At 67.1% G+C, this 115,343-nt stretch carries 98 protein-coding genes and 1 tRNA gene (2 of these 99 only partly in view); 50 read left to right on the top strand and 49 right to left on the bottom strand.

Annotation, left to right across the window (positions count from 1 at the left end):
• The 4 genes in view from ABS761_RS04165 to ABS761_RS04150 are tightly spaced (at most 19 nt apart) and all read left to right on the top strand, a layout consistent with a single transcriptional unit that may run on beyond the window.
• Positions 1-613: the 3' portion of an SCO family protein gene (locus tag ABS761_RS04165; RefSeq protein WP_350406826.1), read on the top strand. It extends 5 nt beyond the left edge of the window; 613 of the gene's 618 nt are visible here — the last part of the coding sequence; its start codon lies beyond the left edge, outside the window; the stop codon is at positions 611-613.
• Between the two features lie 14 nt (positions 614-627).
• A complete protein-coding gene (locus tag ABS761_RS04160) occupies positions 628-1,650 on the top strand; it encodes a COX15/CtaA family protein (protein WP_350406825.1) in 1,023 nt (340 codons plus the stop codon).
• Complete coding sequence (gene cyoE / locus ABS761_RS04155) at positions 1,647-2,540, top strand: heme o synthase (protein ID WP_350406824.1); 894 nt, start codon at positions 1,647-1,649, stop codon at positions 2,538-2,540. Before ABS761_RS04160 ends, cyoE begins: the two co-directional genes overlap by 4 nt.
• A 19-nt stretch (positions 2,541-2,559) precedes the next feature.
• On the top strand, positions 2,560-3,174 hold the full coding sequence (locus ABS761_RS04150; protein ID WP_350406823.1) for an SCO family protein: 615 nt from the start codon (positions 2,560-2,562) through the stop codon (positions 3,172-3,174).
• Between the two features lie 13 nt (positions 3,175-3,187).
• On the opposite strand, the gene ABS761_RS04145 is transcribed toward ABS761_RS04150, so the two are convergent.
• Positions 3,188-4,798: a glycerol-3-phosphate dehydrogenase/oxidase gene (locus ABS761_RS04145; protein ID WP_350406822.1), complete on the bottom strand. Its 1,611-nt coding sequence runs from the start codon at positions 4,796-4,798 to the stop codon at positions 3,188-3,190.
• A 98-nt stretch (positions 4,799-4,896) separates the two neighbouring features.
• Between ABS761_RS04145 and ABS761_RS04140 the strand changes: the two genes are divergently transcribed.
• From ABS761_RS04140 to acuI, 11 genes are all read left to right on the top strand, one after another.
• Positions 4,897-5,718, top strand: coding sequence for a DeoR/GlpR family DNA-binding transcription regulator (locus ABS761_RS04140; RefSeq protein ID WP_350406821.1), 822 nt, complete (start codon positions 4,897-4,899; stop codon positions 5,716-5,718).
• The gene (gene glpK / locus ABS761_RS04135; RefSeq protein ID WP_350406820.1) at positions 5,715-7,202 is read left to right on the top strand and encodes a glycerol kinase GlpK; all 1,488 of its coding nucleotides are present in this window, start codon (positions 5,715-5,717) and stop codon (positions 7,200-7,202) included. The genes ABS761_RS04140 and glpK overlap by 4 nt, the downstream gene beginning before the upstream one ends.
• A gap of 76 nt (positions 7,203-7,278) precedes the next feature.
• Positions 7,279-7,974, top strand: coding sequence for a TetR/AcrR family transcriptional regulator (locus ABS761_RS04130; protein ID WP_350406819.1), 696 nt, complete (start codon positions 7,279-7,281; stop codon positions 7,972-7,974).
• Between the two features lie 175 nt (positions 7,975-8,149).
• Positions 8,150-8,995, top strand: a complete 846-nt coding sequence (locus ABS761_RS04125; RefSeq protein ID WP_350406818.1) for a hypothetical protein — start codon at positions 8,150-8,152, stop codon at positions 8,993-8,995.
• A 16-nt stretch (positions 8,996-9,011) separates the two neighbouring features.
• Complete coding sequence (locus ABS761_RS04120) at positions 9,012-9,896, top strand: branched-chain amino acid ABC transporter permease (protein ID WP_350406817.1); 885 nt, start codon at positions 9,012-9,014, stop codon at positions 9,894-9,896.
• Positions 9,893-10,930 carry a branched-chain amino acid ABC transporter permease gene (locus ABS761_RS04115; RefSeq protein ID WP_350406816.1) on the top strand — a complete coding sequence of 346 codons (1,038 nt, stop codon included), beginning with the start codon at positions 9,893-9,895 and terminating at the stop codon, positions 10,928-10,930. The genes ABS761_RS04120 and ABS761_RS04115 overlap by 4 nt, the downstream gene beginning before the upstream one ends.
• Entirely contained in the window at positions 10,923-11,639 is a 717-nt protein-coding gene (locus tag ABS761_RS04110) for an ABC transporter ATP-binding protein (RefSeq protein ID WP_350406815.1), read from the top strand. Before ABS761_RS04115 ends, ABS761_RS04110 begins: the two co-directional genes overlap by 8 nt.
• On the top strand, positions 11,632-12,333 hold the full coding sequence (locus ABS761_RS04105; RefSeq protein WP_350406814.1) for an ABC transporter ATP-binding protein: 702 nt from the start codon (positions 11,632-11,634) through the stop codon (positions 12,331-12,333). Before ABS761_RS04110 ends, ABS761_RS04105 begins: the two co-directional genes overlap by 8 nt.
• Positions 12,334-12,387: 54 nt before the next feature.
• Positions 12,388-13,626: an ABC transporter substrate-binding protein gene (locus tag ABS761_RS04100; RefSeq protein WP_350406813.1), complete on the top strand. Its 1,239-nt coding sequence runs from the start codon at positions 12,388-12,390 to the stop codon at positions 13,624-13,626.
• Between the two features lie 37 nt (positions 13,627-13,663).
• Positions 13,664-15,262: an AMP-binding protein gene (locus ABS761_RS04095; protein ID WP_350406812.1), complete on the top strand. Its 1,599-nt coding sequence runs from the start codon at positions 13,664-13,666 to the stop codon at positions 15,260-15,262.
• An 18-nt stretch (positions 15,263-15,280) separates the two neighbouring features.
• Entirely contained in the window at positions 15,281-16,264 is a 984-nt protein-coding gene (gene acuI / locus ABS761_RS04090) for an acrylyl-CoA reductase (NADPH) (protein ID WP_350406811.1), read from the top strand.
• Here the strand turns inward: acuI and ABS761_RS04085 are convergent.
• Positions 16,261-18,810, bottom strand: a complete 2,550-nt coding sequence (locus ABS761_RS04085) for a cation:proton antiporter (protein WP_350406810.1) — start codon at positions 18,808-18,810, stop codon at positions 16,261-16,263. The genes acuI and ABS761_RS04085 overlap by 4 nt on opposite strands.
• A gap of 149 nt (positions 18,811-18,959) precedes the next feature.
• Here ABS761_RS04085 and ABS761_RS04080 point away from each other — a divergent pair, with 149 nt between their 5' ends.
• On the top strand, positions 18,960-19,826 hold the full coding sequence (locus ABS761_RS04080; protein ID WP_350406809.1) for a hypothetical protein: 867 nt from the start codon (positions 18,960-18,962) through the stop codon (positions 19,824-19,826).
• Between the two features lie 194 nt (positions 19,827-20,020).
• Here ABS761_RS04080 and rpoH read toward each other — a convergent pair whose 3' ends face one another.
• On the bottom strand, positions 20,021-20,923 hold the full coding sequence (rpoH, locus tag ABS761_RS04075) for an RNA polymerase sigma factor RpoH (RefSeq protein WP_350406808.1): 903 nt from the start codon (positions 20,921-20,923) through the stop codon (positions 20,021-20,023).
• Positions 20,924-21,091: 168 nt separating this feature from the next.
• On the opposite strand from rpoH, the gene ABS761_RS04070 reads away from it, so the two are divergent.
• A complete protein-coding gene (locus ABS761_RS04070; protein WP_350406807.1) occupies positions 21,092-21,838 on the top strand; it encodes a FadR/GntR family transcriptional regulator in 747 nt (248 codons plus the stop codon).
• A 23-nt stretch (positions 21,839-21,861) separates the two neighbouring features.
• On the opposite strand, the gene ABS761_RS04065 is transcribed toward ABS761_RS04070, so the two are convergent.
• The 10 genes from ABS761_RS04065 to ABS761_RS04020 form a co-directional block, all read right to left on the bottom strand.
• Positions 21,862-22,713, bottom strand: a complete 852-nt coding sequence (locus ABS761_RS04065; protein WP_350406806.1) for an endonuclease/exonuclease/phosphatase family protein — start codon at positions 22,711-22,713, stop codon at positions 21,862-21,864.
• A 13-nt stretch (positions 22,714-22,726) separates the two neighbouring features.
• Complete coding sequence (gene aspS / locus ABS761_RS04060) at positions 22,727-24,517, bottom strand: aspartate--tRNA ligase (RefSeq protein WP_350406805.1); 1,791 nt, start codon at positions 24,515-24,517, stop codon at positions 22,727-22,729.
• Positions 24,518-24,552: 35 nt separating this feature from the next.
• A complete protein-coding gene (locus tag ABS761_RS04055) occupies positions 24,553-25,194 on the bottom strand; it encodes a DUF502 domain-containing protein (protein ID WP_350406804.1) in 642 nt (213 codons plus the stop codon).
• A gap of 20 nt (positions 25,195-25,214) precedes the next feature.
• Positions 25,215-25,493, bottom strand: coding sequence for an FmdB family zinc ribbon protein (locus tag ABS761_RS04050; RefSeq protein ID WP_350406803.1), 279 nt, complete (start codon positions 25,491-25,493; stop codon positions 25,215-25,217).
• A gap of 180 nt (positions 25,494-25,673) precedes the next feature.
• On the bottom strand, positions 25,674-26,957 hold the full coding sequence (locus ABS761_RS04045) for a putative Na+/H+ antiporter (protein WP_350406802.1): 1,284 nt from the start codon (positions 26,955-26,957) through the stop codon (positions 25,674-25,676).
• A gap of 67 nt (positions 26,958-27,024) precedes the next feature.
• A complete protein-coding gene (locus tag ABS761_RS04040; protein ID WP_350406801.1) occupies positions 27,025-28,644 on the bottom strand; it encodes a GMC family oxidoreductase in 1,620 nt (539 codons plus the stop codon).
• 97 nt (positions 28,645-28,741) lie between these two features.
• On the bottom strand, positions 28,742-29,701 hold the full coding sequence (ubiA, locus tag ABS761_RS04035) for a 4-hydroxybenzoate octaprenyltransferase (protein WP_350406800.1): 960 nt from the start codon (positions 29,699-29,701) through the stop codon (positions 28,742-28,744).
• Between the two features lies 1 nt (position 29,702).
• Entirely contained in the window at positions 29,703-30,908 is a 1,206-nt protein-coding gene (locus ABS761_RS04030) for an aminotransferase-like domain-containing protein (protein ID WP_350406798.1), read from the bottom strand.
• Between the two features lie 76 nt (positions 30,909-30,984).
• Positions 30,985-33,585, bottom strand: a complete 2,601-nt coding sequence (gene cphA / locus ABS761_RS04025; RefSeq protein WP_350406797.1) for a cyanophycin synthetase — start codon at positions 33,583-33,585, stop codon at positions 30,985-30,987.
• Positions 33,586-33,631: 46 nt separating this feature from the next.
• Positions 33,632-35,836, bottom strand: a complete 2,205-nt coding sequence (locus ABS761_RS04020) for a cyanophycin synthetase (protein ID WP_350406796.1) — start codon at positions 35,834-35,836, stop codon at positions 33,632-33,634.
• Between the two features lie 251 nt (positions 35,837-36,087).
• Here ABS761_RS04020 and ABS761_RS04015 point away from each other — a divergent pair, with 251 nt between their 5' ends.
• Both ABS761_RS04015 and ABS761_RS04010 read left to right on the top strand, forming a co-directional pair.
• Positions 36,088-38,334, top strand: a complete 2,247-nt coding sequence (locus ABS761_RS04015; protein WP_350406795.1) for a cyanophycin metabolism-associated ABC transporter — start codon at positions 36,088-36,090, stop codon at positions 38,332-38,334.
• A complete protein-coding gene (locus tag ABS761_RS04010) occupies positions 38,315-38,806 on the top strand; it encodes a cyanophycin metabolism-associated DUF1854 family protein (protein ID WP_350406794.1) in 492 nt (163 codons plus the stop codon). The genes ABS761_RS04015 and ABS761_RS04010 overlap by 20 nt, the downstream gene beginning before the upstream one ends.
• 57 nt (positions 38,807-38,863) lie before the next feature.
• Here ABS761_RS04010 and ABS761_RS04005 read toward each other — a convergent pair whose 3' ends face one another.
• The 4 genes from ABS761_RS04005 to ABS761_RS03990 all read right to left on the bottom strand — a co-directional run bounded on the left by ABS761_RS04005 (position 38,864) and on the right by ABS761_RS03990 (position 42,905).
• A complete protein-coding gene (locus ABS761_RS04005; RefSeq protein WP_350406793.1) occupies positions 38,864-40,054 on the bottom strand; it encodes a TGL-type protein-glutamine gamma-glutamyltransferase in 1,191 nt (396 codons plus the stop codon).
• 84 nt (positions 40,055-40,138) lie between these two features.
• On the bottom strand, positions 40,139-41,062 hold the full coding sequence (rssA, locus tag ABS761_RS04000; RefSeq protein WP_350406792.1) for a patatin-like phospholipase RssA: 924 nt from the start codon (positions 41,060-41,062) through the stop codon (positions 40,139-40,141).
• Positions 41,063-41,083: 21 nt separating this feature from the next.
• Complete coding sequence (gene ssb / locus ABS761_RS03995) at positions 41,084-41,572, bottom strand: single-stranded DNA-binding protein (protein WP_350406791.1); 489 nt, start codon at positions 41,570-41,572, stop codon at positions 41,084-41,086.
• Between the two features lie 136 nt (positions 41,573-41,708).
• Positions 41,709-42,905 carry an MFS transporter gene (locus ABS761_RS03990; protein WP_350406790.1) on the bottom strand — a complete coding sequence of 399 codons (1,197 nt, stop codon included), beginning with the start codon at positions 42,903-42,905 and terminating at the stop codon, positions 41,709-41,711.
• A gap of 86 nt (positions 42,906-42,991) precedes the next feature.
• Between ABS761_RS03990 and uvrA the strand changes: the two genes are divergently transcribed.
• Positions 42,992-45,847 (top strand): excinuclease ABC subunit UvrA, encoded by a 2,856-nt coding sequence (uvrA, locus tag ABS761_RS03985; RefSeq protein WP_350406789.1) that lies wholly within the window; start codon positions 42,992-42,994, stop codon positions 45,845-45,847.
• A gap of 12 nt (positions 45,848-45,859) precedes the next feature.
• Here uvrA and ABS761_RS03980 read toward each other — a convergent pair whose 3' ends face one another.
• Genes ABS761_RS03980 through ABS761_RS03970 form a run of 3 tightly spaced genes read right to left on the bottom strand, consistent with a single transcriptional unit; the run spans position 45,860 to position 48,717 of the window.
• A complete protein-coding gene (locus ABS761_RS03980) occupies positions 45,860-46,987 on the bottom strand; it encodes a deoxyguanosinetriphosphate triphosphohydrolase (RefSeq protein WP_350406788.1) in 1,128 nt (375 codons plus the stop codon).
• A gap of 3 nt (positions 46,988-46,990) precedes the next feature.
• The gene (gene aroB / locus ABS761_RS03975; protein ID WP_350407052.1) at positions 46,991-48,079 is read right to left on the bottom strand and encodes a 3-dehydroquinate synthase; all 1,089 of its coding nucleotides are present in this window, start codon (positions 48,077-48,079) and stop codon (positions 46,991-46,993) included.
• Positions 48,080-48,102: 23 nt separating this feature from the next.
• Positions 48,103-48,717 (bottom strand): shikimate kinase, encoded by a 615-nt coding sequence (locus tag ABS761_RS03970; protein ID WP_350406787.1) that lies wholly within the window; start codon positions 48,715-48,717, stop codon positions 48,103-48,105.
• 117 nt (positions 48,718-48,834) lie between these two features.
• Here ABS761_RS03970 and ABS761_RS03965 point away from each other — a divergent pair, with 117 nt between their 5' ends.
• The 4 genes from ABS761_RS03965 to ABS761_RS03950 all read left to right on the top strand — a co-directional run bounded on the left by ABS761_RS03965 (position 48,835) and on the right by ABS761_RS03950 (position 55,837).
• A complete protein-coding gene (locus tag ABS761_RS03965) occupies positions 48,835-51,270 on the top strand; it encodes a penicillin-binding protein 1A (protein ID WP_350406786.1) in 2,436 nt (811 codons plus the stop codon).
• A 2-nt stretch (positions 51,271-51,272) separates the two neighbouring features.
• Positions 51,273-51,437 carry an LPS translocon maturation chaperone LptM gene (gene lptM / locus ABS761_RS03960; protein ID WP_350406785.1) on the top strand — a complete coding sequence of 55 codons (165 nt, stop codon included), beginning with the start codon at positions 51,273-51,275 and terminating at the stop codon, positions 51,435-51,437.
• A gap of 19 nt (positions 51,438-51,456) precedes the next feature.
• Positions 51,457-52,728 (top strand): diaminopimelate decarboxylase, encoded by a 1,272-nt coding sequence (gene lysA, locus ABS761_RS03955; RefSeq protein WP_350406784.1) that lies wholly within the window; start codon positions 51,457-51,459, stop codon positions 52,726-52,728.
• 226 nt (positions 52,729-52,954) lie between these two features.
• Complete coding sequence (locus ABS761_RS03950; RefSeq protein WP_350406783.1) at positions 52,955-55,837, top strand: EAL domain-containing protein; 2,883 nt, start codon at positions 52,955-52,957, stop codon at positions 55,835-55,837.
• 17 nt (positions 55,838-55,854) lie between these two features.
• Here ABS761_RS03950 and ccsB read toward each other — a convergent pair whose 3' ends face one another.
• The 3 genes from ccsB to ABS761_RS03935 all read right to left on the bottom strand — a co-directional run bounded on the left by ccsB (position 55,855) and on the right by ABS761_RS03935 (position 60,110).
• The gene (ccsB, locus tag ABS761_RS03945) at positions 55,855-57,213 is read right to left on the bottom strand and encodes a c-type cytochrome biogenesis protein CcsB (protein ID WP_350406782.1); all 1,359 of its coding nucleotides are present in this window, start codon (positions 57,211-57,213) and stop codon (positions 55,855-55,857) included.
• 11 nt (positions 57,214-57,224) lie between these two features.
• A complete protein-coding gene (locus ABS761_RS03940; RefSeq protein ID WP_350407051.1) occupies positions 57,225-59,216 on the bottom strand; it encodes a cytochrome c biogenesis protein ResB in 1,992 nt (663 codons plus the stop codon).
• 198 nt (positions 59,217-59,414) lie between these two features.
• Complete coding sequence (locus ABS761_RS03935) at positions 59,415-60,110, bottom strand: c-type cytochrome (RefSeq protein WP_350406781.1); 696 nt, start codon at positions 60,108-60,110, stop codon at positions 59,415-59,417.
• 147 nt (positions 60,111-60,257) lie between these two features.
• Between ABS761_RS03935 and yihA the strand changes: the two genes are divergently transcribed.
• Both yihA and hemB read left to right on the top strand, forming a co-directional pair.
• The gene (gene yihA / locus ABS761_RS03930; protein WP_350407050.1) at positions 60,258-60,881 is read left to right on the top strand and encodes a ribosome biogenesis GTP-binding protein YihA/YsxC; all 624 of its coding nucleotides are present in this window, start codon (positions 60,258-60,260) and stop codon (positions 60,879-60,881) included.
• Positions 60,878-61,894 carry a porphobilinogen synthase gene (gene hemB, locus ABS761_RS03925; RefSeq protein WP_350406780.1) on the top strand — a complete coding sequence of 339 codons (1,017 nt, stop codon included), beginning with the start codon at positions 60,878-60,880 and terminating at the stop codon, positions 61,892-61,894. Before yihA ends, hemB begins: the two co-directional genes overlap by 4 nt.
• Positions 61,895-61,940: 46 nt before the next feature.
• On the opposite strand, the gene ABS761_RS03920 is transcribed toward hemB, so the two are convergent.
• Positions 61,941-63,071 carry a S1C family serine protease gene (locus ABS761_RS03920; protein ID WP_350406779.1) on the bottom strand — a complete coding sequence of 377 codons (1,131 nt, stop codon included), beginning with the start codon at positions 63,069-63,071 and terminating at the stop codon, positions 61,941-61,943.
• A gap of 52 nt (positions 63,072-63,123) precedes the next feature.
• Here ABS761_RS03920 and ABS761_RS03915 point away from each other — a divergent pair, with 52 nt between their 5' ends.
• On the top strand, positions 63,124-63,900 hold the full coding sequence (locus ABS761_RS03915; RefSeq protein ID WP_350406778.1) for a Nif3-like dinuclear metal center hexameric protein: 777 nt from the start codon (positions 63,124-63,126) through the stop codon (positions 63,898-63,900).
• 11 nt (positions 63,901-63,911) lie between these two features.
• On the opposite strand, the gene mscL is transcribed toward ABS761_RS03915, so the two are convergent.
• A complete protein-coding gene (gene mscL / locus ABS761_RS03910) occupies positions 63,912-64,364 on the bottom strand; it encodes a large conductance mechanosensitive channel protein MscL (protein WP_350406777.1) in 453 nt (150 codons plus the stop codon).
• Between the two features lie 124 nt (positions 64,365-64,488).
• Between mscL and petA the strand changes: the two genes are divergently transcribed.
• The 9 genes from petA (at position 64,489) to ABS761_RS03865 (ending at position 72,972) form a co-directional block, all read left to right on the top strand.
• Positions 64,489-65,133 (top strand): ubiquinol-cytochrome c reductase iron-sulfur subunit, encoded by a 645-nt coding sequence (gene petA / locus ABS761_RS03905; protein ID WP_350406776.1) that lies wholly within the window; start codon positions 64,489-64,491, stop codon positions 65,131-65,133.
• A gap of 50 nt (positions 65,134-65,183) precedes the next feature.
• Positions 65,184-66,569 carry a cytochrome b gene (locus ABS761_RS03900; protein ID WP_350406775.1) on the top strand — a complete coding sequence of 462 codons (1,386 nt, stop codon included), beginning with the start codon at positions 65,184-65,186 and terminating at the stop codon, positions 66,567-66,569.
• A 26-nt stretch (positions 66,570-66,595) separates the two neighbouring features.
• Positions 66,596-67,444 (top strand): cytochrome c1, encoded by an 849-nt coding sequence (locus ABS761_RS03895; RefSeq protein WP_350406774.1) that lies wholly within the window; start codon positions 66,596-66,598, stop codon positions 67,442-67,444.
• A gap of 228 nt (positions 67,445-67,672) precedes the next feature.
• A complete protein-coding gene (locus ABS761_RS03890; RefSeq protein WP_350407049.1) occupies positions 67,673-68,281 on the top strand; it encodes a glutathione S-transferase N-terminal domain-containing protein in 609 nt (202 codons plus the stop codon).
• A gap of 3 nt (positions 68,282-68,284) precedes the next feature.
• The gene (locus ABS761_RS03885) at positions 68,285-68,728 is read left to right on the top strand and encodes a ClpXP protease specificity-enhancing factor (protein ID WP_350406773.1); all 444 of its coding nucleotides are present in this window, start codon (positions 68,285-68,287) and stop codon (positions 68,726-68,728) included.
• Positions 68,729-68,782: 54 nt separating this feature from the next.
• Positions 68,783-68,858: transfer RNA gene (locus ABS761_RS03880), tRNA-Thr, on the top strand.
• 127 nt (positions 68,859-68,985) lie between these two features.
• Positions 68,986-71,235, top strand: coding sequence for a PhoX family protein (locus ABS761_RS03875; RefSeq protein WP_350406772.1), 2,250 nt, complete (start codon positions 68,986-68,988; stop codon positions 71,233-71,235).
• Positions 71,195-72,511, top strand: coding sequence for a carotenoid oxygenase family protein (locus ABS761_RS03870; RefSeq protein ID WP_350407048.1), 1,317 nt, complete (start codon positions 71,195-71,197; stop codon positions 72,509-72,511). Before ABS761_RS03875 ends, ABS761_RS03870 begins: the two co-directional genes overlap by 41 nt.
• On the top strand, positions 72,508-72,972 hold the full coding sequence (locus ABS761_RS03865; RefSeq protein WP_350406771.1) for a DUF2141 domain-containing protein: 465 nt from the start codon (positions 72,508-72,510) through the stop codon (positions 72,970-72,972). Before ABS761_RS03870 ends, ABS761_RS03865 begins: the two co-directional genes overlap by 4 nt.
• 25 nt (positions 72,973-72,997) lie before the next feature.
• Here ABS761_RS03865 and ABS761_RS03860 read toward each other — a convergent pair whose 3' ends face one another.
• Together ABS761_RS03860 and thpR are read right to left on the bottom strand one after the other, a co-directional pair.
• Positions 72,998-74,383 (bottom strand): chloride channel protein, encoded by a 1,386-nt coding sequence (locus ABS761_RS03860; protein ID WP_350406770.1) that lies wholly within the window; start codon positions 74,381-74,383, stop codon positions 72,998-73,000.
• Between the two features lie 46 nt (positions 74,384-74,429).
• Positions 74,430-75,008, bottom strand: coding sequence for an RNA 2',3'-cyclic phosphodiesterase (gene thpR, locus ABS761_RS03855; protein WP_350406769.1), 579 nt, complete (start codon positions 75,006-75,008; stop codon positions 74,430-74,432).
• A 70-nt stretch (positions 75,009-75,078) separates the two neighbouring features.
• On the opposite strand from thpR, the gene ABS761_RS03850 reads away from it, so the two are divergent.
• From ABS761_RS03850 to ABS761_RS03840, 3 genes are all read left to right on the top strand, one after another.
• A complete protein-coding gene (locus ABS761_RS03850; RefSeq protein WP_350406768.1) occupies positions 75,079-76,035 on the top strand; it encodes a TAXI family TRAP transporter solute-binding subunit in 957 nt (318 codons plus the stop codon).
• A gap of 84 nt (positions 76,036-76,119) precedes the next feature.
• Entirely contained in the window at positions 76,120-78,138 is a 2,019-nt protein-coding gene (locus tag ABS761_RS03845; RefSeq protein ID WP_350406767.1) for a TRAP transporter permease, read from the top strand.
• A gap of 2 nt (positions 78,139-78,140) precedes the next feature.
• Positions 78,141-78,551: a DUF1850 domain-containing protein gene (locus ABS761_RS03840; RefSeq protein WP_350406766.1), complete on the top strand. Its 411-nt coding sequence runs from the start codon at positions 78,141-78,143 to the stop codon at positions 78,549-78,551.
• Positions 78,552-78,563: 12 nt separating this feature from the next.
• Here the strand turns inward: ABS761_RS03840 and ABS761_RS03835 are convergent, their stop codons facing one another.
• The 9 genes from ABS761_RS03835 to ABS761_RS03795 all read right to left on the bottom strand — a co-directional run bounded on the left by ABS761_RS03835 (position 78,564) and on the right by ABS761_RS03795 (position 90,359).
• Positions 78,564-80,039 (bottom strand): NAD-dependent succinate-semialdehyde dehydrogenase, encoded by a 1,476-nt coding sequence (locus ABS761_RS03835; protein WP_350406765.1) that lies wholly within the window; start codon positions 80,037-80,039, stop codon positions 78,564-78,566.
• Positions 80,040-80,049: 10 nt separating this feature from the next.
• Entirely contained in the window at positions 80,050-81,291 is a 1,242-nt protein-coding gene (locus tag ABS761_RS03830; RefSeq protein WP_350406764.1) for an iron-containing alcohol dehydrogenase, read from the bottom strand.
• Between the two features lie 11 nt (positions 81,292-81,302).
• Positions 81,303-82,316: an Ldh family oxidoreductase gene (locus ABS761_RS03825; protein ID WP_350406763.1), complete on the bottom strand. Its 1,014-nt coding sequence runs from the start codon at positions 82,314-82,316 to the stop codon at positions 81,303-81,305.
• A gap of 15 nt (positions 82,317-82,331) precedes the next feature.
• Entirely contained in the window at positions 82,332-83,666 is a 1,335-nt protein-coding gene (locus ABS761_RS03820; RefSeq protein WP_350406762.1) for an FAD-dependent oxidoreductase, read from the bottom strand.
• Positions 83,667-83,781: 115 nt separating this feature from the next.
• Entirely contained in the window at positions 83,782-85,452 is a 1,671-nt protein-coding gene (locus ABS761_RS03815) for a hydantoinase B/oxoprolinase family protein (RefSeq protein ID WP_350406761.1), read from the bottom strand.
• A gap of 2 nt (positions 85,453-85,454) precedes the next feature.
• Positions 85,455-87,464: a hydantoinase/oxoprolinase family protein gene (locus tag ABS761_RS03810; RefSeq protein ID WP_350406760.1), complete on the bottom strand. Its 2,010-nt coding sequence runs from the start codon at positions 87,462-87,464 to the stop codon at positions 85,455-85,457.
• 67 nt (positions 87,465-87,531) lie between these two features.
• Positions 87,532-88,830: a TRAP transporter large permease gene (locus tag ABS761_RS03805; protein WP_350406759.1), complete on the bottom strand. Its 1,299-nt coding sequence runs from the start codon at positions 88,828-88,830 to the stop codon at positions 87,532-87,534.
• Positions 88,831-88,843: 13 nt separating this feature from the next.
• Positions 88,844-89,353, bottom strand: a complete 510-nt coding sequence (locus tag ABS761_RS03800) for a TRAP transporter small permease (protein WP_350406758.1) — start codon at positions 89,351-89,353, stop codon at positions 88,844-88,846.
• A 31-nt stretch (positions 89,354-89,384) separates the two neighbouring features.
• On the bottom strand, positions 89,385-90,359 hold the full coding sequence (locus ABS761_RS03795) for a TRAP transporter substrate-binding protein (protein ID WP_350406757.1): 975 nt from the start codon (positions 90,357-90,359) through the stop codon (positions 89,385-89,387).
• Between the two features lie 159 nt (positions 90,360-90,518).
• Here ABS761_RS03795 and ABS761_RS03790 point away from each other — a divergent pair, with 159 nt between their 5' ends.
• Entirely contained in the window at positions 90,519-91,280 is a 762-nt protein-coding gene (locus ABS761_RS03790) for a GntR family transcriptional regulator (protein ID WP_350406756.1), read from the top strand.
• A 10-nt stretch (positions 91,281-91,290) separates the two neighbouring features.
• On the opposite strand, the gene ABS761_RS03785 is transcribed toward ABS761_RS03790, so the two are convergent.
• From ABS761_RS03785 to ABS761_RS03755, 7 genes are all read right to left on the bottom strand, one after another.
• The gene (locus tag ABS761_RS03785; RefSeq protein WP_350406755.1) at positions 91,291-92,025 is read right to left on the bottom strand and encodes an SDR family NAD(P)-dependent oxidoreductase; all 735 of its coding nucleotides are present in this window, start codon (positions 92,023-92,025) and stop codon (positions 91,291-91,293) included.
• A gap of 11 nt (positions 92,026-92,036) precedes the next feature.
• Entirely contained in the window at positions 92,037-92,942 is a 906-nt protein-coding gene (locus ABS761_RS03780) for an NAD-dependent epimerase/dehydratase family protein (RefSeq protein ID WP_350406754.1), read from the bottom strand.
• Positions 92,939-93,646 carry a hypothetical protein gene (locus tag ABS761_RS03775; protein WP_350406753.1) on the bottom strand — a complete coding sequence of 236 codons (708 nt, stop codon included), beginning with the start codon at positions 93,644-93,646 and terminating at the stop codon, positions 92,939-92,941. Before ABS761_RS03775 ends, ABS761_RS03780 begins: the two co-directional genes overlap by 4 nt.
• Positions 93,647-93,680: 34 nt before the next feature.
• Entirely contained in the window at positions 93,681-94,958 is a 1,278-nt protein-coding gene (locus ABS761_RS03770; protein ID WP_350406752.1) for a TRAP transporter large permease, read from the bottom strand.
• 3 nt (positions 94,959-94,961) lie between these two features.
• Positions 94,962-95,420 carry a TRAP transporter small permease gene (locus ABS761_RS03765; RefSeq protein WP_350406751.1) on the bottom strand — a complete coding sequence of 153 codons (459 nt, stop codon included), beginning with the start codon at positions 95,418-95,420 and terminating at the stop codon, positions 94,962-94,964.
• Between the two features lie 3 nt (positions 95,421-95,423).
• The gene (locus ABS761_RS03760; protein WP_350406750.1) at positions 95,424-96,404 is read right to left on the bottom strand and encodes a TRAP transporter substrate-binding protein; all 981 of its coding nucleotides are present in this window, start codon (positions 96,402-96,404) and stop codon (positions 95,424-95,426) included.
• Positions 96,405-96,604: 200 nt separating this feature from the next.
• On the bottom strand, positions 96,605-97,276 hold the full coding sequence (locus tag ABS761_RS03755) for a GntR family transcriptional regulator (protein ID WP_350406749.1): 672 nt from the start codon (positions 97,274-97,276) through the stop codon (positions 96,605-96,607).
• Between the two features lie 231 nt (positions 97,277-97,507).
• Between ABS761_RS03755 and ABS761_RS03750 the strand changes: the two genes are divergently transcribed.
• The 3 genes from ABS761_RS03750 to ABS761_RS03740 are packed head-to-tail and all read left to right on the top strand — an operon-like array spanning position 97,508 to position 100,637.
• Entirely contained in the window at positions 97,508-97,753 is a 246-nt protein-coding gene (locus ABS761_RS03750) for a GlsB/YeaQ/YmgE family stress response membrane protein (protein WP_350407047.1), read from the top strand.
• Positions 97,754-97,804: 51 nt separating this feature from the next.
• Positions 97,805-99,205: a DUF2868 domain-containing protein gene (locus tag ABS761_RS03745; protein ID WP_350406747.1), complete on the top strand. Its 1,401-nt coding sequence runs from the start codon at positions 97,805-97,807 to the stop codon at positions 99,203-99,205.
• Positions 99,198-100,637 carry a GTPase/DUF3482 domain-containing protein gene (locus tag ABS761_RS03740; protein WP_350406746.1) on the top strand — a complete coding sequence of 480 codons (1,440 nt, stop codon included), beginning with the start codon at positions 99,198-99,200 and terminating at the stop codon, positions 100,635-100,637. Before ABS761_RS03745 ends, ABS761_RS03740 begins: the two co-directional genes overlap by 8 nt.
• Positions 100,638-100,651: 14 nt before the next feature.
• On the opposite strand, the gene ABS761_RS03735 is transcribed toward ABS761_RS03740, so the two are convergent.
• A complete protein-coding gene (locus tag ABS761_RS03735) occupies positions 100,652-101,542 on the bottom strand; it encodes a TPM domain-containing protein (RefSeq protein WP_350406745.1) in 891 nt (296 codons plus the stop codon).
• Entirely contained in the window at positions 101,539-102,150 is a 612-nt protein-coding gene (locus ABS761_RS03730; RefSeq protein WP_350406744.1) for a LemA family protein, read from the bottom strand. Before ABS761_RS03730 ends, ABS761_RS03735 begins: the two co-directional genes overlap by 4 nt.
• Positions 102,151-102,473: 323 nt before the next feature.
• Between ABS761_RS03730 and ABS761_RS03725 the strand changes: the two genes are divergently transcribed.
• Genes ABS761_RS03725 through ABS761_RS03710 form a run of 4 tightly spaced genes read left to right on the top strand, consistent with a single transcriptional unit; the run spans position 102,474 to position 106,869 of the window.
• Entirely contained in the window at positions 102,474-103,895 is a 1,422-nt protein-coding gene (locus tag ABS761_RS03725) for a DEAD/DEAH box helicase (RefSeq protein ID WP_350406743.1), read from the top strand.
• Between the two features lie 35 nt (positions 103,896-103,930).
• Positions 103,931-104,560: a LysE family transporter gene (locus tag ABS761_RS03720; RefSeq protein ID WP_350406742.1), complete on the top strand. Its 630-nt coding sequence runs from the start codon at positions 103,931-103,933 to the stop codon at positions 104,558-104,560.
• A 31-nt stretch (positions 104,561-104,591) separates the two neighbouring features.
• Positions 104,592-106,199: a peptide chain release factor 3 gene (locus ABS761_RS03715; RefSeq protein ID WP_350406741.1), complete on the top strand. Its 1,608-nt coding sequence runs from the start codon at positions 104,592-104,594 to the stop codon at positions 106,197-106,199.
• A gap of 52 nt (positions 106,200-106,251) precedes the next feature.
• Entirely contained in the window at positions 106,252-106,869 is a 618-nt protein-coding gene (locus ABS761_RS03710; RefSeq protein WP_350406740.1) for a hypothetical protein, read from the top strand.
• A gap of 22 nt (positions 106,870-106,891) precedes the next feature.
• On the opposite strand, the gene bfr is transcribed toward ABS761_RS03710, so the two are convergent.
• The 3 genes from bfr to rpoN form a co-directional block, all read right to left on the bottom strand.
• Positions 106,892-107,362 (bottom strand): bacterioferritin, encoded by a 471-nt coding sequence (bfr, locus tag ABS761_RS03705; RefSeq protein ID WP_350406739.1) that lies wholly within the window; start codon positions 107,360-107,362, stop codon positions 106,892-106,894.
• Positions 107,363-107,444: 82 nt separating this feature from the next.
• Positions 107,445-107,690, bottom strand: coding sequence for a (2Fe-2S)-binding protein (locus ABS761_RS03700; protein WP_350406738.1), 246 nt, complete (start codon positions 107,688-107,690; stop codon positions 107,445-107,447).
• Between the two features lie 14 nt (positions 107,691-107,704).
• Entirely contained in the window at positions 107,705-109,084 is a 1,380-nt protein-coding gene (rpoN, locus tag ABS761_RS03695) for an RNA polymerase factor sigma-54 (RefSeq protein WP_350406737.1), read from the bottom strand.
• Between the two features lie 15 nt (positions 109,085-109,099).
• Between rpoN and ABS761_RS03690 the strand changes: the two genes are divergently transcribed.
• Positions 109,100-109,642: a hypothetical protein gene (locus ABS761_RS03690; RefSeq protein WP_350406735.1), complete on the top strand. Its 543-nt coding sequence runs from the start codon at positions 109,100-109,102 to the stop codon at positions 109,640-109,642.
• A gap of 443 nt (positions 109,643-110,085) precedes the next feature.
• On the top strand, positions 110,086-111,789 hold the full coding sequence (leuA, locus tag ABS761_RS03685) for a 2-isopropylmalate synthase (protein ID WP_350406734.1): 1,704 nt from the start codon (positions 110,086-110,088) through the stop codon (positions 111,787-111,789).
• 71 nt (positions 111,790-111,860) lie between these two features.
• Here the strand turns inward: leuA and ABS761_RS03680 are convergent, their stop codons facing one another.
• Complete coding sequence (locus ABS761_RS03680) at positions 111,861-112,211, bottom strand: DUF1840 domain-containing protein (RefSeq protein ID WP_350406733.1); 351 nt, start codon at positions 112,209-112,211, stop codon at positions 111,861-111,863.
• Between the two features lie 93 nt (positions 112,212-112,304).
• On the opposite strand from ABS761_RS03680, the gene ABS761_RS03675 reads away from it, so the two are divergent.
• On the top strand, positions 112,305-115,343 hold the 5' portion of the coding sequence (locus ABS761_RS03675; protein WP_350406732.1) for a phospholipase effector Tle1 domain-containing protein. 672 nt of this gene lie beyond the right edge of the window; the window shows 3,039 of its 3,711 coding nt (coding positions 1-3,039); it begins with the start codon at positions 112,305-112,307; its stop codon lies beyond the right edge, outside the window.

The following is a 115,343-nucleotide window of genomic DNA, read 5'->3' as shown; positions in this document are numbered from 1 at the left end:
GAGTACTACACGCCGCCCTCGCTCCAATCTGCCGCTGCTGGCCATCCTGGCGGTCTGCCTGGCTCCGCTGATTTTCGCGTTGCTAGCCTATTACATCCCCTCCCTGGGGCTACGCCCCGAGGGCACCTCCAACTACGGCCGCCTAATCGATCCGCAACGCCCCATCCCCGCCGCCGCGGACCTCACCCTCACGGACGCCCAGGGCGCGGCCTTCGACCTGAACAGCCTCAAGGGCCAATGGCTGCTGATCAGCGCCGGGCCGGGCGCCTGCCCAGAGGCGTGCGTGCGCAAGCTCTTCGTCTTGCGCAATACACACGCCAGCCAGGGCAAGGAGGTCGAGCGCCTGAACCGCGTCTGGTTCGTCACCGACGCAGCACCCCTGAATCCCGTCGTCGAGGCCGCGTATCAGGGCACCATCGTCCTGCGCGCGGATCCGGTACAGCTCGCCGCCTGGCTGGCCGGGGATGAGGCCGACCCGCAGGCCGCGCTACTCGAACGCATGTGGGTGGTCGATCCGCTGGGCCACCTCATGATGGCCTTTCCCGACACCGATGAACCCGAGCAAGTGCGCGACGACATCCGTACACTGCTGAAAAGCTCCCGTATCGGTTGAACCACGAATCCGCCATGTCCACCGCCCCCCGCCCCCAAGCCCGCTACCGCAAACTGGTCTTTCTGACCTGGTTCCTGACGTTGGATCTGATCATGTTCGGCGCCTTCGTCCGGTTGACCGATTCCGGTCTGGGCTGCCCCGACTGGCCGGGCTGTTACGGACACCTCAGCCCGCTGGGTGCCAGCGAGCACATCGAGCGCGCCCTCGAGGCGATGCCCTACGGGCCGGTCAGCGCGGGCAAGGCCTGGATCGAGATGATCCACCGCTATGCCGGCATGATCCTCGGCATGCTCATCATCGGCATCGTCTTCATGGCCTGGCGCCATCGCCGGACGTTGCAGCGCAGCCCCTGGCTGGCAACGGTGATCCTGGTGGCGGTCTGCGTACAGGGCGCATTCGGCGCCTGGACCGTGACCCACCGGCTCATGCCCCTCGTGGTCAGCACCCACCTGGTCCTGGGCATGAGCCTGCTCGCCCTGATGACTTGGCTCGCGGCCCGCGAAAAGGCGCATGCGCCGGTCCCCATCGATGCCGGGCGATGGCGGCCCTGGATGATTCTGGGCTTGTGCGTCCTGTTCGCCCAGCTCGCGCTGGGGGGCTGGGTCAGCACCAATTACGCGGCGCTCGCCTGCATGGACTTTCCCACCTGCCACGGCCAATGGATACCTCCCATGGACTTCCGGGGCGGCTACTCGCTGGTGCGCGGCCTGGGGCTCCTGCCCTCGGGCGATATGATTTCCCAAGAGGCGCTGACGGCGATCCACTGGACCCACCGCAACTTTGCGGTCGTGATCTTTGCCCTGCTGGGGGTGCTCGGCTGGCGCCTGCGCGCCGTGCCGGGTGCGGCCGGGCCGGCCCGCCTGCTGCTGGCGCTGCTGGCCCTGCAACTGCTGACCGGCCTGACGACGATCTTCTTCCAATGGCCGCTGCTGATCGCCGTCCTGCACAATGGCGGCGCCGCCGGTCTGGTGCTGGTCGGCGTCACCCTGCTCCTGCGCTTATCGCAAGCCGGCAAACCGTCTAGAATAGCCCCATGAGCACCACGACCGCCCCATCCCACTCGCTGCTGCGCCAGTACCTGGTGCTGACCAAGCCCCGCGTCACGCAGCTCGCCGTCTTTTGCGCGGTCATCGGCATGTTCCTGGCGACGCCGGGCATGCCCGACCCCTGGCGCGTGGCGGCGGCGACCATCGGGATCTGGCTGCTGGCCGCGGCGGCCTTCTCGATCAACTGCCTGATCGAGCGCGAAACCGACGCCCTCATGCTGCGCACCGCGCGCCGAGGCACCGCCAGCGGCGTGATCTCGAGCCAGCAGGTGCTGGCGATGGCCGGCATCCTGGGCGGCATCGGCATGCTGATGCTGTACTGGTGGGTCAACGCGCTGACCATGTGGCTGACCTTTGCCACCTTCGTGGGCTACGCACTGATCTATACCGCCATCCTCAAGCCCCTCACCCCCCAGAACATCGTCATCGGCGGATTCTCGGGCGCCATGCCGCCGGCGCTGGGCTGGGCGGCCATGGCCGACGCCGTGCCGGCCGAGGCGTGGATCCTGGTGCTGATCATCTTTATCTGGACCCCGCCGCATTTCTGGGCGCTGGCCCTATACCGCAACAAGGACTACATCGAGTCGGGCCTGCCCATGCTCCCCGTGACGCACGGCAAGGACTTCACCCGCCTGCACATCCTGCTCTACAGCATCGCGCTGTTCGCGGCCACAATGCTGCCTTTCGTCATCCGCATGAGCGGCCCCGCCTACCTGGCGGCCGCCTGCGTGCTCAGCGGCCGCTTTGTATGGCAATCCTTTGCGCTATATCGAAATTACAGTGATGCCCGATCGCGTAAACTGTTCCACTACTCGATCATTTACCTGGCCCTGCTGTTTGCCGCGCTGCTCTTGGATCATTGGATCGGCATGCTCATCTAGGCCCGGCCCATAGGATGTCATGAAACCTTCGTTTTCCCCCCTCAGGCGCCTGCTGGTAGCGGGCGCCGCCTGCGGGGTACCCGCAGTCCTGCTCGGATGCACGCCGGGCGCCTCCAACCAGCCCCTCGAGTTCCAGGGCAGCGACATCACCGGCTCGCACCTGGGGCGCGACCTGGACATGACGGACACCGAGGGCACGCCACGCACCCTGGCAGACTACCAGGGCAAGGTCCTGATGGTGTTCTTTGGCTACACGCAATGTCCCGACGTGTGCCCCACCGCCATGGCGCAGGTGGCCCAAGCCCTCGAATTGCTCGGCGAGCAGGCCGGCGAGGTCCGCGTCATCATGATCTCGGTCGATCCGGCGCGCGACACGCCGACGGTGCTGGGCGCCTACGTCCAGGCCTTCGACCCATCCTTCATCGGCCTGACCGGCACCCCCGAACAACTCGACAAGACCGCGAAATCCTTCAAGGCCTTCTACGCCAAAGAGCCGGGCCCCACGCCCGAGCAATACGCGATGAACCACTCCTCGTCATTCTATCTGATGGATCGCGACGGCGAGGCGCGCGCCCTGATCCGCGCCGACAGCACGCCCGAGAACATGGCGCACGACATCCGCTTGCTGCTTTAGTCCGCGCGCGGCCTCAGGGCACTGCCACGTCGCGGGCGCCATACTGTATCGCCAGTTCCCGCAGAGCCGTCGGCTGCTGCGCAATCCCGGTTTCTTCCTCCAGGATCTGTGCCACGCGCGGCGCGGCCGCATAGGCCAGGGCAGCATCCAGAAACAGCATCCGATGCCGCCTGGCCAGCACGTCCTCCACCGTACGCGCGTATTCGTGGCGCACGGCGAACCTCACCATGGCTTCGCTCAAACCCAGCCCCAGCATCGCATCGGCGCCCGGCAGCTCGGCCAGGAACGGCGCCTCGGCGCCGTACAAATGAGGCCCGGGCTCGAGATGCAGGGACACGTGCGGCGGCTCCACCGCGCCGAGCAGCCGGAAATCCGCCGTGCGGCACGGCGGCAGGCGGTCGAAGAACGCGGCCTGCACACAGCGCGCCAGCACATCCTCGGCCATGGCGCGATAGGTCGTCCATTTGCCGCCGGTCACGGTCACGAGGCCGGCGGGGCTGATCTCGACCGTGTGCTCGCGGCTGATCGACTGGGTGGGCTCGCCATCGGCCTCGAGCGGTCGCACCAGGGGCCTCAAGCCGACCCACAGACTGCGGATATCGTCGCGCGTGGGCGCGCGCGCCAGGACTCTTGCGGCTTCCGACAAGATGAAGTCGATCTCGTGCTGAAATGGCAGGGGGTCGCGTGGGAGATCCTCGCGCGGCGTATCGGTGGTCCCCAGGATCAGTCGTCCCAGCCAGGGCACCGCAAACAGCACCCGGCCATCGCTGGTGCGCGGCACCAGCAAAGCCTGGTCGCCCGGCATGAAGCCGCGGTCGACCACCACATGGACCCCCTGGCTGGGTTCGACCAGGGACCGGACCTGCGCGCCGGAGCCTTGCGCCCCCAAGTGACGGACCTGATCCACCCAGACCCCGGTGGCGTTGACGACACAGCGGGAACGTACCGTTCCCTGCGCCGCCCCGGCGGCGTCGCGCCACTGGACGCCGCCAATGCGTCCGCCTTCATGCAATAGGCCCACGACAGGGCAGTAGTTCAGCAACTGGGCCCCCTGGGCGGCCGCGGTGCGTGCCAGCGCCAGCGCCAGGCGCGCATCATCGAATTGCCCGTCCCAGTATCGGACGCCCCCCCACAGACCCTGCGGGCGCACGCCCGGCAGGCTGGCCAGCGTATTTGCGCGGCCGAGCCATCGGGTGGGCCCCAGGCTGTCGGATCCGGACAGCGCATCATAGACTTTCAGCCCCAGGCCATAGAATGGGACCTTCCACGCCTGATAGCCCGGCACGACGAACGCCAAGGCTTGCGCGAGATGCGGGGCATTGTGCAGCAAGGCGCACCGCTCGTGCAGCGCCTCGCGCACCAGGGCGAGATTCCCCTGGGCCAGATAGCGCACCCCGCCGTGGACCAGCTTGGTCGCCCGCGACGAGGTCCCGCCGGCGAAGTCATGCGATTCGAGCAGCACCACGGACAAGCCGCGCAGGCTGGCGTCCAGGGCAATCCCCAAGCCCGTCGCGCCCCCGCCGATGATGACGATGTCGACATCGTGCGTCGCCTCAAGCCCGGCGATCAGGCGGGTCCTGTCGGTATCGAGCGGTCGGGCGGATAGAGCCGTCGCTTTGTCCATTATTGTCTGATTCACATTTTTTCATGTAAATTATACCTTTAATAATGTAATTATCAGTTCGATATTGGCAGATTCTTGACAATTCGAGGGATCTTCCGGTGACAAGCAATCCACGGCAGCTCAGACTGCTTTCTCTGGTGCGGGCGTCGGGCTCCTGCACCCTCGAGCAGTTGTCCGACGCGCTCGGTGTCTCCGTGCAAACCATCAGGCGCGACGTCAAGCGCCTGGCCGAAGCCGGGCTCCTGCTGCGCTTTCACGGCGGCGCGCGCCTGCCGGGCTCGACCATCGAAAACATCGCCTACCAGCAGCGTGCCAGCCTGCAGGCGGATGCCAAGCGCCGCATCGGCGAGGCGATCGCGCAACGGGTTCCCGATCACTGTTCCCTGCTGCTCAATATCGGCACCAGCACCGAAGCCGTGGCCCAAGCCCTCACGCGGCACACGGGCCTGCGCGTCATCACCAACAATATGAACGTGGCCTACATCCTGAGCGGCCAACCCGGTTGCGAGGTCATCCTCGCCGGCGGCAGCGTCCGGGCGCGGGACCACGGTATCGTCGGCGAGGCGGCCGCCGAGTTCATGCGCCAGTTTCGCGTCGACATTGCGGTCATCGGCATCTCGGGCATCGAGGCCGACGGCACGCTGCGCGATTTTGATTTCCAGGAGGTCAAGGTGTCGCAAACCATCATCGCCCAGGCGCGCGAGGTCTGGCTGGCCGCAGACTTCACCAAGTTCAACCGGCCCGCCATGATTCAAGTGGGCCGCCTCGAGCAGATCGACCGCCTCTTTACCGACCGGCCGCCGCCGCCCCCATTTCCCGGCCTGCTGAATCAGGCACGGGTGGACTGCATCGTTGCGAACCCGCCGGCGGCCGACGATACCAGCGCCCCAACCACCGATTTCCAAGGATCCAGAGCATGAGCCATCTACTGGCCTTAGACCAGGGCACCTCCAGCACCCGCAGCATCGTGTTCAACCGCCAGGGCGACATCGTGGGCCTGGCGCAGCGCGAGCTGACACAGCACTATCCGCAACCCGGCTGGGTCGAGCACGATCCGCTGGAGATCTGGGACAGCCAGCGGCGCACCATGGCCGACGCCCTGGCCCAGGCCCAGATCGGCGTCGAGGCGCTCACGGCCATTGGCATCACGAACCAGCGCGAGACCACGATTGTCTGGGACCGCAAGACCGGCGAGCCCATCCATCGCGCCATCGTCTGGCAGGACCGGCGAGCCGAACCGGCCTGCGCCGCGCTGCGCGAACAAGGCTTCGAACCCATGATCCAGCAACGCACCGGCCTGCGTCTGGACGCCTATTTTTCAGCGAGCAAGCTGCAATGGATACTTGATCACGTCCCGGGCGCTCGCGCCCGCGCGCAAGCCGGCGAACTCGCCTTCGGGACGGTTGACAGCTGGCTGATCTGGCGGATGACCGGCCGCCACCTGACGGACGTCAGCAATGCCTCTCGTACAATGCTGCTGGACATACACCGCAATGCCTGGGACGCCGATCTGCTGGAGGCCCTGGGGATTCCCCGAGCCATGATGCCCGAGGTGCTACCCTCGGCGGCGGACTTCGGCAGCACGCGCGAGAGCCTGCTGGGTCGCGCCGTCCCGATCCGCGGCGTGGCGGGCGACCAGCAAAGCGCCCTGTTCGGACAGGCGTGTTTCCGACCGGGCATGGCCAAGAACACCTACGGCACCGGGTGCTTCATGTTGATGCACACGGGATCGAAGTTTCAAATCTCGGCCAATGGGCTGGTGACCACGAGCGCGGCGCAAACCACGGACGGGCTCGAATACGCGCTGGAAGGCAGCGTGTTCGTCGGCGGCGCCGTCGTGCAATGGCTGCGCGATGGCCTGCGCGCATTCGAGCGCAGCAGCGATATCGAGGGCCTGGCCGGATCGGTACCGGATGCGGGCGGCGTATTGTTCGTGCCCGCCTTCACCGGGCTGGGCGCGCCCTACTGGGACGCCCAGGCGCGGGGCACGATCACGGGGCTGACACGCGGCGCGACCATGGCCCACGTGGCGCGCGCCGCGCTCGAGAGCATCGCCTACCAAAGCGCGGCGCTGCTGCAGGCGATGGGCCGCGATGCCCAGGCCGCCGGCGCGGCGCCGCTGACCTCGCTGCGGGTCGACGGCGGCGCCTGCGTCAACGACTTGCTGATGCAATTCCAAGCGGATCTGCTGGGCATCCCGGTGCAGCGACCCACCATGGTGGAAACCACCGCCCTGGGCGCAGCCCTCCTGGCCGGACTGAACGCCGGCCTCTACCAGGACAAGGAGGAAATCGCGAGCCTCTGGCGGCTCGATCGCCAGTTCGATCCGGTGATGCCGCGCGACCAGGCGCGGGAATGCATGGCCCGCTGGGAGCGGGCCGTGCGCCAGGCATGCGCGTCGTAGCCCGGGCGGATCCGCGTCTGTGGCATGCCGTATACTGGGTGCCGACGCTTACCGCCCCACGCATTTGAACCCTGGCATGAACAGCCCCAGAAAAAAGGCCCCTAAAAGTCGGATTCGCCTCTGGGGCAACCCTGACGAGGGGCAGGTCACCGTGCGCGACTTGAAGCTCGACGCCATCTTTCGCGAGGCCGCGCTGGCCTTTCGCTGGAACGGCTACCACGGCACCTCGCTCGACGACATCGCCCGCCAGCTCGGGGTCGCCAAGGCCACGCTGTACTACTACTTTTCCAACAAGCAGGAACTCTTCTTCCACTGTCATATCGCGGCGGCCGACCAGGCCATCGCCTCGGTCAGCACCGACGCGGGCGCCGACGGACTCGAGCGCTTCCGCCTGAGCATGCAGCGCTACACCGCCTCGATCATCGGCTCCGAGAGCTACAGCGTGGTCATCCTCGAAGAACGCTCCCTGAGCGAAGAGCAACTGCAAAAAGTCATCGGCAAGCGCGATGAATTCGAGCGGCGGCTCCAGGAGATCATCGTGGCCGGCCAGAAAGACGGATCCATCATCCCGTGCAGCCCGAAATTCGCGGTTTTCGCCGCGCTGGGTGCCACCAACTGGATCACCAAATGGTACCGGCCGGGCGGCTCCTGGAGCGTCGAGGACATCGCCGAGGCCATGGCCTTGTTCATCGTCCGCGGCCTGTCGACACACCCCGAGCGGCTCGGCACCGGCAATCACATCCTGGCCGGCGAGATCGCGGATCTTTTCTGACGATTCCCCGCCGCCCCACCCCCTTTTAAAGACCACGAGGCTCGAACGGAGAGCACGCATCGATGCGCCCATTAAATGTAATTCGACTTTCAAGTCGAAAATTCATCCATGCTATTTACTTTACGACTTTCGCGGTTTACACTGCCCCGTAAATTGCTCGCAACCTCATCGCTCCATGTCCAGCCAACTCCCGTCCGAAACGTATCGCCACCCCGCGCATAGCCAATGGTCCGCCGCGGGATTCCGGTATCCCGACCGCATCGTCTCCCATGCCCAGGCCTGGCAGCACGAGCGCCTGCTCGCGTCCGACGTCGATCCCGCATGCTATGGCGACATCGCCGAGGCGGGCCTGTTCGGACTGGACTGCTTCGCCGCCATGGTCGAGGCCGGGCATGATATCGATGGCTATTTGTTCATCGACCAGACGCTGGTGCTCGAGCGCCCTCCGAGGCTGGACGAACCGCTGGTGCTCAGCGGCCAGGTCGACCGCCTGGTGCCGGTGCGCCGCGGCCTGCTGGCCGAGGAAACCTACCGACTGCGCGACCAAGCCGGCGCGCTGTGCATCGAAACCCGCTTGCGAGGCATCGTGGCGCCTCTGCCCGCCGACGTCGCCACCAATGCGCTAGAGCCGATGCCGGCACGCAGCCCGGTGCCCGCGGACGGCTGGATACAGATCGAGTCCAAGCAGCTGACGCCGGAAAAAGTGCGCGCCTTCTCCGAGGATGTCGGCAACGACCTGCACTTCGATCCAGTGGCCGCGCGCGCCTACGGATTTCGCGCGCCGCTGGCCCAGGGTGTCATGTCGGTCGTCTATCTGCTGGGCGCCCTGGCCACGCAGGCCCCCGCGCGGCGCATGAATGTGCACATCGAATTCCTGCGGCCGGTATTCTGGGACTCTCCGGTGACTCTGTGGCAGCATGGGATCGCCGGCGACTCCGGGGGCCGGCGCGTGGTACAGAGCCGCAACGAAAGCGGAAAAGCCACGGCCAACCTCATCGCAAGCACACTGTCGTACGCCTAACCGCCGAGCCTCGCCCATGGGAACCATCATTGTTCAGCTCATCATATCGGGCATCCTGCTGGGAATGGTCTATGCACTGGTCAGCGTGGGGCTGACCCTGATCTTCGGCGTGTCCCGCATCATCAATTTCGCCCATGGCGACTTCGTCATGGTGGGCATGTACGCGACCTACCTGCTGAACCAGTTCTACGGCATCGACCCCTACCTGGGGCTGCTGCTGGTGGCGCCAGGGATGTTCGTGTTCGGGCTGCTCATCGCCCGGGTGCTGATCAAGCCGATCATCGGGGCGCCGCAGGTCGCCCAGATATTCGCCACCCTGGGGCTGGGGCTCGTACTCCAGAACACGGCGCTGTTTATTTTCGGCGCGGACTTCCGCAGCGGAACCTCGATCGTATCGGGCAAGATCATCCGCTTCATGGGCATCAGCCTGCCGCTGGCGAGCCTGGTGGCGTTCTTTGTCGCCATCGCGGTCATCCTGGGCCTGTATCTATACCTGCGTCAATCCTACACGGGCAAGGCCATGCGCGCGGTCGCCCAAGACCGCCGCGCGGCCTCCCTCATGAGCATCAATGTGTCGAGGATCGATTTCCTGACCTTCGGCTTGGGCGCGGGCTGCGCGGGCATTGCCGGGGCGCTGCTGCTGCCCCTCATGCCCGTCTACCCATCGGTCGGCCTGAACCTGGTCATCGTCGCCTTCGTCATCGTCGTGCTGGGCGGCATGGGGAGCCTCTGGGGCGCCCTGATCGGCGGCATCGCCATCGGCCTGATCGAGAACCTCAGCGCCTTTTTCATCGGTTCGGAAATGCGGCAGATTGCCTACTTCATCGTTTTCCTGCTGGTGCTGCTGGTCCGTCCGGTGGGATTGTTTGGAGTCAAGGGCTCCGAGAGGGTTGGCGAATGAGCACACGACACGCCCGCTTCATCGACCGGGCGCTCGGCCTGCCGGGCGTCCTGGCGCTGCTGGTCCTGGCCGCCCTGATCCCGGTCTTCGTCACGGATACCTATACCCTGCACTTCCTCTGGAAGATCCTGTTCTGGGCCGTGGTGGCCAGCGCCTGGAACCTGGCCGGCGGCTACGCGGGGCAATTCTCGCTCGGCCACGCCGCGTTCTTCGGCATCGGCGCCTACACGTCCACCATTCTTTTCGTCCAGCACGGCATCACGCCGTGGCTCGGCATGCTGGCCGGCGGCGTGTTCGCGGCGCTCGCCTCGGTCATCCTCGCCAGGCTCACCCTGCGCCTCAAAGGCCCGTTCTTTGCCCTCGCCACCATCGCATTCGCCGAGGTGCTGCGCATCGCCGTCGTCAATCTGCGGGACCTGACCGGCGGCTCCCAGGGCATCTCGATTTCATTCCAGCCCGCGCTCGAGAACCTCATGTTCTCCGGCAGAATGCCCTACGTCTACACCATGCTCGGCCTGCTGACCCTCGTCGTCCTGCTGACCGTCGCCCTGCAGCGCTCGTGGTTCGGTTTCTCGCTCGTTGCCCTGCGCGAAGATGAGGACGCCGCCGAGACCCTGGGCATCAACACCGTCGCCATGAAGATCGCCGCCACGGGCCTGAGCGCCTTTCTCACCGCCATCGCCGGCGCACTCTACGCCCAATACATCCTGCTGATCGAGCCCACCACCGTCATGGGGCTCGATTTCTCGATCCAGGTGGCCGTCATCACGATCATCGGCGGCATGGCCACGCCGATCGGCCCGCTGCTGGGCGCGCTGCTCATGGTGCCGCTGAGCGAGTACCTGCGCGCCGAGTTCGGCGGCTCGTTCCAGGGCTTGTACCTGATCGTCTACGGCTTCCTGCTCATGGTCATGGTGATCTTCATGCCGCAAGGGCTGGTCAGCGCCCTGCGCGAGCCCACGGCGAGCTGGCGCCGCATCCAGTCCATCTATCTGGGACAGAGAAAGCGTTCACGGGGCACCCGCCATGCTTGAACTCGAGAACCTCTCGCGTACGTTCGGCGGTCTGAAAGCCGTCAACAATGTGTCGTTCCGCCTGCATAAAGGGGAAATCCTGGGCTTGATCGGCCCCAACGGCGCGGGCAAGACCACGCTGTTCAACTGCGTGGCCGGCGCCATCAAGCCCAGCTCCGGCGCGATCCGGCTTGAGGGCCAGAACATCGCCGGCTACAAAAGCCACCGCGTCTGTCGCATGGGGCTGGGCCGCACCTACCAGATTGTGCGGCCCTTCAACAACCTGAGCGTCTTCGACAACGTCGTCGTGGGGGCGCTCAACCGCAGCCGCAAGATCTCGGAGGCCCGGCAGATGGCCCGCGAGGCCATCGAGACAACGGGGCTCGGGCCCATGCAGGACAGCCTGGCCGGCAGCCTCACCCTGCCCGGGCGCAAGCGACTGGAAATCGCCCGCGCGCTCGCCACGGGTCCGAGGCTCCTGCTCCTGGACGAGGTCATGGCCGGCCTGAATCCGACCGAGGTCGAAGCCGCCATCGAGTTGATCCGCAAGATCCGGGAAAGCGGCATCACGATTCTGATCATCGAGCACCTCATGCGGGTCATCTCCTCGGTGAGCGACCGCATCGTCGTGCTTCACCATGGCCAAAAACTCGCCGAAGGCGATCCCGGCGCCGTCCTGAACGACCCGGCCGTGGTCGAGGCCTACCTCGGGGAGGACTTCCTTGCTTGACGTTCGCGCACTCAACGCCTATTACGGCGAGATCCAGGTGCTCTATGACGTGGCACTGCAGGTGCACCCCGGCGAAGTCGCCGTGGTCGTCGGCGCGAACGGCGCCGGCAAGACGTCCTTGATCAATGCCCTGTCCGGCACCATCGACCGCGAAGGCGAAATCCATTTCGACGGGACGGCGATCGACCGCCTGCCGCCCCACGAGGTGGCGGAAATGGGCCTGATCCAGGTTCCCGAGGATCGCCACCTATTCCCCTTCCTCACCGTGCGGGAAAACCTCGACCTGGGTGCCTACCCGACGCGCGCGCGGCCCGTGGCGGCGCAGACCCTGCAAGAAGTCCTGGACCTGATGCCGCGCCTGAAAGAGCGCACCCGGCAAGTCGCCGGCTCGCTGAGCGGCGGCGAACAGCAATTGTGCGCCATCGGACGGGCCCTGATGTCCAAGCCCCGCCTGCTGATGCTCGATGAACCCACGCTGGGCCTGGCACCCATCATGGTCTCGCTGGTGTTCGACCTGATCCGCCAGATCCGTGATACGGGCACCACCATTCTGCTGGTCGAGCAGAACGTGAACCGCTCGTTGGCCCTGGCCGATCGGGCTTATGTGCTGGAGGGCGGGTCGATCGTGCTGGAGGGCGGCGGCCAGGCGCTTCTGAAGGACGAGCGGCTCAAGGCCGCCTATTTGGGTGGATAGGACAGGAAATCCGCCTGCCGCGGGAATCCTGCCAATAATCAAGGAGACAGAGAAATGAAAATTCGCGCTGTATTGAGTGGGGCCGCGCTGCTTGCCGCGTTTTGCGCCCCGGCCGTATCATCGGCCGCCGATACGATCAAGATCGGCACCCTGTTCCCCATGAGCGGCCCGATGGCGCTGCTGGGCAACGAGGCCTTCCAGGCCGCGGAGGTCGCTCGGGAAATGGTCAATGAATCCGGTGGGGTCCTGGGCAAGACCGTCGAATTCGCGACGGCCGATGCGCCCGACCCGACCTCGGCCAACGCCGAAGCCACCCGCCTCATCATCCGCGAAAAGGTCCCGGTGATCACCGGCAGCTATTCCAGCGCCATCGCGCTGGCCGCCAGCGAAGTCGCCGAACGCGAAGGCGTGCTGTACTGGGAAACGGTGGCCGTGGCCGACAAGTTCACCGAGCGCAAATACAACAACATCGTGCGCCTGACCTTCAACGCCTCGATGATGGGCATCACCGCGGCCAAGTACGCCCAGGAATTGTCCGGCCGCCTGGGCAAGGATGCCAAGGATCTGCGCGTCGGCATCATTTCCGAGGACTCCGAGTTCGGGCAATCAGTGGGCGACGCCGCCGCGGCCGAAGTCAAAAAACTGGGCATGCAGCTCGTGGCCAACGAGCACTACAGCAAAACGGTGACGGACCTGTCCTCGCTGGTGCTCAGTCTGAAGGCCAAGCAGCCCGACGTCGTGATCGCGACCTCCTACCTCAACGACGGCATCCTGTTCTGGCGCCAGGCGCGCGAGCTGGACTTGCCGCTGGGCGCCATGATCGGCATCGGCACGGGCTACGCGCTGCCCGACTTCCTCAAGGCCACCGGCGACTATGCCAACGGCATCTTTGATGTGGACGCCCCCAGCAGCCTGAATGTCTCCGCCCTGCCGCAGGACACCCAGGCGCTCTACCATACGTTCACCGAACGCTTCGAGGCCAAGACCAATCGCAAGCCCGGCCCCCTCGCCTACATCTCGTTCGGCGGGTACTGGACTTTGTTCAAGCACGTGATCCCGGCCGCGGGCTCCATGGATTCGGCGGCCCTGCGCAAGGCGGCGGCCGGACTCGACCTGCCGATGGGCGCTCTCCTGACCGGCGCCGGCGTCAAGCTGAACGCGGCCGGCCAGAACGAGCGCGCGCTGATCTCGGTCATGCAATGGCAAGACAAGCAACTCGAGGTGGTGTGGCCGCAGAACATCGCGGTCAAGGAATCGGTGATGGTGCCGCTACCGGCCTGGGACAAGCGCTAGACTGGAGTCTCCCGTCCACGCCAATCGCCGCAACGCCATGGATACCGTGTATCACTTGCTCGAGGACGCCGCCCGCCGCCATCCGGCGACGGCGCTGACCTGGAGCGACGGTCGCACCCGGACCTACGCCGACTTCCTGTCGGCCAGTCGCCGCTGCGCGGCGGCGCTGGCCCACATGGGCGTGCGCAAGGGCGATCGCGTCGCGCTCTGGCTGCCGAACTCCGAGGCCCACCTCGATTTCCTGCTGGGCACCATGCAGTTGGGCGCCATCGCGGTGGCGGTGAACACCCGCTACCGCGCGGCCGAGGCCGGCGCGATCATCGCGCACACTCGCCCCGCCGTGCTGGTCATCGAGCCGGGCTTTCACGGCATCTCCTTTAGCGACATTCTGGCCGCGATCGACCCTGCGGAGCTCCGCAGCGTGACCACGCTGATCGTTTGCGGCGCCGAGACGCCCGCCCACGACCTCCTGCCCGGACGGCGCACCTTCACGCATGCCTGGGCCCTCGAGCAAGCGCCCAGCGATGCGATCCCCGACGCGGCGGACGACTGCGCGATCTTTACCACCTCCGGCACCACGAGCGGCCCCAAGCACGCGGTCCACACGCACGGCTCCATCGCGCGCCACGCGCGCGATGCGGCGCATGCGTTCGGGTACGACGCGACCGATGCCGTCCTGTTGCACACCCTGCCCTTTTGCGGAATCTACGGGTTCAGCCAACTGACCGCCACCCTGGCCGCCGGGGCCCGCAGCTTCTTCATGAGCGTCTTCGATGCGGCGGCCTGCGCCCGCCTCATGCAGGAGCACCGCGTCACCCATACCAGCGGCACCGACGATCTGCTGAAGCGCGCTCTCGATGCGGTACCGGGCGAGCGGCCTTTTCCGGCGCTGCGCGAATGCGTCTACGCCGGCTTCAACCCGGCCCTGGCCCTCTTCCCCGAGCAGGCCGAGCAGCGAGGCATGCGGCTCATCGGCTGCTTCGGAATGAGCGAGATCCATTCCTTTTTTTCCCGCCAGGACGGGCACCTGCCCGTCCTCGAGCGCAAGCGCCCAGGCGGGACGCCGATCTCGCGCGGCGTCCAGGTGCGGGCCAGAGACCCGGCATCCGGCGCTATACAGCCACACGGCGAGCCGGGCGAACTCGAGATTCGGTCCGCCAACCTCTTTTCGTATTACTTTGGACAGGCGGAGGCGACCCGGGCCGCCTTCACGCCGGACGGCTATTTCCGCACCGGCGACCTGGGGCGGACCCTCGCCGACGGGCGCTACGAGTTCCTGGGCCGCCGGGGGGATTTCATGCGGCTGGGCGGATTCATGGTCAATCCGCTGGAAATCGAGCTGGAACTGCAGGAGCTCGCAGGGATCGAGACCGCGATCGTGGTCGATGCACCCGCGCCCGGCGGCACCCGCGCCGTCGCCTTCGTCAAGCTGCGAGCGGGCCAGGCCTGGGACGAGGAACGCCTGCGGGCCCACTGCGTCGCCCGGCTGGCAAACTTCAAAGTCCCCAGCCTCTTTGTGCGCGTCGACACCTTTCCCTCGGCCATGAGTCCGAACGGCGAAAAAATCCAGCGCGGCAAGCTGAAAGCCAGGGCTGCGGAGCTCGTCGAGCCGCGCCACCCCGCGCCTCATCATTGATCTACTTTGGAGTCCCTCGTGTTCAAGGCATTGTTCATCCACAAAACCGAAGCCGGCTATCGCACCGAGCTGCGCGACCTCGACGACGCGGACCTGCCCGAGGGCGACGTCACCGTACGGGTGGACTACTCCACCATCAACTACAAGGATGGGCTGGCGATCACCGGCAAGGCCCCGGTAGTCCGCTCGTTCCCCATGGTGCCGGGCATCGACTTTGCCGGCACCGTCGAATCCAGCCGGCACGCGCGCTGGCAAGTCGGCGACCGAGTCATCCTGAACGGCTGGGGGGTCGGCGAGACGCACTGGGGCGGACTCGCGGGCAAGGCCAGAGTCAAAGGTGACTGGCTGGTGGCCCTGCCGCCGGCCCTCTCACCGCGCCAGGCGATGGCGATCGGCACCGCCGGCTATACCGCCATGCTATGCGTCATGGCCTTGGAAAAACATGGCATCCGGCCGGACGCGGGCGAGATTCTGGTGACGGGCGCCAGCGGCGGCGTAGGCAGCGTGGCGATTTCGCTACTGTCCAAACTCGGGTATGCGCCGGTCGCCAGCACCGGACGCCTGACCGAGGAAGCCTATCTAAAATCCCTGGGCGCGGTGTCGGTCATCGACCGCGCCACGCTTGGCAACGCGGGCAAACCCCTGCAAAAGGAACGATGGGCGGGCGCAATCGATACCGCGGGCAGCCACACGCTGGCCAACGTCTGCGCCTCGGTCCGCTACGGCGGGGCGGTGGCCGCCTGCGGCCTGGCCCAAGGCATGGATTTTCCCGCCAGCGTCGCCCCCTTTATCCTGCGCGGCATCACCCTCTACGGCATCGACAGCGTCATGGCGCCGGGCGCGGTGCGCGAGGCGGCCTGGTCCAGGCTGGCCGAGGATCTGCCGATCGACCGGCTCGAGGCCCTGGCGACGGAAATCGGCCTGGCCGAGGCGATCAAGGCCGGCGCGAACATCCTGGAAGGGCGGATTCGCGGCCGCCTGGTCGTCGACGTCAAGCGCTAGTCCGGCGGCGTCGGCAGGGCCTGCAAATCGGGCAAGGGCTCATACTGGCGCTCGCCCGACTGGAATTGCTGCCAGACCTCCACAGCGCGCATGCGCTGGCGCACCACGGCCTGGATTTTGTCGCGCAGCGTCGGGTTGCCCGCCAACAGCGTGTTGAAGTCCTTTTCCTGCAAGAGCAGCAGGCGGCTGTAGCCTAGGGAACGCGCCCGCGCCTCGAAGTCCACCCCTTCGGCCAGCGCCATCTCGCCAAAGATCTGGCCGCTGCCCAGCTCCGCCGTGGTCCCGTCGGGCAGGTCCAGGATGACCGCGCCCGAGGCGACGAAATACATGGCTCGCATGCGGCCCACCTTCATGGGGATTTCCTGGTCCGGCAGCACCAGGCGGGGCTTGAGCAGGCGGCCGATGGCGGCCAGGGTCGCCGCATCCAGCCCCTCGAACAGCGGCACCCGCTCGATCAGGGCGGCGGCGCTCAGCGCGATGTCCAGCATCCCCCGGTCATCGAGGTAGCTCCAGCGCTGTTCGGCCTGGTCGATCAGGTCGGCATAGGTCTCGCCGCTGATGAGGTTTTCCGCCAGCATCTCGCGATAGCGCAGGCGCTCCATCGAGCGCGCCAGGCGCGTCAGGTAGACCTCCTGCAGCCACAGCGCGTAGGCCGGATACTGCAGAGTCAGCGCCTGCAAAGCGGTCTCCAGACGTTCGAGGCGCTGCCGGTGGGCGGCGACGATGATCTGGGTGACCTCGGCGCCCAGCAGGGGCTGGACGTCCGCCTCGGCGAAACGGATCAGACGGCGCGCCACCGCCCACTTGCACATCAGATTGTTGAAACGCTGGGCCAGCTCGCGCTCGAGCCAGCGCTGAAAACCGGGCAGATGGTGCAGGCGCAGGGCCAGGCGCAGGCCTGGCGAATAGCGCAGATCACGGTCGATGGCATCCTGAAAGCCGCGCAAGCCGCCGGCGCGCACGGCGTCGCCCAGGCGCTCGGCGCGCGCCAACAGGGATTCGGCCGTGCGCCAATCGACGACGCGCGCCTTGAGGGTCTCGAAGAACATTTCCTCCTCGCGTCCGGCCAGAATCCCCATGCCCACGGCGATCTTTTGTTCCTCGCTCAGCTGCTGCACCTGGGCCGCGCCCACGCTCGCCTGGCCGGCGTCGAACACATTGTGGATGCGGTCCATGACCTCGGCGGCCACGTGCTCGTGACGGGCGATTTCATCGGTCTTGTCGCGCAGCGCCTCGAGCTCGACGGCCTGCGCCTGGTCGCGCAGGGCGCGGTCCACGGGCGAGAGCTGATTCAAGCCGAGCCGGAAGATCAGCGGCCGCAAGGTCAACCCATTGATGAACAGCGTCATCAGCACGAAGCCCGTGGTCGCCACCGCGATGAACTGGCGCGCGTCGTGCGGCACGGCGGGCTGTTCGGTCACCGCCAGCGCCAATGCCAGCGACACCGCGCCGCGCAGGCCGCCAACCAGCATCACCGCCCGGTACGAGCGGTTGACGCGCGTGCTCAGGCGCAGCCAGCCCAACAGCGGCAGCAGGCCGTGGACGATGACTGCGCGCGCGAACAACGTCACGATGAACAGCACGAGAATCAGCAGCACTTCGATCCAGGTGATCTCGGCCATCATGCGCGGGATCAGCATCGCGGCGAACACGAAGATCAACGAGTTCGCCCAGAAGCCAAACTGCGACCAGGCGCTGGACAACTGCTCGAAGGTGGTCGGCGACATCCGGGTGCGACCAGTCGAGCTCACGACCAACCCGGAAATCACCGTGGCCACCACCCCCGAGACGCCCAGGTAGTGCTCCGAAACAAAGAAGGTCAGATAGGCGAGCGCCACGGTCAACGTCACCTCGGCCGCGGGCCAGCCGCGCAGCCAGATGAACAGGCTGGTCGTCACCTTGCCCATGACGAAACCCGCCAGGCCACCGCCCAGGAAACTGATCAAGAAACTCTGCACCACCGCCGCCACCGACGGCGTGCCTCCCTGGAACAGGACGCTCAGCAGCACCGAATACAAGGCGATCGAGGCGGCGTCGTTGAACAGCGCCTCGCCCTCGACGAGGTTCATGAGGCGCCGGGGCGCGCCGACCTCGCGGAAAATCCCGACCACGGCGACCGGGTCGGTCGTGGCCACGATGGCGCCCAGCATCAGGCAGACGACCAGGCTGTAGGGCGAGATGGCCGCCAGCGAAAAGCCCACCGCCAGCGTGCACACGACCACCGCAACAATCGCCATCACGAGGATCGGACTGATGTCGTCCATCAGGCGGCGCACGTTCATCGCCAGGGCGGTCTCGAACAGCAGCACCGGCAGGAACACGTAAAGAAAGGTCTCGGACGAGATCTCGAAGTGCTCGAGCGTATCGAGAAAATCCACCATCACGGCCGGTGCCCAGTCGTGTACATGGATGATGACGCCGAGGATGAAGCCCACGATGGCCAGCAGCACCGAATACGGCAAGCGCAGCCGACCCGCCAGTGGCGGCATAAAGGAAACCAGGGCCAACAGACCCGCAAGGCCGAATACCAGGAGGCCTATTTTCATGTTCTGCGGTCGATGTGTAGGGACGCCCTACAAGAATAGCGGTTTTAGGGCCGCTCCGGCTGGAAGGATGTAAAAAAACCCACGCGGTGAACTGGAAGGTTTGCCCACGATTGCGTACGATGGCGCTTCTGAACCCTGGATTTTGAGTCATGCCGGCATCGCTGCTATCGGGCCTTTCGATCGACGCTCTGGTCATCCGCATGGTCGCGACGGCATTCGTCGTGATCGCCGTCACCTGGTCGGTGGGGGCGTTCGGTCCGCGCATCGGCGGGGCGCTGGCGGGCTTGCCGATCGTGCTTGGCCCCGGCTTTTATTTCCTCGGCGCCCAGGCCTCCGCGCCCTTCATCGCGCAGGCCGCCACATATGCCCTGCTGTCGCTGTGCGCCACCCAGCTCTTTTTGCTGGCCTACCTCGCGGCGGCGCGTCGGGCGAGGCCCCTGGCGGCCCTGGCCGGCGCCCTCACGGTCTGGCTGCTGTCCGCGGCCATGCTCCGTCTCCTGCCCGCCGAGGTCTGGCTGGCGGCGACGCTGTTTGCCCTGGCGACATGGGCCTGCTGGTCCATCGGTGCGCGGTTCCTGTCCCCTGTCCCCACGGCCAAAGGCAAAGTCGGCGGCACCGGCCTGCTGCTCCTGAGGGGGCTGTTGGCCGGCGTGCTGGTGGCCGCCGTCACCACCTTGAACCAGCGGCTGGGATCGGCCGGGTCGGGGCTGCTGCTGGCCTTTCCGATCGGCTACACCGTGATCGCGGTGACGATCCATCAGCGCATCGGCAGCGCCAGCGTGATCGCCACCTTGCGCTCGGCGCTGCTCGGGACTGTCAGCCTGGCAGGCTTCTGCGCCACGCTGGCGCTCGCGATCACGCTCGGACCATGGCAGGCGGCGTTGGGGATTGCACTGGCGGCATCGGTCGCCATCACGCTCTGGCTGGTTCAGGCCGCGGCGAGAAAATCCCGCGCATCGCCCGCCGGCGACGCCTTCGAGGTAAAAAAAAGGGATACCCATGCAGGTATCCCGTGAACATCCGCTTCGATAGGGAGGGGAAGAGGAGAAGCTGAAGCGGACGACAAGACCCTCGCGGCCCCGGAGGACCGACGGACGAGTCCATGACGAATTAGTCCGACCGCGTGGTGAAAAGTTTCCACTCGGCGGCCATCGAAGTGAAAAAAATTATGACCGCGTCGCGGCGCAAGACGCGGCCGGGTCCGCCGGGCTCAGGCCACCAGTGCCTCGTGCTGCTCGGCCAGCGCCGCGCGCAGTTTCTTGAACGCCGCTGCCTCGATCTGGCGCACACGCTCGGCGGAAATGCCGTACTCCTGGGCCAGCTCATGCAGCGTGGCACCGCCCTCGTCGCGCAGCCAGCGCGCCCGTACGATACGCTGGGAACGGGGATCGAGGGCCTCGATGGCCTGCTCGAGCCCGACGCCGTGGAGCGTGTCGCGATCGCGGCGGGCCAGCACCTGGGAGGGTTCTTCGCCTTCGGCCGAGAGCCAGGAAATCGGCGTGAACGCGTCCTCGTCGCCCCGAGGCGATTCGAGGGCACACTCACCGCCCGAAAGACGCACCTCCATTTCGGAGACATCCTCGGGGCGGACGTTCAACTCGCGGGCAATGTCATCGATCTGCCCCGGCGCCAAGGTCTGGCCATCCGGACGCATGCGGCGCAGGTTGAAGAACAGCTTGCGCTGCGCCTTGGTGGTGGCAACCTTGACCAGGCGCCAGTTACGCACGACGTACTCGTGGATTTCGGCCCGGATCCAATGGACCGCGAAGGACACCAGCCGCACGCCGCGATCGGGATCGAAGCGCCGCACGGCCTTCATCAGGCCGATATTGCCCTCTTGGATGAGGTCGGCGTGCGCCAGGCCATACCCTAGATACTGGCGGGCGACGGACACGACCAGGCGCAAGTGCGACATCACCAACTGCCCGGCGGCACCCAGATCATCCTCGTCGCGCAGGCGGCGGCCCAGGTCGGCCTCCTGCTCGGCGCTCAGCATCGGCAGGCGATTGACGGCACTGATGTATGCCTCGATCGTGCCCAACGCACCCGGATTGGAGATCGCCACGGCCAGATTGGCCGGCGCGAGCGCCAGGGATTGCGAAGAATTGCTCATGTTCGATTGGTCCTCGAAAGGGAGATTCCCAGTGATATGTTAGCACTCTATGGTGTAGAGTGCTAATTTTCGGCTGCCTTACCGTGGGACCGCGCGGGCGCTGGAAAGTTCCCCGATCCTGGGCCGATCCGCCATCATATAATGGCGTACCCCTCGCAAAAAATACCCATGACGTCGGCCTCCACCGCTATGCCCGAGCGCCGCTCGCGCAACCTGACCCAGAACGTCGTCGCCGTGCTGTCCGAGCGCATTCGCAACGGCGAGTTCCACGTCGGCGAAAAACTGCCCACCGAGTCCGAGTTGATGGAGGCCTTCGGCGTCAGCCGCACGGTGATCCGCGAGGCCATCTCGCGGCTGCAGGCGGCGGGCCTGGTCGAGACGCGGCACGGCATCGGCACGTTCCTGCTCGAGCCCCAGAGCGGACAGCGTCTGCGCATCCATGCCGAGGACATCCTCACGATGCTCGACATCATGGCGATCCTGGAACTGCGCATCAGCCTCGAGACCGAGGCTGCCGGCCTCGCGGCGCAACGGCGCACCGAGGCCCAGGTCCAGCAGTTGCGCGGCATCCTCGACGAATTCGCCCAGCATATCCAGAAAAATACCGGCAACGCGGTCGTGGCCGACATCGCGTTCCACCTGCTGGTGGCCACGGCCACAGGCAACCGCTACTTCCACGACATCCTCAAGCAATTGGGCGAGGCGCTCATTCCGCGCACCCGCATCGACTCGGCTGCGCTGGCCGAAGACGGCCACGGCAACTATCTGCACCGGGTCCACCTCGAGCACGAGGACATCTACAGCGCCATTGCGCGCAAGGACCCGGACGCGGCCCGCGCCGCCATGCGCACACACCTGGCCAACAGCCGCGAACGGCTGCGCAAGGCCCAGGAACTCGTCCGTCAGCCGGGATAGCCCGCGGCAAATCCAATCGGGGCTCAGGGCAGCTCGAGCTCGGCCACCAGAGGGGCGTGATCCGAGAGCTGCTTCCAGGGAGCGCCGTACAGGACGCGCGCCCGCCGCACGGCAAAACCACGCTGATAGATCCGATCCAGGCGCAGCCAGGGAAAGGCCGCCGGGAATGTGCGCGGCGGCAGCGTCAGGCGGGCACCACCGTTGATGCCGAGCTCGGGCACGCTCGCCAGGCCACGGTCTGCAGTCCAGGGCATATGCCCACGCAGACGCGCAACAGTGCGCCGCAGGCGGTGGATTTCGCCGCCACCCTGCGGTGCCACCGCGAACACCTCGTAGAGACCGAGCTGCTGGACGAACAGGGGCGCCAGGCGGTTGCCCCAGTCATTGAAGTCCCCGGCGATCAACAGGGGCTCGTCGTCGGGCACCAGTCGCCCGATGCGCTCGACCAGCGCCTGGACCTGGCGCGAACGCCCCCCGGCCAGCAGGCCCAGGTGCACGACAATGCAATGGACCGGCTGCCCCTCGACCTCGACCACGCCGTGCAACAGGCCGCGCTGCTCCAGCTTGTGATCGGAAATATCCTGGTTCTCGTACTGGAGGATGGGGTAGCGCGACAGCAGGGCGTTGCCATGATCGGTCGCTTCGCGCACCGCATTGCAACCGTAGGCGGCCTCCATGCGCAGCACGGCCGCCAGGGATTCATGCTGCGCGTCGAGGCTGCCATGCCGTTGGTTGCGTCCCTGGACCTCTTGCAGGAACAACAGGTCTGGCCGCAGCCCATAGAGCCCCAGGCGCAAGTCGGAGAGCGACTCGCGGCCACCCGTCGCCGACCGGCCCTTATGGATGTTGTAGCTGACGACCCGGATGATCGACACGCCGGGCCCCGCCCTACTTGGCCTCCGCCTGACGCACGCGGATGTGCAGTTCGCGCAACTGCTTTTCATCCACGGCCGACGGGGCATGGGTCAGCAGGCACTGGGCGCGCTGAGTCTTGGGGAAGGCGATCACGTCGCGGATGGATTCGGCCCCAGCCATCAATGTCACTAGGCGGTCCAGGCCAAACGCCAGCCCGCCGTGGGGCGGCGCGCCGTACTGCAAGGCATCGAGCAGGAAGCCGAACTTCGCGCGCGCCTCGTCCTCGTCGATGTTCAAGGCCTTGAAGACCTTGCGCTGGACGTCGGCGCGATGGATGCGCTCGGAGCCGCCACCGATCTCCCAGCCATTGAGCACCATGTCATAGGCCCGCGCCAGCGCCCGGCCCGGATCGGTTTCCAGGAAATCCTCGTGGCCCGCCTTGGGGCAGGTGAAGGGATGGTGCGCGGCCGTGTAGCGGCCCTCAGCCTCGTCGTACTCGAACATGGGGAAATCGACCACCCACAGGGGCTGCCAGCCCGGCTCGAATAGACCGTGCTCGCGGCCGAACTCGCTCAGGCCGAGCTTGACGCGCAGGGCACCGATGGCGTCGTTGACCACCTTGGCCTGGTCGGCACCAAAAAAGATCAGGTCGCCGTCGGCCGCGCCGGTGCGCTCGACCAGCGCGCGCAGCGCATCGACGTGGATGTTCTTGACGATGGGCGACTGCAGCCCCTCGGGAATTGCCGTCGCGTCGTTGACCTTGATGTAGGCCAGGCCGCGTGCGCCGTAGATGCCGACGAACTTGGTGTAGGCATCGATCTCGCTGCGCGGCAGGCTGCCGCCGCCGGGCACGCGCAAGGCCACCACGCGGCAGGCGGGATCGCTGGCTGGGCCGGAGAACACCTTGAAGTCCACGTCGCGCATCAGATCGCCAACGTCGACGAACTCGAGCTTGACGCGCAAATCGGGTTTGTCCGAGCCGTAGCGGCGCATCGCCTCGCCCCAGCTCATCGCCGGGAAGGGCTGGGGCAGGTCGACGCCCTGCACCTCGCGAAACACCTCGCGCACCATGCCCTCGAAGATCTCGCGGATCTGGACCTCGTCGAGGAAGGAGGTCTCGCAATCGATCTGGGTGAACTCGGGTTGCCGGTCGGCGCGCAGGTCCTCGTCGCGAAAGCACTTGGTGATCTGGTAGTAACGGTCGAAACCCGAGACCATCAGCATCTGCTTGAAGAGCTGGGGCGACTGTGGCAGGGCAAAGAACTCGCCCGCATTCACGCGCGAGGGCACCAGGTAGTCGCGCGCGCCCTCGGGCGTGCTGCGCGTGAGCATGGGCGTCTCGATGTCGATGAACCCCAGGGCGTCCAGGTACTTGCGCACCGCCATCGACACGCGGTGGCGCAGCAACAAATTGCGCTGCATCTGCGGGCGGCGTAAATCCAGCACCCGATGGGTCAGGCGGGTGGTCTCGGACAGGTTGTCATCGTCGAGCTGGAAGGGCGGCGTCACTGAGGCATTGAGGATTTCGATCTCGCGGCACAGGACCTCGACCTCGCCCGAATGCAGGTCCGGATTGGCCGTGCCCTCGGGACGCAGGCGCACCAGGCCGGTGATCCTCAGACAGTATTCATTGCGGATGCGCTCGGCGGTGGCGAAGGTGTCGCGGTTGTCGGGATCGACGACGACCTGGGCCAGGCCCGCGCGGTCGCGCAGGTCGATGAAAATCACACCGCCATGATCCCGGCGGCGGTGCACCCAGCCGAACAGGGTCACAGTCTGGTCGAGGTGGGCTCTGGAAACCTCGCCGGTATAGCAAGTGCGCATCAAGGATGACTCCGTAGATTTTGAATGATCGATGGTCAGGGCTGCGATGGCGGCGCGACCGGCGGTTCCGCCGGCTCTGGCAGGGTGGTGTAGGTCGGCGCCACCACGCCCATCGAGATGATGTGCTTCAGAGCGGCCTCGACCGACATCTCGAGCACGCGCACGTCCGTACGCGGCAACATCAGGAAAAAACCCGACGTCGGATTCGGCGTCGTCGGCACGTAGACGCTGACGTGATCGTCCCCCAGTATCGCCGAGACCTCATCGCAGGGCACGCCGGTGAGAAAGCCGATGGTCCACAGGCCCTTGCGCGGGTACTGCACCAGAACCGCCTCGCGAAAAGCCTGGCCGTTGGGCGCGAACATCGTATCGCTGACCTGCTTGACGGCATTATAGATGGACCGCACCAGGGGAATCCGGCCAAGCAGGCGCTCCCAGCGGTCCAGCAGGGCGCGGCCGATGAAGTTGGCGCACAGCACCCCGGTCAGCAGAATCACCGTCAGCACCAGGGCAAACTGGAAGCCGGGGATGTTCACGCCGAACAGGGCCTGCGCCGACAGGAACGCCGGCACCAGGCCCTCGAGGGTCTCGACCAGCATGGCCAGCACCCAGAACGTGGCGATCAGGGGAATCCAGATCAGGAGGCCGGTGACAAAATAACGCTTGAAAAAACGCATGGGTGCGGGGCTGTGATGACTCAGCCGGGCGAGGAAGGCGAGGTGGCCGGGGCGGCGGGCGCAGGCGCCTCGCCGCCCGAGGACTTGGGCTCGGCACCCGCGGCGCCCGGCTTGGAGCCGCCGCGGAAATCGGTTTCGTACCAACCCGTGCCCTTGAGGCGGAAGCCAGCGGCGGTCACCTGTTTCTCATAGGTGTCGCGACCACATTCCGGACAGGTCCTCAGCAGCGGATCGGAAATCTTGCGCAGCACATCCTGCTCGTGACCGCAGGCGCTGCAACGATAAGCATAAATAGGCACAACAGGTTCCCGTAAGCACGTTTCCTACGGGATTTTAGCCCCTTTTTGTCGCTGGGCCGCCCCAAGACAAAAACACCCCCTGGGGGGCAGCAAGCCGCAGGCGCAGCGTGGGGGGGACCCTTTTGTCGCTGGGCCGCCCCAGGGCGTGGGCGCGTGCCCGCCCACGCACCGGCGCAACACTCAGACGAAGGACGTGGGCAACAAAAACAGGCAGGCCGCGACCAGCGTGGGGACGGAGGCCGCCCCGAGCAGCCGCAGCGGCGAGATCGATCCGTCCGAGAAGCTGCCCTTGAGAATGGAGAAGCCCGCCGGGTTGGGCGCGTTGGCGATGACCGTCAGGCCTCCGCCGGTGACCGCGCCGGCCACCAGCATATAGCGCCAGAGCTCGCCCGTGCCCTCGACCAGCGAGCCCAGGTAGGTCAGGGCGGCATTGTCCGTGACCGCCGTCAGCAGGGTGGCGCCCACATAGAGCACGTAGGGCGACAGGCCGCCCAGCAGGTCCTGCAGCCACCACTGCTGCAGGCCGCCCAGGACCACCAGGCCCGCAAGAAAGAAGCCCACCATGAACCCCTCGCGGATCAGCAGGGGCGACTGGTGGCGCTTGTAGGCATGCGCAAAGCCGATGAACAGCACCAGCAGCCCGAGGAAGATCTTGATGTGGTGGGCCGACAGCACGATCGCCAGCAGGAACAGCACGTGCACGGCCATGACCACCGCCGGCACGGGCGGGCGGGTCTGCTCGGGCGCGCCCTCCGGGCGGCCGCCGATGCTGCCGTCCAGCAGGAAGGGCCTGCAGATCCAGGTCAGGACCAGGCTGTTGATGAGGACCGCCGCCACCGCGCGCCAGCCGAAATGGGTCGCCATGAAGGCCGTGTCCCAGCCAAAGGTATTCGCCACCATCAGCACGGGCGGCGCGGCGTAGGCGGTCAGCACGCCGCCGATCGAGATATTGACGAACAGGACGCCGACGGTGAGATACTTGAACCCGTCCTGGCCCGGGCGCTGGAAATAGGTCTGGCGCAGCAGCAAAGCGGCCAGGGTCATGGCGGCCGGCTCGGTGATCAGCGAGCCCGATAGCGGCACCAGGAACATGACGACAAAAAACCGCGACAACTCGTGGCGCACCGGCAGCAGGCGCGAAAAGCCGAGGACGCACAGGTTGACCAGCTCGATGATGGGCCGGCTGGCCGCCACCACCATGATGACGAACACAAAGGCCGGCTCGGTGAAATTGCGGGTATCAAGGTATTCGACCGCGTCCTGGAGGCTCACGGTCATGGACATCCAGACGAACAGCGCGCAGGCCCAGACTCCGAACACGGCCTCCACCTCGGACAGCATGTGCCACAGGCCCGCATGCGTGCCGCCGCGATTGGCCATCCGCGCAAACACCGGCACAGAAAACGTGTGGATGACGGCAAGCGCGAACAATGCGGTCGCCACGACCTCGATATGACTGGGCATCAAAAAACCTCGTGAACGAAACTGGTGAACGAATCAGATATTCCTTGGGACCTCACGCACGAGCCTTTCATCCCGTGCCGGCGGACGCCAGGATCATCCGGGCGCCCTTTTCTGCAATCATGATGGTGGGGGAATTGGTGTTTCCCGACGTGATCGTCGGCATGACGGAAGCGTCGATCACCCGCAGCCCCTCGACGCCGTGCACACGCAGGGTCGGGTCGACCACCGCCATCGGATCGGCGCCCATTTTACAGGTCCCGACCGGATGGAAAATCGTGGTGCCGATATCGCCGGCGGCAGCCTCGAGTCCTTCTTGGGTCTGGACGGCGGCGCCGGGCTTGTATTCCTCGGGCGCATAGCGCGCCATGGCCTGCTGCGCCAGGATGCGCCGCGTCAAGCGCAAGCCGTCGGCGGCCACCGCACGATCCTCGGGTGTCTGCAGATAGTTGCACAGGATAGCCGGCGCCTCGGCGACATTGGGCGAGGTGATGCGCACATGGCCGCGGCTGGTCGGGCGCAGATTGCAGACCGCGGCGGTGATCGCTGGAAAGGAATGCAGGGGATCGCCGAACTTGTCCAGGGACAGAGGCTGTACGTGGTATTCCAGATTGGGCCGGTCCTGGCCCGGATCGGAGCGCGCAAAGGCGCCGAGCTGCGAGGGCGCCATCGACAGCGGGCCGCTGCGCGAGAGGGCATATTGAGCCCCCATCCAGGCCTTGCCCAGCCAGGAATTCGACAGCGTGTTGAGCGTGCGCGCGCCGCGGACCCGGAAGATCATGCGCAACTGCAGGTGGTCCTGGAGATTCTCGCCCACGCCGGGCAGATCGTGCATCACGGGTATGCCCAGGGTATGCAGGCGCTGGCCCGGGCCGATGCCCGAGACCTGCAGCAATTGGGCCGAGCCGATCGAGCCGCCGGCCAGGATCAGCTCGCGGCGCGCGCGTGCCGTGCGCTGCGCCCCATCTTGCACAAAGACCACGCCCGTGGCGCGCCGCCCGGAAAACGTGATGCGCTCGGCGCGCGCGCCCGTCAGGACGGTGAGGGTCGGTCGCGACTCGACCGGATGCAGAAAGGCCTTGGCCGCGCTCCAGCGCACGCCGCGACGCTGGTTGACCTCAAAGTAGCTGCAGCCCTCGTTGTCGCCGCAGTTGAAATCCTCGGTGCGCGGGATGCCCGCCTGCGCGGCCGCCTCGCGAAAAGCGTCGAGGATGTCCCAGCGCAAGCGCTGGGGCTCGACCCGCCAGGTGCCCCCGGCGCCGTGAAACGGCGTAGCGCCGCCGTGGTGGTCCTCGACGTCGCGAAACAGGGGCAGCACCTCGTCCCAGGACCACCCTGGATTGCCCATGGCCGCCCAGCCATCGTAATCGGCCGCCTGCCCGCGCAGGTAGAGCATGCCGTTGATCGAGGAGGACCCCCCCAGCACCCGGCCTCGCGGATAGCCCAGGGATCGATAGTTCAGGCCGGGATCGGGCTGCGTGTGATAGCACCAGTCGGTGCGCGGATTGCCGATGCAGTACAGGTAGCCGACAGGGATGTGGATCCAGCGCCAGTCGTCGCGGCCGCCGGCCTCGAGCAGCAGCACCCGGTGATCGCGCGACAGGCGATTGGCCAGCAGGCAGCCGGCGGAACCAGCGCCGACCACGACATAATCGAATTCCAGCTCTGTGGCTGCGGTCCCTTCGGCCATGCACGTCTCCCAGCCGGGTGCCCTGCCGTCGGGCCTCGACATCTCTTTCTGATCCGTTCATTCTAGCCGGATTCGATCGGACGCCGCACGACGGCCCTCAGCCCAAAGGCAAGACCGTCCCCGCGAGAGCCGCCACGATCAACAGGACGCCGACGTGCATGTTCGAGCGAAACAGCATCAGGCCGCGCTCGGGGTGGCCGACATCGAACCCCTTGATCTGCCAGGCCAGGTGCGCGGCGATTCCGGCCATCACCAGGTGATACGGCCAGTCCATGCCCATGCTCGCCCCCGAGGCGAACCAGAGCGCGGCGGCCGCGGCATACATCACGCCGATCCAGAGCCGGCCCCGATCGCCGAAACGCATGGCCACCGAACGCAGCCCCAGCATGCGGTCGTCGCGGATGTCGATGTAGGCATAGATGGCGTCGTACCCAACCTGCCACAGCACCGCGCCCACCCACATGCCCACGGCGGCCCAGGGAACGGCGTCGCGCGTGTCGGACCAGGCCATCAGCATGCCCCAGTTGAAGGCGATGCCCAGCACCACCTGGGGCCAATAGGTATAGCGCTTGCACAGTGGATAGATGATCACCAGCGGCACCAGCGCCAGCGCCAGCCAGCGGCTCATGCTGTTGATCGCCAGCAAGAGCGTCGCCGACACCAGTATCTGGGCGAGCGCGAACCACAAGGCCGCCCGCAACGTGAGCTGGCCGCTGGTCAGGGGCCGAAAGCGCGTGCGCTCGACGCGGCGATCGAAGTCGCGGTCGAAGATATCGTTGAAGGTGCAGCCGACCCCGCGCATCAGCAAGGCGCCCAGGGAAAAGATGAGGACTCGCCAGAGCGTCGGCCAGCCATCGGCCGCCTGCACCAGAGCGGCCAGCGCGGGCAGCAGCGTCAGCCAGGTGCCCACCGGCCGGTCCAACCGGCACAAGCGGGCGTATGGCCCCCAGGCGGTCGGCAAGTAGCGCGCGACCCAGTCGTCGTGGCGCATGTCCGAGAGGTCGATCGCCGGGTCCGCGCCCACGCGGGGCGCGCCGGGCCGGTCCGGAGCGCCCATGTCAGGCCGCGTCGGCACGCCGGATCAGCTCGCCCAGCACCGCGATACCGGCGCGGATGCGCGGCTCGGGCACCGTCACGAAGCTCAGGCGCAAGGTGTTGGCCTGCGGCTCGACCCCGGCAAAGAACGGCGCGCCCGGCACGAACGCCACATTGCGCGCGATGGCCTCTTGCAACAGCCGCCCGGTGTCGATGCCCGCAGCGAGGGTGACCCAGATGAACATGCCGCCCTCTGGACGCGTCCAGCGCGCCGTGTCGGGGAAATGCTCGCTCATGGCCTCGAGCATGTAGCCGCATTGGCGACGGTACAGCGCCCGCACCTTGGGCAGGTGTTCCGCCAGGAAATCGTCGCGCAAGGCTTCGTGAACGGCCATTTGGGTGACCGTGGCGGTGTGCAGGTCGGTGGCCTGTTTGATCTGGACGAGCTTGGCGATGATGTCGCGCGGCGCCACCACATAGCCCAGGCGCAGACCCGGAGCCAACACCTTGGAGAACGTCCCCAGACGGACTACGGTGGCACCGGCGGCGCGGCCCAGGCCCAGCAGGCTGGGCAGGGGCTCGCCGGCGTAGCGCAGTTCCCCGTACGGATCGTCCTCGATGATGGGCAGGCCGAACCGGGCGCAGCGCTCGACCAGAGCCTGGCGGCGCGCCAGATCCAGCGTCAGGCCGGTCGGGTTGTGGAAATTCGGCAATGCGTAGATAAAGCGCGCGCCCGCCGCCAACGCCTCATCGATGGCCTCGGGAACCAGCCCGCGCCCGTCTGTCGGCACCGCCACGAACTCCGGTTCGCACAGGGAAAACGACTGCAGGGCCCCCAGGTAGCTGGGCGCCTCGACGAGGACGCGCGAGCCCGGATCGATGAACAGCTTGCCCAGCATGTCCAGCGCCTGCTGCGAACCCGATACGATCAATACCTCGTCGGCCGTGACCTGCGCGCCATGGCGACGCATGTCCTCGGCCACCCAGGCCCGCAAGGGCGCATAGCCCTCGGTGGGACCGTACTGCAGGGCGGTATCGCCACGGGCATCGAGGACGTCGTCGAATGCGGCGCGGATCCGCGCGATCGGAAAGCCCTGCGGCGAGGGCAGGCCGCCGGCAAATGAGATGACCTCCGGACGCTCGGTGATCTTGAGGATCTCGCGGATCGTCGAGCTGGTGAGCTTCTGCGCACGTTGGGAAAAAACGCGGGGGCGGGCGGGCATGTCCATGCGGGGGCCTGTTGATACTACGTCATGAGCGGAAAAGTGTTGCCTATATTACCGCAGGCGGTGGCGTCCCATGGCCTCATGCGCGCACCGCGCGGGGCACGGGCGATCCCGCCTCCGCGACCCTGCGCTCGATGTGCGCGAGCGACTCCTCGACTTGGTCGATCAGGATCAGGCACAGGTCGCCCGGGCCGAGCCGCTCGAGGGCGGTGTCGATCGCCAGGAATTCGCCGTGGATCTCGCGCAGGTCCGCCATCCGCTGCGCCCGGGCGAGGCCCTCGCGCAGCAGCGCGAGGACCTCGCCGTCGGCACGGCCGCGCTGGCATTGATCCTGATAAAGAATGACCTCGTCGAAGGCATCGCCCAGGATTTCGGTCTGACGGCGGATGTCCGCGTCGCGCCGGTCCCCGGCGCCGCTGATCACCACGCTGCGCCGCACCGCCGGCATGGCCTCCACCGCCTGGACCAGCGCGAGGATCGCATCCGGATTATGGCCATAGTCGGCGATCAAGGTGGCGCCGCGGTACTCAAAGAGATTGAACCGTCCGGGCACCGCGCGCGCGTCGTTGACGAAGGACGCCAGGCCCGCCTCGATGCGCGTCCACGGCACCTCCAGCGCCCACGCGGCGGCGGCGGCCGCCATGGCATTGTCGACCTGGAATGCAATCGTGCCCAGGCGCGTCAGCGGCACGCGCCCGAGCTCGATGCGGAATTCGAAGCCGTCCTCCGCGAACACCATGTCGCCCTGGTCCACGTAGACCACCCGGCCGCCCTTGGCCTGGTGGGTGGCGATCACGGGATTGTGCCGGTCGCCGGCAAAGAACGTCACCCGCCCCGGGCAATTCTCGGCCATGCGCACGACGATGGGATCGCCCGCGTTCAAGACCGCGGTGCCGTTGGGCGCGACGTTTTCGACGACGACGCGCTTGACGATCGCCAGGTCTTCGACCGTGCTGATGTAGCTCAGGCCAAGATGGTCGCCCACGCCAATATTGGTGACCACCGCCACATCGCAGCGATCAAAGCCCAGACCCTCGCGCAGGATTCCGCCGCGCGCGGTCTCGAGCACCGCGGCCTGGACGTCCGGGTGCAGCAGGACGTTGCGCGCGCTGCGCGGTCCGCTGCAATCCCCGGTATCGATGCGGCGTTCGCCGATGTACACGCCGTCGGAATTGGTCATCCCCACGCACCAGCCCTGCTGGGCACACAGGTGTGCGATCAGGCGCACAGTGGTGGTCTTGCCGTTGGTGCCGGTCACCGCGACCACCGGAATGCGGCCATCCTCGCCCGGCGGGAACAGGCTGTCGATGATGGCCGCGCCCACGTCGCGCCCGGTCCCGAAGGACGGACTCAGGTGCATGCGCAGGCCCGGCGCCGCGTTCACCTCGACGATGCAGCCGCCCTCGGCGGTCAGCGGCTCGTAGACGCTGCGGCTGACCAGGTCGATGCCGCAAACGTCCAAGCCGACCATCTGCGCGGCCGCGATCGCGCTCGCCGCCAGATCCGGATGTACGTGGTCGGTGACGTCCGTCGCCGTGCCGCCGGTGCTCAGGTTGGCGTTGTTGCGCAGGACGACGCACACGCCCGGTGCAGGAACCGAATCCGGCGTACACCCCTGGGCGGCCAGTGTCGCCAGGGCGATGTCGTCCAGGCAGATGCGCGTCAGCGAGGAACCGTGCCCCTCGCCGCGCAGGGGATCCTGGTTGATCAGGTCCACGAGCTGGGCGATGCTGCGCTCGCCATCGCCCACGACCTGCGGCGGATCGCGGCGTGCGGCCGCCACGAGACGGTCGCCCACGACCAGCAGGCGAAAGTCGTGGCCCGGAAAATAGCGCTCGACGATCACGCCGGCGCCATGTTCGCTGGCCACTGCGTAGGCGGCCAGCACCTGCTCGCGGCCCTGCACGTTGACAGCCACGCCACGGCCCTGATTGCCGTCCTGGGGCTTGACCACGACCGGCCCGCCGATCTCGCGCGCCGCGCACCAGGCGTCCTCGGCGTCCCGCACGCAGCGACCGGCCGGCACCGACACGCCGGCCGCCGCGAGCAGGACCTTGGTCAGCGCCTTGTCCTGCGCAATGGCCTCGGCGATGGCGCCGCTGGCATCGGTTTCGGCCGCCTGGATCCGGCGCTGCCGGCAGCCCCAGCCGAACTGGACCAGGCTGCCCTCGGTGAGCCGTCGATAGGGAACCCCGCGCCGCTCGGCCGCTTGCACGATCGAGCCGGTGCTGGGCCCCAACCGTACGTCCTCATTGAGTGCGCTCAGGCGCGCCACGGCGTCGGCAAGGTCGAACGGCTCGTCCTGCATCGTGGCGATGCACAAGGACTGGGCCAGGTCGAAGGCCAGGCGGCCCACGGCCTCCTCCGTGTACTCGATCACCACCTGGTAGACACCGGGATCGAGGGTCGCCGCGGTACGGCTGAACGCAACCGGGCAGCCCGCCTGGGACTGCAGGCGCAGCGCCGCATAGGACAGGATGTGCGCCAGCGAATTGACCCCTTCGTGGCCGAACGGCCGCAAGATGTCGATATCGGGAAACCGCGAGCGCAAGCGGGTCTCGAAGGCCTCCATGTCGCCGATGGCCCGCTCGCTCTCGGAGCAGGCGACGATGGCCTCGATCGCCGTCTGCCGGCACCACAAGTTGGGGCCCCGCAGGGCGCGCACGCGGGAGACTTCCATGGGAACAGGTTCCTTTCCAAGAGGGGGTGATGAATTGGGGGACGGCTCAGGTTCGGACGGCGCCGGCCGCCTCGATGGGGTCCTGGATGGGTGCGGACAGGCCCGCCCCCCAGGTACGCACACCGGTACGCATCATGTCGACGTCGACGCCCAGCATCCAGACGACCGCAAGCGCCGCCGCCACACTGGACAGGCCGCCCTCGGCGTCCTCGATGCCGGCGGGCAGTTCGTCGCCGGCCAGGACCGGAATTTCGATGCCGCCTTCCGTCAGCGCAATCCCCCGGCCGCGCGCCACGACCGCGCGCCCGCCGCCAGCCAGGTGCGCCGCCACGACGGGCGAGACCTCCCGGACGCTGTAGAACGCCACGGCGCCATCGCACAAGGGCGCCAGGTCCGCCACCATGGGATCGTCGGCATTGAGCACCCCGGCCCCGCCCGGCAGGATCACGTCCACCTGGGTGCGATACACCTGGCGCAATTGCTCGGGCTCGGTCATGTGGAACTCGGGCCAGGTTCTGGCCGGATCAATCGAGGTCACGACGCCGATCTGGCAACGGTCGTAGGGCAGGCCCTCGCCCAGGATGACCCTGGCCCCGTTCTCGATCACCGCCGCCTGGACCGCCGGATTGAGCAGGACGCGGCGGCCGGCCTCCCAGTGGGCGCAGTCCCCGGCCTCGACTTGCCGCCGACCGAGGAACAGGCCATCGCTGCAGGCCAAGCCGACCGAGCGCCCGGCGAGCCGCAGCAGATGGTCCACCAGGCGAGCGATGCGGGTCTTGCCCGTGCTGCCGGTGATGCCGACGACCGGCACACGCCCGTCGTCGCTGCCCGGAAAGAGATCGTCCACGATGGCCTTGCCCACCGGGCGCGGCGTGCCGCTGGCCGGCTTCAGGTGCATGAGCAGGCCCGGGCCCGCATTCACCTCGACGATGGCACCGCCCTGCTCGTCCAGCGGGCGCGAGATGTCGCTCGCCACCAGATCGATGCCGGCGATGTCCAGCCCCACCACCCGCGCGGCTAGCGACACCTGCTCGGCCACCTGCGGATGCACCAGGTCGGTGACATCGTGGGACACATTGCCGTTGCGCTGAATCACCACCTCGACGCCCGCCGGCGGCACGGTGTCGCCATCCATGCCCTGGCGCGCCAATTCGAGGCGCGCCGCGGAATCCAGACGGATCCAGTTCAAGGGATGGTCCTCGTCACTGCCGCGCCGGGGATCGGAATTGATCTGCAATTCAATCAATTCGCGCACGCTCGAGCGGCCATCGCCGATCACCCGGGCGGCCTCGCCGCGCGCCGCTGCGATCAGGCGCCCGCCCACCACCAGCAGGCGATGCTCGTCGCCCGGGACGAAATGCTCGACGATCACGCCACTGCCCTCATCCACGGCGACCGCATACGCCGCATCGACCTCGACCCGGGTCGTCAGATTGGTGAAGACCCCTCGGCCATGATTGCCGTCCGACGGTTTCACGACCACGGGCAGGCCAATCGATTCTGCGGCCTCCCAAGCCTCATCGGCGCTCTCGACCAGCCACCCTTGCGGCACCGGCACCCCGCAGGCGCTCAGCAAACGGCGGGTCAGGTCCTTGTTGCGCGAAATGCCCTCGGCGATGGCGCTGGTGCGGCTGGTCTCGGCCGTCCATATCCGGCGCTGGTTCGCCCCGTAGCCCAATTGCAGCAGGTTGGCCTCGCTCAGGCGGATGGCCGGAATGTCCCGGTCGTCGGCCGCGTCCACGATGCAGGCGGTGCTGGGGCCGAGATTGAGGCTGTCGGCGAGCGCGCGCAACTCGCTCACCGCGGCCTGGACGTCGTAGGGACGGTCCTCGATCGCCGCCATGACCAGATCGCGCCCCGCATACAGAGCCGCGCGGGCCAGGGGCTCGTGCCAGGCGCGGATAATCACCTTGTAGACACCGCGCACCGCGGTCTCGCGCGCGCGCCCCAGGCCGCCCGGCATGCCCGCCAGGCTTTGCAGCTCGAGGGCCACGTGCTCGAGGATATGGCCCGGCCAGGTGCCCCGGCGCACGCGCTGCAGGAAACCGCCGCGCTCGCCGATGCTGCACCGGTGCTCGACCAGCGTGGGCAGCCAGTCGACCAGGCGCTCATAAAACCCGGGAATGGTATCGGAGGGGCAATCCTCGAGATCGCCGATATCGACCAACGCCTCGACGACAGGCCGGTAGGCCCAGATATTCGGCCCCCGCAGATGCACCATATTGATGAAATCAATACTTTTTCTATTCATCGCGGAACCATGCGCAAGGAGGGGCTCGAAAGTCGTTCGGCCGGCGCGGGCGCCGGGCACGATAGTGTCGTGCGTGACGGCAACCATCATAATCTCGCGCCTGTTGCGAAGCACGAAAAAAACATCGAAAATTGTATGAATGGCACCACACCGATGCCTGACCGGCGCCTCAACCCCGCCGGGCCCCATTACCCTGGACGAACATTACGCCGCCCGATTCCTCCACGCCCCACCCGCGGGAGCGGTTTTTCATGCAGGGTACCCTCGCCGACACCTCCTCTTTCGCCGCCCCCGCGGACGCGCCGCCCGAGCCATGGCGCGACTCCCTGGGCGCCTGCCTCGCACCCGGGGAATCCCTGCTCGCCTGGATGGAGGTCGACCTGGACACTGAGCTGCGCTACGGGCGCGGCCTCGTGGTCCTGACGAACCGGCGCTGGCTGGCCCAGATGGGCGACCAGGCGAACTGGCGATCCTGGCCCTTGCGCGCCGACCTCGAGCTGCGCTTGCACGACCACGCAGGCGTGGGCAGCCTCGAGCTGCGCGACGCGCACGCCCGGCTGGCCCTCTGGCGCTACACTCTGGGCCTGCACCCGGCGGCTCTGCGCCTGGCGGCCCGCTACGAGGCGGTGCGCCGGCCCGGCCAGGCCGAGGTGCCGCCCGAGACGCAGCCCGCCGCGCGGCAGGCGCCGCCGTCGGCGAGTTCGCTGCTGCGCTTGTGGCGCTTTGCCCGCCCCTACCGCAAGCATTTGCTGGCGGGCCTGGCCCTGACCTTGGCCTCGACGGCGGCCGCCCTGGTGCCGCCCTACCTGACGATGCCGCTCATGGACGACGTGCTGATCCCGTTCCAGAACGGCAGACCCATCGACTACACGCTGGTGTCCCGGTACCTGGGCGCGCTGCTGGTCTCCTCGCTGCTGGCCTGGGCCCTGGGCTGGGGCCGCAGCGTGATTCTGGCATGGGTCAGCGAACGCATCGGCGCAGACCTGCGCACCGCCACCTACCAACACCTGCAGCAGCTCTCGCTGCAGTACTTCGGGGGCAAGCGCACGGGCGACCTGATCGCCCGCATCGGCTCGGAATCCGACCGGATCTGCCTATTCCTGTCGCTGCACCTGCTGGACTTCATCACCGACGTCCTCATGATCACCATGACCGCCGTGGTGCTGCTGGCGATCAATCCGCTGCTGGCCGTGGCCACGCTCGCGCCCCTGCCGTTGATCGTATGGCTGATCCACCTCGTGCGCGACCGCTTGCGCCATGGATTCGAAAAGGCGGACCGCGTCTGGTCCGAGATCACCAACGTGCTGGCCGACACCATCCCGGGCATCCGGGTGGTCAAGGCCTTTGCCCAAGAGAGCCGCGAGGTCGCCCGGTTCCGCGAAGCCAACGACCGCAATCTGGCCATCAACGATCGGGTCAACGCCCTATGGTCGCTATTCTCACCCACCGTGACGCTGTTGACCGAAATCGGCCTGCTGGTGGTCTGGATCTTCGGGATCTGGCTGGTCGCCCATGAATCCATCACGGTAGGCGTGCTGACGGCGTTTCTCACTTATATCAGCCGCTTCTATATCCGGCTGGACTCGATGAGCCGGATCGTGTCCACCACCCAGAAGGCAGCCGCCGGCGCCAAGCGTATCTTCGACATCCTGGACCACACTTCCAGCGTGCCGGAGCCCGAGCGTCCACGGCACCTCGAGCAGGTGCGCGGGCACATCGAACTCACCCGGGTCGGTTTCCGCTATGGCAACCGCCGCGTGATCCAGGACATCAGCCTGGACATCGCGCCGGGCGAAATGATCGGCCTGGTGGGCCACAGCGGATCGGGCAAAAGTACCCTGGTCAATCTGATTTGCCGTTTCTACGATGTATCGCAGGGCGCAATCCGGATCGACGGGGTCGACATCCGCGCGCTGCCAGTCTCCGAGTACCGGCGCCACATCGGCCTGGTCCTGCAGGAGCCTTTCCTGTTCTTCGGCACCGTGGCCGAGAACATCGCCTATGGCAAGCCCGATGCCAGCCGCACCGAAATCGTGGCGGCGGCGCGCGCCGCCCACGCCCATGAATTCATACTGCGCCTGCCGCATGGCTATGACTCGCTGGTTGGCGAGCGCGGCCAGGCCCTGTCCGGCGGCGAACGGCAGCGGATCTCGATCGCCCGCGCCCTGCTGATCGACCCGCGCATCCTGATCCTGGACGAGGCGACTTCCTCGGTGGACACGACGACCGAGAACGAAATCCAGAAGGCGCTCGACAACCTGGTGCGCGGGCGCACGACCATCTCCATCGCCCACCGCCTGAGCACGCTGCGCGAGGCCGACCGGCTGGTCGTGCTGGATCGCGGCCGCATCGTCGAAATCGGCCGCCACGAGGACCTGCTGGCGCGCGGCGGCGCCTATGCGCGCCTCTATCAGGCGCAGGCCAGGGACGAGTCCGAGCCCTCGGAGGGTCGCGGCGACGACTGGCTGGAGGAGGACCATGACCTCGAACCCGCCTGAAACGCGAGATCATCCGGGGTACCGCCTGGAGCGCGACCCCTTCGGCCGCCTGGCGCTGGTGCGCAACGGCCAGCGTATCGCCCCGGTCGTGCCGGTGCGCAGCTTTCCGATCGCGGCACCGGACGAAGGCATTGCGCTGATCGATCCGCAAGGCCGCGAGGCCGCCTGGATCGAACGCCTGGAGGACCTGCCCGCCGACCTGCGGGCCCTGATCGCCGACGCACTGGCCAGCCGCGAGTTCGTCCCGAAGATCCAGCGCATCCGCCGCGTCTCGACCTATGCGACGCCCAGCATCTGGCAGGTCGACACCGATCGCGGCCCGACACAGCTCACCCTCCGGGCCGAGGAGGACATCCGCCGGCTCTCGGCCGAGAGGCTGTTGATCGCCGACAGCCACGGCACCCAGTTCCTCATCCGGGACGTATCCGCCCTGGACAAAACCAGCCGGCGCTTTCTGGACCATTTCCTGTAGGAGCCCTCTCCGGGGCTGGCAAGGCATGCGGGCCACGACCCGCGCATCGCCGCAGCCCTACACCGCGCGCTGCGGCGCGAGACCGGGCAGCGATAGCGTGCAAGTGCCGGGCCGCACGCAACGGATGAACTCGCGCGAGGCGTCGATGCAGCCGCCCGCGGCATAGACCCCAGAGGGGTCGCGCAGCCGCAGCATACGCTCGAGGATGGCGGCGACTTCAGCGGGATCGCGCGCGCTGGCCTGCACACGCGCCTCGACGGCGCTCTCGTCCATCCACAGCCGCCCGGCCGCATCATGACGCAGACCGTGGCGCCAGTGATAGAGCTCAATGCACTTGTCCGCCAGGGAGTACGCGCATCCGGGCTTCCAGAAATTCGTGAAACGCCCGGCCCCCAGGTAGAACACCCAGGACCCTTCGTAGCCCTCGACGTTGGCCGACGCCTCGTCGGGGTTGCGGAACCACAGGCGATCGCCCGGCACGTAGTAGCGAGCCGGCAGCGGCTCGCCCAACGAGCCGTACTCCTGCAAAAAGACCTCGTGAAATCGGCCCGACATGATGGCCGCGCGCTCCCACTGCTGTCGCAGGGCCTCCAGCAGCCCGGGATTGCACTCGGCCAGCTCCTGTGCGAGGGCGAGCAGCAGGACGTACTCGGTGGCGCGATAGCAGGAAAAGGAATACAGGCGTCCCGAGGCGTCCGGCTGCGTGGCCTTGCGCAGGGCGTCGGCCAGATCATGCCCTGGAACGATGGTGAAGCCCGTGGACTCGGCATACGTCCAGCACCCCTCGGGGCGCTCGGCCTGCTCGGTGTCGAACGCCAGCACGGTGCGGTTCGCGGCCCGCACGATGCGCCGCCTCAGGCGTACCGCCGAGACCAATTCGTCATACGACGGCAGCTCGAAGGCGATGGGCCCGAGCAGCATCGCCGCGAGGATCTCAACGTCCAGATCGCGATCCCCGCCGTCCGGATCCAGACCCAGCGCGGCCGCCAGACCCGAGGTGTCGTGGCCGGGGGCGCAGCGCGCGGCGGATTCGGCGTCCAGGCGGAAATCCAAGTAGGGGCCGGCCGCATCCCGACCGCAAGCGGTCTCGACCCGAGGCGCCAGGCCCAGGTTGGCCAGCCAGGCCCGCGTTCGTTCACCGTCGGCCACCAGGCCCCGCGGATCACCGCCGGCGCGCAGCCGGATGCCCTGCCAGCGGTCCGCCCAGGGACCGTCCGGCCGCCGCATCACGTCAGGGCCGCCGCTCATGGCCGCAAGCGCCTGGGGCCAGGTCCAAAACCGGGGAAGGGAGCGCGCCGGTGTGCCGAATCGGAACGGTTGCGCATGGCTGATTCAGTGTCCTGTCTGGCCAATCAAATCCTGCAATTCCGGCAGCACGCGCCGCGCAGCCCGCTCGCCCTCATCAATCGCCGCCGCCGCACGGTGATAGTCCATCAGGGCGAAGTTCGCCAGCCGTGGCCGGATCATCACGTCTGCCGGCTCGCCCGCGAGGCGGCTGCGCGTGATGCGCACCTGCATGATGTTCAGGCTGATGCTCAGCACATCGAAGATCGATGGCATGTCCACCGCCTCGGGCGCGGCGCCCTTGGCTCCGCCGAGGCCCAGCGGCAGGCGGCTCAGCATCGAGGCAAGGGCACCGGGCTCGGCGGGCGGCGGTGCCTCGTCCGGCTCGAAATGGCGCCCGATCAGGTCCGCATTCAAGTCCACCGCCACGACGATATCCGCCCCCATCGCGCGGCACAGGGACACCGGCACCGGATTCACCAACGCGCCGTCGACCAGCAGGCGCCCCTCGTGCTGCGCGGGCTTGAACAGGCCGGGCAAAGCGGCGGAGGCGCGCACGGCATCGAAGACGGAACCCTCGCGCAGCCAGATTTCGCGTCCCGAGGCCAGCTCGGTGGCAACCGCCCCGTAGGCTTTGGGCAGGCTGGGAATCAGCGTGTCGTTCAGGTGCGTGCGGAGAAAGGAAAAAAGCCTTTCGCCGTGGATCAGCCCACCGCTGACGCTGAAGTCCAGCAAGCCGACCACCCCCTGCCAGGTAAGGCCCCTCACCCAGGTCTCGAGGGGCTCGATCTGGCCGTCCGCGTACGCCGCGCCGACCAGCGCGCCGATCGACGTCCCGCACACGATGTCCGGCGAGATGCCGGCTTTTTCGAGGACGCGGATGACGCCGATATGCGACCAGCCGCGCGCCGATCCGCTACCAAGCGCCAGCCCGATCCGGGGCGCGGCGGCGGGAGGACGGAGCCCGTTCATGGGCCTGGAGGCCGGCGCGTCCTAGAACGGAATGTCGTCGTCCATATCGGCCAGATTGCCGGCCGGCGCGGCGGCCGGGGCCGCCGGCCGGGCCTGCTGCTGGGCGGGGCGACGCGCCGGGGCCGGCGCCTGGCTGAAGCCGCCGCCATCGCCCGCGCTCTCGCCGCCACTGTCGCGTCCGCCCAGCATCTGCATCTGGTCGGCCACGATTTCGGTGCTGTAGCGATCGGCGCCGGTTTCCTTGTCCTGCCATTTACGGGTCTTGAGCCGGCCCTCGACGTAGACCGAGCGGCCCTTGCGCAGGTATTCGCCCGCGATCTCGGCCAGGCGGTTGTAGAACACCACGCGGTGCCATTCGGTTTCCTCGCGGCGTTCGCCGCTGGCCTTGTCCTTCCATTGGGAGGTGGTCGCGATCGACACGTTGCAGATCGCCGCACCGTCGGGACTGTAGCGGACCTCGGGATCGCGGCCGAGGTTGCCGACGAGGATGACTTTGTTGACGGAGGCCATGATGTGGATCCTGTGAAGAATTGCTCGTGCGCCTATTATCGGCGAAGCGGATCGCCAAGTGGCGCCTGATTGCTGTCAGCCGGATATTATCGCCCAGTGCGCAAGGTACGTAAAATTGTCAGGCACCGGCCCACCCTCACTTTGGATCGCGGAACCCGCGCGCAGTGTACAGCCAGACCACGGCCAGCATGGCGCTGGTCCAGAATACCGCCGCGGATCCCCCCCAGCGCACCAGCATGCCGCCCAGCACGCCGCCGGCGAACACCCCCAGGGATTGCGCGGTGTTGTAGAACCCCAGGGCCAGTCCCTTGTAATGGGGCGGGGCCGCGCGCGACACCAGCGAGGGCTGCAGCGCCTCGAGAATGTTGAAGGCGACAAAGAACCCCACCAGGGCCAACACCGCGGGATAAAACGCGCCCTCCAGCCAGGGCAGCAGGCCCAGCACCACGGCCAGCCCCAGCACCGCCCACTCGAGGGATGCCTTGTAGGCCTTGTGCCTCTCGATGTAGAAAACCGCCGGCACCATGAACACGAAAGAGGCAAGTATCACCGGTAGGTAGACCTGCCAGAGGCTAGAGGAGTCGTAGCCGCCGAGCCGGCCCAGCAGGCCGGGCGCCACCATGAACAGCGCCATCAGGATGAAATGCAGGCAGAACACGCCGAAATTCAGGCGCAGCAGATCCTTGTGGCCGAGGACGTCGCGCGCGGTGGCCTGCACGATGTCGGCCTCGGAGCGCGGCACCGGGGGCACGAAGAACATGGCGATCAGCAGGCAGAGGAAGCCCAACAGGCTGATCGCCCAGAACAGGCCCGAGAGCCCGAATTCGCCCACCAGCACGGGCGAGAGCACCAGCGAGAGGGCAAAGGAAATCCCGATTGAGCCGCCGACCAGGGCCATGGCGCGCGTACGCACCTCGGGCCGCGTGGCGTCCGCGATCCAGGCCGTGATCGCCGCGGAGACAGCGCCCAGCCCCTGGATGACGCGACCCACCGTGACCCAATCGACCGAAGAGGCCAGCGCACACACCACGCCGCCCAGGACGAACAGCAGCATGCCGAACACGATCACGGGGCGGCGGCCATAGCGGTCGGAGGCCATCCCCAGCGGAATCTGCATCGCCGCCTGGGTCAGGCCGTAAGCACCGAGGGCCAGCCCGACGCGCGCGGGATTGTCGCCACCCACCAGGGTGGTCGCGGCCACCGCAAAAATCGGCGTCAGCAGGAACAAACCCAGCATGCGGGCGGCAAACAGCACCGCCAGCGACAGGCTGGCACGCCGCTCGAGGGGCGTCAGCTTCAGGACCGGGGCCCTGGCGGAGGACGGATTGGACATGGTGGACTGAGTTCGCGGTTCGAATCAAGGGGGGGTGCGCGTTATAGTAGCAAGTTGGTCTTTGAAAAACCTGAATCCCCCACGGCATGGAAGCCATACGCATTCGCGGCGCACGCACGCACAACCTGAAAAACATCTCGGTGGACCTGCCACGGCGCAAGCTCGTCGTGATCACCGGGCTATCGGGTTCGGGCAAATCGTCCCTGGCCTTCGACACCCTGTACGCCGAGGGCCAGCGGCGCTACGTCGAGAGCCTGTCGGCCTACGCGCGGCAGTTCCTGCAAATGATGGACAAGCCCGACGTGGACGTCATTGCCGGCCTGTCCCCCGCGATCGCCATCGAGCAGAAGGCCGCGGGGCACAACCCGCGCTCGACGGTGGGCACCGTGACCGAGATCCACGACTATCTGCGCCTGCTGTATGCGCGCGTGGGCACGCCCTACTGCTCCGAGCACGACCTTCCCTTGCGCGCCCAGAGCGTGAGCCAGATGACCGACAAGGTCCTCGCGCAAGCCGGCGAGCATCGCATCGCAATCCTTGCGCCCATGGCCCGGGACGCGGACGGCGACCTGGCGGCAGAATGCGCGCGGCTGCTGGCCCTGGGTTATGTGCGCGTGCGCATCAGTGGCGAGATCCTGACCCTCGACCCCATGCCCGAGCTGCCGCATGCCGGACCCTATGACCTCGACGTGGTCGTGGACCGGCTGCGCGCACGCGCCGACAATCGCCAGCGGCTGGCGGAATCCTTCGAGACCGCCCTGGAACTCACCGACGGGCGCGCCATCGCCCTGGACCTGGACGACGGCACGGAACAGGGATTCTCCAGCACCTATGCCTGTCCGGTCTGCGCCCGGGGGCTCGCCGACCTCGAGCCTCGACTGTTCAGTTTCAACAACCCGGCCGGCGCATGTCCCACCTGCAACGGCCTGGGATCGGTCGAATCCTTCGACCCACGCCGCGTGGTGGCCTTTCCGGAACTCAGCCTCGCGGGCGGTGCCATTCACGGCTGGGATCGGCGCAATGCCTTCACCCACACCATGATGCGCAGCCTGGCGACGCACTACGGCTTTGACCTCGAGACCCCGTTCGAGCAACTGGGCGCGGACCTGCACCACCGGATCCTGCACGGATCGGGGACCGACGAAATCCCCTTTCTGTATCTCGGCGCGGACGGGACCGCCTCGGTGCGCAAGCATGTCTTCGAGGGCGTGATCCCGAACCTCGAACGGCGCTGGCGCGAAACCCATTCCAACGCGGTGCGCGAGGAGCTGGGCAAACTGCGCCACACCACGGCCTGCCCGGACTGCGGCGGTGCCCGCCTGCGCACCGAGGCCCGCAACGTCCTGATCGGCAACGACCCCGGGCCTGGCGAGCGGCGCGGTCTCGCGATCTACGAGGTCGAAGCCCTGTCGCTCGCCGACTGCCGCCGCTGGTTCCAGGACCTGGCCCTGCACAGCGCGCGCCGCGAGATCGCCGAGCGCATCGTGCACGAGATCAGCGCCCGCCTGGACTTTCTGGACGATGTGGGCCTGGGCTACCTGACGCTGGACCGCGGCGCCGATACGCTATCCGGCGGCGAGGCCCAGCGCATCCGCCTCGCCAGCCAGATCGGCTCGGGGCTCACCGGGGTGATGTACGTGCTGGACGAGCCCTCGATCGGCCTGCACCAACGCGACAACCACCGCCTCATCCACACCCTGCAGCAGCTGCGCGATCAGGGCAACAGCGTGATCGTGGTCGAACACGACGAGGACATGATCCGCGCCGCCGATCATATCCTCGACATGGGCCCGGGCGCGGGCGAACACGGCGGCCAGGTGATCGCCCAGGGCACGCCCGCCGAAATCGCGGCCGAGCCCGCCTCGCTCACCGGCCAGTACCTGTCCGGCGCGCGGCGCATCGACATTCCGCCCCGCCGGGCGGTCACCGAGGACCAGGCCTGGCTGCGCATCACGGGCTGCCGCGGGCACAACCTGCAGTCCGTGGACTTGGCCATCCCGGCCGGACGCCTGACCTGTGTCACCGGCGTTTCCGGGTCCGGCAAATCCACGCTGATCAACGACACGCTGGTCGCCGCCGTGGCGCGCGCCCTGCACCGCACACAGGCCGAGCCGGCCCCCTACGACCGCCTCGAGGGCCTGGAGGCCTTCGACAAGATCATCAGCGTCGACCAAAGCCCCATCGGACGCACGCCGCGCAGCAACCCCGCCACGTACACCGGCCTGTTCACACCGATCCGGGAACTCTTTGCCGGCGTGCCCGAGGCGCGCCTGCGCGGCTACGATCCCGGCCGGTTCTCGTTCAACGTCAAAGGGGGGCGCTGCGAGGCCTGCCAGGGCGACGGCGTGGTCAAAGTCGAGATGCACTTCCTGCCCGACATGTACGTCCCCTGCGAGGTCTGCCAGGGCCTGCGCTACAACCGCGAGACCCTGGACATCCGCTACCGGGGCCGCAACATCAGCGAGGTTCTCGATCTCTCGGTCGCCCAGGCCCTGGACTACTTCGACGCCATCCCCACGGTCGCGCGCAAGCTGCACACCCTAGCGGACGTGGGGCTGTCCTACATCCGCCTCGGCCAAAGCGCGACGACGCTGTCGGGTGGCGAGGCCCAGCGGGTCAAGCTGTCGCAGGAGCTCTCGCGGCGCGGCACCGACCGCACTCTGTACGTGCTGGACGAGCCCACCACCGGCCTGCACTTCGAGGACATCGCCGTGCTGCTCGACGTGTTGCGCCGCCTGGTCGACGCGGGCAGCACCGTTCTGGTGATCGAGCACAACCTGGATGTCGTCAAGACCGCCGACTGGGTCGTGGACCTCGGTCCCGAGGGCGGTGCCGGCGGCGGCCGCATCGTGGCCCAAGGCACGCCCGAGACGGTCGCCGCAGTCCGCGCAAGCCACACCGGCCGCCATCTGCGCGCGCTGCTGGACCGCCAGCCGGCCTAGTGTCCTGCTCGGTCAATCCATCACGAAAATCGCGCGGTGCTCACGGATGGCGTAGCGATCGGTCATGCCGGCGATGTAGTCGGCGATGGCGCGCGCCTGGGCGACCGGATCCTCACGGCGGTATTCGTCGGCCAGCAGCCGCGGATCCTCGATAAAGGCCTGGAACAGCTCGCGCACGATGCGTCGCGCCTTGGCGGTCATGCGGATGACCTGCGAATGGCGGTACAGGTTGTCGAGCAGGAATTTCTTGAGGGCATCGGCCTGCGCGCGGATATTGTCCGAGAACGCCGCCAGCGGTGGGCCCGCGCGCACCTCGTCGACCGAGGCCGGCTGCAGCTCGGCGATGCGCGCCCCCGTCTGGCGCGTCAGGTCCAGCACCAGCGTATTGATCATCGCACGGATCACCTCTGAGACCAGACGCTTTTGTTCGGCGTTGGGGTGGAGGCGGCGGACCTGGGCATAATGCACGGCGAATATTTCCAGGCGCTGCAATTGCTGCACCGTAATCAGGCCCGAGCGCAGGCCATCGTCGATGTCGTGGTTGTTGTAGGCAATCTCATCGGCCAGGTTGGCGAGCTGGGCTTCCAGCGAGGCTTGGGTGCCGTTCAGGAAGCGCTCGGCCACCTCGCCCAGCAGGCGCGCATGGCGCCGTGAGCAATGCTTCAAGATGCCCTCGCGCGTCTCGAAACACAGATTCAGTCCGTTGAAGGCGGCGTAGCGCTCCTCGAGTTCGTCGACTACGCGCAGGCTCTGCAGATTGTGCTCGAAGCCGCCCGCCGCGGGTGCCAAGGTCCGCATGCAGGCGTTGAGCTCGTCCTGTCCCGCGTGGCCGAAGGGCGTGTGGCCCAGGTCGTGCGCCAGGGCGATCGCCTCGATCAGATCCTCGTGCACACCCAGGTTGCGCGCGAGCGAGCGCGCGATCTGGGCCACCTCGATGCTGTGGGTCAGCCGCGTGCGAAACAGGTCGCCCTCGTGATTGAGGAATACCTGGGTCTTGTATTCAAGCCGCCGGAAGGCGTTGCAATGGATGATGCGGTCGCGGTCGCGCTGAAAGGCATTGCGTCCGACCGGCGCGGGTTCGGCATGGACCCGGCCGCGCGAAGCGTTCGGATGGCAGGCATAGACCGCGAGCGTCGGCACGGCTCAGCGGCCCTCGATCAGCCGCCCGGATGCCAGCATCGGACGGACCTGCTCGTCCGCGACCCCTTGGACAGTGGCCTGGCCGAGTGCGGGCAACAGCACATAGCGGATCACGCCGCCCTCGGCTTTTTTGTCCACGCGCATCAGGTCCAGCCAGCGCTCTATGCCCAGGTCGGGCGCACGCACCGGGCAGCCGATTGCCGCCACCAGGCCGCGGATGCGTTCAACCACCGTGCGGTCCAGGCCATGGACCCGGGCCGACAGCTCGGCCGCCATCACCATGCCGCAACCCACCGCCTCGCCGTGCAGCCACTGGCCATAGCCCAGTCCGGACTCGATCGCGTGGCCAAAGGTGTGGCCGAAATTCAGGATGGCGCGCAAACCCGATTCCCGCTCGTCCTGGGACACCACCCACGCCTTGAGCTCGCACGAGCGGCGTATGGCGTGGCTCACCGCCTGCGGGTCGAGGGCGCGCAGGGCCGGCGCCTGCGCCTCGCACCAGTCGAAAAATTCGGCATCGGCGATCATGCCGTACTTGATGACCTCGGCCAGGCCCGCCGAGACTTCGCGCGCGGGCAAGGTGACCAGCACGTCGGTGTCGATCTCGACGGCCAGCGGCTGATAAAAAGCGCCGATCATGTTCTTGCCCAGCGGGTGGTTGATGGCGGTCTTGCCGCCCACCGAGGAGTCCACCTGCGCCAGCAGTGTCGTGGGCGCCTGCACGAAGCGCACGCCGCGCATATAGCAGGCCGCCGCAAAGCCGCACATATCCCCCACCACACCGCCGCCCAGGGCCACCAGCACCACCTTGCGGTCAAGCTGCGCGGCCAGCAGGGCGTCGAAAATCCGGTTGAGCGTCTGCCAGGTCTTATGGTCCTCGCCATCGGGCAGCTCGATCGTGAGCACGGGCTTGCCCGTCGCAGCCAGCGCGGCGCGGGCGCGCGCGCCGTACAAGGCCGCGACCGTGTCGCTGGTGACCAGCGCGACCGCCGTGGCATCAGCCGGGATACTGGCGGCCAGGGCATCGAGCCGGCCGGAGGCGATATGGATCGGATAGGCGCCGCCCGGGGTGTCGACCCGCACGGGGCCCACTGGACGATTTTTGCGCAGCGCGCTCATGGCCGCGCGTCCTCCTGTGCCTGGTAGTCCAGCAAGTGCGGCAAGAGGCTGCGCAACACCTGCGAGGCCGGCATGTTGCCAGTGTCCAGCGTGATGTCGGCGACGCTCTCGTATAGGGGTTCGCGCTGGGCGATCAGCTCGGCGATGCGTTGGCGCGGATCCGAGGCCTTGAGCAGCGGGCGGTTGCGATCGCGCGCCACGCGCCGAAAGAGCTCGTCCACGCCCGCGCGCAGGTATATCACCCGCCCGCGCGCCTTGAGGATCTCGCGGTTCTCGGGGGCCAGCACGGCGCCGCCGCCGGTCGCCAGCACATAGCCCGAGCGCTGCGAGCACTCATCGAGCAGCGCGGTCTCGCGTTTGCGAAAACCGGCCTCGCCCTCGATATCGAAGATCAGGGCGATGCGCACCCCACAGCGGGCCTCCATCTCGTGATCCAGGTCGAGGAACTTGCGCCCCAGAGCGTGGGCGAGTTGGCGCCCGATCGTGGTCTTGCCCGCGCCCATCATGCCCACCAAGATGATGGGGGGCTGCGAACCCGCGCCCGACACAGCGGGGCGTTCGGCGTCGTTTCCTGCGGAATCAATGTCCATGAGGGGTAAAGTCGCTTTCATTTGCGTGTATTATCGCATTTGCGGCCCGGTAGCCGAGGTGCGGCCCGCATCATCCAGTTACATTGACTCCGCGCACATTTCCTGGCCCGATCGCGCTTGGGCTTAAAATCGCCCCTGATGAGCTCTCAGAAACAATCTTCCTCCGCACCGTCGCCGGCGCGTTCCTGGCTGTCACGCTTCATCCTCAAGTCCGTGGTCTTCGTCGCCGGCCTGGGCCTGTGCGGCGCGCTGCTGGGCACGCTCGCCTTGGCGCTGGCCTGGCCGAACCTGCCCGACCTGAGCGCGATGATCGATTACCGGCCGCGGGTGCCGCTGCGCATTTATACCTCGGATCAGGTCCTGATTGGCGAGTTCGGCGAGGAACGCCGCAACGTTTTGCGCTTCGACGAAATCCCGGACATCATGAAATCCGCGATCCTCGCCGCCGAGGACGACCGTTTCTACCAGCACGGCGGGATCGACTGGGCCGGCGTGCTGCGCGCGGCGCTGGCCAACATCGTCAACATGTCCAAGACCCAGGGCGCGAGCACGATCACCATGCAGGTGGCGCGCAATTTCTACCTGTCCTCCGAAAAGACCTACACCCGCAAGTTCTACGAGTTGCTGCTGACCTTCAAGATCGAGGCCACGCTGACCAAGAACGAGATCCTCGATCTCTACATGAACCAGATCTTCCTGGGCCACCGGGCGTACGGCTTCGCCGCCGCCAGCCGCACCTACTTCGGCAAGCAGCTCTCGGAGATCACGGCGGCCGAGGCGGCGATGCTGGCCGGCATCCCCAAGGCGCCCTCGCGTTTCAACCCGATCTCGAACTTCAAGCGGGCCAAGGCGCGGCAGGCCTACGTGCTGGGGCGCATGCGCTCGCTGGGCTACCTGACCGAGGACGAATACCAGCAGGCGGTCGCCCAGCCCATCGAAATCAAGTCCGCCGCGGGCACGCCCACGGGCCGCTATGCGGTGCACGGCGAATACCCGGCCGAGCTCGCCCGCCAGCTGCTCTACGGCGTCTACCAGGACGACATCTATTCGCGCGGTTTCAATATCTACACCACCATTCACTCCAAGGACCAGGAAGCCGCCTACCTGGCGCTGCGAGAAGGGGTTCTGGACTACACGCGGCGCGCGCCCTATCCGGGCCCCGAGGGCTCGGTCGAGCTGCCCGACGGCATCGAGAACCAGCCTGAAGCGCTCGACGAGCTGCTCGACTCGGTTCAGGAAAAATACCCTGACAACGGCGACCTGCTGGCCGGCGTGGTGCTGTCGGCCAGCCCCACCGAGGTCAAGGTCGCGCGCAGCGCCGCCGAGATCATCGACATCACGGACAAGCGCGCCCTGCGCGTGATCGCCCGCGGGCTGACGCCCAAGGCCAAGCCCGAGCTCCGCCTCGAACGCGGATCCGTGGTCTATGTGCACAAGCGGCCGGAATACTGGGAGCTGATCAACAAACCCTCGGTGCAGGCGGCGCTGGTCTCGGTGCGCGCGCAGGACGGCGCGGTCGCCGCGATGGTGGGGGGCTTCGATTTCGAGGAAGGCAAGTTCAACCGCGTCACGCAGGCGTGGCGTCAGCCGGGCTCGTCCTTCAAGCCCTTCATCTACGCCTCGGCGCTCGAACGCGGCCTGACCCCGGCGACCCAGATTTCCGACGAGCCCTTCTCGCTGACCGCCGAGCAGACCGGCTCCAAGGCCTGGAACCCCAAGAACTACGGCCGGGCATACGAACCCATGCTCACCATGCGCCAGGGCCTCTACAAGTCCAAGAACATGGTGTCGATCCGCATCATGCAGGCGGTCGGCCCGCAGTACGTCCAGGACTACGTGACACGCTTCGGATTCGACCGCTCGCGCCAGCCCGCCGTGCTGCCCCTGGCCCTGGGGGCGGGCAGCGTCACGCCGCTGCAGATGGCGGGCGCCTACGCGGTCTTCGCCAACGGCGGGTACCGCGTCCCACCCTACCTGATCGACCACGTGACCGACAGCAGCGGCAAGGTGATCATGCGGGCACGGCCCACCGTGGCCGGCGACACCCTGGCGCGCGCCATCGACCCGCGCACCGTCTATGTGATGGACGACCTGCTGCGCGGCGTGGCCACCTACGGCACCGGCGCCAGGGCGCACCGCGAGCTCAAGCGCAACGACATCGGCGGCAAGACCGGCACCACCAACGATTCGCAGGACGCCTGGTTCGCCGGCTTCACGCCAAAGCTGGTGGCCATCGCCTGGATGGGCTTCGACCAGCCGCGATCCCTGGGGTCGGGAGAGACCGGGGGCGGCGCCGCCCTGCCGATCTGGCTGGACTACATGCGCGTCGCCCTGGCTGGCCAGCCCGAGATTCCGCCGGGCCCCATGCCCAGCGGCCTGTCACGCATCGACGGCGAGTTCTACTTCAACGAATTCCCGCCCGGAACCGCCATTGCCCGCGTCGGCCTGCCGGCGCCGGGCGACCTGCCATCCGGCGCGCCCGCCCAGGACGGCATCGGCAACCTGCTCGATCAACTCGGCGCCGACACCAGTGCCGGAAACAGCGATACTCAACCGACCCGGGTCCCGTTCTGATCATGTCCACTGCACCGCGCCGCCTCGGCCTGACCGTCCTATTGGCCTTTTTCCTATCGGCCTGCGGCATGAAGGGCCCCCTGACCCTGCCGCCGCCGCCCGCGCCTGATCCGGGGCTCACCGCGCCGCCCTCCGTGGCGCCCGCGCCCACCCCCGTCAAACCCTAGCCCGGCCACAGGACGCCCCATGACCGTCGCCCCGCAGTTCCAATTCAAGAACGGCGTCCTGCACGCCGAAGACATCCCGCTTCCCGAATTGGCGGATCAGTACGCCACCCCGCTGTACGTCTATTCCCGACGGGCGCTGCGCGAGGCCTGGGAGCGCTACGCGCGCGCCATTGCCGGGCGTAATGCCCTGATCTGCTACGGCATGAAGGCAAACTCGAACTTGGCCGTGCTGCACGAATTCCAGCGCCTGGGCGCGGGCTTTGACATCGTCTCGGGTGGGGAACTGGCGCGCGCGCTGGCCGCCGGCGCCGCCCCAGGAAAAATCGTGTTCTCGGGCGTAGGCAAGCAGGCCTGGGAAATCCGGCAGGCCTTGTCGGCGAACATCAAGTGCTTCAACGTCGAATCTGCGGCCGAGCTGGAGCGCCTGGCCGACATCGCCCTCGAGATGGGTCTGCGGGCGCCGATGTCGCTGCGGGTAAACCCCGACGTCGACGCCCACACCCACCCCTATATCTCGACCGGGCTCAAGGAAAACAAGTTCGGCGTGGACATCGCCGCCGCTCCCGCCCTGTACCGCCAGGCCATGCAGCACCCGGGGCTCGACATCGTCGGCGTCGACTGTCACATCGGTTCGCAAATTCTCGAGATCGCCCCCTATCTCGACGCCCTCGGCAAGCTGATCGACCTGATTCTCGAGCTGCGGGCGGACGGCATCGAGCTGCGCCACCTGGACCTGGGCGGCGGCCTGGGCATCCGCTACACTGACGAGACCCCGCTGGACCCCGCCGACCTGCTCGATCCGGTCTTCTCCACACTCGAGGCCCGCGGCCTGGGGCATCTGCAGCTCATTCTCGAGCCGGGACGCTCGTTGGTGGGCAATGCGGGCATCCTGCTGACCCGCGTCGAATACCTCAAGCGCACCCCCGTGCGCAATTTCGCGATCGTGGACGCCGCCATGAACGATCTGATGCGCCCGGCCCTGTACGAGGCGTGGCACGACGTCGAGCCCGTGGCGCCGCGCGCAGGCCAGACGAACCGGGTCTACGACATCGTGGGTCCGATCTGCGAGAGCGGCGACTGGCTCGCCCGCCAGCGCGAACTGCCGATCGAGCAAGGCGACCTGCTGGCCATCATGTCCGCGGGCGCGTACGCGTTCTCGATGGCCAGCCAATACAACGCCCGCCCGCGCGCCGCCGAGGTTCTGGTCGACGCCGATCAGGCGCACCTGATCCGACCGCGCGAATCCATCCAGGACCTATACGCATCCGAGCGGATTCCGGCGCGGGGCTGAGCCCGCCGCGCCGACGCCGCGACCCGCCCGCGCAACCGGGCGGCCTCCTAGCTTCCCACGAGGCCAGGCCTCATAATAGGCATAAAGAATTCCCGGACGCGGCCGTTAAACGGGCATCGTGCCGGTTACGCCCAGAGGGCGGAGAAACCTGACATCTCGTCCTATGGCGCCCAGCAAATCCTCCCTTCTCCCCTCCCGAGCGCGGACCACCGGATATTGCGCACTCGTGTCGCGCCTGATCGCCTACTACCTGACGCCGCTGGCCATCCTGCTGGGCACCGCGGTGGCGCTCTTCGCACTGAACAACCTCTATCCCGACACCGCCGGCACCCCCCTGGCAATCCGGGTCCTGCCCGATACCCAGGCGCCCCCCGAGACCGCGGCCGAGGCGCTGGGTCTGCTGGACGCCGCCCCGACGCGCTACAGGGCCAGGCTCGAGACCGAGCCGGCCTGGTTCCTGGTGGAAATCCCCGCGAAAAACACCCAGGCAGGTCCACAAGTCCTGAGCCTGCCCAACCCCCACGGACTGTCGCTATCCTGTTGGGATGCGGCAGCGCTGTCCCAGCCCATCGGCACGCTGGCGGGCGATGCGGCCGACGGACAGCTCCGGCTCGGCCTGGACGGGCCAAAAATCGGCCTTCAGGGCCTGGCGCGCCCAGGGCGTCTCATCTGCGAGACCCAGTTGGCGATCGCCGGCGACATCTCGGCGGACCTCTGGCAAGGCGCGGCGCTGTCCCAGTCCGCCAATCGGCTGTCGCGCGCCATCGGGCTGGCCGAAGGCGGACTGCTGACCCTCGCCCTGTTCATCGCGATCATCGCTCTGACCAACCGGGAATGGCTCTACATCCTCCTGGCCGCCTGGCTGATCGGCAACCTGCGCCTGGGCGCCTGGGTCATGGGCTGGGACATGCAGTGGCTCGGCCACACGATTCCTCCGGACCTCATGCCGGGGCTGCGCAAGGGCACGGCCGTGGCCTACTACATTCTCACCTGCAGCCTGTTCACTCGCCTGTTCGACCATAGCCTGACCGCGAATGCCCGTGCGAAAGTGCTGCTGGCGGCCCGCACCAGCAGCGTTGCCCTGATCGCGGCCGCGCTCGTGCTGCCCTACGAGTGGTTCCAGCCCGTCCTGTTCCTCGCGGCGTGGCTGGGTTCCGGGCTGATCACCGTCACGCTGCTCTATGCGCTGTTGCGCTCGCCATCGCGCATCTGGCTATGGCACATCACAGGCCTGTGCCTGGCCCTGGCCACCCTGCTGCTGGGCCTGGTGCTGACCGCCCTGGGCCAGGGCGGCAGCATCGACACGCTGGCCGGCGCCACCATCCTGATTGCGGCCGGCGTCATGATCGCCCTGGCCGCGGCCGAGCACATGCGCGAAGAACGCCAGAGCGGCTTTCGCGCGCGCAACGAGCTGATTGTCGCCGACACCCTGATGCCGTTTGGCCTGTTCACGCTGAATTCCAGCCATCTGTTCGAGCATGCCAACGCCGTCGCGCGCCAGAGCCTCGGGCTGCCCGACGAGCAGGACTACCGCGGCCGGCCCTGGGCCGACTTCTTTCCCGTGCAGGACTGGCACCAGGTCGCCCGGAACACCGAGCTGGGCGTCGAGACCGAGATCCGGATGCTCCCGCACCTCACGCAGCCCGGCCCGGCGCGCAGCTTCCTGCTGCGCGCCACGCTGGCCGGCGGCCAGGTCGAGGGCTCGTTGCAGGACATCAGCGCACGCGCCGAGACGATCCGCAAGCTGCGCCTGATGGCCGAGAACGACCCGCTGACCGATGCACTCAACCGCCGCGGCATCGAGAGCGCCACAGAACAGTGCATCACGCAGCTGGTCAACGAGGGCACACCCTGCGCGCTGGCCTTCCTCAGCCTCGACCACCTCAAGCACATCAACGACACCTTCGGACACACCGCGGGCGACGAGCTCCTGCAGATGGTGTGCGAGCGCCTCAAGTATTCCCTCAACGAAAGCCAGCGCCTGGGCCGCGTGGGCAGCGACGAATTCGTCATCCTGTTCCCCAAGCTGCGCGCGAGCGAGGCACGCCATATCGGGCAGGACATCATCGACAGCCTGAACGGCTCCGCCCTGTACATCGGCAACCGCGCCTTCCAGATCAAGAGCGCGATGGGCATCATCGACATCCATCAAAACATGAATCCCAAGGATGCGATCTCGGCCGCCAGCCGGGCGTGCCGCGACGCGCGCAAGCAGCACACCGAGATCATGCTGTACGAGGAGAACGCCAGCGAGCTCTTCGACCACATCGAGGAACTGCGCCTGTTCGACCAGCTCGAGGCCGGCGCGAACCCGCGCGACATCTACCTCGAGATGCAGCCCATCATCTCGTTGAAACACCCGCTGCGCACCCTCAACATCGAAATCCTGTTGCGCGCGCGCAGCTCGGACACGACCAGCATCAGCACCAGCAAGATCATCCAGGCGGCCGAGGACAACGGCATGATCGGCACGATTGACAAATGGGTGTTTTCGGCCACCCTGGAATGGATGACGCGCCATCAGGGCAAACTGTCGCGCACCCAGCAGGTCAACGTGAATCTCAGCGGCGTGTCCTTGAACGACGACAAGTTCATCGACGTGCTCTTCGGCATCCTGAACCGCCACCCGCAGCTCACGCGCCGCCTGTGCATCGAGATCACCGAGGGCGTGGCGCTGCAGGACCTCGAGCGCACCCGCCAATTCATGCGGCGCCTGCAGCGCATGGGCGCCAAGGTCGCGCTCGATGACTTCGGCGCGGGCTACACCTCTTTCTCGTACCTGAAGGAGCTACCCGTCGACATCATCAAGATCGACGGCTCGCTGATCCGCGACATGATCAAGAGCGAGGCCAATATCGCGATCGTCAACAGCATTGTTGAACTCGCCCACAACCTCGGCATGGAATGCATCGCCGAATGGGTCGAGGATGTCCCGACCCTCGAGGCCCTGGTCGGCATGGGCATGGATCATGTGCAGGGCCACATCCTGTCGGCCGCACGCCCGCCATCGGAGATCCTGGCCAACCAGACGGTCTTGCCCCTGATCGCCGACGAACGGGCCCGGACCTTCATCCAGGTCCTGTCCGACCGTCACGAGCATATCGTCTGATCCCGCGCGCGACGGCCTTACAGTTCGCCGTAGGAGTGCAGGCCCGAGAGGAACATATTCACGCCGAGGAAGGCAAAGCTGGTCACCAGCAGCCCGCCCAGGGCCCAGTACGCCGCCATGGTGCCGCGCAGCCCCTTCATCAGGCGCATGTGCAGCCAGGCCGCATAGTTCAACCAGACGATCAGGGCCCAGGTTTCCTTGGGATCCCACTGCCAGTACGTGCCCCAGGCATCGGCCGCCCATAGCGCGCCCAGGATGGTGGCCACGGTAAAGAACGCGAAGCCCACGGCGATGGCGCGGTACATGATGTCGTCGAGAATCTCGAGCGAGGGCAGGCGGCGCGCGATCGGCGCGCGAAACATGAGAATGCTGCCCACGATCAGCGCACCGATGCCGAAATACAGCATCCAGGTCGCCGACAGCTCGCGTGAACCGAACACCATGGGCTCGGCGCACAGCACGGCCCCCAGGGCAAAGACCGGAATCAGCCGGCGCCACTGCGTGGTCTCGCCATGCTCTTTGACCAGGTAGGCGAATCCCACCATCGCGGCCAGGCTGAAAGTGCCATAGCCGATGAAATTCGCGGGCACGTGCAGCTTCATCCACCAGCTCTTCAGGGCGGGCACCAGGGGCTGGATCTGATAAGCGTCGCGCGTGAAGGAATACCACAGCAGGAACACGACCGCCGAACTGATCACCAGCAGCACGAAACCGCCCAGCGCGCGCGTGGCGTAGCGGCGCTCGTAGTACAAGTAGAACAGCGCCGTGATCAACGAAAACAGGACAAAGACCTCGTAGAGGTTGCTGACCGGAATGTGGCCGATGTCCGGCCCCAGCAGATGCCCCTCGCGCCAGCGCACCAGCAGGCCGGTGACCCCGGCATAGACCGCTCCCCAGGTCAGCACCGAGCCCACCCACGCCGCCGTGCGGCTGGCAAAGCCGATCCAATAGCTGACCGTCGCAAGGGCGAACAAGGCGCACATCCACAGGATGGCGGATTGCGAGGACAGCAGGTACTTCAGCAGGAAGTTCGTTTCGGCGCGCCCCAGATCGCCCTGCAGCAGCACGCCCGCCGGGCTGTAGAGCCAGATCGCCAGCAGGGCCGACAGGCCGCTGGCGATCATCAGCGTGCGCAGGGGCCGCCATAGCCAAGCCATCCAGCCAAAGAGACCGACCGCCCCCACGAGGATGAGCTTTTCGTAGTAATCCATGAACTGGCCGTAGGACGCCAGCACATAGGCCGCCCCCACCGCCAGGGCCAGGAAGAACGCAATGTCGGTCCAATCGGGCCGGCCGCGCCGGCCGCGCCGATCGCCACTGGAGGACATGGCATCCTCCCAGGTGGGCAGCTTTGAACGGATGACGGATTCATTCATGACGATTACCCCTAGTCTCCAGGATCGGTGCCCTGGGCAAACAGACGCTGCAAGGCGCCCTTGAGCCGCTGGAACTCATGATCGAAGTCCAGCGTACGCCGCTGGGAGGTCATGGCGGCAAGCAACTCGCTGCCCCCGGCCCCCGGTCGGATCCACACCCAGACGCGGCGCTCGCGGATGTAGAACATGGAAAACACCCCGATCACCAGCAGGATGCAACCCAGATAGACGGTGGTCTTGCCGGGGCTGCGGGCCACCTGGAAGACGCTCGCCTGCACCTGCTCGAAGCCGCTCAGCTGCAGGGCGACCGGCGCCGGATAATCGGGCAGGCTCGTCAGCCCCAGGACCGCCAGGCGCATCCATTGGACCTCGCGCTCGCCATCGGCGCCCTGGTAATCCACGGGCGGCTCGCCCACCCGGCGACGCGCCGCGTCGCGCAGCTCGGTGAGGCCCAGTTGGATGATCGGGACAGCGAAGTTCAGGATCTTTTCCCGCTCGGCCTCTGGCGCGGATTCCAGTATGCCATTGAAACCGCGCTCGGAGAACGTCTGCAGGGCGCCGCGCGCCGCCTGAAAGAGCAGGCCGCGCTGCTCGCCCTCGGGCGCGTTGATCTCGGCAAAGCGCTGGGCGGCCGCCTCGCGCAAGGTGACATCGGCCAGGGCCTCGCGCAGCCGCATGAATTCGCCCATGGTGCCCTGCGAATCCGCCGGGATGCGCAGATAACGGTAGGGCTCGGACGCATTGCGGCGCATCCCCAGCAGGAACATGGGAAACCCATCGATCGCCACTGGCAGCATGTAGTTGCTGAACTCGTGCGCCTGGCCATCGGCGCCGATCACCTGGTACTGGACGCTGGGCCCGATGTTGCGCAGGCCGTCGTTGCGCTGCCGAGCTGCGCTGCCGGTGACGGCGGCCACGTGGCCGACCATCCCCGACGGCTGGGGCAGCGCCCCATCACCCATGTTCTCGACATTGATCACCCTCAGGCCGGTGAAATCCACCTTGAACGCGCCGGCACCCTGGCCCAGCGAGGTTTCCCGGCCCACGTTCCCCTCGAGCTCGGTCGGCGCGCCCGTGCCGGTCAGCGGCCAGACCCGCAGCTTGAGCGTGCTGCCGCCATCGTCGAAGCTGGACTGATAGACCGTCACCCCCTTGTAGTGCAAGGGCTCGTTGACCCGGATCGTCTGCTTGAAGTGGTCTCCGCTGGCCAGGTCCGTGACCTCGACGTCGCTGCGAAAGTCGCTGGGCATGCCCGTGTCGTAATAATCCACGTAGAAGCGATCAAGCTTCAGCGAGAACGGCAGCGGCTGCAACAGCACACCCTGGCCGTAGGACACGATGCCCATGCTGCTCTGCTTGCCGTCGGGCACCAGCATATTGGCGCGGAAACTGGGGTTGCGCGCCGGCAAGCGCCCCGATTCCGGCACGTCGGCGATCAGCATATTGTCGGTGATCGGCTGCTTGTCGAGCATCCAGGCCTGCAGGCGCACCGGCAGCTCGCTGTCCAGCAACCCGCCCAGGCATATGACGACGATGGCCACGTGGGCAAAAATATAGCCCAGCCGATTGGCACCGCCTTTCTTTGCGGCCACCATCAGGCTGTCGCCGTCCTCGCGGACACGATAGCGGAATCCTTGGTCGCGCAGCAGCGCGCCGACCTTGCGATTGGCCTGCGCCACGTCGTCGCCGGCGTGCAGTTCGACCCGATGGTGGAAGGCGCGCAGGCTCGAGCCGCGCACGTATTCCCGGAAAGAGCGCGCGTCGCGGATCATCTTGGGGGCGTTGCGCAGCACGCACAGGGTGGTCGACACCACCAGGAACCCCATGATCAGCAGGAACCACCAACTGTTGTAGATATGCCAGATCGAAAACCGGTCGAAGACCGCGAACCAGAACGGTCCGAACTGATCGACGTAGGTATTGACCGCCTGGTTCTGCGGCAACACCGTGCCGATCAGGCTGGCCACGCATATGAAGACCAGCAGGCTGATGGCAAAGCGCATCGAGCCCAGCAGCTCGATCACATCCGCGCCTCGTATGCGAAAACTGGAAGTCGGCTTCACGGCAATCCGATTCTGCAAAAAAAAGGGAGGTGCGCTTGCGCGTGCCCCCCTCGATTTATATGTCAATCAAAAAACGATACATCGGATTGCGGCCGGGCCCCCCGATAACCCTGGCCGCAATACGGAAACGTCCCGCGTCTAACGCAGGCCCGCGGCGTAGTCGGCCACCGCGGCGATATCTTTGTCGTTCATCCGGTCGGCGATGTCGTACATGATCTCGTTGGCGCGATCGCCACTGCGGAAAAGCTTGAGCTGGTCGATCAGGTACTCGGGATGCTGCCCCGCCAGGCGCGGGAACTCGCCGGGCAGGCCGGCCCCGTTGGCCGAGTGGCAAGCGGCACAGGCCGGCACCTTGCGATCGACCAGGCCAGCGCGCCAGATATGCTGGCCACGCTCCATCGTGTCCTCGCGGGTCGCCGTCGCGGCCGTGGCCGGCTCGAGCTTTTGCAGCGACAGATACAGGGCGACGTTCTGGATGTCCTCGGGGGTCAGGCCGGCCGCGATCGCGGTCATGATCGAGTCCGCCCCCTCGTGGCCGCGCCGCACCGCGGGCGCGTCGCCCTTTTTCTGGAAGTCGACGAGCTGCTTGGCGATGTACTCGTGCGACATCGCCGCGAGGTTCGGATTCATGGGAATGGTGCTGTTGCCGCCCTCGCCGTGACAGGTCACACAGGCCAGCACGCCGCGCCCCATGTCGCCGTTGACGAACAGATGCTCGCCGGCTGTCGCATCGGGCCGGGCGACGCCCTCATCGGCGGCCAGGGCTAGGCTCGAGAGGGTGCCGGCAAAAACCAGGCCGGTGGCCATGACCATTCTGGAGAGCATGCGATTCATGAAGTCCTCGATTGTTATTCGATCACGACGCGACATGGCGCCATCACGTCCGCGCCAACGATCCTGCGTGCTTCGCGACAGACGGCGCAACAAGTTCAATTCGAAATTATACAATAGCCTTTGACCATTACTGAGACCGCACCCGCCGTGTCCATCCTGCATCGCGCCCGCTTCACGGTTTCGGCCGCCCGTCTCGAGCAATTGCCCGCGCCTACGACCGCCGAGGTGTGCTTCGTCGGGCGTTCGAATTCGGGCAAGTCCTCGGCGATCAACGTGCTGACGAACCAGCGCCGGCTGGCGTTCTCGAGCAAGACCCCGGGCCGCACCCGGCTGATCAATCTGTTCGGCATCCCCGACCCCGTCGAGGAGGGCGCCTGGCTGGGCTTCCTGGTCGATCTGCCGGGCTACGGCTACGCCGCGGTCGACAAGGCCGCACGCGAGGAGTGGGCCGAGGTGCTGGGGGCGTATCTGCACGAGCGCAGCTCGCTCGCGGGGGTGGTGTTGCTGATCGACATCCGGCGCGGGGTTACCGACCTCGACCGGCGGCTGGCGCACTGGATCGCCCTGCGCGGCCTGCCCACCCTGGCCCTGCTGACCAAGGCCGACAAGCTGCCCTACGGTCAGCGGGTGCGGACCACCGCCCAGGTGCGCAAGGATCTGGCCGAGATCGGCACCCTCGTGGCGCTGCCCTTTTCGGCCACCCACAGGATCGGCCTGGACGAGGCCGGAACCCATATCGAAAACTGGATTTCACCCAAGGTCGTTCCATGACGAAATTTCTGCCCCACACCGATTTCCCCACTGTCCGCCTGCGCCGCAACCGGCGTGACGACTTCTCGCGCCGCCTGGTGCGCGAGAACGCCCTGTCCACCGACGACCTGATCTACCCGGTCTTCGTCTGCGAGGGACAAAAGGTCCGCGACCCGGTCGCCTCGATGCCCGAGGTGCTACGCCATTCGCCCGACGAGCTGCTGCGCACCGCCGAGGACTGCCTGGCCCTGGGCATCCCGGTGCTGGCCCTGTTCCCGCACATCGACCCGGCGCTCAAGACCCCCGACGGGCTCGAGGCCACGAATCCCGATGGCCTGATCCCACGCACGATCGCCCTGTTGAAATCCCGCTTCCCCGAACTAGGCGTGCTGACCGACGTGGCCCTGGACCCCTACACCAGCCATGGCCAGGACGGCCTCATCGACGCGCAGGGACAGCTCCTGAACGAAGCCACGGTCGAGGTCCTGGTGGGCCAGGCCCTGGCCCAGGCCCAGGCCGGCGTCGACATCGTCGCCCCCAGCGACATGATGGACGGCCGGATCGGCGCCGTGCGGCACGCCCTGGACGAACAGGGCCGCATCCACACCCGCATCATGGCCTATTCGGCCAAGTACGCCAGCGCCTTCTACGGACCATTCCGCGACGCGGTGGGCTCGGCCACGAGCCTGGGCGCCGCCGACAAGGCGACCTACCAAATGGACCCGGCCAACCGGCTCGAGGCCCTGCGCGAGGTCGCCGCCGACATCCGCGAGGGCGCCGACATGGTCATGGTCAAGCCCGGCCTGCCCTATCTGGACGTGCTGCGCGAGGTCAAGGATGCCTTCGGCATGCCGACCTACGCCTATCAGGTCAGCGGCGAATACGCGATGATCAAGGCGGCCTCGGCCAACGGGTGGCTGGATCACGACAAGGTCATGATGGAATCGCTGCTGGCGTTCAAGCGCGCGGGCGCCGACGGCATCCTGACATATTTCGCCATGGCGGCGGCGCGCAAGCTGCGCGGCGACCGCTGAAGGCCGGCCGCCGCATCCGTGGCGACCGCCCAGTGCCGGTTTCACCTCAGCGGTGCGACGCCCGCGTCACTGCCGGACGCTCGCCGACCCGTGCCTCGACCTCCAGGGCCCGGCCGCCGCGCAGCAGGCCCAGGCGCACACGGGTGCCTTGCGGCAGCGGCGCCAGCCGGTTGAGCAGATCGACCGAATCGCGCACCGGCGCGCCGTCCAGGGTGCGCACGATATCCCCCACCTGAATGCCGGCGGCCGCGGCCGGCCCCCGCGGCAGCACGCGCGCCACGATCACGCCGGCCGCCTCGCGCAGGCGAAAGGCGCGCGCCAGGTCCGGCGTGATGTCCTGGGGTTCGAGGCCAAGCCAGCCGCGCCGCACGCTGCCATGCTCGATGATCTGATCGAGGACGCTGTGGGCCGCCGCCGCCGGAATCGCGAAGCCGATGCCCAAGGAGCCTCCGGTCTCGGAATAGATGGCCGTATTGATCCCCACCAGTTCGCCGCGCGTATCGATCAGCGCACCGCCGGAGTTGCCGGGGTTGATGGCCGCATCGGTCTGGATGAAGTTCTCGTAGATATTGATCCCGAGGCGGTTGCGCCCCAGCGCCGAGACGATGCCCATCGTCGTGGTCTGGCCGACACCGAAAGGATTGCCGATGGCCAGCACCACGTCGCCGACGCGGACCTCGCGGCGCGGGCTGAAGGCGATCACCGGCAGATCGGACAAATCGACGCGCAGCACCGCCAGGTCGCTCTCGGGGTCGGCGCCCACGAGTCGGGCGGGCGCCTGCCGGCCGTCATGCAGGGCCACCCGGATGGCGTCGGCCGACTCGATGACGTGGTGGTTGGTCAGAATGTACCCGTCGGCGCGCACGATCACGCCCGAGCCCAGGCTGACCGAGGACTGGCGCTGGGTAAAGCCGGGCAAGCGGCGCAGCAACTGTTCGAGCCCCGGATCGCCTGGCAGCGGGATCAGCGGCACGTCCTCGTGCCGCTCGGTATAGATGTTGACCACGGCGGGCGCCGCGCGCTCGACGGCGGCGGCATAGCCGTGCACCGCGTCCGGCGGCGCCGCGGAGGGCGCCGGGCCCCAGCCCAGCCACTGAGGCCGCAGGGTCGAAACAATGAACAGGATGCCCAGGCACACTGTCACGGTCTGCGCGAAAATCAGCCACAATCGACGCATAGAATTCCCGCCGGCATCAACACATCAAGAACCTGGATCGAAGGATGAAGACATGACACAAACCACCCTGCACGAGCTCGCGGCATGGCTCGACGACACGCTGCAAACTGGGCGGTTCCGCGATTATTGCCCCAACGGCCTGCAGGTCGAGGGCCGCGAATCCGTCGGCCACATTATCGCCGGTGTCACGGCGTCGCAGGCGCTCATCGAGGCCGCGATCCGCGAAAAGGCCGATGCCATCCTGGTGCATCACGGCTGGTTCTGGAAGAACGAGGACCCCCGCGTGCGCGGCCCCAAGCGCGCGCGCCTGGCGCGCATGCTCGAGCACGGACTGAGCCTGTTGGCCTATCACCTGCCCCTGGACGCCCATCCGGTGCTGGGCAACAACGCGCAACTCGCGCGGGTCCTCGGCTGGGAGCCGGCGCTCGATGCCGCCGGCGCGGCGCGGCGCTGCGGGCCCGACGACCTGGTCTGGCTGGGCCGGCCTCGTACGGTGGCCCCGCTGGCCGAGCTCGCCCGGGACGTGGGCCACCGGCTGGGGCGCGAGCCGCTGGTGATCGGCGAAGCGGAACGCCCCATCGCACGCGTGGCCTGGTGCACGGGCGCGGCGCAGGGCATGATGGACGCCGCTGTCGATGCCGGCGTCGACGCGTACCTCACCGGCGAGGTGTCCGAGCAGACCGTCCACCTCGCGCGCGAAACCGGGGTGGCCTTCATCGGCGCCGGCCACCACGCCACCGAGCGCTACGGTGTGCAGGCCCTGGGCGCCGCAGTCGCTGCGCGATTCGACATCCGCTGCGAATTCGTCGATATCGACAACCCCGTCTGAGGGCCGCGCCGCTATTTTTTCAGCGCGTCGCGGATCTCGCGCAGCAGCAGGACGTCCTCGGGCGTGGCCGGCGCCTCAGGCGCCGGCGGCGGGGCCTCGAAGCGGCGCCTGGCGTTGTTGACCGCCTTCACCATGATGAACACCACCAGCGCCAGCAAGAGAAAGTTGATGAACACAGTCAGGAAGTGACCCCAGGCGAACACCACGCCACCCGCCTTGGCGAGGGCCTCGTGCGTCTGCGGCCCCGCATAGCCCTCGGGCGTGCGCAGGACGAGGAACAAGTTGTCGAAATTGACCTCGCCGCCCAGGATGAAGCTGATGATCGGCATGACAAGGTCGTTGACAATCGAATCGATGATCTTGCCGAACGCGGCGCCGATGATCACGCCGATCGCCAGGTCCATCATATTGCCCTTGATCGCGAATTCCTGGAATTCCTTGATGAAACCCCGTGCCTTACCCATGCAACCTCCCTTCTTGGTTTTCGCCCTACTTGGCGTAACGCTATAATACGCGGCTGAAGAGCCTTTTGCGCAAGCAGATATTTCAACGCAAAGCCCAGCGGGCACAGCTACCAGGGAAACCAGAATGAGTCAGAATACGACACAGTCCGACGAACAGGGCGCGGTCGATCCGAACCTGCCACCCGACCCTTCCCGCCGATTCTGGGTCGCATCCGCCTGTACCTTGGGCGGTGTCGCCGGCGTGGCCACGGCGGTCCCCTTCGTCGGCTCGTTCGCTCCTTCTGAAAAGGCCCGCGCCGCCGGCGCCCCCGTCGAGGCTGACATTTCGGGCCTCGCGCCGGGCCAGATGATGACCGTGGAATGGCGCGGCAAACCGGTCTGGATCGTGCGCCGCACGCAGGCCGAGCTCGACGCCCTGCCCAAGCACGACGCCGAGCTGGCCGATCCGCAATCCGAACGTCCGGGCTTCACCCCCGAGTTCGCCAAGAACGAATACCGCTCGCGCAAACCCGAAATCTTCGTTTGCATCGGCATCTGCACGCACCTGGGCTGCTCGCCCACCGCGCACTTCCAGCCCGGGCCTCAGCCCGGCCTGCCGACCGACTGGCCCGGCGGCTGGTTCTGCCCCTGCCACGGATCCACCTTCGACCTGGCGGGACGGGTATTCGCCAACAAACCGGCCCCCGACAACCTCGAAATCCCGCCCTACGTTTTCTCCGCCGACGGCACGCGCGTCACCATCGGCGTCGACGAAAACGAAAAGGCCTGATGATCCGCCTGGATCATCGTTCCGTGACACTGAGAACCTAGGAGCCATTCATGGCCGAGAAAAACGTCGAGACGACCGGATTGCTGGGGTGGGTGGATCGCCGCTTCCCGCTGACCAGCATGTTCAAGGAGCACATGTCCGAGTACTATGCTCCGAAAAATTTCAATTTCTGGTACTTCTTCGGATCGCTGGCACTGCTGGTGCTGGTCATCCAGATCGTCACCGGGATTTTCCTGGTGATGAGCTACAAGCCCGATGCGCGCTTCGCCTTCGAATCCGTCGAATACATCATGCGCGAGGTGCCGGGCGGCTGGTTCATCCGCTACATGCACTCGACCGGCGCCTCGATGTTCTTCGTCGTGGTCTATCTGCACATGCTGCGCGGCCTGTTCTACGGTTCGTACCGCAAACCCCGCGAACTGGTCTGGATCTTCGGCGTGGCGATCTTCCTGTGCCTGATGGGCGAGGCGTTCTTCGGCTATCTGCTGCCGTGGGGCCAGATGTCCTACTGGGGCGCCCAGGTGATCGTGAACCTGTTCTCGGCCATCCCCTTCATCGGCCCCGAGCTCTCGCTGTGGATCCGCGGCGACTACGTGGTGTCCGATGCGACGCTCAACCGCTTCTTCGCCTTCCACGTGATCGCCATCCCGCTGGTGCTGATCGGCCTGGTCGCGGCGCACATCCTCGCGCTGCACGAGGTGGGCTCCAACAACCCCGACGGCGTCGAAATCAAGCAGGGCCCCAAGGACAAATACGGCCGCCCGGTCGACGGCATCCCCTTCCATCCCTACTACTCCGTGCACGACATCGTGGGCGTGGCCGGGTTCCTGATCGTGTTCGCGGCGATCATTTTCTTCGGCCCCGAGATGGGCGGCTACTTCCTCGAGTACAACAACTTCATCCCGGCCGATCCGCTCAAGACCCCGCCGCACATCGCGCCGGTCTGGTATTTCACGCCGTTCTACACGATGCTGCGCGCCACCACCAGCGACTTCACCTGGGTGCTGGCCGCCGCCGCCGCCATCGCGGCCGTGGCGCTGTTCATCAAGGGCCGGCTGCCCGGCCTCTGGCGCGTGCTCGTCCCGGTCATCCTGCTGGCCGTGGCCGTGCTGCTCAAGGTCTTCGACGCCAAGTTCTGGGGCGTCGTGTCCATGGGCGGCGCCGTGGTGATCCTGTTCTTCCTGCCCTGGCTGGATCACTCGCCGGTCAAGTCCATCCGCTACCGCCCGGACTGGCACAAGGTGCTGTACGCGATCTTCATCATCAACTTCCTGATCCTGGGCTGGCTCGGCACGCAACCGGTCACCCCGGTCTACACCATGATGGGCCAGATCGGAACGGTCATCTATCTGGCGTTCTTCCTGTTGATGCCCGTCTGGAGCCGCCTGGGCACCTTCAAGCCGGTGCCCGACCGCGTCACGTTCAGCGCCCACTGAGACCATCACCACGTTACGGAAAGATCATGATCAAAAAATTGCTCGGTGCCCTGGCTCTCTCCTTGACTTGCGCGATGGCCTTTGCCGCCGAAGGCGGCGTGCACCTGGACCGTGCTCCGGACCGCATCAACGACGTGGCCGCGCTGCAGAACGGTGCCAAACTCTTCGTCAACTACTGCCTGAACTGCCATAGCGCGAACTCCATGCGCTACAACAAGCTCACCGACCTGGGCCTGACCGAGGACGAGATCAAGAAAAACCTGCTGTTCACCACCGACAAGGTGGGCGAGCTGATGACCATCGCCATGACGCCCGAGGACGGCAAGAAATGGTTCGGCACCGCGGCCCCCGACCTGTCGGTGATTGCACGCGCCAAGAGCACCACGATGGGCCCCTCGGGCGTGGACTACATCTACACCTACCTGCGCACCTTCTACCGCGACACGTCCAAGAAAACCGGCTGGGACAATACGACCTTCCCCAGCGTGGCCATGCCCAACGTGCTGTGGGAACTCGAGGGCCCGCGCAGCATGACCCGCATCGCCGTCCATGAGGTCGCCGCCGATGACGGCTCCACGCACTGGGCGCGCTCGACCACGTCCTTCGACCAGGATGGCTTCTCCAAGGTCGAGACCCAAGTGCTCAAGGACTACCATGGCGGGCCGTCCGAGAAAATCACCTTCTCCTCGCCCGATCCCAAGCAGTTCAGCGCCTTCGAGAGCAGCGTCGCCGACATCAGCAACTTCCTGGGCTGGATGGCTGAGCCCAACCAACTCCTGCGCAAGCAGATCGGCGTCTGGGTCCTGCTGTTCCTGTTCATCTTCCTGTTTGCCGCCATCCGCATGAATGCGTCATACTGGAAACACGTCCGGTAAATCGCGCGCCCTTCGGGGCGCGTGACTGCCCGGCGAATCGAATGGGCGTGTCAAACGCCTATTTCGTTTGCAGGGCGCGCACCGCCGGTTTCCATCGACGGCACACGCCGACTGGAAACCGTCCCCGTCCAGGGGGATAATCGCCCACTGGAGGGGTGCCGCCCTCTTCTTGCTGCTCCGCCCGGTCACGGGTCTGGATCGAAACCTCTTTGCATGGGAACCCACGACATGATGGTGCTCTATTCCGGAACGACCTGCCCCTTTTCCCAACGTTGCCGCTTCGTGCTGTTCGAAAAGGGCATGGATTTCGAAATCCGCGACATCGACCTGTACAACAAGCCCGAGGACATCGCCGTGATGAATCCATACGGCCAGGTCCCCATTCTCGTCGAGCGCGACCTGATCCTGTACGAATCGAACATCATCAACGAATACATCGACGAGCGCTTTCCACACCCGCAGCTCATGCCCGCCGATCCCATCATGCGCGCGCGCACCCGGCTGTTCCTGTACAACTTTGAAAAAGAGCTGTTCGTGCACGTGTCCGTGCTCGAGAACCGCAATCCCGTCGACGCCAAGACACGCGAGACCGCGCGCAACAATATCCGCGACCGCCTGTCTCAACTCGCCCCTCTGCTGGTCAAGAACAAATACATGTTGGGCGAGGAGTTCTCGATGCTCGACGTGGCCATCGCGCCACTGCTGTGGCGCCTGGACCACTACGAGATCGAACTGCCCAAGAGCGCCGCGCCCATTCAGAAATACGCCGAGCGCCTGTTCTCGCGCCCGGCCTACATCGAGTCGCTGACGCCGTCCGAAAAGGTCATGCGGCGCTAAAACATGCAGGAAGCCTCAACCAAACCCTATCTGATCCGCGCCCTGCACGAATGGTGCATGGACAACGGCTATACGCCGCACATCGTCGTCACCGTCGATGCCAACACCGTGGTTCCCGCAGCCCACATCCATGATGGCCAGATCACGCTGAACATCAGCCCCCTGGCCACCAACCGGCTGGCCATCGGCAACGACTACATCGAATTCGAGGCCCGCTTCAGCGGGGCCACCGAGCACCTGTTCGTGCCCGTGGCGGCGGTGGCAGCCATCTACGCCCGTGAGACCGGCGCGGGCATGGGTTTTGAGGTGATCGAGTCGCAGCCCTATCCCGGCGGCCTGGACGGCGGCGCGGATGCCGGCCCCGAGCCTCGGCGCGGCCCGGCACCGGATGGGGACGGAGACGACCCCCAAGACCCCAAGCCGCCCCGGCTGAAAGTCGTCAAATAGGCGGACGATCCGCGCGGCGGCCAAGCCGCGCGATCCTGTAGAATAGGCAGCCTTGCCGGCTTAGCTCAGTTGGTAGAGCAGCGCACTTGTAATGCGAAGGTCGGGGGTTCGACTCCTCTAGCCGGCACCACTGCATTCAAAGACTTGCACCACGGGGGGCCGTGGTCATCATCGGGTCACATCACCGGGCCACCATGTCGGCAGGCCGCGCGGCTTGCGCGAGCCCACTCGATTGCTCCCACTCATAGGCCCCCCCGATGAAAGATTTCGACCTGGACGACATCCCCGCGAATCCCTCGCAAGCCGAACCCCTCGAGCAGTTGCGGCAACGCCTTGCCAACCGGCGGCGCCTCCTGAAAGGCGGCCTGGGCCTTGGCGCGGTCACCTTCCTGGGCGGCCTGCTGCCAGCAGCGGCGGCGACCAACGCCCCAACCGCCACCGCGGGGCCGAAGGCCACGGGCCTGGGCTTCAAGGCGGTGCCCATGAGCACCGCGGACATGCTGGCCGTACCCGAAGGCTATGCCCATGCCGTCATTAACCGCTGGGGGGATCCCCTGTTCGCGGATTCCCCGACGTTCGCCGGCCAGGCCACGGAAGGTGGCGATGCCCAGGCCCGGCAGATCGGCTACAACCACGATGGCCTGCATTTCTTTCCCATCGCGTCCTCCGGCGCACCGGATGGCTCATCCGAAGGACTGCTGGTCACCAACCACGAGTACGTCACGCCGCACTATTTTTTCCCGCGCGGTGTCGAGCCGGGCAATGCGCAATGGAACCTGGATTGGATTCGCAAGGCCCAGCATGCGCAAGGCGTCTCGGTCACGCACATCCGCCTGGAACCGCAGGGCGGCTGGCGACTGGTGGCCAATTCGTCGTTCAACCGCAGCATCCACGCCAACACCCCGATCCGCATCATCGGCCCGGCCGCCGGGCACGCGCTGCTGCGCACGAGCGCCGATCCACGCGGCGAGACGGTCCTGGGCACCTTCGGCAATTGCGGCAACGGCTGGACGCCCTGGAACACCTATCTGACCTGTGAGGAAAACTTCACGGACTATTTCGGCATCGACGCCCGGGACGCGGATGCTGCCGAGTACCCCGACGAGGACTATCGCTGGGACACGCACGACGCCCGCTTCAACTGGACACGCGAACCCAATGAATACAACCGCCACGGCTGGATCGTCGAGATCGATCCGTTCGACCCACAGGCCACGCCTCGGAAGCTCACCGCCCTGGGCCGGTTCAAGCACGAGAACGCCGCCCTGACCATCGGCGCCGACCGCCGTGTCGTCGTCTACATGGGCGACGACCAGCGCAGCGAGTACCTCTACAAGTTCGTCTCGGACGGCGAGTACCGTCCCGACCGGGATGCCCACAATCGTCAATTGCTGGAGCGCGGCACGCTGTACGTGGCCCGCTTCGAGGCAGGCGCCGATGGCAACGGCACCGGCCGCTGGATCCCGTTGACGCTGGACACGCGCGCCCTGGACGGCCGCCGCCTGGGCGAGACCTTCAACGAAAACCTGGGCGAACTGCTGATCAAGACCCGGCAGGCGGCCGATGCGGTCGGCGCAACCCCGATGGACCGCCCCGAATGGGTCGCGGTCCATCCGCACACCCGTGAAGCCTACGTCACCCTCACCAACAACAGCGACCGCGGCAGCGGCAAGGCGCGCTGGCCGGGCGGCCCGGCGCACCCCGGCGCCGACGGCGGCGCCAACCCCCGCGACAAGAACATCTACGGCCAGATCGTGCGCTGGCGCGAGGACGACGACAGCGCGGCCAGCCCCACATTCAAGTGGGACCTCTTTGTACTGGCGGGCAACCCCACTTTGTACGACGAGGGCGACGCCCGCCGCGGTTCGTCCAACGTGACGCGTGAGAACACCTTCAACAGTCCCGACGGACTGGGCTTCGACCCGCAAGGCCGGCTGTGGATTCAGACGGACGGCAGCTATAAGAACAATGGCCAGTACGCCGGCCAGGGCAACAACCAAATGCTGGTCGCCGATCCGACAACGGGCGAGTTGCGGCGCTTCCTGACCGGACCCAAAGGTTGCGAAGTCACCGGCATCACCTGGACACCCGACCAGCGCTTCGTATTCATCAACATCCAGCATCCGGGCGAAGGACCTGAGCTGGCCGAGGCCCAGCGCAACCGTTATCGGCGTCCACCTGGCCCGATGGCCCGGCGGCCACGCGACCGCGCCCGGCGACCGTCGTGGTCTGGCAGCACGACGGCGGCATCGCCGGCGGTTAAGCGGCGGGGGGGCGGTCGCCGCCCCCCCGCGGTTTACTTTCCATCGGGGCTACAGGACAATGCCGCCAACAGCCCCCATTTCGAAGTCCCCCATGACACGCGCCCCCCAGTCCTCCGGACAGCCATGGCTCGCGGGCCTGGCCACCACCCTCGACACCGAGTACGACTACCGCCCCCGCGTCGAGGGCCGGCTGCCCAGTGCCTTGCGCGGCACGCTCTACCGCAACGGCCCGGGGCGCTTTGACCTGGGCGGCATGCGCAAGCAGCACCTGCTGGACGGCGACGGCATGATCCAGGCCTTCGATTTCGGGCAGGATGGCGTGCGCTACCGCAACCGCTACGTGCGCACCGCGAAATTCCTGGAGGAACAGCAAACGGGCCGCTATACCCGGCCGACCTGGACCACGCGCGTGCCCGGCGGGCCCTGGCGCAATGCCGGCAACCGCATCCGCTCACAGGCGGGCGTCACCGTCGTGGTCAAGAACGACCGCCTGTATGCCTTCGATGAGGTTGGCCAGCCCTACGGCCTCGATCCGCGCACCCTCGAGACGCTGGGCGAGCAGGCCCTCGGGCCGGCCGGGATACCCCTCGACTACAAGGCCCACACCAAGACGGACCCGAACACCGGTGACTGGGCCCTGATTGCCTTCCAGCACGGCCCGCGCAACCATCTCCACTTTGTGGAGCACGCGGCCGATGGCACGCTGAGACGTCACCAGCGCGTCGCCGCTCCGCGCGCCTCTTATATCCACGACTGGTTCCTGACCGAGCATCACGCTCTGATCCTGCTGCATCCGATCGAATTGTCGCTGGCAGGCTATCTGGCGGGCCTACGCAGCTTTACAGAGAGCCTCCACTGGGACGCCTCGCGGGGCAACCTGCTGCTGGTGATCGACCGGGCGGGGCAGGTGCCCATGTGCGTCCTCGAGGCGCCCGCCAGCTTCATGTGGCACAGCCTGAACGCCTACGAGCACGACGGGGCGATCGTGGCGGACTTCGTCGGCTATGCGGCACCCGACCACTTTATCGGCGAACGCGCGGCATTCCGGCAAATCATGCTGGGTGCCGCGGGCGAGGCCCGCCATCCCGGCCTGCTGCGTCGTTACGTGATCGATCCGGCGCGGCGGCGGCTCACCGAGGACATCCTTTCCGAGCTCAATTGCGAATTTCCCATCATCGATCCCCGCACCGCCACACGTGCCCACCGATACGCCTACGTCACGACCGCGCCGGGGCCAACGGTATTTCACAGCGGCCTCGCGCGCATCGACACAGTCGGCGGGGGCGCCGATGTCATCGACCTGGGGCCGCGGACCCACCTGGGCGAACCGATCTTCGTCGCCGACCGGGACGCGTGCGACGAGCGCGGATGGCTGCTATCCCTGGGCCTGGATGGCGACAGCGGGACATCGTTCCTGGGCATTTTTTCCAGCGACGCGCTGGCTGACGGACCGGTGGCGCGCCTCTGGCTGGATCATCCCACGCCACTGAGTTTTCACGGATACTGGCAATCAGCATGAACTCTCGCTTTTCTTCCATACCCCTGCCCCGCACGTTTGCTCGCCTGCTGCTTGCGGCGGCCCTGGCTTGGCTGTCGTCGGCCCACGCAGCGGACCTCCACGTCGAGGTCACGGGCATCCGCAGCACCGAGGGTGTCATGGCCATCGTCGTGTTCGCCGCTCCCGGGGCAGGGTTTCCCTTTAAAGACAATTTGGCGATCCACCGCACGCGCGTGCCCATCGACGAGGCCAGCGGCCAGTGCGCCACCACGATCCAGGGCCTGCCGGCAGGCGAATTCGCCGTGGCCATCTACCACGACACCAATGACAGCGGCGCGCTCGAGACCGGACTGCTGGGCAGGCCCAAGAAACCCTACGGGTATTCCAACAATCCCAAGCCCCTGGCGCGTGCCGCCCGCTTTGAGGAAGCCCGTTTCGAATTGCCCAGGCAAGGCGCGACGATCACCATCGAACTGCAGTGAGGAGGGCCCTTGCCACGGCCGCACGTCAGCCTCGACCATGCGAGCCGGGGGGCGGTCCCTGGCGCCGCCCGCGCCACCAGCGCAGCAAGCCATGGGACAGATGGAGCTTTTCCTGGCTGACGGGCATGTCGGCGCGCACGCGCACCCAGGACGACTTCGCATAGGCCAGCCGCTGCTCGGGGTAAACGCTGCGATGGCCAATGGTCAGATAGGCGGCAATGGCCGCGCCGGCCACGTAGAGGGTGCCAACCACGCCGCCAAAGAGCTCCACGCCCATGAGGATGGCCGCCAGCGGCGTGTTCGATGACGCTGCCACGACGGCGACCAGGCCCACCGCCGCACCCAGCGTCGGACTGATGCCGAACAGATGCGCGCAGGCATTGCCCGCCATGGCACCGATCACGAATTGCGGCGTTACGATCCCCCCGTAGAACCCGGAGCCGAGGGTGATCGCAACCAGCAGGATCTTCCAGAAGAACCCGGCATAGGGCATGGCTTCGCCCGCCAGCGCGCGGTCCATCAGTGGCAGGCTCAGCCCCAGATAGTCGACGGAAATGAACTGCACCAGCACCGCCAGCACCACCCCTCCGGCCAAGGGCATCAGGGGCGGCCAGATTCCCCAGCGCGTCTGGATACGCATACAGAGCCGCCGCACACCGAACACCATGTCCACGAAGAGCCGCGCCACCAGCCCGCTGAGCGTGCCGATCAGCACGATTTTGACGAACAGCAGCTCGGAAAACGCCGGCAGGCCCCCGATATCGTAGTACTCGTAGGAGATACCCCAGACCCTGCTGATCTGGAACGAGGAGACCCCCGCGATCATGGCGGGAAACAAGAAATCATGGCGAATCCGGCCGATGGCCAGCATCTCGATGCCATAGAGGGCACCGGCTATCGGAGTTCCGAAGACGCTGGCGAAGCCCGCGCTCACGCCGCAAGCGACGACGCGTTGCTGCAATTCGGCATTGAGCCGGAACACGCGTCCGATGGCCGAACCCAGCGACGCACCCAGGTGCGAGCAGGGCCCTTCCTTGCCGGCTGAACCGCCACAGCCCAGGGTGACGATGGCTGCCACGGGCTTGATCAGCATCGTGCGCAGCGGCATCCGGCCGGCCTGCTCGAACACGGCCGCATGGATCGAATCCTTCAACCCGCCGGTATAGGCGCGATAGCCGTAATACAGCAACAGGCCGTTGGCCAAGCCACCGAGCGGCAACAGGATGGCCTGCATCCACAAGGGAATGCCCAGCGAACGATCGGTGAAGAAAAACAGAGCATGCAGAAAGATGCTGACCCCTGATCCCACCACGCCGCCGACGATCGTGGCGAGGACCATCCACTGTGCCACCGTCGCCAGCATCACGACCGGCTCGAGAACGGCAAGACGCGGCATGCGGGGAGGTTTCATGGCAAAGAGCGGCGGCATCCGCCGCGAGGAACCCGGGAAGCCGAAATTATAGGATGCCGCCCGGCGCCACTACGCACTCGGCCAGCGCCTCGTAATACGAGCCGGTCTCGCGCGGCGTGGACGCCACCAGGACACAACGCCGCGGCCGCCAGACGACGGGACGCACGCCGCCCAGGGTGGCCAGATCCCCCGGCCCCGCCCTGCGCAGCAGCGAAACGTGGGGCCTGAACGCCTCGCCGGCAGCCGGGAACCCCAAGTCCTCCAGGCCGGCCCACAAATCCGCATGCAGGGCGCCCAGCCAGGCGGGCCAGGGTTCCGAAGGGCCCACCCAGACGATGCGCGGCCCCTTGAAGCGCCCGAATCGATCCAGGACGAGTTCGCCGCCAAGCGGTGCCCAGGCGCGGATCATCGCGCACAAGGGCGGGATGCGATCGCCCGGGACCGGGCCCAGAAACGCCAGGGTCAGGTGCAGCGTATCCGCGCGCATCGGCCTGCCGCCGTACAGCGCATGCGCGCGCGCCACGGGATGCGACAGCGCGCGCACCGTCTGCGGGTCGGGCCACAAGGCGACGAATAAACGCCTGGGCCGGGCGCCGTCCTTAGGGTGATTACCGGGTTCTGTCATGGATATTCCCTGATACGATCACAGTCTACCCGGCCCATCGGGTCAAAAGTTGAAGCTCAAAGGAGACATCATGCAATTGACGAAATGGCTGGCGGCAATCGCCATGGCGGCGGCCACCATCGCGGCGGGCCCGACACACGCGCAAACCAAGTTCATCAACATCCTGACCGGCGGCCAAAGCGGTGTGTACTATCCGCTGGGCGTGGCGCTATCCCAGATCTACAGCAAACACATCCCGGACGCGAAGTCGACGGCCCAGGTCACCAAGGCGTCGGCCGAAAACATGAACCTGCTGCAGGCGGGCCGTGGCGAGCTCGCCTTCGCGCTGGCCGACACCGTGTCCGACGCCTACACCGGCAATGCCGAGGCCGGCTTCAAGGCTCCGCTGACCAAGCTGCGCGGCCTGTCGGCCACCTATAACAACTACATCCAGATCGTCGCCAACGCCGACTCGGGGATCAAGACCCTGGCCGACCTCAAGGGCAAGCGCATCTCGGTGGGCGCGGCGCGCTCGGGCACCGAGCTCAACGCGCGCGCCGTGCTCAAGGCCGCCGGCCTGAGCTATGACGACTTCAGCAAGGTCGAATACTTGCCATTTGGCGAGTCCGTCGAGCTGATGAAGAACCGCCAGCTCGACGTCACCTTGCAGTCCGCCGGCCTGGGGGTGTCCTCGATCCGCGACCTGGCCACGTCGGTCAAGATTGTCGTCGTGCCCATCCCCACCGACGTGGTCGCCAAGATCGGCAATGAGGCGTACCAGCCCGCCACGATCCCGGCCAACACGTACGAGGGCCAGGCGGCCGACACACCGACCGCGGCGGTGCCGAACTTCCTCGTCACGCAGAGCGACGTCAGCGACGACCTGGCCTATCAAATGACCAAGGTGCTCTACGAAAACCTCGACACGCTCGCCTCGACCCACAATGCGGCCAAGGCGATCAAGCTCGAGAACGCCCTCAAGGGCATGCCTGTGCCCCTGCACCCCGGCGCCGAGCGCTACTACAAGGAGGCCGGCCTGATCAAGTAAGCACGCCCCAGCCGTCGGCATCGGCCTCCAGGCGGTTCATACGACCGGTTTGAACCGCCTTTTCAATGAACAGGAACCCGCCACATGAGTTCTTCCCACGACCTCGCCGACCGGCCGCTGCCGCGCGCCATTTTCTGGATCGCGGTGGCATTTTCATGCTTCCAGGTGTGGACGGCCGCCTACAGCCCGATCTCCAGCCAAGTAGTCCGGGCCGTGCACGTCGGCTTCGTGCTGCTGATGATCTTCACGCTCTACCCGGGACGCGGCGGCCGCGCGAGCGCGGCGCTGGGCTGGGTGCTGGGGCTGGCGGGCTTTGCCGCGAGCTTCTATCACTGGATCTACGAGGCCGATCTCACCGCACGCGCCGGCCAGATGACCGACGCGGACATGGTGATCGGCATCCTCACCATCGTCCTGGTGTTCGAGGCCACGCGCCGCATCATGGGCTGGGCACTGCCGATCATCTGCGGGATATTCCTGCTGTACGGCCTGTTCGGGCAATATCTGCCGGGCCCGTTCATGCACCGGGGCTACGGCCTGGACCAGATCGTCAGCACCATGAGTTTCGGGGTCGAGGGCATCTACGGCACGCCCACCTACGTATCGTCCACCTACATCTACCTCTTCATCCTGTTCGGCGCCTTTCTCGAGCAGGCCGGCATGATCGCCCTGTTCAGTGACTTTTCCATGGGCCTTGTGGGACACACGCGCGGCGGCCCCGCCAAGGTATCGGTGATCAGCTCGGGCCTCATGGGCACCATCAACGGCTCGGGCGTGGCCAACGTCGTGACCACCGGGCAGTTCACGATTCCGCTGATGAAACGCTTCGGCTACTCCTCGGCCTTCGCGGGCGGCGTGGAGGCCACCGCGAGCATGGGTGGACAGATCATGCCGCCGGTCATGGGCGCGGTGGCCTTCATCATGGCCGAGACGCTCAACATCGCGTACGTTGAGGTGGTCAAGGCCGCCATCATCCCCGCCCTGCTGTACTTCGGGACGGCACTCTGGACGGTACACCTCGAGGCGGGCCGCAAGGGGCTGCACGGGCTGCCCAAGGAGGAATGCCCCAACCCCTGGCAGGCCGTGCGCGAGCGCTGGTTCCTGTTGATCCCGTTGATCGGCCTGGTGGTGCTGCTGTTCTCGGGCTACACGCCCCTGTTTTCGGGCACGGTGGGCCTGGGCCTGACGGTCATCCTCATCTTTGGCGCCGCCGTGATCAAGGGCGTGGGCAACCTGGCGATCCGCTATCTGTTCTGGGTGCTGCTGGGCTTCGCCTGCGCCGGTTTCATCCGCTTCGGCGTCACGGATTTCTTCGTCATCACGGCGGTGCTGGCCGTCTGGCTGCTGGCTCGCAAACACGGCCTGAGCACGATCGGACTGGCCATCAAGGCCCTGGCCGAAGGCGCGCGCAACGCCCTGCCCGTGGCCGCCGCCTGCGCCCTGGTGGGCGTGATCATCGGCATCATCAACCTCACCGGGGTCGCCGCGGCCTTTGGCGGCGAGGTGATCGCCATCGGCGAGAACAACCTGTTCCTCGCCCTGTTCCTCACCATGATCACCTGCCTGGTGCTGGGCATGGGCATCCCGACGATCCCGAACTACATCATTACGAGCTCGTTGGCCGCGCCCATCCTGCTCAAGCTCGGCGTGCCGCTGATCGTGTCGCACATGTTCGTGTTCTATTTCGGCATCATGGCCGACCTGACGCCGCCCGTGGCGCTGGCCGCCTTCGCGGCGGCCCCCATCGCCCGCGAGAACGGCCTCAAGATCAGCATCCAGGCCCTGCGCGTGGCCGTGGCCGGCTTCGTCGTGCCCTACATGGCGGTCTACAGCCCCGCCCTGATGCTGCAAGGGGGCGGCGTGCTGGCGGTGGCATACATCGTGTTCAAGGCGGTACTGGCGATCGCCCTGTGGGGCGCGGGGGTCACGGGCTTCCTGATGACCCCCATACGCTGGTTCGAGCGCATCTACGTCATCCTCGCGGCCTCGCTGCTGGTGGCCGCCGAGCCCTGGACCGACGATGCGGGCTTCATCACGGCGGCCCTGTTCCTCGTCTGGCACACCTGGCGGAGCCGGCGGATGCGCCGCCAGGCCATGGCCTGATCATGCTGGCGGGACTGGGCGTGTGCCTGAGCCTGGCGGCGGCGCCGACCGTCCCGCCGCGCTTCGTGCCCCTGCGGGACTTCACGCTCGCCTGGACACACTCGATCGAAAAGACCCGCTGGGAGGAGGACTACACCGTCCGCCTCGATGCGGACGGCCGCCCGGTCCTCATCCCGGGCCGCGCGCGCATCCGGGGATCGGGCGCCGGCATGGAGCCGCCCCCGGACGCGCGGCGGCTGACCGGCGGTTGGTACGAATACCAGCCGCACACGGCGCCCCTGCATATTCTGCGCATGACACGCTCACCCTATACGGCCGACTACGACTGGTGCGTGGCGGGGCGCTGCGAGCCCATGCGCGCCGTCATGCCGACCGATGGCGGGGTGACGCTGCTGCGGCCTTGCATGCAATGACCGGCGATACCCTCACCACTGGGTCGCAATGTACTTCGCCTCCATGAATTCCAGCAGGCCATGATGCCCCCCCTCGCGCCCCAGACCACTTTGCTTGACGCCGCCGAACGGTGCCGCGGGGTCGGACACCAGCCCGCGATTCAAGCCCACCATGCCGACCTCCAACCGCTCTGACACCCGCAACCCGCGGGCCAGATCGCCCGTATACAGGTAGGCCACCAGGCCGTATTCGGTCTGGTTGGCGAGCTCGATGGCCTCATCCTCGGTGTCGAATGCCACGATCGCCGCCACCGGACCGAAGATCTCCTCGTTCAGGACCCTGGCGTCGTGCGGCACGTCGACCAGGACGACCGGGGAAAAATAATACCCTTCACCCGGTACCGCCCCCCCTCCGACGAGCCGCCGGGCGCCGCGGGCCAGCGCATCCTGGACCAATTCCCCGACCTTGTCGCGGGCCCCGCCGTTGATGAGAGGCCCCAACTGGGTCTCCGCGCGCCTGGCATCGCCCACGACCAGCGCGCTCATGTGCCCGGCCAGAGCCTCGGCGAAGCGATCCACGCTCGCCCGCTGGACATAAAAGCGATTCGCGGCGGTGCAGGCCTCGCCGCCATTGCGCATCTTGGCGATCATCGCGCCTTCGATCGCGGCCTCGTGATCGGCATCGTCAAACACGATGAAGGGCGCATTGCCGCCCAGCTCCATCGAGCAGCTCACCACCTGCCCCGCAGCCTCGGCCAGCAGGATGCGGCCGACTTCCGTCGATCCCGTGAACGACAGCTTGCGCACGCGCGGATCGCGCAGCATCGCGCCGACGACCGCGCCGGACCTCGAGGTCGTGACAACATTGACCACGCCGCCCGGCACGCCAGCCTCGTGCAGCAGCGCGGCCAGCGCATAGGCCGTCAAAGGCGTCTCGGTCGCCGGCTTGAGCACGCAGGTGCATCCCGCGGCGAGCGCGGGTCCGATCTTGCGCGTCGCCATGGCCGCCGGGAAATTCCAGGGCGTCACCAGAACCGAGACCCCGATCGGCTGGTAATGCACCAACATGCGGTTGCCGCCGGCAGGCGCCACGGCCAGGTCGCCCACCACGCGCACCGCTTCCTCGGCATACCAGCGAAAGAACTCGGCCGCGTAATGCGCCTCGCCGCGGGCGTCGGCCAGGGACTTGCCGTTCTCGAGCGCAATCAGCTCGGCGAACCACTCGACACGATCACGCATCAGTTCATAGGCGCGACGCAGAATCTCGCTGCGGCGGCGTGGTGCGGTCCGGGCCCAGGATTGCGCCGCATCGTGCGCCGCATCGACCGCCGCGATGCCTTCCTCGATCGAGGCGTCGGCAATGCCGATGATGCGCCGGCCGGTGGACGGATCGAACACATCGATGCGCCGGCCGGACGCTGCCGGCCGCCACTGCCCGCCGATGAACAAATCGGCGGGAAAATCCGGAAACGCCGCAGCAAAACCTTCTGTCGGACCAAAAATCGACATCTCTTCACCCCTAGTGAGTTTCACGCAATTGCTCTCGCCTGCCCGCATGGGCACTGGCGACGATTTTCTTCATGCTCTCCGGATCCAGCGGGCGCGGATTGTTGCGCACCAGACGGGCCGCTTGCAGCGACTGCTCTGCAACCTCCGGACATTGCCCCGCGGCCAGGCCGAGCTGCTCCAGCGAGGCTGGGATCCCGATACGCCGGAATAGCGCCTCGACGAGATCGATGGCCCGCGCCGCGCGCTGCTCCGCGGTTCCGCCGGTCGCCGCGGCCCCGGCCGCCTCGAACAGATCGGCGATCTGGGCGAACTCCTCGATGCACGCAGGCCGGTTGAACTCCATGACGTAGGGCAGCAACGCCGCCACGCCCGGGCCGTGCGCGGTGTGCGTCAAGGCGCCGACGGGATACTGGATGGCGTGCGCCGCCGCGGTGCCCGCCGCTGCAAAGGCCATGCCGGCGGCGAGAGACCCCAGCATGACCTGTTCGCGGGCCTGCAGGTCCTGCCCGTCCTCGACCGCGCGCGCCAGGTTGCCCGCCAGGGCTTCGATCGCCATGCGGGCGTACAGATCGCTGAACAAATTCTTGCCCACGAAGACCTTGCCCATGGGCGTGTCCGCGGCCGCCGGGCTGCGGACCGTGGTGAACGCCTCGATCGCATGCGTCAAGGCGTCGGCGCCGGAGCCGGCCGTCAGGGACGGAGGGCAGGTCAGCGTCAGTTCCGGGTCGCACAACGCCACGGCCGGAACCAGGTAGGGACTGGAGATGCCGACCTTCATCGCCCGGCCTGGATCCGCCAGCACCGCCACCGGCGTGACCTCCGAGCCAGTGCCGGCGGTCGTCGGAATGGCGATGACCGGCATGATCGGCCCCGGCACGCGGAACTCGCCATAGTATTGGGACAGCGGCCCGCCATGCGCGAGGCACACCCCCACCAGCTTGGCCAGGTCGATGCAGCTGCCGCCGCCCAGGCCCACCAGCATGTCGGGCCCGAATGTCCGGGCGCGCGCGACGGCAGCCTCGATGCATTCGAGAGGCAGCTCGGCGATCGTGCCATCGTAGACCTCGGTCCGGATACCCGCCGCGCGCATGGACTCGACCATGGCGCGCAGCGTCGAATCCTCCTGGTAGCGGCTGTCCGTGCACACCAGCGCGCGCTCGCCCAAGGTGGCCGCCACTGACGCCAATGCATCCCGGCGCCCCGATCCGAACACGAGCAGTCCGGGCGCCCTCGCGATTCCAAAGTTTTCCATGTGAGAGCCTCCTATGCCCCGTGATCATCCCGGCCGGCAAGCTCGAGCAGCCGGCGCCATATTCCAGTCGCGACGGGCAGGCCGTCGCGCATCTTTTCCGTGCGGCTCGCCGCGGCGCGATCACCGGGCACGGCCACCCCCGCGCCCGGCGCACCCGACAGGCGCACGGCCTCCAGGTAATCCGCCAGGGCGCGGCCCGTACCCTGAGTCGAATGGGGATCGATCACAATGAACACGTCGCCCTTGTTGCAGGGCTCGGTCGAATCCAGGGTGCCGCGCACCTCGGGTCCGAGCGCGCAGTCGGTCAGAGCCCCGATCAGCACCTCGAACGCGAGGCCCAGGGCATAGCCCTTGGGCCCGCCAAAAGGCGCGATGGAACCCAAGCGGGCCGCATGCGGATCGGTCGTCGGATTGCCGTCCGCATCCAGCGCCCAGCCCTGCGGAATCGGCTGATTCTGATTCGCATGGTCATGGATCCGCCCCATGGAAACGAGGCTGGTGGCCATGTCCATCACGAATGGCCCCGCCGTCGTCGGCACACCCACCGTCACCGGGTTGGTGCCCAGCATGGCCCGGCGCCCGGCCCAGGGGTGCACCAGCGCCTCGCTGTTGCACAGCCCGATCAGGACCATGTCGCGCCGGGCCACCCGCTCGGCGTACCAGGCCAGCATCCCCAGGTGGTTGTTCCCCCGGATGGCGGCCACGGCCACGCCGCCACCCGCCACCTTGTCCATCAAGACGTCGAGCGCGCGCACGGCAATGACCGGCCCCAAGCCGCCCCCGCCCTCGACGCGCAGGAAATTTCCGGCCCAGGCATGGCGCCCGGTCGCGGACGGATCCGTGACGCCGTTGGCGATGCGCTCGATGACGCGAGGCAGGCGCAGCAGGCCGTGGGACGGGCGGCCGCGCAGCTCCGCCTCCAGCAACAGATCCGCCTGCAGAAGGGCGTGCGCCGGCGGCACGTTCGCCCGCGCCAGCGCCTCCAGCGCGACTGAACGTGCCAGGTCGAAAGGAATCGGCTTCAAAGACGTTCTCCTGTCTCAGGCGAGATCCGGCGTGATCAGCGCGCCTTGACGCTGCAGTTCGTCCTGCAGCCTCTCGACGGGAACCCCTCGGACGCGGTCGCCATGGCCCAGACTGAGCGCGGCCCCCAGGCCGGCCGCCTCCCCCATGGCGAAGCACAGGCCGCCGGCGCGCGCCGAGGATTGCGCCTCGTGCGTGGCCGAGAGATTGCGTCCCGCCACCAGGAGGTTGTCGAAGCCCTTGACCACCAGCGACCCCCAAGGCACGCCGTAATACTCGCCGTCGGGCAGGAACTCCCAATGGGTGGCCTGGCCCCTGCCATGAATCTCCAGAGGCCAGCCGGTGCAGGCGATCCGATCCTCGGGCTTGCGGCAGCCGCGCACGTCATCCTCGGTGAGCACCGCGTCACCCTCGATCATTCGCGTCTCGCGCACACCCACCTTGACGCCCATGTCGACGACGCGCGCACGCTCGAAGCCCGGCACATACTTGCGGAACACCTCCTCGTACAATCCCACCTGCCGGCGCCCCTCGACCTCGGCCGCGCTGAGCTGTTCGGGATCGGCCAGGTTGAAGGGCGCCCCATCCGGAAGGCCCAGCTTGGTCACGTTCAGGTGCACGAGCCCGGGCACCGGGTTGATGTGGAATCCGATGGCTGTGCGCGGCAGCGTATAGCCATCGGCCACGGCACGCTCGAGCAACTCGCGAATCATCGGCCGCGTGAGCGTTCCCGCCCTTTCCTGGTCCACATTGGTGAGACGGAACATGGCCGAACCGTACTGTGTCTCGCCCTCGTCGCCCAGCGCGAACCCGGCGCCGGCCCGTGCCGCCACGTCGCCATCGCCCGAACAATCCACCACCACACGCGGCACGATCGCACTGCGACCGCCCTTGTTCTCGATCAGCACGGCGCGCACGCGGCCATCCTCGACCTGGACGTCGACGGCCGACGTATGCAGCAGCACCTTGACGCCATGGGCCCGCAGCATCTCGTCTGCCACCCCGCGCAAGGCGGTCGCGTCATAGGGCACGCCGATGATCTTGCCGTGGCGCCGCGGCTCGAGCAGCCCCTCTCGACGGATCAGGCGTCCCTCCAGGTCCAGATAGAGGCCCCCGACAGTCCGCCCCAAGCGCTCGTCGTCGATGATGGCGTGCGTGCCGCAGAACCCACCCAGCGTCGCCAGCGTCAGCGTGCCGCCGCAAGTCCCGTAGGCATCAATCAGCAAGGTGTCCGCCCCCGCTCGCGCCGCCGCGCAAGCCGCCATCATCCCGGCCGCACCGGCCCCCACGACCAGCACATCGGGCTGCGCGTACACCGGCACGTTCCGCGCCGGCTCATGTATTGTTTTCACTACTCTGCTCCCATTCAGGGGCCGGCGATCCACCGCCCCGTTTTTCATGCGCCACATCGGCATGCGGCGCCCCTCGTCGATTGTTCGCGCCGTGGCCCCCACGCACGGCCCGCCCTCATCCCGCCATCGCCCCCACACCGTAGATCTCGGCGGCCACGCGCGCGGACAACATGCCCTCCCGGACGTCGGCGGCCACATGCTCGGGATCGCGATCCGCCGGGGACCCGTACCCGCCTCCTCCGCCCAGAAAAATCTCCACGACGTCCCCCTTGAGAAGCTCGAACGAGGACTTTGAGCCGATGCGGATGCGTTCGCCGCCACGATGGATCTGGCAATACCCGGACAGACCCGGCGTCCCGCCCATCAGGCCACCCGGCCGCAGGCGGAAGCGGTCGGCATAGATGGCCAGCTTGACGTCGTCCCGCAGAATCTCGTAGTGGCGGCTGAAGCCGGCGCCGCCGCGGTGGCGCCCGTGTCCGAACGATTCGGGCTCCAGGCGATAGGACACGATCCGGAAATAGCCGCACTGCATGTCCATGACCTCGATTGGCGTGTTCGAACAATTGGACAGCGGCGAATCCACCGCATCGCAGCCGTCGCCGACCGCCGAGGCGCCGTAACCCCCGCCAAACACCTCGAGGCTCACGCGGAAGCCGCCATCCTCCTGCGTCGACAGGCAGACGGCAGTCGTGGTGTCGTAGCCTTGCGCAATCACCCGCTCGGGAACCGCGGCGCTCAGGGCCTGCATGATCGCGCCGAACACGCGATAGCTGCCCTCGAGGCGGGCCCGCACCGGCGCCGGCGACTGCGGGTTCAGGATGCAACCCGCGGGCACCGCCATGTGGATCGGCCGCTTGACGCCCTCGTTGAAGGGAATCCCCGCGCTCGTTACGATCGACTTGATGCAGCTCAGCGTGGCCGCATAGGTCGAGGACAGCGGCACATTGACATTGCGCGCCACCTGCGGGCACGTCCCCGCGAAATCCACATAGATTTCCTCGCCACGCACTTCAACCCGAGCCTTGATCACGAGGGGATCGTCGGTGATGCCATCGTCGTCGATGGCGTCCTCGCCGAAATAGACGCCATCGGGCACCTGGGCGATGGCCGCGCGCATGCGCCGTTCGGTGTAGGCGATGAACTCGCTCATGACCTCGCAGATCGTATCCGCCCCGTATTTCTCGCACATCTGCCGCACGCGCGCCGCGCCGACCGCGTTGGCGGCGTGCTGCGCGTTGAAATCCCCCAGCGTCAGGTCCGGGACGCGCACATTGGCCATCAAGAGGCGCTCGAACGGCCCGCCATTCCAGTCCTGCTGCATGTTGTAGCGTGACGGCGGGATGCGGATGCCCTCCTGGAAAATGTCGCTCGCCTCACTGTCCAGGCCGGCGCTGCCGCCACCGAGATCCAGGTGGTGTGCCACGCTCGCGCCAAAACCCACAACCCGCCCCTCAAAGAAAATGGGCGTGAAGATGAACACGTCGGGCAGGTGCTGCCCGCCGTTATAGGGATCGTTGCTGATCAAGAAATCCCCCTCGCGCAGGGTGTCCGCGGGAAAGAGCTCCAGACAGGGCCGGATCGTCGTCCCCATGGGGCCGAGCTGGATCGGGATCAGGTCCGCCTGGGCAACGACATTGCCTTCGCGGTCGAGCAGCGCGGCGGCGCCGTCGCGCGCCTCGCGCAGGATCGTGGAATAGGCCGAGCGGATCAGCTTGGCGCCCATCTCGTTGGCCACCGCATGCAGGGCCTGGCTGATCATTGCGTAATCGAGTGGCGATACTTTCATGCCTATTCCTTCTCGAGAATCAGGTTGTCGTTGGAGTCGATGTGACCGCGCCAGCCCGTGCCGATCGCGATGGTGGCCATCCGCCCGTGGACGATGGCCGGGCCCGACAGGGCCTGACCCTGCTCGAGCGTGCCATCGGGCACGCGCAGGCAATCCTCCCAGCGCCAGCCGGTATACAGCGGCGCGGGCTGAAATGCCTCCCGATGCCCGGTGTCGCGCGCGAGCAGCGGCAACTCGGCGAGCTTCTTGCGGCATTCCAGCCTCATGCAGATCATCTCGACGGGGCGATGCGAGCCCTCGCCGTGAAAGAACGCGCGCTGGTGCTCCTCGACGAAGCGCTGCTCCAGGCCCTGCGCATCCAGGCTTTCGATGGCCTCGCCATCGAAGTAGACAGTCACCTCGAACGCCTGCCCGACAAAGCGCATGTCCACGCCGTAGGTCCATTCATACGGACCCTCGACGCCCATCTCGCGCATCTGGCCCTCGAGGTCCGCGCGCAGGGCGGCGAAGTCCTCGCGCACGCAGTCCGCCGCCCCGGCATCGACGCGCAGGCGGCGGGTCAGGCTGCCGTGCTTGACGTAGTCGGAGGCCAGCAGGCCAAATGCCGACATTACCCCGGGATTGGGAGGGATCACGACACGCTCGACGCCCAGGTCGGCGGCCACGGCCGTGGCATGGAGCGCCCCGGCGCCGCCAAAGGGCACGATGACGTAGTCGCGCGGGTCACGCCCGCGCTCGGTCGAAATGAGTTGGATGGCCCGGACAATATTGGCATTGGCCAGCCGAACCGCGCTCTCGGCCGCCTCCTCCACCGACAGCCCGAGGGCCTGCGCGAGGGGCTCGAACGCCTTGCGGGCGGCCGCCAGGTCGACCTTGACCCGGCCGGCGAGTCGGGTATCGGCATGAATGGTGCCGCAGACCACATGCGCGTCCGTGATGGTGGGCTCGGTGCCGCCCTTGCCGTAGCAGGCCGGCCCCGGCACCGCGCCGGCGCTGCGGGGCCCCACCTGCAGCATGCCGCCGTCGTCCAGCCACACGATGCTGCCGCCACCCGCCCCCACGGTCACGATGTCCAGGATAGGGGTGCGCAGCGGCAGGCCGTCGATCTGCGTCTCGTTGGTCAGGCCCGGATCGGAGCCCGCCACCAGCGACACGTCGGTGCTGGTGCCGCCCATGTCGAACGTAATCAGATCGCGAAACCCCGAACGGCCCACTTGGCGGGCCGCGCCGACGACGCCGGCCGCCGGGCCGGAAAACAGGGCGGTGATGGCATTGCGCTCCATCGCCTCGGCGGGCAGCAGGCCCCCGTTGGACTGCATCACCGTGAATCGGCCCGCGAAGGACTGCTCCCGCAGGCGCTCGCGAAAGCGCGCCAGGTAACCGCCAATCACCGGCTGCACGTAGGCCGACAGTGCGGTGGTGGATGCCCGCTCGTACTCACGGAACTCACGCACCACGTCGCTGGAGCACGTGATCGATAGGTTGGGCGAACGCGCGCGCAGTGCCTGCGCCAGGTCTTGCTCGTGCGCGGGATTGGCGTAGGCGTTGAGCAGGCAGATGGCCACGGCCTCGATGCCGCCGGAGGCCAGTTCGGCGGACAACCGGTCCGCAGCGGCCGGCACGTCCAGCGGTGTCAGGACGCTGCCGTCGGCCAGCACGCGCTCGTCGACCTCATGGCAGGCCTCGCGACCGACCAACGACACGGGCTTGCGATACTGCAGGTCGTAGATATTGCTGCGGTCGTGGCGCTGCAAATGCAGCAAGTCGCGGAATCCCCGCGTCGTCACGAAGGCGACCTTCGCCCCCTTGCGCTCGAGGATCGCATTGGTCGCCACCGTCGTCCCATGCGCAAAATCCGCGATGCCATCGGCGGCCAACCCGGCGGCCTCCAAGGCGTTGAAGGCGCCCACCTCGGGCTCGCGGGTGCTGGGCACTTTGGCGACCGTGACGCGACCATCCTCGATGGCCACCAGGTCGGTGAACGTGCCGCCGACTTCTATCCCTACTCTCATGCTCTTTCCTTCCTCACAATCTTTCCCTCACAAATCATGTCCCGCGCAGCCGGCCGCCGGCGGATCCTCAATTGCCCATCCGCATGGGCAGCCATGTCACCAGGCCCGGAAAGGCATAGACCAGCAGCACGGCCAACACCAGCAGCAGGAACATCGGGAACGCCGCGCGGGCGACCCACAGCAACTGCCGGCCGGTCATGCCCTGCAGGACGAACAAGTTGAAGCCGACCGGCGGGGTGATCTGGGACATCTCGACCACCAGCGTCAGGAAGATGCCGAACCAGATCAGATCGATGCCCACGCTCTCGATGGTCGGCAGGATCACCCCCATCGTGAGGACAATGATGGAAATACCGTCCAGAAAACAGCCCAGCACGATGTAGAACAGCATCAGCGCCACAATCAGCGAGAACTGCGACAGCCCGAGCGACCCGATCCATTCCGCCAATTGACGCGGCAGCCCCATGTACCCCATGGCCAGGGTCAAGAAGGCGGCGCCCCCGAGGATCAGGGCAATCATGCAGTACAGGCGCGTCGCGCCCATCAGGCCATCAACAAAGGTATGCCAGTTCAGCGATCGCTGGCCGGCCGCCAGCAGCAGCGCACCCACGACGCCGGCCGCGGCCGCCTCGGTGGCGGTGGCGACCCCGGTGTAAATCACCGTCAGCACGCCGCCGATGAGCACCACCACCGGTACCAGGCTGCGCGAAGCCGCGATGCGCTGTACGAAGGTGTACTTCCGTTCGGGCGCGGGCACCTTGCCTGGGTTGAACAACGCCCATACGACGATGTACCCCATGAACAGTCCGGCCAGCAAAATGCCCGGCAGCACGCCGCCGATGAACAGCTTCGAGATCGAGACGTCGGCGCTCACCCCATAGACGATCATGATGATCGAGGGTGGGATCATCAGGCCCAGCGTGCCGGAACCGGCGAGCGTGCCGATCGCCATATGGTCCGGATAGCCACGCCGCTTGAGTTCGGGCAAGGCCATCTTGCCGATGGTCGCGCACGTGGCCGCCGAGGAGCCCGACACCGCGGCAAAGATCGTGCAGCCCACCACCTGGGTATGCAGCAGCCGGCCCGGCAGGAACTCGAGCCAGGGCGCCAGCCCGTTGAACATGTCCTTGGACAAGCGGGTGCGAAACAGGATTTCGCCCATCCAGATGAACAGTGGCAGGGCGGTCAGGGTCCAGGCCGAGGAGGCCCCCCATATCGTGATTGCCATGGCGTCCCCGACGGGCCGCGAGGTGAAAAGCTCCATCCCGATCCAGGCCACGCCGATCAGCGCCAGGCCGATCCACAAGCCTCCTGCCAGCAATGCAAACAGGAACCCGACCAGGACGAGTGTCGTCAATGCTTCCATGCCTTGACTCCTTTTATTCGCTGAAGGCCGTTTCCGAATGCGGCGGCTGCCAATCGGGCTTGCTCAGAACGCCCCACAACCTGTCGGTGACGGCGATCGCCAGGACGGCCGCGCCCACGGCCATGGCGATCTGGGGGACCCACAAAGGCGTGGCGTCCATCCCCTGGGAGACATCGTTCAGCACGTGGGACTGCCAGACGAGCCGCGCCGAAAACCACGTCAGCACCCAGGCCAGCGTCGCCCCCAGGAGGTGGCAGGCGATCTCTACCACGCGCAACGTCTTGGGCCTCAGTTGCTGCAGCACGAGTGAGACACGGATGTGCTCACCCTTGACAAAGGTATGGGCCAGGGCGAGGAAGAAGGACGCCGCCATGCAGAATCCCGCATAGGAATCCGTGCCGCGCAGGTGAAAGTCCATGACCCGGCCCAGCACGCCCGCCAGTACCATGGCCAGCGTGCCCACCATGAAAACCCCCGCCGCCCAGCCGGCCCCCCTATAGATTCCATCCAGAAGTCTGCGCATTCCGTCACCCTTCCGATGATTGCCACATGGCTCAGTTCGAGCGGTAGGCATCGATGATGGTCTTGCCGTCCGGACCGGCCTGAGCCATCCATTCGTCCAGCATGGTGTCGCCGACCTTTTGCAGATCCGCCTTGAATTGCGGGCTTGGCGCCTCGACAGTCATGCCGTGGGCGGCCAGCTGCTCCAGGTACCACTGGTTCTTTTCCTCGCTGGTGCGCCAGCCGCGCTCCTGGGCCTCGGCGGCGGCCTTGAGCAGCGCGGCGCGGGTGGGCTCATCGAGGGCGTCGAACGCCTTCTGGCTGACGATGACGAAGTTCTTGGGCATCGAGATATTGCTGTTGTAGAAATACTTGACCTGCTCCCAGACCTTGCTGTCATGGCCTGCCGCGCTCGAGGTGATGAACGCCTCGACCGCGCCTGTGGCCAGGGCCTGGGACAGCTCGGCGGCCTGGATCGTCACCGGCTGAGCCTCGAGTAGTTCAGCCATGCGCCCGCTGACCGGGTTGTAGGCGCGCCACTTCACGCCCTTGAGATCGGAACCCGAATTGAGGGCCTTGACGCTGTATATGCCGTTCAGCGGCCAGGGGACCGAAAACAGGAGCTTCATGCCTTGCCGGGCGAAGCGCTGGTCCAGTGCGGGCTGGGCGGCATCGCGCAGCTTGCGGCCCGCCGCATAGTCGGTCGCAACGAATGGGATGGTATCCAGTCCGTAGATCGGATCCTCGTTGGTGAAGTTCGACAACAGGATCTCGCCGATCTGGGCCTGGCCGGTCTGCACGGCCCGCTTGATCTCGGTCGCCTTGAACAGTGAGGCGCTGTTGTGGACGGTGATCTTGAGTTTGCCGTCGGTGGCGGCCTCGACGTCGCGCGCGAACTGCTCGATATTGGTCGTGTGGAAATTATTCGCCGAATAGGCCGTGGGCATGTCCCACTGGACCTGCGCGGCCACGGGACCCGCCCCGCACAAAAGGGCGCTCAGGACGCATCCGTAGATCTTCGCCTTCATGATTTTGTCTCCTGTTTCGATGATCTGGGTGTATTGTTTCCAGCGTTTCTATCGTATATCCTATACGATATAGGGAGAACTATATGGATGTGAAATCCCTTTGTCAATAGGTGGGTACTCCCGGGAACGAAAAGTTCCGGAATAAAATAGAGGGTTGATATGAGCAAGCGACTCAACGATATGGAACCCGGGAAACCGGCCTCGGACGCGGGCAAGGCGCCGCGTAAAAGCGCCCGGGCAAAGCCCGATGGTGGTCCCGCCAGGGGCAAGATCAGGCGACCCTCCGGGCTGGTCGACGAGGTCTACGCGCGCATCCGCGCGGACATCATGGCGCTGAAGATCGCGCCTGACGCCCACATCTCGATCGACAGCCTGGCGCGCGAGCTGGGCGTCTCGCAGACGCCCATCCGCGAGGCGCTGAGCATGCTGGAGGCCACCGGGCTGGTCACCAAGCAGCACCTCGTTGGCTATTGTGCGGTGCCCAAGCTCAACCGCACCCAGTTCGAAACCCTCTATGAGCTGCGGCTGCTGCTGGAACCCTACGCCGCCAGCAAGGCGGCCCGCCACATGACGCCCGCCATCCTCGAGCAGTTGCGCCAACTGTCGCAGGACATGCAGCCGGACCCCGACGGCGACCAACGCGCCTTCTACAATCGTTTCGCCGACAACGACTCAGAATTCCACGCGCTGCTGGCCGAAACCAGCGGCAATCCGCTGATCGCCGAAACCCTGGCGCGGCTTCACGTCCACATGCACATTTTTCGCCTCAGATTCCACACCGAGGTGACCACCGAGGCCTACGCGGAGCACTCGGTCATCATCGAGGCGCTGGAAAAGGGCGACGCGCAGGCCGCCTCCGGCGCCATGCGCGCGCACCTCGAGAGCTCCTACCGGCGGCTGGTCCACTTCACCGAGCCCTGAGGCTGCTCGCTCAGTAGGTCGCCCGGCCGCCCGAAGCGTCGAAGGTAAAGCCCGTCGTGAACGAGCACTCCGGGCTGGCCGCGAACGCCGCCACGGCCGCCAGCTCCGGGATCCGCAGCAGGCGGCCCATCGGAATCTTGGCCTTGCTACGCTCGATATGCTCGGGCGTCATCTGCTTAAGCAGATCCGTTTCAACCATGACCGGCGCCAGACAATTGACCAGGATTCCAGTATCGATCAGCTCGCGGGCCAGGGATTTGGTCAGGCCGATCACCCCGGCCTTGGACGCCGCGTAGGCGGCAATCCCCGGCACCCCCTCCTTGCCCGCGATCGAGGCGACGTTCACGATGCGTCCATAGCCCCGTGCCCGCATGGCGGGCACGGCCACGCGGCAGCACAGGAAAACCCCGTCCAGATTCACGCGCAGCACCCGCTGCCATTCCTGGAGGCTGTAGTCCTCCACGTCCGCGACCCGGCCGTTGATCCCGGCATTATTGACGAGAATGTCCACGCGGCCCAGGTCGTCGAGCACGCGCTGCATTCCCCGGGCCACCGACCCCTCGTCGGCAACATCCACCTGATCCGTCCAGGCGGGCGCAAAGCCCGCCTCCGCCGCGTCGAACCCCGCGCAATCGAGGTCCCAGAGCACCACCCGCGCCCCGTCTTGCGCCAGCCGTTGCGCAATGCCGCGCCCGACCCCTCGCACCCCGCCGGTTACGATAGCCACCTGATCCGCCAGTCTCATGTCACCTGCCCTCATCTCGCGTCATCCACCCGCCGATAGGCGTCGATCGTCTGAGCCACCCCGAGCGCCAGAGGCCGGGGCGACCAGCCCGCCAGCAGCCCCTGCGGGCCCGTGGGATAGCCGGGCAGCCGGATCGGCATCGGCGGCCCCTTGGCGGTGATTGCGGCCTGCGGCACAGCCCCGCGGATCGCCTCGATGACGTCCTCGGCTCGCGCCCGCTCGCCCAGGAGGTCGATATGGTGCGCCTGCGACACCGGCGCCGCCAGGGCGATTTCGAAGGCCGCGGCGACATCATCCGCATGAATGACGTCGAATTCCCCCGTGAACGGAATGGTGTAGGGCAAGCCCCGGGCCGCCGCGCGGCAGGCCAGGCTGGGCCCTGCCGACAGGCCGTCTTCGCGGCCCAGGCCATAGACCACGTAGGGCCGAAACCCGATGCTGGGGATGCGATCGTCCTCCCAGAATGCCGCCGCGCAACGCTCACCCGCGAGCTTGAACGCCCCGTAGTGCGTGGTGGGGCGCGGCGCTTCCCCGCCGTCGGGTCCGAACACGCCCGCGCTGCTCATGTACAGCACCCGGTCAATGCCCTCGGACCGTGCGGCCAGGAACGCATTGAGCAGGCCGATCAGATTGACTTTCGCGCCCAGGACGGGGTCAGCCCGGCAGCAGGGGGTCAGCATGCCCGCCAGGTGGATCAGCGCATCGCAGCCGCGCGCGGCCGCGCGCACCGCGGCGGTGTCGGCAACGTCGGCCTCCACCCACTCGGCCGCATCGGCGACCGCCGGGCCGCAGACCAGGTCGATGGTCTCGCGCCGCGCGCGCAGATCGAGAATGCGCAGCGCCATGCCGCGGGCGGCCAACCGCCGGGCGATCCAGGCGCCGATGAAGCCGCCGCCCCCCGTCAGCAACACCTTCATTGCGCCTCCGGCGCCACATCGGCGTCCGCGAGCACGTGCTGCGTGTAATACAGAGTGGCCACCGCGCAGCGGCGCTGCGCGTCGGTCAGCGCGCCCATGGCCCCATCCAGGGCCGCCTGGGTGCGCGCCCGATTCATACCATCGATCAGCAGCGCCAGCGCCACGGTGCGGTCGGGCTCGCCACCGCTTTCGCGAAATGCCTTTTCGGCGGTGGGCTGCTGCCCCAGGCGCGCATCGCCGCGCAGGACGTGGGCGCCCAGGATGCCGGGCAGACCCACCACCTCGCGCATCCGCGAGACCAGCCAGTCCTCGCCGGGCAACGCGGACGCACCCTGCCCGAACTGTAGGGTCGCCAGCCATCCGCCGGTGCCGTGACCCGTGCTCGCCACCACCTCGCACACCGTGCGCGAGGGCGCGATGTAGACCGACAGGATGCGCCGCGTCCAGGGTGTCGGATCGTTGAGCCGCGCCAGGTAGGGCGCGGAAACGAACACCTGGGGATCGTCCGCCTCGTACATCATGAAATAGCGCAGGGACTCCGGCGTTCCGGTCACGGCCTCGCAGCGCCGGCCGCGCCTGAACCCGGGCACGGACAAACGTTCGGGCATGTGCTCCAGACTGTGCCAGGCGTTGTAATCCGCCTCGGAGGCGGCCTGAACGCCTCCCCAATTGACCAATACACCGCGACCAAACAAGCCGGCCATGGAATGTTCTCCTTCGAGGGTTCGACGATAGCGTTCAATAAAATAGCGAGGGCAGGAACAGGCTGATCTGCGGCAGGTATGTCACCATCAGCAGCGTGAGCAGGTTCACGGCCAGGAAGGGCAACGAGGCGCGCACCAGGGATGGCAGATCCACCTTGGCGATCACCGCCCCCAAATACAGGCAATTGCCCACGGGCGGGGTCACCAGGCCGACGCCCAGATTCATCACCATGATCACGCCGAACTGGATGGGATCGACCCCGACCGCCTGCGCCACGGGCAGCAGAATGGGCGCAAACAGGATGAGGGCCGGCACCAGGTCCATCACCATGCCGACGAGCAGGAGAAAGACGTTGATCGTCAGCAGCACCGCGATCTTGCCCAGATCCATGGCCTCGTAGAAACCCACCAGTGCCTGGGGAAACTGCTCCACGGCGACGATCCAGGCCGCCACCGACGTCGCCGACAGCACAAAGACCGGAATCGCCGTATTGACGGCGGAGTCCACAAAGATCCGGAAGAAATCCTTGAGGGGATAGTCCTTGTAGACAAAGCCGCCCAGGATGAAGGCATAGACCACGCCGATCACCCCGGCCTCGGTCGCGGTGGTCAGGCCGGTGACGATCGCGCCCAGCAGAAAGACCGGCAGCAGCAGCGACAGGATCGCCTCGCGAAATGCCGTCCACAGCTCGGGCAAGGGCGCGCGCTGCGCCCGCTGGGGCCAGCCCTTTTTCCTGGACATGGCATAGACCGCGCCCATCAGCATGAGGCCAGTCAGGACGCCCGGCACCAGGCCCGCCAGGAACAGGGCGCCGATCGACGAGCTGACCGTCACGCCGTAGAGCACCATGGGAATGCTGGGCGGGATCAGAATGCCGATGGGCGAGGAGCAGATGGTAATGGCCCCGGCGTCGCGGCGCGAATACCCTTGCTTTTCCATCGCCGGGATCATCAGGCTGCCGATCGCCGCCGTATCGGCCACGGCCGAGCCCGAAATGCCGCCGAAGAAAATCGACGACGCCACATTGACGTGCCCCAGCCCGCCGCGGATATGTCCCAGCAAAGCGTCGGCAAAGCGCACCAGACGGCCGGCGATGCTGGTCTCTCCCGCCAGGGCCCCGGCCAGGATGAACAGCGGCACCGCCACGAGGGGAAAGGAATTGACCGCGTTGACCATCTTGTGCGGCACGATCTCGAGCGGAAAGGAGCCATCCAGGAAGATCGCGGCGACCGCCGCGAAACCCATGCCAAAGGCGATGGGCACGCCGATCACCAGCGTGACCAGGAACACGAGCGCAAGAGTGAGTATCACGATTTAGCTCCGCAGCCGACGTACCGAGGACCGCAGCTGGCCCAGCGCACTGATCATCATGAGGACCGCGCACAGCGGCAGGCACGCGTACAGGTAGCCCTTGGGTATCCGCAAGGCGTCCGAGAGGCTGTGCATCGTGTCCTCGACCACGATCGCGCCGCTATACGCCAGCACGGCCAGCAGCGTCAGCACCGCCAGAATCCCCACGCACTCGAGCAGGGCCTGGCCGCGCCCGCCCAGGGTCTCGCCCAGCAGCGTAAAGGCGATGTGCCCCCGCTCGTGGAAGGCGACGACGCTGCCGAGCATCACGATCCAGACCATGAGGAAATTCGGCACCTCGGTGGCCCAGTACAGGGAATTCTGCAGCGCATAGCGATAGAAGATCCCCAGCGCGACCACGCAGACCAGCGCCACCATCAGCAAGCCCACGAGTACCCGCAAGGCCCGGCAGAGCATCGTCATGGGTTACCTCGCGTCGACCACGGCCTGGATCAGCGGCGTCCCGATCACGTCGCCGTATTTGGCATAGGTCTTTTTGGCGCCCTCGCGGAAGGAATCGCGATCCACGTCCTGGACGATCGTCATGCCTTTCTCGCTGAGCTGGCTGATGAGCCCCGCATTAGACTCGCGCGACAGGCGGACCTGTGCATCACGGCTGGAGGTCGCCGCCTTCATGACCGCGTCTTGCAGGTCGGCAGGCAGTTTCTCCCAGAACCGGCGCGACACGATGAATTCGCACGGAATGCTGGCATGATTGGTCAGATTCATGTACTTCTGCACCTCATAGAACTTTGAGGTGTAGATGATCTCGGGGGGGTTCTCCTGGGCGTTGATCACCCCTTGCTGCAGGGCCGAATAGACCTCCGAGAAATCCATGGGCGTGGGATTGGCGCCCCATTGTTTGAAGGCGTACAGCCAGGGCTCGACATTAGGCACGCGGATATCGATCCCGGCCAGATCGGAGGCCTTGCGCACGGGTTTTTCACGGGTCGTGATGTCCCGGAAACCGAGCTCGCCCCAGCCCAGCACCTTGTAGCCCTTGTCGTACATGATCTGGTCCAGTTGCTGGTTCAGCGCCGAGCCCGAACGCATGACCGCGTCCTTGTGTGCCTCGTCGCGGAAGATCATGGGCAGGTTCAGCACGTCCAGCCGCGGATCGACCTGGCCGTGGCGGCCCACCACGGCACCGTCCAGGGTGCCCAGCTTCATGCCCTCGAGGTATTCGGTCTCGGTGCCGAGCTGCGCACTGGGGAAAACTTTGACCTCGATGCGTCCGGGCGCCAGCTTGTCGAGATCCGCGCGGAACGCCTCCACCCATTTCTGGTAACTGTGGCTCTCGGGCATGGCATGCGCCACCCTGAGAACCATGGCATTGGCCGCGAGGGCGCTCGTCGAGATCAAGCATGCGGCGCACGCGGCAGCCAGTTTTGCAAATCGCATTGTCATGTCTACTCCTGTGTCATTCCCGTGTCCGCCCCCCCTGGGACGCCAGGCGCACAGATTATTATCTGAGGTACTGTATGTCAATCAATATTTCGTCACTCAAAAACCCAGCCGGCGCCTGGCGGCTGGCCAGGGTATCGGCAAAGGGCAAAAGACCGGGCTCCCGAGGGAGGCCGGCCCGTGCGAAGACACACCACCAGGGATTATTTCTTCAAGGCGTCGAGCGCGCGCGTATAGTTGCCCGCCATGGCGCCGATATGGCCGCTCAGCGCCCCGATCAGCGCCGCGCGGTCGCCCTGGGCAAAAGCCTCGGCGATCCGCTGATGCTCGGCAAAGGTGCGATCGCGATGCATCTCGAGGACCTCCGACAGATGGGCCCGCAGCGCCGTCACCCGGCCCGAGCAGATCTCGTAGGCTTCGCGCACATAATGGTTGCCGCAATAGTCGAAGAACACCTTGTGGAACACGCGGTCGGCGTCGGCATATTTCAGCGCGTCCTCGTTCTCGCGCGCCTCGACCATCATGCCGATCGCCTGCTCCAGGGCCGCGGACGCACCGGCCGGATCATGTTCGAGCGCCATCGGAGCCGCCTGGGTTTCCAGCATCAGGCGGTACTGCACCAACTCGGCCATGTCCTGGACATCGGGCTTGAAGACGATGCTGCCGCTTTGCGGAACGATCGTGATCAAGCCTTGCAGTTGTAACAGAGTCAGCGCCTCGCGCACCGGCGTGCGGCTCACGTTCATCGCCGTCGCGATCTTCTCCTCGGACAGCACCTCGCCCAGCGAAAGCTCCGTGCGGAAAATCGCCTCGCGCAGCCGCTCGGCCACGAGCACCGCCAAGGATTTCGGCCTGGAAATCCTGATCGCCTCCATCTGCTTTCCTTTTCTGCCCGCCATCTTCTCACCCCCCTCGCACGCGCCGCACAGACCCCGCTATTCTAGCGAGAGGCGGGTGCGAGGCTGGGCGCGCCTGTTTTTCACATACATTTCTTCACACTCCTTGACGTGCGCAATGGCGCTCCAGCCCTGGACAGCACCCGGCAGCTTGCTATCATGAGTCGAGCCGCGATTCTGCGACCCGCCAACCTCGAGGAGAACCACCCCATGAGCATCATCGGCATGATCATTGTCGGCTTCATCGTGGGCCTGATCGCCAGAGCGATCATGCCCGGCGACCAGAAACTGGGTATCATCCTGACTACGATTCTCGGGATCGTCGGGTCCGTCGTCGCTGGCTACCTCGGGACCGCGCTCGGCCTGTATCAGGTCGGCCAGGGCGTGGGCTGGATCGGCTCCATCATCGGGGCCATCATCGTGCTGTTCGTGTACGGCCTGATCAAGAAATCCTAACGCGCCATCCCTGCGGACGGGGCCCTGGCCGCCGCCCCGCCCGCGACACGGATGACCCACCACACCCCTTCCTCCCCTGCAAAACCGGATCCACGCTTTCTGCGCTACTGGCAGGCCGAGGCGGTACGCCTGCGCGAGACGCACCGCGAGCCGCTCGATGACGCGGCGGAACTGCGCCTCGTCCTGCAAGGCCCTCCCGACCTGGGGGATCGCATCCTGCGGCGCGCCGGGCTGCTGGCCGAGCGCGAGGGACTGCGGCGGCACCTGCTCCAATGGGCCGCCAGCGCGCGCATCGCGCTGGTCCTGGTGTGGGGCTTGGCCCTGGGCGCCGGCATGGGCACCGCGGCGGCGGCCCTGGGCACCGGCGACAGGCCCGTCAACCTCGCCCTCGCCCTGCTCGCGCTGCTGGGCGCGCACGCCGCGACGCTGTTGATCTGGTTGCTGAGTTTTCTGCCCGGTGCCACCCCGTCAACGGGGCTCTCCCGATTCTGGCTGTGGCTGACCGCGAAGCTCGCGCGCAGCCCCGACGCGGCCCTGGCGGCGCAGGCCCTGGCCTCGCTCCTGGCACGCGCCCGGGCCTGGCGCCACGTCCTGGGCGGTATCAGCCACGGCACCTGGATTGCGGCATTCACGGGGGCCCTGGCCACGCTGCTGGTGCTGCTCAGCACCCGCCGCTATGCCTTCCAGTGGGAAACCACCCTGCTGTCGCCCGAGACCTTCGTGTCCGTCGCCCACGCGCTGGGCGCCCTGCCAGCCTGGCTGGGATTTTCCGTCCCCGACGGCGCCGTGATCGTCCACAGCGACGGCCTGCACGACCTCTCCGCAGCCGCGCAGGCGCAATGGTCCTCATGGCTGATCGGCTGCGTCCTGGCGTGGGGCCTGCTGCCGCGCCTGGTCGCCGGGCTCGCGAGCCTCCTCGCCGCGCGACGGCGGCTGCGCGCGCTGGACATCGATCCGGGCCTGCCGGGATGGCTGGAGCTGCGGGACCGCCTCATGCCGCGACACCGGACCCTGGGCATCGACGCACCCGCGCCCGGCCCCGCGACGCGGGGGCCCTGGACGGGGCCTTCACCCACGGCGCTGACCGGCGCCCACGCCGTGCTTGGTTTCGAGCTGGGACCCACGACCGACTGGCCCCCGGCCGGGCTGCCCGCCTGGGCGCACGACATGGGCCTGTGTGACAGCCGCGAGGATCGGCGACGGATCGTGGACCAGCTCCGCCGGCCGCCGCAACGCCTACTGCTCGCCTGCGATGCGCGCCAGACCCCCGACCGGGGCACCCGCGCCTGGCTCGCGGAACTGCAACGCCTGTGTCCACACATCGACGTGCTGCTGCTGCATGGCCCCGGACGCACGGCGATATGGCGCGAGGCCCTGGACGCACAGGGCATCGCGATCACCCCTTCCCTCGCACACTGGGCCGATGCCGGCCCCGCGCCCGACCATGACTGAGCCCACCGCCCCCATCGACCTGGCTGTCGTCGGCCATACCAACACGGGCAAGACCTCGCTGCTGCGCACCTTGCTGCGTGACCCGGATTTTGGCGAGGTGGCCGACCAGCCAGGCACCACGCGGCACGTCGAAAGCGCGCAACTGCTCGCCGAGGACGGCCTGCCGATCCTGATCCTGCGCGATACGCCGGGCCTGGAGGACGGCATGGCCGTCCTCGACACCATCGAGCGGCTGGTGCGGCCCGATGAGCGGCCGGACGGCCCCGAGCGCATCCGCCGGTTGCTCGAGAGCCCCGAGGCCGTCCAGCGATTCGAACAAGAGACCCGCGTTCTGTCCACTGTGCTCGAGTGCGATGCCGCCCTCTATGTCATTGATGTGCGCGACCCGGTGCTGGCCAAGCACCGAGACGAGCTCGGCCTGCTGGCCTCCTGCGGGCGCCCCATCCTGCCGGTACTCAATTTCACGCACAGCCTGAACAGCCAGGCCGATGCCTGGCGCGAGGCTCTGGCCCGGCTCGGCCTGCACGCGACCGTGGACTTCGATACCGTGGCACCCGCCCTGGACGGCGAGGCGCAACTGATCGATCGGCTGGCCCTGATGCTGGATCGCCGCGGCGACACCCTGGCGCGCCTGCGCACCGACCTCAAGGCGCAGCGCCTGCGGCGGCGCGCGGACGCCGCACGCCTGATCGCCGAACTGCTGATGGATGCCGCCGCCTTGCGCCTGCTCTGCCCCCAGGATTCGACCGATATGGCCGCGATCACCGTGAGCCTGCGCAAACGCACCCGCGACCGCGAACAGCAGTGCGTCCAGGCCCTGTTGAAGCGCTATCGCTTCAGCCGTTCGACCTTTCCGCACCACCCGTTGCCGCTGGAGGGTGAGCGCTGGGGCATGGACTTGTTCAACCCGCAGGCACTCAAGGCCTTCGGCATCCAGGTCGGCAAGGGTGTGGCCACCGGAGCCATGGCCGGAGCCACCATCGACGTCTTCACCGGCGGCCTGAGCCTGGGCGCCGCAACGCTGCTGGGTGCGGCAGTCGGCGGCCTGTGGCAAGGCGCAAACCAATGGGGCAAACGTCTGGTGGGTCGCATCGCCGGCTATATGGAAATCACGGTCGATGATCCGGTGCTGCAACTGCTGGGCCTGCGGCAGCTGGCGCTGGCGCGCGCCCTCGAGCAGCGGGGACACGCCGCGTGGCAGCCGATCGATGGCAGGATGCTGGCCCCGCCCGCCGAGACCACGGATGCCGCCGCCGGGACGGCGGCGCCGGACGCCATGCCCGGCGCCGCGCTGCCCGAGGCGGTCCGGCCGATCCTGCGCGAGGCGCGCGGGCATCCGGAATGGTCGTCGCTCGGCGACGCGCCGGCCGCCGATCCGCGCCGCGAGGTCCTCGTCGGCCGCCTGGCCGCCGTCCTCGATGCGGAGCTGTAGCGGCGCGCCAACACCTACCAGCTTCCCGACGCCCCACCGCCGCCGCCGCGTCCCCCGCCGCCGCCACCACCGCCACCACCGCCGAAACCGCCGCCGCCGCCAAATCCACCGCCGCCTCGATCGTCCGGCCAGCGGCCGCTGCGGCGGCCCCCAAAACGCCGCGCAAGCCCCATGCTGCGCCCCAGCCAGGACAGGCCGAATCCCACCACCGCGGCGAGCACGGCCAGCCATAGGCTCTCGAACAGCACGTAGGCGAACGCGCCCAGCAAAAAGGCGCCCATGACGGGCGGCACCACCAGGGCGAGGAAGGACAGCGGCGCCAGCATGAAGACCGGCTCATCGTCCTCTGTCGCGGGCGCGGGCAGCGGCTCGCCGCGGATCAGCGCGATCAGCGCGTCCACGCCGGCATCGATCCCGGCATAGAAATCGCCAAACGTGAAATGCGGCGTGATCTGTTCGCGAATAATGCGCCCGGCCTGCAAGTCCGTCACCGCACCTTCCAGGCCGTACCCGGTCTCTATGCGCAGGCTGCGGTCGTCCTTGGCCACCACCAGGACGATCCCGTCATCCACCCCCTTGCGGCCGACTTCCCACTGTTCGAACACGCGGCGCGCGTATTGCTCGATCGAATCCGGTCCGGTGGTCGGCACGATCAGCACATAGAGCTGTGCGCCGGTGGAACGTTCCAGCTCGCGCAGCTTGTCCGACAGCGCCCGCAGCTGGCCGGGAGCGAGCGTCGCGGACTGATCCATCACGGGCCCCGTCCATTGAGGCACCGGGATTTCCGCAGGGGCGGCCGGCGCCGCCAGCGCCGCCGCCCCCCACAGGCAGATCCAGGCCAGAGCGGCGGCCCGCAGCCCGCGCGCCAGGCTCTGCGCCATCACCCAATGGGCCACAGACCTCATTTCGCCTGCGCCGGCACGTCGAACTTCACCTCGGGATCGCGCATGACCTCGGCGGCCTTGTCCAGCCCGTATTGCGGCTTGAGCTCATAACCCATGACCTTGGCGGTCAGCAGGGTCGGGAACTCGCGTATCGTCTGGTTGTAGGCCTGCACCGAGCGGACGTAGCGCTCGCGCGCCACCGCGATGCGGTTCTCGGTGCCCTCGAGCTGCGTCATCAGGTCGCGGAACAGGCCATCGCTCTTCAAGGCGGGATAATTCTCGGACACGGCCAGCAGCCGCGACAGGCTCGAGGACAAGGCGCCCTGGGCCTGTTCGAACCGCGCCATCAGCGCGGGATCGTCGAGGTCATCGGCCGTCACGCGGATCTCGCCAACGCGGGCGCGCGCCTCGGTCACTTCTTTGAGCAACGTGCGCTCATTGACCATATAGGCGTTGACCGAGGACACCAGCTTAGGCACCAGGTCGGCGCGCCGCTCGTATTGGTTCAACGCCTGGGACCATTCCGCCTTGACCTGCTCGTCCATGCGCTGGATCTCGTTGTATCCGCAGCCCGACAGCAGCAGGGACGCCAACACCGCCGCGGCCAGCGCCGCCCATCGCTTGATCATGCTTTCCCCTCGTAGACGCGCCCGCAAGTCCGGCGCTCGAGGCTCTATTTTAGGGCCAGTCGCGCGGCCGCCGCCCGGCGTCCGGTTACGAAGTCGCCCGCTTTGCGGGCCCGCCGAAACCTCTACACGCGATGGCGGCGCGACGCTATAATGGCAGGCTTGCACGGCCTACCAGTCGCCGTGCGGACCTGTCGGGCCGTCACCGGCCGCCGCCTTCCGGCGCGGCTTGCATAGGCCCTCCCAACCTGTTTCAACCCCTTCATTCGTCAGCCTCGATTGGTATCCCTCGACTCGAGCGATAGGCGGTCGCTGGAGTCGTATCCTTGGAAACACACATTACGTTTGCCTCGCTAGGCTTGGCGGAACCCTTGTTGCGCGCCGTCACCGACGCCGGCTATACCCAGCCCACCCCGATCCAGGCGCAGGCCATCCCGCGCGTGATCGAGGGCGGCGACCTGCTTGCCGCCGCCCAGACCGGCACCGGCAAGACGGCCGGCTTCACCCTGCCGATCCTGCATACCCTGATCAATCGGCCCCTCGCCGCACGCCGTCCGGGCCGTCCGCGTGTGCTGGTGCTGACACCGACGCGCGAACTGACCGCGCAGGTCGAGGAATCCGTGCGCCTGTACGGCAAGCACACCCGCATCCACTCCATGGTGATGTTCGGCGGCGTCAACATCAATCCGCAGATCAGCGCCCTGAAGAAACCCGTGGACATCCTGGTGGCCACGCCTGGGCGCCTGCTCGACCACGCCCAGCAAAAGACCGTGGACCTCTCGGGCGTCGAGATCCTGGTGCTGGACGAGGCCGACCGCATGCTGGACATGGGCTTCATCCGCGACATCCGCCGCATCCTCGCGCTGCTGCCCGCCAAACGCCAGAACCTGCTGTTCTCGGCCACGTTCTCGGACGAGATCCGCGAATTGGCCAAGGGCGTGCTGAACCATGCCAGCGAGGTCTCGGTCGCGCGCCGCAACACGGCCTCCGAGCTGGTCACCCAGCGCATGGTCATGACCGAGCAGTCCCACAAGCGCGACCTGCTCAGCCACATCATCCGCGGCAGCGGCTGGCACCAGGTGCTGGTCTTCACCCGCACCAAGCACGGTGCGAACCGCTTGGCTGAAAAACTCGTCAAGGACGGCCTGTCGGCCGCGGCGATCCATGGCAACAAGAGCCAGGCGGCGCGCACCAAGGCCCTGGCGGGCTTCAAGGAGGGCAAGGTCGCCGTGCTGGTGGCCACCGACATCGCCGCCCGCGGCCTGGATATCGACCAATTGCCCCAGGTTGTGAACTTCGAGCTGCCCAACGTGCCCGAGGACTACGTGCACCGCATCGGCCGCACGGGCCGCGCCGGCAGCCCCGGCTCGGCGCTGTCGCTGGTGGATCAGTCCGAGATCAAGCTGCTGCGCGCCATCGAGCGCCTGATCAAGAAACCGATCGAGCAGCAAGCCATTGAAGGCTGGAACCCCGGCGCGATGGTCACCACGGACTCCGCGCTCGATGACCGCGAGCGCCGCGACCAGCTCCGCCAGCAGGATGGCGGGCGCGGTGGACGGGGCCCGCGCGACGAGCGGCGCGCAACGCCCGGCCAGGATCGACGCCCCGGCGCGGCGCGCAGCGGCCGCGGCGGCCAGGGGGGTCGCGGCCCGGCCGCACCCGGCGCCGGAAACCGCGGCAGTCAGGCGCCGCGCGAGCGCGGCCGCAGCCGTCCCGCCGGCGTCGCCCTGCTGCAAAAGGCCGACTGACCTCTCGGAACACCGCCTGCTCACGATCCCGCACCATGGCCCTTTCCACCTGGCTCGCCTTCTTTGCCGCTTCCTGGGCAATCTCGTTTTCCCCAGGCCCAGGGGCGATCTCGGCCATGGCCTCCGGCCTGAAATACGGCTTCCGCCACGGCCGCTGGACGATCCTCGGCCTGCAACTGGGCATCCTCTGCCAGTTGCTGGTCGTCGCTGTGGGGCTGGGTGCATTGCTGGCGACCTCCGAGCCGGCCTTCACCGCCGTCAAGTGGATCGGCGTGGCCTACCTGGTGTATCTGGGTGTGCGCCAGTTCCGCACCGATGCCGCGCCCGTCGCGGTCGAGGCCCGGCCCGCCGATGGCCACCCGATCCGCGATCAGCTCGCTCACGGCTATCTGGTCAACATCACCAACCCCAAGGGCACCATGTTTCTCCTGGCGGTGGTGCCCCAATTCCTGAATGTCGGCCAGCCCCTGCCCATCCAGTACGTGATCATCGGCGCAACCCTGTGCTTCACCGACCTGGTGGCCATGACTTGCTATACTTCGCTCGCCGCGCGCATCTTGCATCTGCTGCGCCAGCCGCGTCACGTGCGCTGGCTCAATCGCGGATTCGGCGCGCTGTTCATCCTCGCCGGCACGGTCCTGGCCACCCTGAGCCACAAGGAATGAATCCACAGCCGGCCTCCCTCGACATCGACCCATGAGCCTGTCTGACGAAGTCGCTCGGCGACGCACTTTTGCCATCATCTCGCACCCGGACGCGGGCAAGACCACCCTGACTGAAAAGCTCCTGCTGTTTGCAGGCGCCATCCAGATCGCGGGCAGCGTCAAGGCGCGCAAGGCCAGCCGCCACGCCTCCTCGGACTGGATGGAGATCGAAAAACAGCGCGGGATCTCCGTCGCCTCATCGGTGATGCAGATGGAATACCGCGATTGTGTGATCAATCTGCTCGACACCCCGGGCCACCAGGACTTTTCAGAGGACACCTACCGCGTGCTGACCGCCGTGGATGCGGCCCTGATGGTGATCGACGCGGGCAACGGCGTCGAACCCCAGACCATCCGCCTGCTGCAGGTCTGCCGCGCACGCAACACGCCCATCATCACCTTCGTCAACAAACTCGACCGCGAGGTGCGCGAGCCGCTGGACCTGCTCTCGGAAATCGAGGCACACCTGGGGATGGACGCGATTCCATTCTCCTGGCCCGTGGGGATGGGCCGGCATTTCGGCGGGGTCTTCGACATCCGCAACGACCGCATGCGCGTCTTCAAGGCGGGTTCCGAACGTCATCATGATGACGACGAAACCATCGAGGGCCTGGACAACCCGGCCATCTTCGCGCGCTTCGGCGACGCCTACGCCAAGGCGCGCGAGGAAATCGAGCTGATCTCGGGCGCAGTGCCCGCGTTCGACCGCGAGGCCTTCCTCGCTGGCCGACAGACACCGGTATTCTTTGGCTCGGCGATCAACAATTTCGGCGTTCGCGAGGTGCTGGACGCCCTGGTCGAGCAGGCGCCGGCGCCCGGCCCGAGGCAGGCCGTCGAGCGGCTCGTCCGGCCCGACGAGCCGCGCTTTACCGGTATCGTCTTCAAGGTGCAGGCGAACATGGACCCTGCCCACCGTGACCGCGTGGCCTTCGTGCGGGTCAGCTCGGGGCATTTCCAACGCGGCATGCGCCTGAAAGTCGGGCGCAACGGCAAGGAGATCCGGCCGAACAACGTGGTGTCTTTTCTGTCGCAGCGGCGCGAGATCCTCGAGGAGGCCTACGCGGGCGACATCATCGGCATCCCCAATCACGGAATCCTGCAATTGGGCGACGTGCTCACCGAGGGCGAGACACTGGCCTTCACCGGGCTGCCGTTCTTTGCCCCCGAGCTGTTCCAGGCCGTCGAGGTCAAGGACCCCCTACGCACCAAGCAGTTGCGCACGGGCCTCACCCAACTCGGCGAGGAAGGCGCCATTCAGGTCTTCCGGCCTCAGGCTGCGGGCGGTGCGCTGCTGCTGGGCGCGGTGGGCCAACTCCAGTTCGAGGTGGTGGCCCATCGCCTCAAGACCGAATATGGAGTCGAGGCGCGCCTGATGCCCTCGCGCTACAGCCTCGCCCGCTGGATCACCAGCGAAGATCCCAAGGCCTTGAAAAAATTCATGGACGCCAACGCCGCCAATATCGCCCACGATGTCGTGGATGCGGCCGCTTTCCTGGCGAGCTCGCCCGCCCAGCTACGCGTCGCGCAGGAACTCTACCCGGCCGTCGAGTTTCACGCCATGCGCGAACATGCGGGCCAGGTGTTCGGCGCCGGGGTCTAGCGTCCTTTACAATGTCGGCGATGGATCGATTTTCTGACCAGGGGGCCGCATCATGTCCTGGCGTTTGATATTCGCCACTCTCTTGCTCGTCGCCGGCGCATCCGCCTGGGGCGGGCTGCAGCTTGGCGACTGGCTGATTGCGCACGGCCCCGCCCAGCCCCCGCTCACGACGCACCCCGAGCTCGAGGCCGTCCAGGTCCTGGGCGCCGACGGCAAGCCCTTCGTTGCCACCGCGCCGCAACCCCTGCCCGATGGGCGCCTGGGCGTGCCTCAAGCTGCGCCACCCGTGAGCTGGGAAATCCAGCCCATGCCGCTGATGGCCTCGGCGCCGCCGATCGCCCTGGCCACCACCACCATCACCATGGATGAGGCGATCGCCCTGGCATCACAAAACCAGCGTAACGGCCTCGAGGGCATCGCCACGGTCGGCGCCCTCGGCTCGAGCGCGATACAGCCAGTGGACATCACGACCGCCCCGCCGGCGGCGGCGGGCCCCCAGGGCCAGGACGGCAACTGGCAGGCGGCCTTCCGCAAGGAACTGGCGCTCTGTGAGAGCAAAGGATTCTTTTCCAGGCCATCGTGTGCCTGGGCGGCCCGCAACAAGTACTGCGAACCCAACAACGCATGGGGCCGGGTGGACGACTGTCCGGCGCGCAATCCCGCTAATTAGCGCAACGCCGGACGCCGGGGGATCACTCGCCCATCTGGGATTGCAGGTAGTTCTGCAGGCCGACCTTATCGACGAGCTCGATCTGGGTTTCCAGCCAGTCGATGTGTTCCTCAGTGTCGTTCAGAATGTCCTGAAACAGGTCGCGCGAGGTAAAGTCCCGCACCGATTCGCAATAGGCCATGGCCTCTCTGACGGTCGCCTGTGCGGCGGTTTCCAGTTTCAGATCACAGGCGAGGATCTCGGGGACGGTCTCGCCGATCAGGAGCTTGTGCAGGTCTTGCAAATTGGGCAGGCCATCGAGCATGAAGATGCGCTCGATCAGTTGGTCCGCATGGCGCATCTCGCCCAGGGATTCCTCGTATTCGTGCTTCCCGAGCTTTTCGAAGCCCCAGTGCTTGAGCATGCGCGCATGCAGGAAATACTGATTGATGGCCGAGAGCTCGTTCTTGAGCTGCTTGTTGAGATGCTGAATGACCGTCTTGTCGCCTTTCATGGCCAGTGCTCCTGTCGGCGGGCCTCGCCGGCGGCTGAGGCCCAAAGCATTAGCCTAACACGTCGCTTTTTCCTTGGGGCGGTCAGGCGGCGCGGCGGCGGACTTCCCGGCCCTCGAACACGGTGCTGGGCGCCAGGCTGGCGAGATCCAGCGCGGGTGCGGCGGCGTAACGGCCGCCCGGCAGATACTCTGCCGCGGTTTCGGCGCAATGCCCGCAGCAGGTCGCCACTCCAAGACTGGCCTGGAGATCGGACAGTGCCTGGGCGCCCTGCGCCACGGCCTCCTGGACCTGACGCTCGCTGATCGCATTGCATACACAAATATACATGCGAATCATTATCATCATTTTTCCTGTATCGCGCAAGCCCCTGCGAGACCGGCGCGCGCCTTGCGCAGGCTCGCCGTCGGCACGCCCATCGCCTCACGGTACTTTGCGACCGTGCGCCGGGCAATGGATACGCCGCGCTCGGCCAGCAGCTCGGCGATGCGGCTGTCCGACAAAGGCCGCCCGGCGGGCTCATCGACGAGAATGGCCTTCATCAGGTCCCGGACCGCGAGGGCCGACGTGTCCTCGCCATCGCGGGTCTGGACCGCCGTGCCAAAGAACTGTTTCATCTCGTAGATGCCCCAGGGGGTCTGGGCGTATTTTTGACGCGTCGCCCGCGAGATCGTGGACTCGTGCAGGCCGAGCTCCTCGGCGATGTCGCGCAGCACCAGGGGCCGCAGCGCCCGCGGGCCGTTCTCGAGGAATTCGTGCTGACGCTCGGCCAGCGCCTGGGCCACCCGCAGGATCGTTTGCTGCCGCTGGCCCAAGCTGCGGATCAGCGTCCTTGCCTGACGCACCTGCTCTTGCAAGGCGCCGGCCTCATCGGTCTGCGCCAGGCAGTCCGCATACACCCGGTTGACCCGCAGACGCGGGGCGAGGGCGGGATTGAGGCTGGCCTGCCAACGGCCGCGGGCCCGATGCAGCAGCACGTCGGGCACGATGTAATGGATGCTCCCCGAGTCCCAGGCGCGCCCCGGACGGGGCTCGAGGCGCAGGATCATGGCGTGCGCGCGATCGAGCCGCGCGCGATCGCACCCCAGGAGATCGCACAGGCGGCTGAACTTGCCGGCCGCAAGCAGGTCCAGGTGCGCCGTCATGCGGCGCGCGCAGTCGAGCGCCGCCGCGTCCTCCGCGCCATCATCGGCCAACCGGCCAAGCTGCAGCGCCAGACACTCGGCCAGCCCGCGCGCACCCACCCCCGGCGGATCGAAGGATTGCAGCAAGCGCAAGGCGGCGGCCAGTTCGTCGGGATCGACCTCCCAGTCGGCCGGCAGGGCCGCCGCCAACTCCTCAAGCGCCCCGTCCAGGTAGCCGTGCTCGTCCAGGGCGGACACCAGCGCGGCGACCAGGGCCCGGTCGCGTTCCGTGGCCCGGGTGGCATGTAACTGTTGTAAAAGAAACTCCTCGAAATTCTGCCCGCGCCCGCTTTCTGGGATATCATCGCTGCCGACCCTGGCCGCGGGCTGCGACCACCAGCGCTCGAGCTGCTCGGCCTGCACCGCCGTCTCGTCCGGCGTCTCCAGCCGCTCGAGCATGGGGTTTTCCTCGAGCGCCTGCGCCAGTTCCTGCTCCAGTTCCTGGGACGAGCAATTCAGCAGGCGGATGGCCTGCTGTAGCTGCGGGGTCAGGACCAGTTGCTGACGCTGACCCAATTCCAGGGACGGACGCGATTGCATAGTTAAAATACGATCATGAATTCCGAACAGACACGACACCCCAGCCGCCAGGATCACGCGATCTTGCGCACCGCCTTGTTCAAACTGACGGCGACTCGCAAGATCATCGTCACAATCGTGATCGCGGTGGTTGCCCTGGCCTGGTATGACTTGCTCAACAGGCTGTTGGCCTTCGGCGACGGCATCGACTACGCGGGCCTGCATGTGATGGGCGCCGAGGCTACCGCGCTGATGCAGCGGTACAACCCGTTCTTCTGGTGGGCGCTGGTGGCGTTGAGCACGGTCATCATAGCCTATTTTCTGGCTCTGTTCGCGCGCGCCTCGATGCGCACCGCCCGTGGCAGGCCGATCGACGAGGCCACCTTCGCGCAGCTGTCCAATGGACTGTCGGCCCCTGCTCTAGAGGTCTTGCTCTGGGCCTGGCAGGAACGCGACGAGCCCCTGCGCGTCGCCGACCTGCAACGGGCCCGCGATGGGCTGCGCGCCGATCGCGCCGGCAAGCTGCAACGGGCCGCGCGGCAACGGGCCGCCCTGGAACAGGCACGGCACAACGACTGAGCACGCGGGTGTGCAAATCAACAACATTCCGCACCGGCAATCCGCCTGCGGCGCTCCATGACCCGCCGAGCATCGGCCGCAACCCGAAAACTGCGCCGCGCAGGCGATTCCGAGGGCAATGCCCCTGTGTCAATGCGCGCGGCGGTGGACGGTGCGCGGGCCCGGCCCCTTGCCAGCCGCCGGAAAATATGGTTGACTTTCACATTATGAGCATTTCACGCAGCCCCTCCGTTCTCCCGCCGCGATCCGCCGCGGCAGGGCGCGTGCGCGTGGCGGCCCCGTCCCGCTTGCAGCTCCTTTCGTCCCTCCTACCTGCGCTACTGCTGCTACCGATCGGTTGCCGGGCCTAGCGCCGCGTGGCAGTTCGGCAACCTGCATCCGCCACAGTTCCCGTCTTTTCGCATCCGCGCGCCGGATGACACACCGCACAGCCAGGTATCGCCATGATCAAGAATCCTTCCGACAAATACGTCCCGTTCCGTCCGTTCGTCCATGATTTTTCTGAACGCACGTGGCCCAGCCGCCGCATCGCGCAACCCCCGATCTGGATGAGCACGGATCTGCGCGACGGCAACCAGGCGCTGATCGAACCGATGAGCGTCGAGCGCAAACTGCGTTTCTTCGAGCAGTTGATCAAGATCGGCTTCAAGGAAATCGAGGTGGGCTTCCCCTCGGCCTCGCAGACCGATTTCGACTTCGTGCGCAAGCTCGTCGACGAGCATCGCATCCCCGACGACGTGACGATCATCGCGCTGACCCAGGCCCGCGAGGATCTGATCGCCCGCACGGTCGAAGCGGCCGCGGGCGCCAAGCACGCGATCATCCACATGTACAACGCCTGCGCACCCGCCTTTCGCAAGATCGTCTTTCGCATGAGCCGCGACGAGGTCCGCCAGATCGCCGTCCAGGGCACCCTCATCGTCAAGGCCGAGGTCGCCAAGCATCCCGAGACCCATTGGCGCTACGAATACTCGCCCGAGGTCTTCAGCACCACCGAGCCCGAGTTTGCCCTCGAGGTCTGCAACGCCGTGGTCGAGGCCTGGCAACCCACCGTGCAAGACAAGATCATCCTGAACCTGCCCGCCACCATCGAGGCGACCACCCCCAACCTGTACGCCGACCAGATCGAGTGGATGCACACGCACTTGGCCGAGCGCGACAAGATCGTCCTGAGCGTACACCCGCACAACGATCGCGGCACGGCCGTGGCCGCCGCCGAGTTCGCCGTCATGGCCGGCGCCGACCGCATTGAAGGCTGCCTGTTCGGCAACGGCGAGCGCACCGGCAACGTGGACCTGGTCACCCTGGCCCTGAACCTGTACACCCAGGGCATCGACCCGGGCCTGAATTTCTCGGATATCGACGAGATCCGCCGCTGTGTCGAGTACTGCAACCAGTTGCCCGTACACCCGCGCCACCCCTATGCCGGGGACCTGGTGTTCACCGCCTTCTCGGGCTCGCATCAGGACGCCATCAAAAAGGGCTTCGCCACCCAACAGGCCGACGCGGTCTGGGAAGTCCCCTACTTGCCGATCGACCCGGCCGACCTGGGCCGCAGCTACGATGCGGTCATTCGCGTCAACAGCCAGTCCGGCAAAGGCGGCGTGTCGTACCTGCTCGAGCAAGAGCACGGCCTGGTGTTGCCGCGCCGCCTGCAGATCGAATTCAGCCGCGCCATCCAGCGCGTCACCGACGACACCGGTCGCGAGGTCACGCCCAAGGACGTCTACGACATCTTCTCGTCCGAGTACCTGGATCGCGAGACGCCCTGGAAACTCGTGCGCCACCGCATCACCGGCAGCCCCAAGACCGACGGCCGCAAGCAATTCGCCATCGAGATCGAAGTGCAGGTCGATGGCGCGATCCGCCAGCTCGAGGGCGAGGGCGACGGCGCGATCTCGGCCTTCGTCAACGCCCTGGGTCTGGATGCGCGCATCATGGACTACCAGGAACACGCGATCGGCACGGGCACCGACACGCGCGCAGCCTCGTACGTCGAGATGCGCATCGACGAGGCGGCCTCGGGTTTCGGCGTGGGCATCCACGAGGACATCGTGACGTCCTCATTCCTCGCGATCCTGAGCGCCATCAACCGCCATGCGGCGACCCGCGCCCAGGCCGCCGCCCGCGAGAACGTCGCGGCCTGAGCCACGCGCACGCGGCGGGCCACCCGGCCATCCCCCTCTGGGCGCGGACCAGCCCCGTCGGGGCTAGCGCCCTACCACTGGGGCGCGGGCTCCCAAGTCACGTCCTCGCCCTTTTCACGAGCCAGGCGCAACATGGCCAGCAAGGGCCAGGCGCGCCGGCCCAGGCTGACAAATTGTTCGATCGGGTGTTCGGCCGCATCGTCGTGGCCGCCCGCGTCATGTTCCTTTTTGGGCTCGGGACTGGCGGCGATCGCAGATTCGATGCCGGCGATCGCCGCATCGAGTTGCGCCCGCGTGATGACGCCGCGCTCGGGCAGTTCCAGCTCGTCGAAGGTCTTGCCAGCCGCCTCCAGAATCGGCTTGGCATGCCTGGCGAACATCAGGACTTCGGCGGCGGATTTGGAGTGGAATAGGACAAGCATGGTCGGATTCCCACAATGGACATGTTGATACACTAACGCAACTTCCCCACCCTGCCAAGCAGGAGAATGGCTGGTTTCCAAAGAGGAGCCGCCATGCCTGCCCAGCCCTCGCGCCGCCCGCATCCGCTGCCGTCGATCCTGCTGCTCGGCTGGGCGCTGGCCGGTGGCACACCCGCCGGCGCGCAAGGCATGTGCCACGCTCCGGTGCAGGGCCTGCCCTGTGCGCGGATTCTCACGGCGCCGCCCACCGAGCCCGCGCTGAACCTGGGGATCGGCAATCCGGTACACCTCGCGACGGGCCAAAAATTCCAACGTGATCTCGATTTGCCCGCGCCGCCCGATGGCCGCTATCCGGCCCTGGTCCGCATCCACCGTTCCGGCGATGGATCGCCCGGCCCTTGGGGCGCGGGATGGCACGGCGAATACGACCTCCGCCTGACGACGCGCGGCACGGGATGGCATATCGTGCAGGCCGATGGCGCGCGTCTGCGCTTCGGCGCCGATGGCCGGTCGCGCGATGCGGCCGCCGGCCGCATCGAGGTCTCCGCCCAGGGACGCCTCTGGCGCTGGCCGGACGGCACGACGCTGGCCTTCGACGCCAAGGGTCGGCTGACCGTCCTGCGGGTGCCCGCGCAGGCGCCCATCCACATCCTGCGCCACGCCTCGGGGCCGTTGGCCGGCGCCATCGAGCGGATCGCGCAAAACGGCGGCGACCTGCGCTTCGCCTACGATCCGGCGGCCTCGCCCCCCCGCGTCGCGCACATCGACACGCCGGCCGGGCGCTTCGAGTACCGATACGAGCAGGGCCCGACCGGCGGCGCGCGCCTGATCGGCGTCGTCCGCCCGGACGACATGCAGCGCCATTACGTGTACGAGGCCGACCATCAGGCCGGACACCCGCACGCCATCACGGGGGTCGAACTCGCCGACCCCGGCGGGCGGACGGCGCGGATCCGCAGCTGGGCCTACGACGCCGCCGGCCGCGTCACGCAGGCCGTGCCGGGCCCGCCCGACCAGGGCCGCGGGCGCCTGCGCATCCTGTACCCCGACCAGACCGGCGAGGCAGGGCTCACGCGTGTCCTGGGCGCCGACGGATCGCGCACCGACCTCGTCCATGCGATCCGCGGCGGCCGCCATGTGCTGCGGGCAGTGCGTGGCGACGGCTGCCCGGGCTGCGCGCCCCCGGGCCTGGAGGCCGCATACGACCCCCAGGGCCGGCTGGTCAGCCTGGGGGGCCTGCGCCTGGCCCGCGACGGCGCGGGCCGAATCGCACGCACCGTCCCCGTGGCACCAGGGTGGCCCGGGCTGGTCCTCGAGTCCGACCACAGCCGGCGCGAACACGGCTGGCGCACACCCCTCACCGGCGTCACCCGCATCCGCCATGACGCACGCGGCTTGCCGGAACGCATCGAATACGCGAACGGCAACCGCCTGGACATCGCATATGACCGGGCGGCGCGCCCCATCGCCCTGGAGGCCGGTGGGGCCGGCGCCGACACGCTGCGCACCACCCTGGATTGGCGCGGCCCCTGGCTCGTGCGCATCCATCATCCCGCCGAGACCGAATCCCTGCGCCACGACGCGCTCGGCCGCGTGGCCGGGCGCGCGGTCCGGCGCCCGCACGCCGCGGGCGCGCTGCGTTACGAGGAATCCTTCGCCCATGACGTGCAGGGGCGGCTCGTGCGCCATGGCCTGCCCGAAGGCGGCGCCCTGCACTACGCCTGGGGCGAGGGTGCCCGCCTCACGGGCATCGTCTGGGAAACACCGAGCGGCGAGCGCCGCACGGTCATCGAAACCGTGGCGGGCGAACCCGGCTACCGCCACGGCAACGGCCTGCATCTGGCAAGCCATGCCGGCCCCGATGGCCGGGCCGACACCCTGCTGCTGCGCGATGGCGCCTCGATCCGTTGGCTCTCGCGCCGCGTGCACGCCCCGTCCGGCCTGGTGCGTCGCAGCCTCGAGGACGTGCCCGAGGCCGGATACGGCGCCACGCGCGACTACGCCTATGATACGCAAGGGCGGCTGGCGGGCCTGCGCGAGCACCTCCGCCTGGACGGCGAGGCCCGTGCCGCACGCGAGGCCTGGCTGGCCTGGCGATCCGATGGCACCCTGCTGACCGAATCGGTCCGCACGCCCGCCCACACGTCCCCCGACGCGGCCGACGGCCGGACGCAGGCCATCCGGCGGGATGCCTCGGGCCTGCCCACGCGGGCCGAGGGTCTCGATCTGCGCTACAGCCCGCAACGCCGCCTCGCGCAGGTCGAGCGTACCGGTCGCATGGTGGCCGGATACACCCACAACGGCCGAGGCCAGCAGATCCGACGCACCAGCCCCGAGGGCGACACCGAACTCTATTACCTGGACAATCGCGTGGCGGCCATCTGGCGGCGGCCTCCGGGCGCGGCCGCTCCGAACGCCCCGACCTTCGGCGTCAGCCAACGCTTCATCTATGCGCACGAGGCCCCGGTCGGCCTCATCGAGACTGGCACCGATGGCGAACCCAGGCTTTACGCCCTCCACGCCGACCTGCTGGGCGCACCGCGCCTGGCGACCGACGGGGCACGCCGCATCCGCTGGCTGGCGGACCTGGATGTCGGCGGCCGCGCCGCACGGCTGGCGGGCGACCTGGATCTGGACCTGCGCCTGCCCGGCCAGTTCCACGATCCGGCCACGGGCTGGCACGACAATATCTTCCGCAGCTATCTGCCCGAGGCCATGCACTACCTCGAGCCCGATCCGCTCGGACCCCTCCCCGGCCAGCAGGCGCTGGGCTACGCCGGTCAGCAGCCCATGCGCCACGTCGATCCGTTGGGCCTGCTGCTGATGGCCTTCGATGGCTCCCGGCACGATCGGATCACCGCGAGCAATGTCTGGAAATTGTCCCAGCGCTACACCGGCGGTCCGGTCCATTACCATGCGGGTCCCGGCAACGAGGCCTACCTGGACTGGGACGCCATCACGGCGGCCAGCGCCGGCCAGATCCTCAGAAACCAATGGCAGTCGCTGCTCAACTCGCTGGCGAGCGCCCAGGGCACGCGCCAGCCCGTCCCCATCGACATCCTCGGCTATTCCCGCGGCGCCGCCCTGGCCCGACACTTCGCCAACCAGATCGCCGCGCACACCCGCGATGGC

The sequence above is a fragment of the Castellaniella sp. GW247-6E4 genome (assembly GCF_040276065.1).
Classification (GTDB): Bacteria; Pseudomonadota; Gammaproteobacteria; order Burkholderiales; family Burkholderiaceae_B; genus Castellaniella.
The sequence above is the reverse complement of the archived record's forward strand: the minus strand, read 5'-3'. Positions and strand labels throughout refer to the sequence as shown.

Excerpts from the sequence above, each read along its gene's own strand:
- ABS761_RS04130 (WP_350406819.1), top strand. The coding sequence starts at position 7,279 with ATGAACAGCCCCAGAAAAAAGGCCCCTAAAAGTCGGATTCGCCTCTGG.
- ABS761_RS04055 (WP_350406804.1), bottom strand. The coding sequence starts at position 25,194 with ATGCGTTTTTTCAAGCGTTATTTTGTCACCGGCCTCCTGATCTGGATT.
- ABS761_RS03800 (WP_350406758.1), bottom strand. The coding sequence starts at position 89,353 with ATGCGCAGACTTCTGGATGGAATCTATAGGGGGGCCGGCTGGGCGGCG.
- ABS761_RS03715 (WP_350406741.1), top strand. The coding sequence starts at position 104,592 with ATGAGCCTGTCTGACGAAGTCGCTCGGCGACGCACTTTTGCCATCATC.
- ABS761_RS03760 (WP_350406750.1), bottom strand. The coding sequence starts at position 96,404 with ATGACAATGCGATTTGCAAAACTGGCTGCCGCGTGCGCCGCATGCTTG.
- ABS761_RS03730 (WP_350406744.1), bottom strand. The coding sequence starts at position 102,150 with ATGATCAAGCGATGGGCGGCGCTGGCCGCGGCGGTGTTGGCGTCCCTG.
- ssb (WP_350406791.1), bottom strand. The coding sequence starts at position 41,572 with ATGGCCTCCGTCAACAAAGTCATCCTCGTCGGCAACCTCGGCCGCGAT.
- lptM (WP_350406785.1), top strand. The coding sequence starts at position 51,273 with ATGTCCACTGCACCGCGCCGCCTCGGCCTGACCGTCCTATTGGCCTTT.
- ABS761_RS04040 (WP_350406801.1), bottom strand. The coding sequence starts at position 28,644 with ATGGCCGAAGGGACCGCAGCCACAGAGCTGGAATTCGATTATGTCGTG.
- ABS761_RS03965 (WP_350406786.1), top strand. The coding sequence starts at position 48,835 with ATGAGCTCTCAGAAACAATCTTCCTCCGCACCGTCGCCGGCGCGTTCC.
- ABS761_RS03900 (WP_350406775.1), top strand. The coding sequence starts at position 65,184 with ATGGCCGAGAAAAACGTCGAGACGACCGGATTGCTGGGGTGGGTGGAT.
- ABS761_RS04110 (WP_350406815.1), top strand. The coding sequence starts at position 10,923 with ATGCTTGAACTCGAGAACCTCTCGCGTACGTTCGGCGGTCTGAAAGCC.
- petA (WP_350406776.1), top strand. The coding sequence starts at position 64,489 with ATGAGTCAGAATACGACACAGTCCGACGAACAGGGCGCGGTCGATCCG.
- ABS761_RS03915 (WP_350406778.1), top strand. The coding sequence starts at position 63,124 with ATGACACAAACCACCCTGCACGAGCTCGCGGCATGGCTCGACGACACG.
- ABS761_RS03720 (WP_350406742.1), top strand. The coding sequence starts at position 103,931 with ATGGCCCTTTCCACCTGGCTCGCCTTCTTTGCCGCTTCCTGGGCAATC.
- ABS761_RS03735 (WP_350406745.1), bottom strand. The coding sequence starts at position 101,542 with ATGAGGTCTGTGGCCCATTGGGTGATGGCGCAGAGCCTGGCGCGCGGG.
- ABS761_RS04080 (WP_350406809.1), top strand. The coding sequence starts at position 18,960 with ATGCCGGCATCGCTGCTATCGGGCCTTTCGATCGACGCTCTGGTCATC.
- ABS761_RS03940 (WP_350407051.1), bottom strand. The coding sequence starts at position 59,216 with ATGCGCTTTGCCATCAGCCTGCTGGTCTTCATATGCGTGGCCAGCCTG.
- ABS761_RS03920 (WP_350406779.1), bottom strand. The coding sequence starts at position 63,071 with ATGCGTCGATTGTGGCTGATTTTCGCGCAGACCGTGACAGTGTGCCTG.
- ABS761_RS04120 (WP_350406817.1), top strand. The coding sequence starts at position 9,012 with ATGGGAACCATCATTGTTCAGCTCATCATATCGGGCATCCTGCTGGGA.
- ABS761_RS04115 (WP_350406816.1), top strand. The coding sequence starts at position 9,893 with ATGAGCACACGACACGCCCGCTTCATCGACCGGGCGCTCGGCCTGCCG.
- ABS761_RS03785 (WP_350406755.1), bottom strand. The coding sequence starts at position 92,025 with ATGAGACTGGCGGATCAGGTGGCTATCGTAACCGGCGGGGTGCGAGGG.
- ABS761_RS03835 (WP_350406765.1), bottom strand. The coding sequence starts at position 80,039 with ATGTCGATTTTTGGTCCGACAGAAGGTTTTGCTGCGGCGTTTCCGGAT.
- rssA (WP_350406792.1), bottom strand. The coding sequence starts at position 41,062 with ATGAACGGGCTCCGTCCTCCCGCCGCCGCGCCCCGGATCGGGCTGGCG.
- ABS761_RS04100 (WP_350406813.1), top strand. The coding sequence starts at position 12,388 with ATGAAAATTCGCGCTGTATTGAGTGGGGCCGCGCTGCTTGCCGCGTTT.
- ABS761_RS04070 (WP_350406807.1), top strand. The coding sequence starts at position 21,092 with ATGACGTCGGCCTCCACCGCTATGCCCGAGCGCCGCTCGCGCAACCTG.
- thpR (WP_350406769.1), bottom strand. The coding sequence starts at position 75,008 with ATGACAGAACCCGGTAATCACCCTAAGGACGGCGCCCGGCCCAGGCGT.
- ABS761_RS03830 (WP_350406764.1), bottom strand. The coding sequence starts at position 81,291 with ATGGAAAACTTTGGAATCGCGAGGGCGCCCGGACTGCTCGTGTTCGGA.
- ABS761_RS03935 (WP_350406781.1), bottom strand. The coding sequence starts at position 60,110 with ATGAATCGCATGCTCTCCAGAATGGTCATGGCCACCGGCCTGGTTTTT.
- ABS761_RS04145 (WP_350406822.1), bottom strand. The coding sequence starts at position 4,798 with ATGGACAAAGCGACGGCTCTATCCGCCCGACCGCTCGATACCGACAGG.
- ABS761_RS03745 (WP_350406747.1), top strand. The coding sequence starts at position 97,805 with ATGACCCACCACACCCCTTCCTCCCCTGCAAAACCGGATCCACGCTTT.
- ABS761_RS04010 (WP_350406794.1), top strand. The coding sequence starts at position 38,315 with ATGACCTCGAACCCGCCTGAAACGCGAGATCATCCGGGGTACCGCCTG.
- ABS761_RS03895 (WP_350406774.1), top strand. The coding sequence starts at position 66,596 with ATGATCAAAAAATTGCTCGGTGCCCTGGCTCTCTCCTTGACTTGCGCG.
- ABS761_RS04160 (WP_350406825.1), top strand. The coding sequence starts at position 628 with ATGTCCACCGCCCCCCGCCCCCAAGCCCGCTACCGCAAACTGGTCTTT.
- ABS761_RS04095 (WP_350406812.1), top strand. The coding sequence starts at position 13,664 with ATGGATACCGTGTATCACTTGCTCGAGGACGCCGCCCGCCGCCATCCG.
- ABS761_RS04045 (WP_350406802.1), bottom strand. The coding sequence starts at position 26,957 with ATGCCCAGTCATATCGAGGTCGTGGCGACCGCATTGTTCGCGCTTGCC.
- ABS761_RS04085 (WP_350406810.1), bottom strand. The coding sequence starts at position 18,810 with ATGAAAATAGGCCTCCTGGTATTCGGCCTTGCGGGTCTGTTGGCCCTG.
- bfr (WP_350406739.1), bottom strand. The coding sequence starts at position 107,362 with ATGAAAGGCGACAAGACGGTCATTCAGCATCTCAACAAGCAGCTCAAG.
- ABS761_RS03810 (WP_350406760.1), bottom strand. The coding sequence starts at position 87,464 with ATGAGAGTAGGGATAGAAGTCGGCGGCACGTTCACCGACCTGGTGGCC.
- ABS761_RS03790 (WP_350406756.1), top strand. The coding sequence starts at position 90,519 with ATGAGCAAGCGACTCAACGATATGGAACCCGGGAAACCGGCCTCGGAC.
- ABS761_RS04125 (WP_350406818.1), top strand. The coding sequence starts at position 8,150 with ATGTCCAGCCAACTCCCGTCCGAAACGTATCGCCACCCCGCGCATAGC.
- mscL (WP_350406777.1), bottom strand. The coding sequence starts at position 64,364 with ATGGGTAAGGCACGGGGTTTCATCAAGGAATTCCAGGAATTCGCGATC.
- ABS761_RS03795 (WP_350406757.1), bottom strand. The coding sequence starts at position 90,359 with ATGAAGGCGAAGATCTACGGATGCGTCCTGAGCGCCCTTTTGTGCGGG.
- aspS (WP_350406805.1), bottom strand. The coding sequence starts at position 24,517 with ATGCGCACTTGCTATACCGGCGAGGTTTCCAGAGCCCACCTCGACCAG.
- leuA (WP_350406734.1), top strand. The coding sequence starts at position 110,086 with ATGATCAAGAATCCTTCCGACAAATACGTCCCGTTCCGTCCGTTCGTC.
- ABS761_RS04020 (WP_350406796.1), bottom strand. The coding sequence starts at position 35,836 with ATGAATAGAAAAAGTATTGATTTCATCAATATGGTGCATCTGCGGGGG.
- uvrA (WP_350406789.1), top strand. The coding sequence starts at position 42,992 with ATGGAAGCCATACGCATTCGCGGCGCACGCACGCACAACCTGAAAAAC.
- ABS761_RS03805 (WP_350406759.1), bottom strand. The coding sequence starts at position 88,830 with ATGGAAGCATTGACGACACTCGTCCTGGTCGGGTTCCTGTTTGCATTG.
- ABS761_RS04150 (WP_350406823.1), top strand. The coding sequence starts at position 2,560 with ATGAAACCTTCGTTTTCCCCCCTCAGGCGCCTGCTGGTAGCGGGCGCC.
- ABS761_RS04015 (WP_350406795.1), top strand. The coding sequence starts at position 36,088 with ATGCAGGGTACCCTCGCCGACACCTCCTCTTTCGCCGCCCCCGCGGAC.
- ABS761_RS03885 (WP_350406773.1), top strand. The coding sequence starts at position 68,285 with ATGCAGGAAGCCTCAACCAAACCCTATCTGATCCGCGCCCTGCACGAA.
- ABS761_RS03750 (WP_350407047.1), top strand. The coding sequence starts at position 97,508 with ATGAGCATCATCGGCATGATCATTGTCGGCTTCATCGTGGGCCTGATC.
- ubiA (WP_350406800.1), bottom strand. The coding sequence starts at position 29,701 with ATGGGCGCTCCGGACCGGCCCGGCGCGCCCCGCGTGGGCGCGGACCCG.
- lysA (WP_350406784.1), top strand. The coding sequence starts at position 51,457 with ATGACCGTCGCCCCGCAGTTCCAATTCAAGAACGGCGTCCTGCACGCC.
- cyoE (WP_350406824.1), top strand. The coding sequence starts at position 1,647 with ATGAGCACCACGACCGCCCCATCCCACTCGCTGCTGCGCCAGTACCTG.
- ABS761_RS04030 (WP_350406798.1), bottom strand. The coding sequence starts at position 30,908 with ATGGACATGCCCGCCCGCCCCCGCGTTTTTTCCCAACGTGCGCAGAAG.
- ABS761_RS03780 (WP_350406754.1), bottom strand. The coding sequence starts at position 92,942 with ATGAAGGTGTTGCTGACGGGGGGCGGCGGCTTCATCGGCGCCTGGATC.
- ABS761_RS03860 (WP_350406770.1), bottom strand. The coding sequence starts at position 74,383 with ATGAAACCTCCCCGCATGCCGCGTCTTGCCGTTCTCGAGCCGGTCGTG.
- ABS761_RS03840 (WP_350406766.1), top strand. The coding sequence starts at position 78,141 with ATGCTGGCGGGACTGGGCGTGTGCCTGAGCCTGGCGGCGGCGCCGACC.
- ABS761_RS03850 (WP_350406768.1), top strand. The coding sequence starts at position 75,079 with ATGCAATTGACGAAATGGCTGGCGGCAATCGCCATGGCGGCGGCCACC.
- rpoH (WP_350406808.1), bottom strand. The coding sequence starts at position 20,923 with ATGAGCAATTCTTCGCAATCCCTGGCGCTCGCGCCGGCCAATCTGGCC.
- ABS761_RS03690 (WP_350406735.1), top strand. The coding sequence starts at position 109,100 with ATGAATTCCGAACAGACACGACACCCCAGCCGCCAGGATCACGCGATC.
- ccsB (WP_350406782.1), bottom strand. The coding sequence starts at position 57,213 with ATGAATGAATCCGTCATCCGTTCAAAGCTGCCCACCTGGGAGGATGCC.
- ABS761_RS03815 (WP_350406761.1), bottom strand. The coding sequence starts at position 85,452 with ATGAAAGTATCGCCACTCGATTACGCAATGATCAGCCAGGCCCTGCAT.
- ABS761_RS03890 (WP_350407049.1), top strand. The coding sequence starts at position 67,673 with ATGATGGTGCTCTATTCCGGAACGACCTGCCCCTTTTCCCAACGTTGC.
- ABS761_RS03970 (WP_350406787.1), bottom strand. The coding sequence starts at position 48,717 with ATGAAAGCGACTTTACCCCTCATGGACATTGATTCCGCAGGAAACGAC.
- ABS761_RS03755 (WP_350406749.1), bottom strand. The coding sequence starts at position 97,276 with ATGGAGGCGATCAGGATTTCCAGGCCGAAATCCTTGGCGGTGCTCGTG.
- ABS761_RS03700 (WP_350406738.1), bottom strand. The coding sequence starts at position 107,690 with ATGTATATTTGTGTATGCAATGCGATCAGCGAGCGTCAGGTCCAGGAG.
- ABS761_RS03775 (WP_350406753.1), bottom strand. The coding sequence starts at position 93,646 with ATGGCCGGCTTGTTTGGTCGCGGTGTATTGGTCAATTGGGGAGGCGTT.
- ABS761_RS03710 (WP_350406740.1), top strand. The coding sequence starts at position 106,252 with ATGTCCTGGCGTTTGATATTCGCCACTCTCTTGCTCGTCGCCGGCGCA.
- ABS761_RS03845 (WP_350406767.1), top strand. The coding sequence starts at position 76,120 with ATGAGTTCTTCCCACGACCTCGCCGACCGGCCGCTGCCGCGCGCCATT.
- hemB (WP_350406780.1), top strand. The coding sequence starts at position 60,878 with ATGACGAAATTTCTGCCCCACACCGATTTCCCCACTGTCCGCCTGCGC.
- glpK (WP_350406820.1), top strand. The coding sequence starts at position 5,715 with ATGAGCCATCTACTGGCCTTAGACCAGGGCACCTCCAGCACCCGCAGC.
- cphA (WP_350406797.1), bottom strand. The coding sequence starts at position 33,585 with ATGGAAGTCTCCCGCGTGCGCGCCCTGCGGGGCCCCAACTTGTGGTGC.
- ABS761_RS03865 (WP_350406771.1), top strand. The coding sequence starts at position 72,508 with ATGAACTCTCGCTTTTCTTCCATACCCCTGCCCCGCACGTTTGCTCGC.
- ABS761_RS03990 (WP_350406790.1), bottom strand. The coding sequence starts at position 42,905 with ATGTCCAATCCGTCCTCCGCCAGGGCCCCGGTCCTGAAGCTGACGCCC.
- rpoN (WP_350406737.1), bottom strand. The coding sequence starts at position 109,084 with ATGCAATCGCGTCCGTCCCTGGAATTGGGTCAGCGTCAGCAACTGGTC.
- ABS761_RS03765 (WP_350406751.1), bottom strand. The coding sequence starts at position 95,420 with ATGACGATGCTCTGCCGGGCCTTGCGGGTACTCGTGGGCTTGCTGATG.
- ABS761_RS03875 (WP_350406772.1), top strand. The coding sequence starts at position 68,986 with ATGAAAGATTTCGACCTGGACGACATCCCCGCGAATCCCTCGCAAGCC.
- ABS761_RS04005 (WP_350406793.1), bottom strand. The coding sequence starts at position 40,054 with ATGAGCGGCGGCCCTGACGTGATGCGGCGGCCGGACGGTCCCTGGGCG.
- ABS761_RS03680 (WP_350406733.1), bottom strand. The coding sequence starts at position 112,211 with ATGCTTGTCCTATTCCACTCCAAATCCGCCGCCGAAGTCCTGATGTTC.
- ABS761_RS03740 (WP_350406746.1), top strand. The coding sequence starts at position 99,198 with ATGACTGAGCCCACCGCCCCCATCGACCTGGCTGTCGTCGGCCATACC.